This is a genomic window from Microbulbifer sp. ABH2_005, from assembly GCF_056160005.1.
This window is the reverse complement of the sequence record NZ_JBSWWI010000001.1, coordinates 57,672-173,014: the sequence shown is the minus strand read 5'-3', so window position 1 is coordinate 173,014 and position 115,343 is coordinate 57,672. Positions and strand designations below refer to the sequence as shown.

Below are 115,343 nucleotides of genomic sequence, written 5' to 3'. Positions count from 1 at the left end.
CCTTCCAATATTTTCCCTCCACTGGCGAAGAGCGCTTTAGCGCATTTCTCGGCACACCGATTATCCACCACCGCGCGGTGCTCGGTGTCTTGGTCGTCCAGCAGGAGGAGCAGCGCCGCTTTGACGAAGGGGAAGAGGCGTTTTTGGTTACCCTTTCGGCCCAGCTTGCCGGAGTCATTGCCCATGCCGAGGCCACCGGCATGCTGGCCACCATCCGCCGTCAGCGCCAGGAAACCCATTTTTCTGGTATCGCTGCGTCCCCCGGCGTTGCAATCGGACGCGCCCATATCGTGACCCCTCAGGCCAACCTGGCCACTGTGCCCTACTCCCTGTGCCTTGATATCGAGGAGGAATTAATCCTTTTCCGCCAGGCACTCACTTCCGCCAGGGAAGAGATCCGCGAGGTGGGCGAACGCCTCAAGGACGAGCTCAACCGCGAAGAGCGCGCGCTCTTCGATGCCTATATCAGCATGCTCGACGACAACTCTCTCGCCGTCGAAGTTTGCGATCGAATCCAGCAGCAGCTGAGCGCCCCCAGGGCCTGGGCCGAGGTCATGCTCGAACATGTGCGCCGCTTTGAGGCCATGTCCGATTCCTATTTCCGCGACCGCGCCGCCGATGTGCGCGACTTAGGTGCGCGAGTCCTTATGCACTTGCACCAGCAACAAAACAGCGAGCGCGACTACCCGGATAACACCATTTTGGTGGGAGAGGAACTCACCGCCGCGGTGTTGGCCGAGGTGCCGCGAGAGAAACTGATCGGGGCTGTTTCGGTAAAGGGTTCCTCCAACAGCCATATGGCCATCATCGCCCGAGCCATGGGGCTGCCGGCAATCATGGGCGTGCAGGACCTGCCCTATGAGACTATCGACGGCGTCGATATGGTGGTGGACGGCTACCGCGGTGACCTGCATATTCATCCCGGTACTGAACTTAAGCGCCGTTACGATGAGATCGTCGCAGAGGAGGAGCAACTCGCCCACAGTCTGGACCATCTGGCCGAACTGCCTGCTGAGACCGCCGATGGGCACCGTGTGCGGCTGCTGGTCAATACCGGACTGATGGCCGATGTCACTCGCTCTCTCGAGCGCGGTGCCGAAGGCGTCGGCCTATTCCGCACCGAAGTCCCCTTTCTCTTGCGCGACCGTTTTCCCTCCGAAGAGGAACAGCGGGAAATCTACCGGGAACAACTGGAAGCCTTCGCCCCCATGCCAGTCACCATGCGCACCCTCGATGTGGGCGGCGACAAGGCACTGGCGTACTTTCCCATTGAGGAGACCAACCCTTTCCTGGGCTGGCGCGGAATTCGCGTAACCCTGGACCACCCGGAAATCTTCCTGGCACAGGTGCGCGCCATGATGAAGGCCAGCCAGGGGCTCGACAACTTGCGCATCATGCTTCCAATGATCAGCGGACTGAATGAACTCGAAGCCGCACGCAAACTGATTGAGCGGGCCTACCGGGAACTCCTGGAGGAAGATTATGAAATTGAGATGCCACCGCTCGGGGTCATGGTGGAGGTACCCTCGGCCATCTACCAAATTCGCGAACTGGCCGAGCGGGCCGACTTTATCTCGGTGGGCAGCAACGACCTGACCCAGTACCTACTGGCTGTGGATCGCAATAACAGTCGCGTTGCCAATATTTACCACGCCCTGCATCCCGCAGTATTGCGAGCCCTGCAGGAGATTGTCAGTACCGCACACGCCGAGGGCACCAGAGTCGGCATCTGTGGAGAACTGGCCGGAGAGCCAGGCGGCGCCCTGCTGTTGGTGGCCATGGGCTACGACATGCTTTCAATGAACGCCACCAATCTACCGCGGGTAAAGGCAACCTTGCGTGCGGTACGCCAGGCGGACACCAAGTTACTTCTGCAACAGGTGATCCAGATGCAGTGTGCAGAAGAAATCGAACACACCGTGGGCGCGTTTCTGCATAAGATCGGCCTGAAAGGCATTCTTCACCCGGTGAGCGCCGAATAACTTCCCACCAAAAACAAAAAACCGCTGCGAATGGCAGCGGTTTTTTTACTCATCGAGCTTGAGAAATTAGTCCTCAGACTCCGAGCGATAGGTATCGGCATCCAGCATATTGTCCAGCTCGCTCACATCGCTGGGCTTAATGCGGAAGAACCAGCCATCGTCGTAAGGAGAGGAGTTTACGGTTTCTGGAGACTCTTCCAGAGTTTCATTCACCTCTACGACCTCACCGGATACCGGGGAGTAGATATCGCTGGCAGCCTTAACAGACTCAACCACACCGGCTTCGTCGCCGGCAGCCAAAGTGCTGCCTACTTCAGGCGTTTCAACATAGACCACGTCACCCAGTGCGTCCTGGGCATGGTCACTGATGCCGATAGTAACAGTGCCGTCCTCTTCCAATCGCGCCCACTCGTGGCTGGAGAGGTATTTCAATTCGTTGCGGATTTCGCTCATGCTGTGATCCCTTGATTAAGCATCTGAATATATTGTCTTAATGGCGCCTACACCTTTGGTGCGACGCTTAAATAACCGATTTGCCGTTGCGCACAAAGCAGGGCTTAACCACCTTGACCGGCTGCAGTTTCTTGCGGATTTCCACTTCGGCGGTATCGCCGACACTAGCCGGTACCCGCGCCAGGGCGATGGAGTAACCCAGGGTTGGCGAGAAGGTTCCGCTGGTGATGATACCGCGCTCGTCGCTACCGTCTACCATCACATACTGCCCGCCGCGCAGGACGCCGCGCTCCTCCAGAACCAGGCCGACCAGCTTGTGTTCGATGCCCTTGGCCTTCTCTTCTTCCAGTACCGCACGGCCGATAAAGTTGCGGCTCTCCGGCGCCCAAGCGACAGTCCAGGCCATATTGGCGATGAGAGGAGAGGTCTCCTCGTCCATTTCATGGCCGTAAAGATTCATACCCGCCTCAAGGCGCAGAGTATCGCGTGCGCCCAGGCCGCAAGGTGCAACACCGGCCTCGTCCAAAGCGCGCCAGAAACCGCTGGCGTCTTCGCCGGGCAGCATAATTTCCAGGCCGTCCTCGCCGGTGTAACCAGTGCGCGCCACAAACCATTCGCCGCGGGCCACGCTCTGGAACACTTTCAACGCATCGATCGCTGCAGTCCAGTCGATGCCCAGAACTTCTTTGGTCTTGCTGAGGGCATTGGGACCTTGAATGGCAATCATCGCCAACTGGGGGCGCTCGGTTAGAGTCACCTCAAAAGATTCCGCCTGCTTATTCATCCAGGCCAGATCTTTCTCACGGGTTGCGCAGTTCACTACTACTCGGTAACCGGGATCGCGCAGATACACGATCAGGTCGTCGATGACACCGCCCTTTTCATTCAGCATGCCGGTGTAAAGTGCCTTGCCGGGATTGCCGTCGAGCTTGGCCACATCGTTGGCCAGCAGGTAACGCAGGTAGTCGCGGGCACCCGCGCCATCGACATCGACCACGGTCATGTGGGAGACATCAAACATCCCCGCATCGGTGCGCACCTTGTTGTGCTCATCCAGCTGCGAACCATAGTGCAGCGGCATATCCCATCCACCGAAATCCACCATTTTGCCGCCCATAGCGACATGTGTGTCATACAGAGGCGTTCTGTTTCCCATTTTAAATTCTCAGTCCGTCAGGTTCCGAAGCGGCGTATTCTAGCGGCTTGGGTACAGGCCTTGCCAGCGGGCTATGCACTGCGACATATCTGCACAGAAGCCTAGCAGCCACCGGAATCAAAACCTGTGCAGCATGCCGGTGACCGTCAAAGATTCCGCCGGGGCTAGCAGCGGTATAAAAGTGCGATCCAGGAAGCGCTGAATTCATTCCTCGCGCCGCTGTCGACTTTCGCGGCCTTCCTCCCCTTCTCCAGCTTCCTCGGCATCCTGCTCCTGCTGGGCCGACTCATCCACCTTGAGCCCATGCCTCTTTGAGCGCCAGCGCCACAGGCGTTTGGCCAACTCCTGGCGATCGGGGGTTTTATCCGCTTCATCGACAATCTCCTCGCCGAGCAATGTCTCGAGAAGATCTTCCAGGGTGAGTACCCCCTCCAAGCCGCCATATTCATCCAACACCGCGCTGATCTGTACCCGACGCGACAGCATTTTCTGGAACGCCTGATAGATGGTTGCCGTCTCCGGCAACATCAGCATTTCGCGGCGAAACTCGGACAGTTTGCGATCACCCTCCCCTTTGGCGTAGGCGAGTAGAAGTTCCTGCTTGAGCACAAAACCCACCACGCAGTCCTGATCGCGGTTTTCATATACTGGGATACGGGAAAAGCGCCCCCTCTCCGCCTCTTCGTAAACCTCGGCCAGGGTGGCATCTTCAGGCAGGGAGAAAACTACGGTGCGCGGCGTCATCACCTCGCGCACCGAGTGATCGCGCAAGGTAAAAAACAGGTTGCGCAGAATGCTGGACTCACGCTGCTCCAGCTGACCTTCGGCCTCCCCGATCTCCGCCATAATCGCAAACTCATCGCGGCTGAAGCCCGTAAGGGTGGGGCCGTGCGATAAGCCCCGTGTCAGCCACTCGGACATCTTCACGAAGGGGTAGAGGAACCACACCAGTCCACGCAGCGCATAAGCGGTAAATGGAGCCAGTTGGCGCCAGTAAACCGCCCCCAGGGTTTTAGGAATAATTTCGGAGAAAACCAAAATCAACAACGTGAGGATTGCGGAGGCAATGCCCAGATACTGATTGCCGAAAACCGCTGCGGCCTGGGCACCGGCGCCAGCGGCACCAGCGGTGTGGGCAATGGTATTCAGGGTAAGAATCGCGGCCAGGGGCGCATTGATGTCCCCCTTTAGCTTTCGCAGCAGAGGTCCCGCCTTATGTCCTTCCCGCTCAAGCAGCCTCACATAGGGCGTGGTGACACTGAGAATGACCGACTCGGCAATCGAACACAAAAAGGAAAAGCCGAGAGCGATAAAAATATAGGTAATTAAGAGAAACATATGTCCCTGGTTACAGCAGAATTAGAGCTGAATTCTTGCGCACTGTCGGTGAGACAACAAGTCTAAAATCAGGTAATAATCCCAAACACAAATCTATCTAGATGCGTGAAATCTGAGCGGACACCAGTTTTATTAAGTTGCGGGAAGAGTAGGTTTTATAAGAAAAGGGTTATCTCACTTTCCCTTCACCCAATATCCGCTCTGCATAGCGTCTCACCTCCCGTGCTGGCAGGGGCCCTCCATGCCCCAGGTAAAAGGTCTCTTGCCCCTTATCGAGCAAATGTAGTAACTGCCTGGCGACTTCCACAGGGTTCTCCTCAAAAGGAGGCTGGCGCGCCCTGCCGGTCAGCATAATGCCACCGAGGAAGATTCCCGAAGCCACCAGGTCACCTACCAGTGCGCGCTTGTCGCTGAGGGTGATAGATATAGAGCCTTGGGTATGCCCCGGTGTTGAAAAAACAACACCGCTTGTTCCGAATTCAGAAAGGTCAAAAACCTCCTGGTCTTTAAGCAGAATATCCGGAGTAAATTGATCGTAGGGGCGTAGCGGCATTCCCGATTTCAGTAGCAACCGGCCAAACCAGCCGGTAGCACAATAGGTCATCGCCTTTTCCTGCTGAAAATAGGCCAGGTCTCCCCGATGGGCAAGGATTGGAGCAGCACATAATTGCTGCAGTTTTCCGGCACTGCCAGCGTGATCTGCGTGAGCATGGGTAACAACAATCAGATCAATATCTTTAAAAGAGAGCCCCAGCCGCGACAGAGATCGCCCTATTTTTTCCTCGGAGCCGGGCACCCCGGAGTCCACCAATATTTTGCTGTCTGAGCCTAAAATCAGGTGGGCATTAATCATCCCCAGGGGAAATATTGGTATTCGTACAATATCAAACTGTTCCATTGAGGCTCACCATCCTCGCCAGATCCAAGCTATCCCAGGAATGTCTGAATCATTTCGAAATGCCTAGGTTGGGGCAAATCTCCGAACGCCTCCCAGGGCACAGTACACAAGGGCAATTATCAGACCACTGAGTAGCCCGCCAATATGAGCGGCATTGGCAACCCCCACCCCAGTTAACAGCGTCACAATGCCCAGGGCACACAATAGCAGCCACACCAGGGCTACAGCGGGAATTCCCGCCGGTATATCCCGCCACAGAGGCTGAAAACGCTGTAAAACCAAAGCGAAACCCACCAGGGCATAAACGACACCGGACATGCCTCCGAAAAGCACCCCGGGCTGCCAAAAATACTGGGCCAGGTTGGAGGCGACGGCGCCGAGTAATACCAACAGAACAAATAAAACACTCCCGCTGCGAGCCTCGATGGGCCTGCCGAGAATCCAGATGCCCAGGGCATTAAACAGCGCGTGGGGCAGGGAAAAATGCACAATCGCCGGAGTGAACAATCGCCACCACTGCCCCTGCTCTAAATGCCAGGCCAGTGAGGACTGTGAAAATGGGTGCGCACCGCTCTGATCGGGATAAATCAGCAGGCCACTGCTTAAATTATTTACCTGCAGAAACCAGCCAAAAAAACACAGGGCTATCAAGAAAAGACTGATGGGAGTCTTATCCAGGGGAAAGCTCGGCAAGACAGATACTACATCGCTATTTTTTTTATCGCGATTATCTTCAGTAGCACCAGCCTGGGAGTCAGTTGCTGCCGTAGAGACCTGTGTTGCTTCACTACCGGACACTCCGTCTTCAATTCGCTGCATTTGCACTTGATCGAGATCCAGCTCTCCAGAATCCCAGCGTTGCAATAGAGGCTTAAGCATTTCCGCCAAACCTGCATCCGGGCAGAGTAATAGCTGCTGATTTTTTTCCTCGGTGATACGTAGAGGTAATTGGTAGCGCTGAATAAACCGCGCAAGCGCACCGAGATCCTTGGATAGAGGGAAGCTATAAATAGAAATCCACTGACTCAATTCTGGAAACCTTTATTACCAACCATTTCCGGTATGTACGGCGAGCTAATATTGTCAGCCTGCCAGCTGACACCTTGCGCCCTTTATTTTTATGCCCATCGGTCAATTACAAGCTGAGCGTTGGGCAATTTAAGGCAAGCACACTAAACCGCCATAGCCCGCATGATGATACGTTTCTTTAACATGGGGCTGGCGTCCACCATACTCAAGCCGGTATTGCGCAACCAGCGCCAATGCAGCTCGCCGGCACCGAACAAGGATTTGAAGGTGCTCATGGCCTTCAATGTAGCGGCATTGTCGCCACGGCGGCGGCGCTCGTAACGCGCCAAGACCGAGGCGTGTGCCGGCTCCAGGCCGCGGGACAAGGCGCGGCCTATTTCATCGGTGAGGACACGCACATCCTGGAAGCCCAGGTTAACCCCCTGCCCCGCCAGTGGGTGAATGCTGTGAGCAGCATCTCCAACCAGCACCGCGCCGGGCCCGCGATAGCGCTCTGCATGTCGCGCACGTAAGGGGAAGGAGAAACGTTCACTGACGGACTCCACTTTGCCGAGGCGACCCTCAATAGCCTTTTCAAGATTGAGGGCAAATGCCTGGTCGTCCAACATGAGCAGTTCGCTTGCGAGAGCATTATCCGCCGACCAGACCACAGCGCAGTGGTTATCATCGCCGAGGCCCGCCAGGGGCAGGAAGGCCAGGGGGCCGCTTTGCATGAACCGCTGCCAGGCAGTGTGTCGATGGGACTTCTCACTGCGGGCCACACAGACCAGGGCGGTCTGGTGATAATCGGTTTCCTGGCAACGGATACGCAAGAGATCGCGGACCTTGGAGCGGGCGCCATCTGCACCGATCAGTAGACGAGTTTGCACGATTTCTGCTTGCTCCCGCAGACCTTCGACCCCGTCGGACTGCTCACCGCGCGGCTGTAAGTGCCAGAGACCACAATCGCGCCACCAGCTTTCCAGGCGAAAACCATTAACCAACTCTACATTGGGTAGCGCCTCAAGCCGCGCGCGCAGGGCGGCGACGATAATATTGTTCTCGACAATGTGTCCTAAATTGGGTAACTGAACATCGCGGCTATTGAAGCGCACCGAGCCCGTACCATCGGCATCCCAAACCCGCATTTCCACATAGGGGCAGGCCCGTTGCGCGGAGATTTCTTCCCAGGCTCCAGCCTCTTCGAGTAGTTCACGAGACGCCTGAGTAAGTGCCACAACCCGCGGCTCATAATTATCGGACAGCTGCACTGTGCTCTCGGGAGAGGCCTCCAACAGCGCCAGGCGCATCTTCGGATGGCGCACAGCGAGTAGTGCAGCCTGAGCCATACCCACCATTCCCGCACCGACGATGGCAAAATCCAAACGGTGTCTATTCATATCTAGCCATTTCCACTGTTATGCCCAACTTAGTACCAATCCCGATAATGAAGGCCATGAAAACAAAGCACCCAACCATTTCAGGCCCAGGACTAAAGCCCAAACCCTGCGGCCTGTCCGGCAAACTGCTGTCGCAGTGGCGGTACCAGTGTAAGACCAAGCATCCCCATTTGACGCACCACTTGTTGAAAAGGGTTGGCCGAGGAAAACAATGCCGGAATCCGGTCACTGAAACCCACTGTTAACTGCTGATCGAGCCTGCGGTTTTCCCCATAGGCTGCCAGGCACTCCAACTGCCCCACGGTGCCGGACTCTACCTGCGGTCGCGCCAGTGCCTGGGCCAGGGCATAGCAATCACGCAGGGTCAGATTGAAACCCTGACCCGCCACCGGGTGCAGGAAGTGAGCGCAATTACCCAACAGTACTAGATTGCGCCGCCACTGCTCACGGGCCAGAGACAGGCTGAGCGGGTAGCCCTGTAAGGCACCCGCCCTGACAAATCGACCGGCGCGCCATCCAAATTGCTGCTGCAGTCGTTTTAAGCGCTCCTGTTCCGGCAGTGCACAGACCGCATCCGCCTCCTCTTCCGCACAGGCCCAAACCAAAGCAGCGCGGTGTACCCCCTCACGCCGGGGCAGCGGCAACAGCGCCATCGGACCCAATGGGGTGAAACGCTCATAGGCAACGCCATCGTGGTTCCGCTGTAGAGCAACAGTAGTGACCAATGCCCGCTGCTGGTAATTTACTGTGTCAATTTCCATTCCCAGCTGCTTGCACAGAGGTGAATCCACGCCATCGGCGACGACCAAAAGGCCACAGCTCAGTAACTGTTCGGAGCCGTTATCCGCGCCGGTCCAGCACAAGTGAGCGCCTTCACTATCCATGCGCACCGAAGTTACCCGGGCTGGAGAGAGAAGCCTGACCGCGGTGTCATTCAAAGCATTGTGCAGGATGGGCCCCAGAGCCGCATTTTCGATGACAGCCCCTAGCATCCCGGCAAAGCTGGCCTGCTTCTGAGCGCCAGCCGAGAGAGCGGTACCAAAGGCATGGCCCCGGTCACTCACCTGGATACGTCTTATTGGCGCGCTGTATTCCTGCAGGGCAGGCCATAAACCCAGCTGCTGGAAAAGCTGCAAGCTACCGGCAGCAATCGCGGTGGCTCGGGTATCAAAGCTGGGTAATTGCACGCTGGCAGAGGCATCGGGCAGAGATCTCTGTTCCAGCAACCGGACACTGAGGTGAGGGCAATAATGTGCCAGCATCAGTGCCAGGCTGGCCCCAGCCATGCCGCCACCAACAATAGCCACATCCACCCGCTCTAGCCGCTCACTCATAAAAGTCTCCCCCCCTACCCAGTGCCCGCAATAACTTTGCACACAGAAAAATAAAATCTCGAAATACATTAACGGGTCAGTAAATCCCGCCCGTGGCGCATGGTGTATTCAATGTCGGCCACGGTTTTTGGTGCGGCCTCAGAAAGCACTCTCACCCCATCGGCAGTAAGCGCGACATCATCCTCGATGCGAATCCCCATACCGCGAAATTCGGAAGGTATCCGCTCATCGTTTTCCGGAATATAAATACCAGGCTCTATGGTCATCACCATGCCCGCTTCCAGTTGCCGCCAGGCCCCTTGCACCCGGTAATCGCCCACATCGTGGACATCCATTCCCAGCCAGTGCCCGACGCGGTGCATATAAAAGCGTTGGTAAGCGCCTGAATCTATCAGTTCGCGCAGGTCCCCTTGTAACAACCCCAAGTCCAGTAAGCCGCGTGCGATCACTTCAACACTGGCCGCATGTGGCTGATCCCAATGGTTGCCCACACGTACCTGCTCCATCGCCGCGGCCTGCGCCGCCAGGACGATTTCATACACTGCCTTTTGCGCACCGCTAAAGCGGCCATTGACGGGGTAGGTTCGGGTGATATCGGCGACATAGCCCTGGTATTCACAACCCGCATCCACCAACACCAGGTCGCCATCACGCATCCGCGCCTTGTTGCTGCAGTAGTGCATGATAAGCGCATTGTGACCACTGCCGACGATTGTCGGGTAGGCAGTTTCCCGCGCACCAGCGTCCATAAAGCTGTGTAAGAGAGCCGCCTCCAACTGGTATTCATAGAGTCCCGGCTGGCAGCGCGCCATGGCGCAGCGATGTGCCGCAGCACTAATCTCACCGGCGCGGGCCAGCAAATCCAACTCCCGCTCGCTCTTTATCAGGCGCAGCTCGCGCAGCTGATAATCCAGGTCCACCATTTCCGGCGCGCCATTGCTGGAAGGCGCCTCCTCAATCGCCTGTAGGTAAGCCCGCAAACGTCGATCCAGATGGGCATAGCGCCCCATGGGAAAGTAAATACGTTCTCGCCCTTCCAGCAATCCGGGCAGGATATCGTCGAGATCGCCGATGGGAAAAGCATCCGAAAGACCAAATTGAGCCACGGCGCGCTCGGGCCCCAAGCGCGGTCCCTCCCAAAGCTCTTTTTCCGCATCGCGCTCGCGACAAAACAGCAGAGTGTCTCCCTGACTGCGGCCGGGTAAAAGCACCAGTAAGGATTCCGGCTCATCAAAGCCGGTTAGATAGAGAAAGTCGCTATCCTGGCGAAACGGGAAGAAGGTATCGCGGGAGCGCAGCTGCTCCCCGGCCGAGGAGATAATCGCCAGACTATTTGGGGCCAGCTCAGCCATTAAGAGGGCGCGGCGGCGGGCATACTCCGCCATGCTAATCACTGAATCTTTTTCGCGTTCGCTGTGGCTCATCAGTGAACGGTGGGGCCATTGCCGGAGTGGTTTCCACGCACTTCGGTAAAAATATTGAGCACCGCAACCCGCACATATTCCTGCAGTTCAATTAATTGCTGTTCGGTTTCCTCACTCTCTTCAACATGATCGGCATCCAGCTGTGAGATGGCACCGATATCTTTGAGCGCTTCCTCACTGGTGGGCTGCAGCTTCACCTTGGCACTGCCAACGCCAAATCCGTGCAGAAAACCCTCACACCAGTGCCCCAAAGCCAGGGCTCGGCTGACAATATCTTCGTCATCACAGAGGACCAGCTGGAAAGAAAAATCCGAGCCGCCCAGTTGCTTGCGGCTTTCCTCTGCCAATTGCAACAAATCCCGATCCAGATCCGCTGGCATCGCCTCCAAATCGAGTAACTCCGCCAATTCTGTCTGCCAGCGCTTTTTATCCGGTTCGGCCCCGGCAGCCAACACACCACAGGTAAAGCCGTGTAACTCGCTGGGGTCCACCTGGCCACCAGCGGAGAGGATGGCGTTTGCGAGCTGCTCAAATCGGTTGTTTTCTGAAGTCATGTTTACCGCACAGTTTTTCTTAATCGGAATGGATTCGATGCGCTGCGGTGGCAGCAACAGGCCTGAGAACTGGGTCCTCGGCACAATTTTGTGATTGTTCGCGCAAGTGGAGCGATTGACCCACCATTTCGCCGGCAATATAGTAGCGGAATCCCTCGCAGTCTGTCGTGTTGCGAACCCAGACGTAGACCTCAAACGCAGGAAATATGGATAAGCTGCAAGCGTTAGAAAGCACCGTAGATTCACTGATCGCCCGCTGCCAACAGCTGGCCAATGACAATCGTGAACTGCGCCGGCAGGAAGCCGATTGGCTGCGCGAACGCCAGCGCTTAATTAAAAATAATGAGGCCGCCCGCTCGCGGGTCGAAGCCATGATTAATCGTCTCAAAGGGCTAACGCAAGAATCCTAATGGCTGACACTGCATTAACTTCTGAAACCGTCACTGTTTCTATTCTCGGCAAAGAGTACCGTGTTGCCTGTGCCGACAGTGAGCGCGCTGGACTGTTGGCTTCCGCACAATTACTCAATGAGCGCATGTCTCGAATCCGCAGCACTGGCAGCGTCATCGGCGCAGAGCGTATCGCAGTAATGGCCGCACTCAATATTGCCCACGAGCTGATTCAGGCGAAAGCGGAATTGAGCAGCATCCCACTACAGAAAGAAATTTTAGAGCGGTTGCAGAACAAGGTACAAGGTGCCTTGAGTGATACCGACCCAGAGAGTAAGGGACAGTCATAACTCTTTTAGGGTAGCGAGGCAAAACATCAGAATTTGCGGTTAACAGCCCCCCTTTCAACAAGTTATAATTGGTACATACCCTGGGGTGTTGGCCAGCAGACTATGTCCTTGAGCCGATAATCTTACCCTGGTGGTTTCCAGCGGGTGCTGGTGCGCAGGTCCGCCATGCAGCGGAAAGCCTTATGTACTCCGGAGACCGCCACCTTGAACCTTACGGTTCAAGGCTCCGTCTACAGCCGCATACTCGGGGTTCCCATTTCTTTTCCAGTACTCCCCCAATTGATGAGCGAAAATAAAACGCAACTGCGCCGGCGTATGCGTGCAGGGCGAAGGCAGCTCAGCGCCTATCAGCAACGCTTGCACGGACGCGCGGCAATCACACTCTTGAGCCGGATTCCACAGATGAAGCGAGCCCGCCATATTGGTATCTACTGGCCAATGGATGGTGAGCTGGATATCCGCCCGTTGTTACAACGCTTTCCCGAGAAATACTTTTACTTACCAGTATTACCAGTGGAACCGCATCCGCATCTAGGTTTTAAGCAGTGGAATGGCGGCCCACTACCTTTTCGCAACCGGTTCGATATTCCCGAGCCAGTGCGAAGCCCCAGTCGTGCCGCGGGGCTATTGGACCTAGTGCTTGTGCCCTTGGTGGCCTTCGACCCCAATGGCGCCCGCCTGGGTATGGGGGCAGGGTTTTACGATCGCACTTTCGAACATAAACAGCTATTGCCCGGAAGCGGCCCACAGCTAATTGGCGCCGCTCACCAGTTGCAGTGTGTGGAACAACTGCCGACAGATAACTGGGATATTCCCCTCGATATGGTGGTGACAGAACAGCGTATTTATCGCTGCCGCTAATCGATACAAAGGAAATAAACAGGCGCCCCTCGCCCGGACTTCACCCGGATAACTCAATTACGACACAGAGAACAAAAAAGGCCGGACACCAAAGGTGTCCGGCCTTTTTTGTTTGTGCTCGGGCAGAGCGCCCCCCGGCATTAGCCTAACGGGTAACCACTCCCTGTTGCAGAGCCGCTGGCGGTTCCTTTTCCGAGGCAAACACCTCGGTCAAACCACTAGTGCTCAGCAGAACGCCCGCGACAAAGACAACCACAGCGATTGTCAGCGCATCGGCTTTCATTGGGACCATCCTGTACGATCAATTTTTTTGTTATATGCGTTTCACTTCGCTTAAGACCAAAGCTATAGCAAAAGTTCCACGACAAAAGAAGATACTCAACAATCGTCGGAATAGTAACCGTTTGTTGAATATTTTCTGCGTTTTTTGTCGCATTTTTGCACAAGGAAGTTCGACAAAACTAATGCGCTGGTCTACGGGAGGAAAACTTGCTGAGACATCTTACTCAGCAAGCTCCTCGGTCGAGTTCAGTTACCCAGGAAAAAGCGGTAAGCGGGGTTTTCAGTTTCATCCCAAAAAGGAAACTGTAATTGCTCCAGCAGATCCAACAACTGCTCACGTTCGGAGGGCTCAACCTGCAGGCCCGCAAGCACCCTGCCATAAGCGGCACCGTGATTCCGATAATGGAACAGGGTGATATTCCAGCGGCCCGCTAATTGCTCGAGAAACTTGCGCAGCGCACCGGGGCGCTCCGGAAACTCAAAGCGGTAGACAACCTCGTGAAGCAGACCTGGAACCCGCCCACCGACCAAATGACGAATATGTAATTTCGCCATTTCATTATCGGTGAGATCTGTCACGCTATAACCTTTGCTCTCCAGCCGTTTAACCAGTTGGCTGCGATCACTGCCGGCAGACACCTGCAGGCCAACAAAAATATGCGCCTCGCCATCCCCGGCATAACGGTAATTAAACTCGGTTATCGCGCGGTCCCCGAGGTCGCGACAGAAGCGCAGGTAGCTACCCGGTCGCTCTTCGATACGCACAGCCAATACCGCCTCGCGCTTCTCGCCAATTTCTGTGCGTTCACTGATATAGCGCAGCCGATCGAAATTGATATTAGCGCCACTACACACCGTCGCAAGTGCCGCATTGCGGCCGCCACTTTCTTCTGCGTATTTTTTTAAACCGGCCAGGCCAACGGCCCCGGCGGGTTCGGCAATTGAGCGGGTGTCCTCAAAAATATCCTTGATCGCCGCACAGATTTCATCGGTGCTTACCGTGATCACGCCATCCACCGTTTCGCGCAAAACACGGAAGGTCTCCTCACCAATTTGCGCCACGGCAACCCCATCGGCAAATAACCCCACTTGCGGCAAGCGTACGCGCTCACCGCTGTCCAGGGCTGCTTTGAGGCAGGCGGCCTCCTCGGGTTCCACGGCATAGACCCGGGTTTCCGGCCTCACATATTTAATATAAGCAGCCATACCTGCGGCGAGCCCGCCGCCACCGACGGGGATGAAAACCGCCTCGAGATTACCGGAATGCTGGCGCAATAGCTCCATAGCCACAGTGCCCTGGCCCGCGATCACATCTGGATCATCATAGGGATGTACAAACACCAGATCGCGTTCCTGCACCAGCTGCTGGGCGCGGCTGGCAGCCTCATCAAAGGTATCCCCGTGCAACACCACTTCGGCACCGCGCATGCGAACGGCGTTGACCTTAATTTGGGGAGTGGTCTTTGGCATCACAATCGTCGCACGCACCCCCAGTTGCGCGGCTCCCATTGCCAGGCCCTGGGCGTGATTGCCCGCAGAAGCGGCTATCACGCCGCGCGCGCGCTGCTCCTGGGGCAATTGCAGCAGCTTGTTATAGGCGCCGCGAATCTTGAAGGAAAATACCGGCTGCAGGTCTTCCCGTTTGAGCAGAATCCGGTTTCCCAGGCGGTGTGACAACTGACGCATCGGCTCCAGGGGCGTCTCGGTGGCGACATCGTAAATGCGCGCGTCTAAAATGCGCTTGATATAGGACTTGGGCATGGCTGTATCAACTGCCGTTGCGGTTAATTTCTGTGCGCGACTCAGGCAAGCGTAGTAGCAGGAGCGGGCGGTAAGGCAACCGCCGCATGCGCAACACCGGCAGGCCAGTCTAATCCTTGATCAGCATTATTGCCATTTTTTTAGATATATTGCGCTTTTTTTTATCGAAAGAAACAAATAAAGCAGAAATAATTGCACAGGAAACTATCCAGCCTATGACCCAGGATGAACTGAAACAGGCCACCGCCCGCGCCGCCATCGACTATATTTCCCCGCGCCTGGAGCCCGACTCCATCGTCGGCATCGGCACCGGCTCCACGGCCAATTTCTTTATTGACTACCTGGCTGAGATCAAAGGCCAATTTGACGGCGCCGTAGCCAGCTCCGAAGCTTCCGCACAAAGGCTCAAGGCCCACGGCATTCCAGTGTATGAACTGAACAGCGTGGATGGCATGCAGTTTTATGTGGATGGTGCCGATGAGACAAACCCCGCTCTGGAGCTGATCAAAGGCGGTGGTGCAGCGCTCACCCGCGAAAAAATTGTCGCAGCCTGCGCGGATGAATTCATCTGCATTGCCGATGAAAGCAAGTGGGTGGAGACTCTGGGCAACTTTCCCCTGCCAGTGGAAGTGATTCCCATGGCCCGATCGCTGGTGGCCCGCGAGTTGGTCAAGCTGGGAGGAGATCCGGTCTACCGCCAGGGCGTGATTACCGATAATGGCAACGCCATCCTGGATGTGTATAACCTGAAGATCGAACAGCCGAAAGACCTGGAAGATGCCATCAACAATATCACCGGCGTGGTCACTAACGGGATCTTTGCCATGCGCCCAGCCGATGTGCTACTGCTCGGCACCAGTACCGGAGTGAAAACTGTCACCGCTCAGTAATGCTAAGAAACTATGGGAAAAAATAATAAGAAACTACTAGCCACACTGCTTGGCGCCTTAACCCTGATCGCGGGCTGCACCACCAGCCCGCCCAGTAACCCGGATAACGTCTGCTCTATTTTCCGTGAGAAAAAGAGCTGGTACCGGGAGGCCAAGGCCGCAGAGGAGAAATGGGGGTCACCTGTGGCCGTTATGATGGCCATACTGCACCAGGAGTCGCGCTATGTGCACGATGCGCGCCCTCCGCGCACCAAAATTCTCGGCTTTATCCCCGGCCCAAGGCCCTCAGACGCCTATGGCTACGCCCAGGCCCTGGGTAGCACCTGGCGTGGATACCAGCGCTCCAGCTTCAACTATGGGGCGGACAGAGATGATTTTGGCGACGCCATCGATTTTGTTGGCTGGTACAACAACACCAGCGCGCGCCGATGCCAAATCCGCGCAAACGACGCCTACCACCTTTACCTGGCCTACCACGAAGGGCACGGGGGCTTTAACCGGCGCAGTTTTAAAAACAAAGCCTGGCTTAAAAGGGTTTCCCACAAGGTTTCTGCGAAAGCACAGCGTTACCAACAACAACTCAATCGCTGTGAGCAGTCACTGCCGAAGCGCCGAAAATTCCTCGGCCTGTTTTAGCCCCATGCCACCGCCGATAAAATTTGCCGCGGTGGCGGGGATTGGCGCCACAGCCTCTCTGAAACTGACTACCCTGAAACTAATGTCTCAGAGTTGATTGCACCAGTGCCATCAACTGCCAATGGATTCCGTAGCAACACCTGGGCACTTGAGCAGTGTGGCTGGGTGTTTTCTTTAGAGAAGCAAAAGCGCCCCCCAACTTTCAGGAGTGCCCGATGAAATTCCCTTTTAAGTATCTCGCTCTTTTCGCTCTGTTATTCACAGTGCCCTTTGCATCCGCACAGACACCATCCTCCCAAGCCGAAGCTCCAAAAGCATCCTTCAGTGAGCCCCAGCTCAAGCAGTTTGCCGACGCTTACCGCTCGATTGTGATGCTGAGCCGGGAATATGCGCCCAAGCTTAAGGCCGCTGCCGATATCAAAGAGGCTGAAGCGCTCAATAAAGAGGCCCAGGGCAAAATGGTCGCGGCTATTGAAAAGGCAGGGCTGTCAAAGAGTAAGTACCAGGAAATTGCCAGCAGTATTAAATCCAACCCGGCTCTGCTGGAAAAGGTCAATAAAATACTGCAGCAGAGTCACAATCAAAAACCGCAGTAATCGCTGTAAAAATATTTCACTGCAATCGCTAATCTGCTCAATTAACCAATAATTAGATTTCGTCGCCGGCCTCTGGCCGGCGCGACTTCTACAAATATGCGTTTGTCTGCCCTGATTTCGGTGAGATGGGAATCAGTATGCCTTATGTGCCTTAGTAGTAGTGCCCTACCGCACTTTATAAACACTAGGCACTAAACACTGAGCATCAAGCAGGTCCTAGTCGATGTTGACCCCTAGCACCTGGCAAATCGCCGATAAGTTGCTTTTTACCCAGTTGCGATCGAAGGAGCCCCAATCGCGGAGCAGGTAATAGCCATCATTGTGGCGAACACCCTCCTGAATAAATTCCACTTGAGTGCCGTGGCCTGGCAACCCCTTAGCAATAATGTCCTGTACCGTGCGTCGCGGCCACCCGGTGGCCTCTTCAAGGACCGGGTTGTTGGGGCGGGGAATCTGCTCAATTAGATAGGCAATCAACATCCGCCTACATATGGTCGGATTCAGCTGGCTTTCGACAGACGCTGAGGGCATTGGGCCACTCCTTCATTCGCATTTAACTTATTCTTACCTTACATGACCTATCGGTCTATTTGATGGCTACCCGACTTGAGACCCTATCCAAGCGATAACGGTAAGGATTGCCTGCCTATTTATACCCCCTGTGTCAGGAGAAAACATAGCCACGTGAGCTCCTTATTTCCCAAATAATGAAATTAAAGCAGTTCAGGTCACTTGTGCTCTTGTCGATAAAAATGGCGATTAATCGGTACATCTGCAGCTAAATTCGATGAAAACCCCCAAAACTGCACAGCTTCAGCCGGCAACGCTTAACCGTGCAGTTCGCCAGAATTGCCCTTTTCTTACACTCGCCGGGGATAAACCTGACTTTCACGCTCGCTTTGCGCATAATCCCTGTTTGCATCTAAAAATTACACGCAGCAAACAAGATCATGTTGAGGGCTGAGACAGTGGAAAGCGAGACTCCCAAACTCCGCGAAGCGGACCCAGGTATCCTCGCCGCGGTAGTTCGCGCCCAACTGGTGGGCGCCGAGGCAGCGGGGCTGGACTGCCAACAGCTGCTGCGGGATAGCGGGATAGATCCTGGCCACCTCGACGATTCCGACAGCCGTATCGGCCGCGAGCAGATGGCCAGCCTACTGCGCCTGGAGTGGGACTTGCTGAATGATGAGTCCGGTGGCTTTCTGGCCCGCCCCTGGCTGCCCGGCACTTTTGCTATGATGGGACACGCCTGCATCAGCTGCCCCAACCTGCGCCGAGCCCTACTGCGCTCAGCGCGTTTTATCAGCATGGTCAGCGACGACCTTCACATCAAACTGGTAGAAGATGGCGAAGAAGCCAGACTAATCATTCACCACAGCAACGATAAAAAGTTACCCAACCAGATTTTTGTAGAGTCCATCGCGGTCATCTGGCTACGCTTTTTTAGCTGGCTGATTGATCGCACCATTTTACTCGAGAGGGTGTTATTGGCTTTCCCACCGCCGGATTACAATGAGGACTACAGCGATATGTTCCCATGCCGGCACTACTTCAACCAGGCCGAAACCTGCCTGGTATTTAACACCCGTTATTTACAAATGCCACTGGTGCGGGACGAGCAACAACTGGCAGATTTCCTCTCCCGAGCACCGGAATGTCTGCTCACCCAATATAAATCCGACCACAGCTTTACCGGCCGCATACGTCGTATGCTGCAACAACAGAACAGCATTGAGAATCTCTCCCTAGACGATGTGGCTGCTCGCCTGTTTACCTCCCCGCAAACACTGCGCCGGCGCCTTAAAGACGAAGGCAACAGCTGGCAGGACATCAAAGATTCGGTGCGCCGAGATATGGCCGTGTATCAACTAAAACAGCAGGAAACCGCTGTAGCAGAAATTGCCGAGCGACTCGGCTTTTCTGAACCCAGTGCTTTCAACCGCGCATTTAAGAAGTGGACAGGCCTCGCTCCCGGCGCCTATCGGGAGAAATTTCGCAGCTGTTAACGGTTATTAGTTCATACATAAAAGAAAAACTGAATTCAGTCTCATCAAATAGCCCCGCAAAAATGCGGGGCTATTTATTTCGGGGACTAGGTTATTTCGGGAACCACGGTCTTAAAAAATCCTACTCAGTGGTTACCACCCGTACACTAATGCGCTCATTTTTCTTCTGCTGATCTGAGGTTTGTCCAGCCGCACTTTGCGGCAGAGGCTTGGCGGAGCCCATACCAGTCGCAGTTATACGATTGGCCGCAATGCCCTTTTGCAATAGCAATTCCCGCACAACATCCGCCCTTTCCTGAGAAATTTCCTGCTCTTTGATTTCATTGCCCTCACCTTTCACATGCCCTTCAATGGCGACAGTGAGATTTGGGTTTTCCTGCATAATTTGTGCGAGTGCATCAATATCCGGCGCTTTAGGATTTAGGAGTTTTGCGGTGCCCGGTTCAAATTTCACCTGCAGGATAAATTCCTGGTTGGGATCGCGGTCAAAGCTCTTTAAATAGTCGCGAAGATTGCTGGAGAATTTATCCGGCCCCAGCTGTGCCTGGGCATTACTTTCATTGGGAGGGGTGTCTCCCGCCGGCTCCGAAGGAGACTCCATAAAGGCCTGCTCCTGCGGGGTCTCGAAAGGCTGATCGGCAGCCTGCTCCTGCCTGCCCTTATTCATACACATATTTAGCGCATAGAGGGCAACCAGCACCAATAACAATGGAAAAAACCAGCTGCTGAAGCTCACGGGCTTTTTCTTTTCCCCATGCCCATGCAGTGCCTGCTCCCGCGGTTCCTGGGGCTTCGCATGTCCATGGGTGACCAAAGCCGCCCCAAGATTGTCAAACCCTTTTACATCCAGAGCGTCCAGGAGCGCATCGGGGACCTTGTCATGCAGGAACTCCCGCTGGCCTATTAAAAAAGAAGCCAGATCGGAAACATCCATTTTATGTGCTTTCACCTGAGCCCCTAAGAGAGCCGTCACCAATGGCAGTACCATTTTAAGCAGGCGTCCGCCTTCATTGCCGGGCACTTCCGTGGTGGCAACCTTGGTCACTTCATCGACCCGGGTACCAAATACTTTTTGCAAGGTCGCATCACCGGCCGGGAGGGATGCCTCTAATTTTTCCTTGTCTGAGAACTGCGCCAATACATTGGATAGCTCAGGAGCTTCACTACCAGTGACCATATTGAACAGATAAGCCATACCGGTTTTACTGCTGGCTTTATTCAGCATGCCCGCCAGAACGAATGCAATACCGGTATCCAGTGCTGACTGGCCTTTCTCTGCCGGAAGATTGAGTGCGGCTGCCAAGGTACCAATACCTGAAGGGCCCAGTTGGCTCGCCGCCAGTTCCAGTAGATTCTCTGCCATAGTCAATCCTCACTGCCAGATTACCGCAAAGTTTGGGTCGCCCCTTGAATAGCGCTGCTGAATACTCAACCTAGATAAAGGCTTTTCCTGCTAGCACGAACCCACAATAAAATATTTCGGCAGGGCTATTGCGGCCTATATGCGACGTTATCGACCATCATTTATTGGCCGAAAATAAAAAATAAAGCGCCTTATTTGAGTGTACGGCAGACCACTCATCGAGTTAGTTTGATTTGGAATAAACAAGGCTAGAAACTTCTCTGCATTATTTAATTGGGCTGACATCCACGTCACCGCCCCTGGCGTCTTTCATCATTGCGCCAAAACCCCACACGACTATGGTTGAACCCACAAACAAAAATAAAGAGGCTATTACCGTGTCCACAGAAGCCTATATTTACGATGCGATCCGCACGCCGCGAGGTAAAGGGAAACCCAGCGGTGCTCTACATGAAGTCAAACCCATCACCCTGCTCTCAAACCTTTTGCGCGAGTTACAGCAGCGCAGCCAACTGGATACCGCCAAAGTCGATGACGTAGTAATGGGGTGTGTCACCCCTATCGGTGACCAGGGTGCAGACATCGCCAAGGTCGCCACCCTCAGTGCCGAGTGGGACTGGGATATCGGCGGCGTCACCCTCAACCGATTTTGCGCTTCCGGTGCCGAGGCGGTGAATTTAGCCGCCGCCAAGGTGCGATCGGGCTGGGAACAGCTCGTGGTGGCCGGTGGTGTGGAATCTATGTCGCGGGTGCCCATGGGCAGTGACGGCGGCGCCTGGGCCATGGACCCACAAACGGCCATAGAAACGGGCTTTGCCCCCCAGGGCATAGGTGCCGACCTGATCGCCACCCTCGGGGGCTTCTCCAGGGAAGATGTGGATAACTTTGCCTTGCACTCCCAACGTAAAGCCGCTGAAGCCTGGCAGCGTGACGCCTTCGCCAAATCTGTTATCCCAGTACGGGATCAGAACGGCCTGCTACTGCTCGATCACGATCAACTGGTGCGACCGGAGACCTCCCTGGAGGGGCTCGCCAACCTCTCCCCATCATTTGCCGCCATGGGTGACCTCTGCTTCGACAGCATAGCGATCTCCCGCTATCCCCAAGTGGAAGCCATCGACCATGTGCATACCGCGGGCAACTCCTCGGGCATAGTGGATGGTGCTGCCGCCATACTTGTCGGCAGTGAGCAAGCCGGGCGGGATCTGGGTCTAACACCCCGCGCGCGCATCGTCTCCGCCGCCGTAGTTGGCACCGAACCCACCATCATGTTGACCGGACCGGCTCCCTCCGCACGCAAAGCCCTCAAAGCGGCAGGCCTGAATGCCCATGACATCGACCTCTACGAAGTCAACGAAGCCTTCGCCGCAGTGGTGCTGCGCTTCCAGCATGAACTGGATATCGACCCGCAGAAAATCAATGTAAATGGCGGCGCTATCGCTATGGGCCACCCACTCGGTGCCACAGGCGCCATGTTGATCGGCACCGTTCTCGATGAATTAGAACAGCGGCAGTTGCGCTACGGCCTGGTCACCCTTTGTGTGGGTGGCGGTATGGGCGTAGCAACCATTATCGAAAGGGTCTAGGGGGAACTATGAAATCTATACGCTTGGAAAAAGACGGTGACAACATTGTCCACCTGATTATGGATAACCCCAATGCCTCGGCCAATGTTATGGACCGAGATTTTACAGACGCACTGCAGGCTGTGGTGGAGGAATTAAAGCAACAGGAATACGCGGGAATTATCGTTCGTTCGGCAAAGAAAACATTTTTTGCCGGCGGCGACCTTAAATCTCTCTATGCCGCTAAAAAAAGTGAAGCCGAAGAATTCTTTGCTTCCTGTGAGGCCCTCAAGGCAAATTTGCGCTGGCTGGAAACCCAGGGCAAACCCGTGGTTGCGGCAATCAACGGTGCTGCGCTCGGCGGTGGCTGGGAAATTGCCCTAAGCTGTCACCACCGAATCGCTTTAGAAGACAACTCGGTAAAAATTGGATTACCGGAGGTCACCCTCGGCCTGCTGCCCGGAGGTGGGGGCTGTGTGCGTATGCCACGCTTATTGGGTATTCAAAATGCCCTGCCCTTCCTACTGGAAGGCAAACAAGTGAAAACCAAGCAGGCCTTGGAAAGCGGTTTGATCCAGCAGACAGCCAAAGATACTGAAGACTTACTCAACAAAGCCCGCGACTTTATTCGCGCCAACAGTGACCAGCCTAGCCTACAACCCTGGGATCAACCCGGCTACCGTATGCCCGGTGGGGATGCCAAAAATCCGAAGAATGCCCAGCTGCTAATGATCGCCCCCGCCATGCTGGAGAAAAAAACCCACGGCTGCCTACCTGCCCCGGAAGCAATACTGGCGACAGTGATCGAAGGCTCCCAGGTAGACTTCGAGACAGCCACGCGTATTGAATCGCGCTATTTCGTCGACCTCGCTTGCGGTCAAGTGGCAAAAAATATGATCGGCACCTTCTGGTTTGCCTTCAATGCATTGAAGGGCGGTGCCTCCCTTCCCCAAGCCGCGCGAGAATCCAAAACCACGCCTATTAAAAAGGTCGGAATACTCGGGGCTGGCATGATGGGCTCGGGTATCGCCTATGCCTGTGCCAGTAAAGGTGTTGATGTTGTACTCAAGGATATTTCCATGGAGGCAGCGCAAAAAGGTAAGGCCTATGCAGAGAAGGCTCTGCAAAAACGCTTGGAACGCGGCCGCACCGATGAAGCGCGTGTAGAAACCATCCTATCTCACATTCAGCCTACGGATAATGCTGCCGACTTAAGCGGATGTGAACTAGTTATTGAAGCAGTATTCGAAGACCGCGAGCTAAAAGCCGAGGTCACCCGCGAGGCAGAGGCCCAACTGGGCAACAGCGCCATCTTCGCCTCCAATACCTCCACACTCCCCATCACCGGACTGGCTCAAGCCTCCAAACGCCCCAGTAATTTTATCGGCCTACATTTTTTCTCTCCAGCAGACAAAATGCCGCTGGTGGAAATCATCTGTGGTAAGGAGACCGATGAAGAGACCCTGGCTCAGGCATTTGCCTTTGTTTTACAAATCGGTAAAACGCCTATTGTCGTTAACGACAGTCGCGGCTTCTTCACCTCCCGAGTATTTGGCTGCTTTACCAACGAAGGGATCGGCATGCTTGGCGAGGGAGTAAACCCCGCCACTATTGAAAATGCCGCATCTCTGGCCGGATTCCCGGTGGGGCCACTGGCAGTGAGTGATGAGGTCTCACTCACGTTAATGAGCAGGATTCGTCAACAGACTATCAACGACCTGCAGAAAGAGGGTAAGAGTGTTCCCACACACCCAGCAGAGTCTGTAATCGATCATATGCTGGAACTGGGCCGTGCCGGCAAGCTGGCTGGTGGCGGATTTTACTCTTACCCGGAAGGAGGCAAAAAACACCTTTGGCAGGGCCTACAGCAAGAATTCCCTCCGTCAAAGCAACCTCCTGTTGAGGATATCAAGGAGCGCCTGTTGTTTATTATGGCGATCGAGACACTGCGTTGTTACGAAGAAAAAGTCCTGCGCAGTGTTCGCGAGGCCAATATAGGCTCTATTTTTGGTATTGGTTTCCCCCCATGGACCGGCGGGGCCCTGCAATATATTAACCAATATGGCATCGCTGCTTTCGTACAGCGCGCGCACAAACTCGTAGAAACCTACGGCGACAGATTTTCACCTCCAGAAATATTACTGACCCTTGCCGAATCCAAGGGTGAATTGAAAGATACTGAATAGTCACTCAAGGACCGAAAAGTCACTCAGTAGCGTAGAAACTTGTCGTGAATCGCGGGGCTGCTTCACCCGAACAGCCCTGGCCTAGCCCAAGTTTGAAAGGTCTACAATTCCAGATAATAAAAACGAATGTTGGAGTTCAGAATGATACCGAGAACCGTTTACAACGAGGACCACGAGCATTTTCGCGATACCGTGCGGAAATTCCTGGAAAACGAGGCCGTCCCATTCCACAGCCAGTGGGAAAAAGATGGACAGGTTGATCGCGCCCTTTGGAATAAAGCCGGGGAAATGGGTTTTCTCTGCCCCCAGATTTCCGAATCCTACGGTGGCTTGGGGCTGGACTACGGTTACAACTCGATTGTCGATGAGGAAATCGCCCGAGCGGGTCTTTCTGGCGTCGGTTGGGGTCTGCACTCCAATATTGCTGTACCCTACATTATAAATTACGGCAGCGAAGAGCAAAAAAAGAAATATCTCCCCAAATGTATCAGTGGTGAAATTGTTACAGCCATCGCCATGACGGAACCCGGTGCCGGTTCAGATCTACAGGGAGTGAAGACAACGGCCATCAAGAAGGGAGATCACTATCTTCTCAACGGTTCTAAGACATTTATTACCAATGGACAACATGCCGACTTAGTGATTGTCGTTGCAAAAACAGACCCCAGTGAAGGCGCATCGGGGGTGAGCCTTCTCTTAGTCGAGGCCGAGCTGGCAGGATTCAAAAAAGGGAATAACCTGGAAAAGATCGGCATGAAAGCCCAGGACACCTCCGAACTTTTCTTTGATGACGTTAAGGTTCCGGTGGAAAATTTATTGGGAGCCGAAGGTCAGGGCTTTGTCTACCTAATGCAAGAATTGCCACAGGAAAGGCTCAGCGTCGCTATTTTTGCCATGTCAAACGCGGAGGCTGCATTAAGTTGGACAATTGATTACGTCCGTGATCGTAAGGCCTTTGGTAAACCCATTGCCGCATTTCAAAACACTCAATTCAAGCTGGCAGAGTTAGACAGTGAACTCTCTGCTCTTAGGGTTTTTGTGGATCGCTGCCTAGAGCTGCATTATGAGAAAAAGCTTGATGTTACCACAGCGGCTAAAGCTAAATTACTGGCGACAGATTTCCAATGTAAACTGCTAGATGAGTGTGTTCAGCTTCACGGTGGTTTTGGCTATATGTGGGAATACCCAATTGCCCGCGCCTGGGCGGATGCCAGGGTTCAGCGTATTTATGCTGGTACGAATGAAATTATGAAGCTGATTATTTCCCGCGACATCCTCCGTGATGGTTAATCCCCTAACCCGGTGATCGTGTAGATTACCGGGCTTACCCCGTTATTTGATTAACCAAAGAGTTGTCAATAAATAAACTCAGCTCATAGGTTAATAGCACTGATGTTTTCTTGGTGATCACCGACGGAAACAGCCTACAAAACACTCTAATAATAATTTTAATTGATTTTAAAAAAATGGATAATTTTACTGCCCCCCTGCAAGGCCTTAAAATACTCGATTTCACAACCCTATTACCCGGTCCTTACGCCACTATGCTGTTAGCAGACATGGGTGCAGAGGTTCTACGCATAGAGTCTCCCAATCGCCCAGATATGCTAAGAGGCCTTCCTCCCATGGTCGGCAGCGCAGAGCCCGTTTCCGCAGCTCATGCAACGATAAACCGTAATAAAAAATCCCTGGCCCTGGATTTAAAAAGCCAAGAGGCAAAAGAGATTATCGAGAGGTTACTCAGCGAATACGATATTGTCATCGAACAATTTCGCCCAGGAGTAATGGAAAAAGTTGGATTTGGTTATCAAAACCTTAGTGAGATACGCACAGATATTATTTATTGTTCAATCACCGGATACGGACAAGATGGGCCCCTGAAAATGCGCGCCGGGCATGACATCAATTACCTGGCACTCTCCGGGCTGGCCAGCTATTCCGGCCGACAGGATAGTGGACCCAGCCTGAACGGTATGCAAATTGCCGATATTGCTGGAGGCTCCCACCATGCAGCAATGGCTATTCTTGCCGCAGTGTATCACCGCCAACAAACAGGCCACGGCGGGCATATTGACATCAGTATGACTGACTGTGCCTATGCCTTAAATGCCATTTGCGGTGCCAACGCCCTCGCCAATGGCCAAGATCCAGAGATGGAAATGGAGCTGCTCAATGGTGGTAGTTATTATGATTACTACTGTACTGCCGACGACCGCTACTTATCCGTTGGCAGTCTTGAGCCCCAGTTTGCCGAAGCTTTTTTTCTGGGTATCGGCCACCCCGAATGGATGGAACGTGTACTCGAAAGCGACCAACAAGAGAGCTTGAAACAAGACATTGCCGCTATAATAAAGAAAAAGAAACTCAACGAATGGAATAGTATTTTCTCTGATATCGACGCCTGTGTAGAACCGGTTCTTAATTTCAGTGAAGCCACAGAAAGTAAATTAATTCAAGATCGTCAAATGATTGCAAATGCAGCCACAAAAAGTGGCGACACTCTCCTACAAATCAACACGCCGTTTAAATTCAAAGGAAGGAAAAATAAAAACCACCAGGCAGGATCTACACTAGGCGCAGATAGCCGATCGATCCTGGAATCACTTGGATATAGCTCCCAGGATATTGACCGACTACTTGCCAATAAGGTTATTGCTTAGAGTATTTTTTTAAAAATATCGAGAAGTATATTGAGGAAAATCAATCTCCACCGCCACCGCAACCTCCACTACAGCCACTGGAGTCACTGCTAAAGCTATCAAAAAATCCGCCAAAGGAAGAACTTGATTCAGAGTCTCCCGAATCCCCTGAGCATCCTGAAGCACAGGAAATATGAGAAGCACAGTAATCGGAAGCACCCCCGGAAGAACTACTACGCCTACAATTTAGGGAGTATTGAAAGCCATCCTTTATATTTAATTTCTGATCAATGGCAAATAATAGCGGCAGATGTCCAGGGCTCTTTGGGTTAGCCCCCTCCCTGAAGCAGGAGATGCGCCATGCCCTCTTGATACCCTCCTGAGCAGAGTTTGGGGTTGGCATTGCCTCTGCGGGTGTGTGATGTAAGAAACGCCCAAAAGCTTTTTTACAGAATTTCTGATAAGAGCGTGTATACAAAATAAATTCATGCCAAGCGACATCTACAACTTGAGAAGGCATAGATACCATTTTCTTTCCAGAAACTTGACAAACGCAGAAATACTCCCGAAGAGCCTTCAATACTATATCCAACTCTTGACTGGATAGATGTGGATAAACTGTTTTTATTTTGTCTTTAATCTTCGAATGAAAGATATAAGTCTCCAGGTACTTAACCCTAGACCTTTTCCTTATTTTATATACTAAGAACACGAGAAATATTAAAAATACAAACAAGCCAATCCATTTAAACAGCAAAACTCTTTCCATAAAACAACATTTCTACTACTTACTTAACCCAAACAAAGAAAATCATGATTAAGAAAAAATTTTTCAACCCCAAGCTCTACACCAAAAAATCTATCTCAGCAAATCATGGTCAAATATTTAAGAACACCCTTTTTCGAAAGATCACAATGATATAACTTCTAACAATTAAGTAAAATTTTATTTCTAGTAATTGCCTACTCTTACCTTAAGTGGTGCAGACGTATCAATTTGAGCATCGTTCAGGTCAATTACATCCTAAAAACAACTCAGCGCACACCATCGGCCAGGATAAAAATTGGCACTTAAACCCAACTTATCCAACTTTTCAAATGCTAATATTCCCAAAACCAACCTCCTAAGCACATCAACAACATCCTGTATGTTTATGGATAAAGTTTATATAGACATCAATTCAAAAAGGGACCCCCTTTGAAGACACTGAGACTTATACTGGGCGACCAACTTAACCATAAGCATTCTTGGTTTAGAGAAAACCATCAAAATATTTATTACTTTATTGCTGAGATGCAACAGGAGACAGACTACGTTGCCCACCATATTCAAAAAGTGGTTGCCTTTTTTGAATCAATGCAAAACTTTGCCGAATGGCTTGAATCAAAAGGCCATCAAGTAATTTACTACCAAATAGACAACAACAAAAACCAGCAAAACCTTGAAGCGAACATTCAAACATTAGTCAATCAGTTGAATATTCAGAAATTTGAATACCAGCTCCCCGATGAATATCGCCTTGATACTCAACTAAAGACAATCGTTAAAAAGCTATCAATTGAGTCTGAAGTCTATGACACCGAACACTATCTAACCAAAAGGAACTATCTGGAAAGTTTCTTCTTGGAAAAGAAATCTTATTTAATGGAAAGCTTCTATCGTCATATGCGCAAGAAGCACAATATTCTTATTGACAGAAAAGGCGAGCCTATTGGCCATCAATGGAACTTTGATAAAGGTAATCGAAAAAAATGGAATGAAGATAGAGAACCCCCTCAACAATATCTATTCCGAAAAAACGTTGAAAAAACGCTTAAGCGCATCCAGAAAGAAAAAATAAAAACCATTGGTACTATCAATCCAAAGCATTTTATCTGGCCAACGAGTCGTGCAGATAGTCTCAAACTGCTCAATCACTTTTGCAAGCAATTGCTGCCGCACTTTGGTGACTATCAGGATGCCATGGACCCTAATGAGTCGTATCTGTTCCATAGCCGATTAAGCTTTTCTCTCAATTGCAAGTTGCTATCCCCTAGCGAAGTTATTAACCATGCGATTGATCACTGGGAATCCAATAAAAAGAGTATTCACATTAATCAAATAGAGGGCTTCATCCGGCAAATTCTCGGCTGGCGAGAATATATGCGTGGCATTTATTGGCAGGAAATGCCAAGCTATAGCAAGCTAAACAAACTACGCAATTACAATCCTCTTCCCAACTTCTACTGGACAGGCGAAACCGATATGTACTGTCTAAAAAGTGCTATCAACAACAGCCTGGAACACGCCTATGCCCACCATATTCAGCGCTTGATGATTACCGGTAACTTTGCGCTACTAACACAAACGGACCCGGATCAGGTAGACACATGGTATTTGGGTATATATATCGATGCCATACAGTGGGTAGAATTACCTAATACCCGAGGTATGAGCCAGTATGCTGATGGTGGACTGGTTGCAACAAAACCTTATATTAGTAGCGGCTCATATATAAATAAAATGAGCAACTACTGTCAAAACTGCAGATACGACGTAAAGAAAAGAACTGGAAGTGATGCATGTCCCTTTAATAGCCTTTACTGGAATTTTCTCTTGCAGAAGAGGGACCATTTTAAGAAAAATCCACGGATGTCTATGATGCTCAGTTTTGTGGAAAAATTAACCAATAAAGAAAAAAAAGATATCCAAGTTCAAGCTGAAAGCTTCATCAAATCTATACATAGAAACTAGAAGCCAGCTTTTATCGAAAATTAAATAGAAGAATAAAAGTGCACGGAGAGAGTGTTGATAGGATTGATCTTTCTATTGAGCCCGCCAGACAATAAATAGTATCTAGAGAGCTCAATTCATAGATTTAACTATGGCCCGAACTTCACTTAAACATCAGTTCCGGATTAACCATAGTCTTCATCTCCAACACGTTACCGTTGGGATCCTCAATAAAGAAAGTTTCTTGTTCGTATTCACTGCCAACGAAGCGACGGTAAGGCTTATCCAGGTACTCCAGACCAGCAGCTTCGATACGGGCTTTCAGCGCCTGGAATTCGTCATCCGGTAGGTGAATACCGAAATGGGGAACAGCAACTGCTCCCATATCTACCTTGTGACGTACGTTAGGTAGTTTTTCTTCACTCTGGTGCAGAGTCAGTTCGTTACCCCAGAAATCGATATCTACCCAACGCCCCTCTTCGCTGTTTCCGGTTTTACAACCAAATACGCCACAATAAAATTTCTTAGCTACCTCAAGGTCCCCCGCGGGGATTGCAAGGTGTAAACAATTAGATTTCATAAAGCCTCCCACTCCCGATTGCTCTTCACCGCCCCTCTAGTTAGCCTGTATTCGCAAGCCAACCCCCTTGGATTCGGTTCATCAAACAACCAATTTGTATATGCGGGATCAACCGACCCCGATTTATTATTTCTGTCACCTGGTCGCAGAGCATTAAGCTCTCCAGATGGCAAGAGGACAACAAGGCACGTCAGCTAAGCCTCTTTCTAAGCCCCATATAGAAATACTGCTTCTATTTATAGGGCAGTGTATAAACCTTCCCCACCGAGTGCTCAAATAATCAGCAGATGGCAGATTCAGGTCACGACTAACCGGCTAGCCTTGAAATATCCTCCTAATTGAGAGCCGCACTTTAACACATGTGTTTCTAAGAATAACTGACCAGCTTTAATAGTGGAGTAACTCACAAGTCACAGTCTCACTAGGACTCTCCATTCTATAGGTGTCTCTATCGACTTTTACTGTGCACCTTAATAGTGCACTCAAAATACGAATAGCAGTGGACCAAAAGCGGCCGATCCTTATAAAGGCAGATCTATTCACATATCCTATCTCGCCTAATGCCTACTGCATACCGATAGCAACTATCTCTCTTTTAGCCTCTTGCATCCTTCTTGTACCTTTCTTGCAGCCTTATAGTCTTGCCCCCTTATAGTGACTCCCGCCCAATTTGGAAGCCTGATGTGTTGGCGCACAAAACTATCTATATAAACACCTGCTCAACGGGGTCAAAAATAAGGCTACCTCTTCAATAGGCCTTTTTTCCTATTACCGGCTTCACCAACAGCCAATCGGTATTTATTTTTTCATTTTAAATATTTGTTAGTACTTCATTGCTTTAAGGCTGCTCGCCGAGAGGCGATTGCTGAAAAAAAATACTGGAAAACAGTCGGTAAACTCGGGTATATTCCGCGACTATTTTTTAACCAACTGCCGACCTGATTGTCGGCCGCCAGTGCGATTTCCGCCTGTCGTTGTAACAGAGGTAATAGAATGAAACCAACCAAGCCCCTGCTACTACTGGCCTCCGGCCTGTTGTCCGTAGCTGCTCAAGCTGAAATGACTTGGAGCGACAACAGCCTCAGCCTGCTGTATGGCCGCGACTATGAGATGGCTTACAGCAAAACCACCGATGACGAAGAGCGCTCCGTAGTGACCTTTGAGCACGCCAGTGGTCACAGCTGGGGCGACCTGTTTATCTTTGCCGATTATCTAGATTCAGAAGATGGTTCCAAAGAGCTTTACTCAGAAATTTCTCCGCGTCTGAGCCTGGGGAAGCTCAGCGGTAGTGAGCTGGCTTGGGGGCCGGTAACCGATGTGTTGGTAGCAACTACCGTAGAGCTGGGCAATATGGACGACCCCGATCACCTCACTGCAACAGGCCCGCATTTCACCAATGTTCTGGCAGGACTCGGTGTCGACCTTGCAGTACCAGGTTTCTCCTTTGTTCAAGTGAACGCCTACCGCCGCGATAACGATGACAAGGCCAGCAACGAGCAGCTGACCCTGGTTTGGGCTATGCCGTTTACCCTGGGTGACTCCAGCTTCGTATACGACGGTTTTATCGATTGGACCAGCGCCTCCGAAAATGCGCACCCAAGCATGAACTTTACCTCCCAGCTTAAGTGGGACGTGGGCGCAAATTGGGGCGAGCCAAAAGCCCTGTATGCCGGTATCGAATACGTACATTGGAATGACAAATTTGGGTTCAAAGATGGAACCTTTAATACCGACTCCAATGAACGCAATGTTAACCTGCTAGTAAAGTACCACTTCTGATATGAAACCCTCTGATATCCAAACATCAGCGACCCCAGGGTCTGGTATCCCCCAGGCAGGCGGTGACGCCTCTTTACTGGAAAAGCTATTCAAGCTGTCTGAGCGTCAGACGAATGTTCGCCGGGAAGTGATTGCCGGTGTGACCACCTTCCTGACCATGGCTTACATCATTTTTGTAAACCCGAACATCCTGGCTGCTGCAGGCATGGATAAGGGCGCCGTATTTATGGCGACCTGTCTTGCTGCGGCGATCGGCTGTTTGATCATGGGACTCTACGCCAACTACCCCATCGCGCTGGCGCCGGGAATGGGTCTGAACGCCTTCTTCGCCTATGTGGTGGTGGGCGAGATGGGCTACAGCTGGCAGGTGGCTCTGGGAGCGGTGTTTATATCGGGGGTAGTGTTCCTGCTGCTCAGTATCTTTAAGTTGCGGGAGTGGATAATCGACAGTATTCCCACTTCCCTGCGGCAATCCCTGGCAGCCGGTATCGGTCTGTTCCTGGCGATTATTGCTCTGAAGAGCTCGGGAATTGTTGTCGCCAGCCCGGCCACCCTAGTGACGCTGGGTGACCTCAAATCCGTTGAAGCTCTGCTGGCGGCCCTGGGCTTCTTTATTATTGTGGCTCTGTCCTATCGTCGCATGCTCGGCTCTGTAATGATCGGCATTCTCGCGGTCACCGTTATTGCCCTGGCGATCGGTAAAGTAGAGTTCACTGGCTTGATTTCCGCACCGCCGAGCCTGGCTCCCACTTACCTCGAGTTGGATATTGCCGGCGCCTTTGAAGTTGGCATGATCAGCGTGATTTTCGCTTTCCTGTTCGTAGACCTGTTTGATACTGCCGGCACCCTATTGAGTGTCTCCGACCGCGCCAAGCTTTTGGACAAGGACGGTAAGCTGCCGGGTATGGGCAAGGCTCTGATGGCAGACAGCTCGGCCTCTGTTGTGGGTTCCGTACTGGGCTCTTCCACCACCACTTGTTATGTTGAGAGCACCGCGGGGATTACCGCGGGCGGACGCACCGGTCTCACCGCAGTTGTCTGTGCCGGTCTGTTCTTGCTGGCGACCTTCTTCTCTCCGCTGATCGGCATGATCCCCGCTTATGCGACTGCCGGTGCCCTGCTGTATGTCGGCGTTCTGATGACTTCCGGTCTGTCTTCCATCGACTGGGATGACATCACCGAAGCCGCTCCAGCGGTAATTGCGGCAGTGATGATGCCACTGTCATTCTCCATCGCTCACGGTATTGCACTGGGCTTTATTGCCTACGCAGTCATCAAAACACTGAGCGGGCGCAGCAAAGACGTCAGTATCAGTGTCTACGTGTTGTCAGCTCTCTTTATTGCCAAGTTCGCCTTTTTCTGAGGGGTACACAGATGAAAAAGCACTTTATCAGCGCACAGCAACTTCTGATTGATTCCTACGCGCTTGCGGAGCAAATCTATCAGAGCGGCTTCCGCCCCAATTACATCGTTGGTGTATGGCGTGGCGGCGCTCCGGTAGGTATTGCAGTACAGGAATTGCTGCACGTGATGGGTGTGGATGCGGACCATATCGCGATCCGAACTTCCTCCTACCTCGGCATCGGCGAACGCGGCAAGAAAGTTCGTGTGCATGGCCTGAACTACCTGATTAAGCGTCTTGAGTCCCACGATTCTCTACTGATTGTTGATGATGTACACGACTCCGGCCTGAGTATTGAGCAAACTATCGAAGACCTGCGTGCGGCCTGCAAAAAGAACACGCCGGAAATTCGTATCGCAACGCCTTACTACAAGCCAAAAAACAACAAAGCCAAGCGCGAGCCGGATTACTTTATCCACAAGACCGAAGAGTGGCTGGTATTCCCTCACGAAATCGACGGCCTCTCACGGGAAGAGATCCTGGAGAACAAGCCTGAACTGGCCCCTTACGTTGACCGGATTGCTACTGCAGTCTGACCCTCTCCCGTATCGGGGGCCTGTGCCCCCGATACTGCCTCTTCATACCCTTGATCGGGGCATATCGATTAATTCCACATTACCGTACCTCATTGCCGTAAAAGTCCTAGGCGATTCTCAGTACAAGCCCCCCTTCTGCCTGAATCACTCCCACCTTAGCTAACTCATTTAAAGTTACACATATTCAATACCGCTCTCATACTCCAAACCTTTCTCAAAAGCCCCCACTTATGCAACTAAAGTTAGTTTTGAGCGATTTATTAAATGGAAAAGTTGGTCCAGAATTGAGAAGACCCTAAATAATTTCGCCGGCCTCCTTAAGGCTTCAAGAAGTAGCAAGAAATTATTCAGGGATTACTAAAGATAAATGTCCCAATTGTCGGAAAATAACAATGAACGACAAACTCGCAGAGCTCACCCAGAAACAACTCGATGCCCACTGGATGCCTTACACCGGCAACCGTCAGTTTAAACGAGACCCTCGTATCATTACTGCTGCCGAAGGCTGCTACTATACCAGTGCCGATGGTCGCCCAATCTTCGATGGCCTCTCCGGGTTGTGGACTTGTGGCGCAGGGCATAATCGAAAAGAAATCAACAAAGCCATCAGCCAGCAATTGGAAACTCTCGACTACGCCCCCTCCTTTCAGTTTGGCCACCCTAAGTCCTTTGAACTGGCTGAGCGCATCACACAATTTATGCCCGCGGGTCTCAATCGTGTCTTTTTTACCAATTCCGGATCTGAAGCCACTGAAACCTCCCTGAAAATTGCCCGTGCTTATTGGCGTAAAAGAGGCCTATCAGCAAAGACCAAACTTATCGGCCGCATTAAGGGTTATCACGGGGTAAATTTCGGAGGAATCAGCGTCGGCGGTATCGGTGCTAACCGGGCAATGTTTGGTCCGGCACTCGATACCGAGCACTTGTCACATACACTGTTGCCCGAAAACCGCTTTTGTATGGGACAGCCCCAACTGGGTGCCTATCTAGCCGATGAACTACTCGAATTAATTGCACTGCATGATGCCAGCAATATTGCTGCAGTAATTATTGAACCCATGGCCGGCTCAGCGGGTGTACTTCCACCACCGGAAGGCTATCTGCAACGGCTTCGTGAAATCTGCAATGAACACCAGATATTATTGATTTTTGATGAGGTCATTACTGCTTTTGGCAGAATGGGCACGGCTACCGCAGCGGAATTTTTTGGAGTGGTACCGGATATTCTCAATACCGCCAAGCAAATTACCAACGGCACTTTTCCTATGGGCGCCGTCGCAGTGCACCAGAGTATCTACGATACCTTTATGGAGTGCGCTGGACCAGACTACCAACTCGAGCTGGCCCATGGCTATACCTACTCAGCCCACCCAGGGGCCTGCGCTGCTGCGCTGGCTACCTTGAAAATCCTTGAACAGGATAACCTTTTCAAGTGCGCTGCAGAACTGGCCTATGTACTGGAGGAGTACATTCACCAACTCAGAAATCTACCTCTGATCAATGATATTCGCAATTGTGGCCTAGCCGCGGGCCTAACGATTGAATCCGCTCCTGGGGAACCACTGCAACACCCCTTTCGAATCGCCATGAAAATGTGGAGTAAAGGTTTTTATATTCGCTATGGTGGCGATACTATCCAACTGGGAGTGCCATTTATTTCCACTAATGAGGAAATTGACGGCCTGGTCAATGCCCTATCAGAATCTATTCTAGAAGTAGCCAATGGGAAATAGCTGCCATCACAGATAATCTTAGAAAGATCCAGCCTTTTACCGCAAACGAGCGACACCTCAGCGCACAATTCTGACTACTATACCTGTATCAATTAAGCCCCTAGTATAATTATATTTGTACTCCTACCGACATAAATTTTTGGTCGGACAACAGAATTATTGTTAAAAAAAGCAGAATAGTTACACCGAAAAAAAAGTAATAAATAAATGTGAGAATGCAATGATTAAAATCAGTAAACGAACCACTCCAAAGCTTACCTGCGCACTACTATGCACGGTCATGCTAACCGCCTGTCACCAGGAACCCAGCTCTTTTCAGTCTCAAGGCGATACTATTGCAATTCCCCAAAGATCCGAGACATCGGGGCTCTCCGAAGAATATGCCAGGCTGCGAAAACAACAAATCGCACAAGTTGATTATCGCCTGAGTGTCAACCTGGATAGCACCAGTGAGAATTTTACTGGCACCGTACACGCCGACATCCAGTTCGAAAAAATTCTGCAGCAACCTCTTACCATGGATTTTGCCGGCGGCACCGTCAAATCATTAAAAGTGGACGGTAAAGAAACACCTTTCAAATATAATGGCTACTTTATCGCTGTTGCCTCACAACACCTGCCAAACCGGCAGCACGTGATTAGCATTAACTACCAGCATCCCTATTCCAATAATGGCTCTGGACTACATCGCTTCGAAGATCCGAAGGATGGTAAAGTCTATATGTATACCGACTTTCAGCCCTATGATGCCAACCGCCTTTTCCCACATTTTGATCAACCAAACTTAAAAGCTCGCTATACCCTAGATGTTATGGCCCCCAAAGATTGGGTAGTCATCAGTGCAGAACGGGAAAGTAGAGTGGAGAAAGAGGGAGAAAAGAAACACTGGTTCTTTCCGCAATCACAAAGATTTTCCTCCTATATATTTTCCCTACATGCAGGCCCCTTCCATATCTGGGAAGATAATGCAGATGGTGTTCCTCTACGGCTGATGGCCCGCCAGAGTCTGGCCGACTATGTAAAAACCGAAGATTGGTTTACATTTACAAAACAGTCTTTTGAATTTTTCCAGCCATATTTTGAAATAGATTACCCCTTCAAAAAATACGACCAAATTTTGGTACCTGACTACAATGCAGGTGCCATGGAAAATGTGGGGTCAGTCACTTTTAATGACTCCTACGTATCCCGTGGGGAAAAAACCCAGGCTCAGCGAATGCGCTTGGCCAATGTCATTGCCCACGAGCTGGCACACCAATGGTTTGGCAACTTGGTTACCATGGACTGGTGGGATGGTCTTTGGCTGAATGAAAGTTTCGCTACCTATATGGCCAACTTATCTTTGGCTGAAAATAGTGAGTTTACCAACACCTGGGAAAATTTTTACCTTGGCACTAAACAGTGGGCCTACTACTCCGATCAAAGGCCCACCACACACGCTATTCAGCTACCGGTGGAAAATACTGACGAAGCTTTTACCAATTTTGATGGTATCACCTACGGTAAAGGTGGCTCGGTACTGAAACAGTTACCCTACTATCTGGGTAAAGAGGAATTTCGTAAGGGCGTTAGCCGTTACCTGAAAGAACTCTCTTTCCAAAACTCAACACTCGATGATTTTATAAACCACTTGGGTAAAGCAGCCGGTGTTAATCTTGAGACCTGGCAACAACAATGGCTTTATCAAGCTGGCCTTAACACCATTGAGGCAAGCTTCCAATGTGACGACGATCGAATTACCAACCTCACCCTCACACAGGCTGCGTCGGAAGAATACCCCACTCTACGGGAACAACGCACTCAGCTTGGTTTCTACCGTATGGATGGGGAAGGTATGAAGCGCTACGCCACCCTACCGGTACTTTATAGAGGCGCAACAACTAGAGTAGAAGATGCCCAAGGCCTACCCTGCCCACAAATTCTCTATCCTAACGAGAGTGACTGGGCCTTTGTAAAAGTGAATCTGGATTCGGTAACCCTGAAGAATATGGCTCAGCATATTAATGCGATTGAGCAACCTTTTGCCCGCTTAATGTTGTGGCAAAGCCTGTTTGACAGCGCCTACGATGCAAAATTACCACTGGATGAATATATTAGTTTTGTAATTAGTAACGGGGCCGCCGAGCAGGATATCAATGCTATCCGTCTCAATAGCCGCTATTTAAGCTATGTTTATAGTTATCTCAATCAGATACCTATTGATGACCAGCGCCGTGAAAATCTGCTAAAAGCCATAGAAGAATTTGCTTGGCAGCAGTTACAACAAGCTTCACCTACTAGTGATCAGCAAAAGACCTGGTTTGAACTCTTTGCCGAAGTGGCCCACTCAAAGGTAGCTCTGAATAACGCAAAACAATTATTGGTGGGCGAACACGAGATTGATGGCTTGAAACTCGATCCCGATATGCGCTGGGAATTAATCCGCCTGCAGAATCGCTACCTTTTTGCTGATTATGAACAAGCGATTACTCAAGAGTTGAGAAAAGATCACTCAGATAGAGCCAAACTCAATGCCATAGCGGCAGAGGCGATCAGGCCCCTGCCCGAAGTTAAGGAAAAGTGGCTTCAGAACCTTATCCACAATAGGGACGAATTCAAATTAAGTGAACTTCGCAAGGCCACTTCAAACCTATTTACCGATGAACAAATTCCGCTATTTTATAGTAATAGCGAGCGCATTTTTTCCGAATTGGATAAAATTAATAATGAGGATTCTCCCGAACTGATTAGCACCTACACCCGTATATTCCCCCTAATGTGCTCAAAAGAGGGCGCCCAACAAATTAGCGATGCACTTGGAAATAAACAACAACTCAAACCCATGCTGGTGAAAGCATTAAAGAACCATCGCTATACCAGCGAGCGCTGTACAAAAATGGGGCAAGCTATGCTCGATCAGAAAAAAGGGTGAGATCGCCCTCAACGAAACAAACATAGCCTAATCACCTAAGTGCTTATGTAGCTATGAAGAGCATCAACAGCTAAGACTGGCCAAAGGGGCCCAATGGCCCCTTTTCATGTATCAACACACTCCCTAAGAAAAAAATCTATAAATTGCCAGCAATAATTAGTTAATATATCTAGCATTAATGCTTACAATAAAAGACTTTTCTCCATGAGCATAGTGGTTCAAAAAGATGATCTTTCAGATGGCGCTATTATTGAGCTACTGAAGTCCCACTTAGAACAAATGTATCTGCATTCCCCTCCAGAAAGCGTACACGCCTTAAAACCAGAAAACTTAATTGACCCCATAATCACTTTTTGGAGCGCGTGGGTCAATGGCGTTCTAGCAGGCTGTGGGGCTCTCAAGGAAATATCCCCTGTTCTAGGAGAGATAAAATCCATGAAAACCAGCCAGGGCTTCCTGCGCAAGGGAATCGCTAAAGCCGTGCTAAAAGCGATACTGGATGAAGCCCAAAAGAGGAACTACCGAGAAGTAAAATTAGAAACCGGCAGCAGTAAACATTTTGCTCCAGCAATTGCACTTTACCAGCAATATGGCTTTGAACCATGCAGGCCATTTGCCAACTATAGTGAAGACCCACACAGCCTATTCTTTACAAAGAAGCTCTAAATTACTGTCGATACACAATATTATCTAAGCAATGAAAACCTACAATAAAATATGCTACTCAAGAAGAAGTTTCTTAAAGCTTACTGGTTTGTCACCGCTGCTACTGGGTGGAACTGGCAGCAGAGCTGAGACACAAAGAAATAAACAGAATATAATTTTCACAGACCTGCCGAGTCTTGAAACACCAATACAGGAAATATACCCTTCAGTTTTTGCCGGAGAGATTTACATCTCCGGAGGCTTTATTCCATCCTCTACGCCTACTTTTTATGGTCTCGCACCTACAGACAGCACCCATATATTTTCACCAAAAACTCATACCTGGAGAAGCGGCCCAGCCCTTCCGAAAGCTACACACCATCTGGGGATGGCAGCGAACTCTAAATACCTGTATGGTATTGGTGGCTTTCATGGACAAAAAAGTAATGCCTGGCAAGCTAAGTCTACCGTTTATAAGCTCAGTAAAAATGATAACGCCTGGACTTCTGCCCCCTCTCTCCCTATCCCGATTGCCGAGGGTATCTATAGCAATTCATCAAAAGGTATCCATGTTATCGGCGGGAAAACACCCAATAGCCAACAAAGAAATATTGACTCAAATAATCATTTTATTTTAACTGACAATACTGATTGGGAAGTTGCCGCCCCAGCAACGATCAACAGAAATTCTGCAGCCGGAACAACAATGGGCAACAGGATTTATGTTATTGGTGGACGCCAGGCTGGTAATACAACTAAAAGGGCAAGAAACTTAACCTATGGGGAGGTTTATGATCCTAGCCTAGATAAATGGGAAAAAATACGACCATTACCACAAGCACTCGCTGGGCTTTCAGCTGCACCGCTAAATGGAAAGATTATAGTAACCGGTGGTGAAGCCTTTGGTCCCAATGGTTATTGGAAAACAGGAACTGCATTTAACGCAGTCTGGGTATACAACCCCATTAGTGATCAATGGAACAAAGAGAGCGATCTTCCAACGGCCCGCCATGGGCATGGTGCTGTGACTATTGAAGATACAATTTATATTATGGGAGGCGCAGCCAAAGTCGGCCCACAAGAGACCCTCGCATCTTTTATAAAATTGAACTGGAAGCCATAACTCCTAAGCTGCCAAAATGATTTTAGGGCATGGTCAAAAGAGAGCCCTCTCTTTTGACCGACAGTTAAAGCCCTATAGACGCTAATGTAACCAAATTTCATGGCTTATCTCTGCCTGTTCACCGGAATAATTTATAGCCTTATTCATTGAGGTTTCGAAATTGGCAATTAAGACGATAGTAGCTGGGGTCTAAACGATCGAAAACGGTCAATATCATTCCACATTCTGAAGATATCCATTACGCTCAACACCAAGATAACCAATATATCGATCCCGAATCTCCCGCACATACTTAACCGGTTCACGTCCTCGTACGTAGCCAAAACGGCTTTTTCGGTAGTATTCCGGCTTGGATAACAGCAGCATGGCCTGTTCCACATGGCCAAACCACTGATTGGGGTTCAGCCCCAGTTGTTGAGCAAGGGCCCTGGCGTCTTGAACATGGCCGTGTCCTGCATTATAGGCAGCCAGGGTAAAGTATATTTTTTGTTCCAGGGAAATATTCTGGGGGAATCGTTGGTCCAGCCAACCGAGATAGGCTACCCCCGCACGAATGCTGTTTTCAGGTTCATAGAGATTTTCTATCCCCAGTTGGCCGGCTGTGCGTGGCAGCACCTGCATCAGGCCTTGGGCTCCAGAGAAGGAACGAGCGCGGGGGTTGAACCGGCTCTCCTGATACATCTGCGCAACTACCATACGCCAGTCTCGATCGGTTTTATCCGTGTATTTATGCACTATAGGATCATAGGGAGAAAGGGCATCACTGTTGCGCAGTCGGTTTTCCTGATGACGAAGAATATGTTTCTTTTCCTTGAAGTATTTGTTGTAAGTGACATTAAAAAAAAGGTCGCGATCGTGTTTATTCAAGAAATTATTTAATTGTTCCAGTAGGCGGCTTTGGTCAGCACGCACAGCCCAAGCTATCTCTCTAGTATTGGGCAACTCTGCCACTACTCTAAAGTCATCACGATAAGTGCTTTCGATCGCCACTAGGTGGGAATCTGCAACGGTATAGGGAAATATTCCCTGGGCAACGGCATCAATCAAATATTCGGTGGTAGCGCCTGGCTGCTCGGATATCTGAATGGGAGCAACTCCCCGTTCCCGCTGTAGCATAATCATTTCTGCAAGGCTTTCACGGTAGCTGGTCTGTGGGTTAACAGCCACTATTTTGCCCGACAGCATTTGCTCTAAGGGGACATCCCCTTGCAGGGAAATATCTGTACTCGGGGCAATCACCTGTTCAGTCACCTGGAGATAGGGCCGTGTAAAAACCAATCCCTGTTGCCGACGAGTTTCGGTGATTGTAAGCGATGCAGCGATCATATCGCCCATACCTGCCTGCAGGGCATCAGTCAAATCCATATCCGCATCGGGCACCACCATACTGAGGCGAAGCTTATGGTCCCGGGCGAATTTTTTTAGCAGGTCATAGTCGAAGCCCATCAACTCCCCACGCCAGATAAAATAGGAGGCTGGATGGTTGCGGGTGAGCACACGCAGTGTGCCGCCCTCTAAAATGTCTTCCCAACCCCTGACGGGTTTACTGGAGTTTTGCCCGGCTAATACCAATTCAGCCGTCAGGAATTCGTTGAGCTCCCGCCTCAACTCGGTGGCATTAAGACGCACTGCCCAGGCGATATCTCTACGGGATTCCAACTGATCGCTGGCTGTGAGCTGTGGGTAATTGGGTAGGAGTGCATCGGCCAAATTACTATCCATGACGGTAGCCTGATACTCCCCTGCGGCAACAGCAGCTAAAAGCGTACTGTTGGCTACTGCCCCATCCAGCAGAGTCACTTTATAGGGCTGCTCGGTATCCTCTTGGAGGGTTTCGGCATAGGCACTGCCGCGGCGCACCGCCACTTCTTGTAGTGGCTTATCCATATCCCGCAGAGTGATGAGTAATTCGTTCACGGCTTGCAGTGGCCGTGTGAACGCCACTTGACTGCGGCGAATGGGAGTGCGGGAAAAGTTAGTCGCAATGACATCGCCACGACCTTCTCTCAAGGCGGGAATCAGAGCCGCAAAGTTATCCACATACACCCATTGAGGCCTCAGGTTGCGGCTGAAGGCAAACTTCTCGGCGAGCTGCCGCCACTCCCCCTGCGGCAAGCCGCCACGCGGCAGGGCATCCTCTTCAGGGCCTCTCGGTGCGAGTAAGCGCAATATGCCGCGCTCTTGTAATGCGGGGAAGTCTCCGCGCTCTAGGTAGTTTACGAAAGCGCTTTTAGTCTCTTCAGTATTTTCTGAGAGTGCCTCCACGGGTTCCCCCTGCTGCGAGGCGTGCTTTTCACAACTGACCGAAAAAATAAGAGAAACGAATAGAAAAGCTACCGTAATTAATATTTTTTGCACAATTCAACCTTTTTCAGCGAATTTTTATTGTTATCAACCTGCATAATAATTATGGATCAGGTTAATGCGGCATAAAGAATTACCGCCGCCGGTCTTAATCGGTATGCACAAGCCGTGCAGCACTAGTCTATGAGACCTTTAATACTCTTTTCCTCGAATGACGAACATTTACCAGGTTTCAATATTAGCGATAGCGAGTCATCTTTTTCATTGTCATTGATTAACAGGCCCTAGATCGCAGTATAAATAAATCGTACCAGTTTCCATGCCACCAATAAAAAAGCCCGGCAAGGAAATTGCCGGGCAAATATACGTTGGCGACTATGGGTTGTCTCTTACAGCAAGTGACAGCCCCTCTGTTATTTTGCGAGCGTCTTATGGTTATTAGCTGGATTTAGGTTTGCCCTGTAGCTCCGCCAATCTCATTTTTATTTCTCGGTTCTGCTCCTCATCCGGGAGTTCGAACATCAGCGGCTTTGCCACCCGTGCAAAGTATTCCGCATTTTTCTGCTGGTACAACTCTTCTGCCAGCCATTGGGCAATATGCAGCTCTCGAGGTGCGCGGTTATAGGCCTCCTCCAGCTTGGCTAGATATTCTTTTCGGGGGTAACCCAGCATTTCCATGGCCATGGCCAATCCAAACCAGTGAGAGGCATTCTGCGGTTCCCTCTTCACCAGGTAATCGAATTCCTCACGGGCCCTTTTCAGGCTGCGTAAATCGCGGGCGTCGTTAGGTACCGTGGCCTGTTGATTAACCGTTAGCCAGGCGTGGGCATTCAAGTACCAGGGTTTTTGGCGATCTTTTTTCGGCACACTGGCGAGCAAGTGACTGGCCTGGGGGAAATTCCCTACACGCAAATCCGCACTCGCCTTAATGGCAGCCAGTTCAGTGCTGTATATCCCTGTGTGGTAGGAATAGGTAATCAGGTCGTCGAGCGCCTGCAGGTTATAACCGGACTGGGCAATAAAGTTCGCCAATACATTAACGGCCTCACGTTTGTGCAGGCGCTTCACCTGGGGAGTTACTTCCTTAAACTCAGGGGGAATGACGCCACTGACCACCTCATACTCTCCCGAGTCGAATGCGGCGACATACGCTTTTTCCAGTTCCTTCACCGACATGCCCAGAGCTTTTTCCAGTGATTTCACCGGATCGGCACCATCGTTGTAGTCTTTAACAAACTGCTTAAATTCCTCTGCCTTGTCGCCCTCCATCATCAGCCAGTGGGACAGCAGCCAACCGCTGGCATACACATCCGCTTTCTCTTCGGGGTCGGTGTCGTACACCGTTGCACGAAGCAAGCGGTCGAGAGGCATCAGCCCTGCGTACATCAATGTCTTGGCGCGTTCCTGGGGTATTTCACCTAACTCATAGCGACCCTTTTCAGGAAAGGACATGGTCGCCATAAATTCGGCAAAGCCCTCGCTGTACCAGTAAGGAAAATGCGTGGTATTGCCGTTATAGCTGAGGAAGTGGGTGTATTCGTGAAAGAGAAATTCACGAGCCTTGAGCTGCTTTTTAACACTGCGGCCATCCAGATTCACCAGGGCGTAACTACCCTCGGCTGAAGTATCAAACAGGCCGTTAGTCATATCGGCCAGTTCGGCCCCAACCAGGCCCGCATAGGTATCGCGGTCTCCGGCTGCATAAATCGTGAGCTTGGGAACATTGGGATCAACTTCCAACAGCTCTATGGCTACGGCGCGATAGCGCTCCAGGTCGGCCACTAGGGTTTTTACCGCACTGGGATCACCATCGGTAATAACCTGGAAGTTCTTGCTGTCTACCTGATACCAGATCTCCTCGCCGAGATAGCGGGGGGCGGCATTGGCAGAAAGTAAAAAACCGAAAAAAAGTACTAAGAAAACAGCTGAGCGAGAAACCATAGTTCAGGCCACCGAGTCATTGTTGCCGAAGCCCTCCATGGCCAAATCGTAGAGGCCACACACTAACGGTTTTTGCTGATCAAAAAAAGAGCAACATGAATAAGAAATGAACTTTTTAGGTTGTTTTTATCTGACTCATTAGACAAATAAGCGTAAAAAATTGGGCTGGATTAACAGGGATAAATGACGAGACGCGTAACGAGACAAACGTCTCATTTTTTACCGAAACAGCATACAAATAAGCGGCCGGCTTCTATATATTGCGCAGTTGACCAATGTGTTACACAGGGTCAAAAAATATAAAAATAATTTACTTTGATGAGAGAAAAAAATGAAAACTGCACCACTACTGGCACTGCTTGGCAGCGCCATGATGTCAGCCCATGCCTGGTCGGCACCGGAATATATCTCCGATCTGGATATCACCTCCTTCGATGGAACAGTACTTGATGCCAACCTGTTTATCCCGGAAACACCGGCACCGGCAGGGGGTTACCCCACTGTCATCTTCACGAACAGCTGGGGCCTGGAGAAGCGCCAGTATCACTTCCAAGCTAAAGAACTGGCGGAAAATGGCTACTTGGTATTGAGCTATTCCACCCGCGGCTTCGGCCATTCGGATGGCCTGGTAGACGTAGCTGGGGAAAACAGCATTGCCGATGTGGGTGTGCTGATCGACTGGCTCGAAACCAATTACTCTGTGGGTAAGCTGGGTATGGCCGGTATTTCCTACGGCGGTGGAATCTCTTTGCTCAGTGCCGCACAAGACCCCCGTATCGATGCGGTGGCCGCTCTATCTGGTTGGGCGGATGTAGTAGAAGCGCTCTACCCCAACGAGACGGTTAACCTGGTCTGGGGCAGCTTACTTGTCACCACCGCCTTCGACAAAGAAGCCGAATTGGAGCAAGTGTGGAGCGATCTGCGCAGCGGGCAGAACCTGGCACAGGTGATCGAATTTGGAGCCAAACGCTCGGCGATCAGTTATATAGATCAGCTGAATGAAAATGGCACCGCGGTATTGGTCTCGAATAATTTCGCAGATTATTTGTTTAAACCCAATAGCATGACCGACTTTTACTCCCTACTCGAGGGACCGAAAAAGCTCCTGCTAAACCCCGGCACCCATGCCATCACCGAAACTCTCTCTGGAAACGATGGGCATATCTGGTCTACCAGTTTCCGCTGGTTTGACCACCACCTGAAGGGAGAGGACAACGGCATTGACCGCGAACCCAAGGTGGATATGACCGTGCGCATCAGCAACAAACTGGAGCACTACGATGACTACCCCGTGACTGAGGAGAGCACTACCTGGTATCTGCAACCGCGCTTTACCATGTTTAACAGCGGGGGCATGGAGACTGGCAAATACGATGGCTGGAGCTGGAGCAATGAGTTCCACGGAGGCTGGGATACCTTTGCTGGTACCGGCATTCCATTGGTTTCCGATGCCTTAGAGGGTTTCGGCATTCCGGTGTACGCACCGATGATGGCCATCAATGGCTATTATGCCATCGAGTACAAATCGCCAAGGCAGTCTGACACCCTGCAGATTCGCGGTGCGCCCAAGCTTGAAATGTGGATTGAGCCCAGCAAGAGGGAAGTACAGCTGAATGTTCATCTGTACGACGTCAACATGTTTGGACTCGGCCGCCTGATCACCCACGCACCTATTACTGTGCGCACTGATGAGCCCGGCAAGAAGCAGAAAATCGCCCTTGAGCTGTTCACCACAAGCTACGACGTTCCCGCAGGCCACCGTGTGGTTATGGCCATAGACACCCAGGGCCCTATCTACAAAAAGCCACAAGACACCAACTACACCATCGAAGTGCCCTACAGCAGCAGCAAGGTTTCCAGCTTGACCGTGCCGCACCTGTAAATTTTCCCAGCAACTCCACGCCCGGCCCTGGTGCCGGGCGTGGCCTTCCCATCGAGCTCATCTCCCCCTTCCCTTGGCCTCACAGACCCACGTAATTTTCCGTCAAAGCGGTACAATGGCCTTTTTTTGGCCAAGTACCCCATCGCTCTATGAACAAGAAGATACCGCTCGCCCTGCTGAGCGCGGCGCTGTTATCAGTAGCAGTCGCCGGGTGTAACCCGGCGGAAAAGGCCCCGCAGAAGATCGACCAGGAATCCAGCACGCAAATGGCGGCCCTGGATATCAGAGAAGCCCCTGAGGGCAAACTCCCCCAGGGTGTAGAGCCCAGCGCCTATCGCCTGGATCTGACCCTCGATCCTCGCAAAGACACTTTCAATGGCCGTGTCGCTATCGACATTCAGATGACCCAGGCCAGCAACCATATCTGGTTGCACGGCAAGAACCTGTCGGTTAGCAAAGCCACTGTGCAACTGGCAGACGGGCGTGAGGTGCAAGCCAGCTACCGCGAGGTCCTCGACAGCGGCGTCGCCATAGTAGAGTTCGACGAGACGCTGCCGGCCGGCAGCTTCACCCTGCAGCTGGATTACGCCGCCGATTTCGATCGCAACCTAGCCGGTCTGTTCAAAGTGGAAGAGCAGGGCAATGCCTATGCCCTGGCCAAATCTGAGTCCATCCAAGCGCGTAAATACCTGCCGGGCTTCGACGAACCCGGCCTCAAGGCACCTTTCTCCATCAGTCTCACCGTGCCCGAAGGCTACGCCGCCATCAGCAATGGGCCGGAACTAAAGCGCGAGACCGTGCCGGGCGGCATGGAGAAAGTAACTTTTGCCACCACTCCGCCCATGTCCACTTATCTGTTGTCTTTATCGGTGGGCCCCTTCGATGTGGTTGAGCGCGCAGCCATTCCGCCGAGCAAGTATCGCAGTGAGCCGATCCCTTTACGCGGTTTTGCGCGTCAGGGCCGCGGTGGTGATATGAATTACATTCTCGATATCACCCCCAAAATGGTGGAGACCTTCGAGAATCAATTACAGCGCCCCTACCCCTTCAAGAAACTGGATATTATCGCCGCCCCCCAGTGGCCCAGTGGTGCTACCGAGCTGTCTGCAGCCATTACCTATCGCGAGCAACGCATCCTGGTGGGCGATAACCCGGCACCCGGCGCGCGTCTGGCTTTGGTGGAAGTGCACGCCCATGAAATTGCCCATATGTGGTTTGGCAACCAGGTAACCCCGCCCTGGTGGGACGACCTTTGGCTAAAAGAGGGCTTCGCCACCTGGGGCGAGCCGTTGGCGCTGCGTATCATGGAGCCCGAAGGCGGCCACGATTTGAACGCCGCCACTTACGCCATCGGCGCCATGCAACTGGACTCCCTCGCCAGCACCCGCGCCATTCGCGAGCCGGTGAGCGACAACAACAATATCCGCAACGCCTACGACTCCATCACCTATTCCAAGAGTCTGGGCGTCATCAATATGGTGGATAACTACTTCGGTGCCGAGCGCTTCCGCCCGGCCCTGGGGCGCTACCTGGAGGCCTTCAGCGGCAGCGAGGCGGACTCCCCCTCTTTCTACAAAGTGATCGGCGAGGAAACCAATACCCCGGAATTAACGGAAACTTTCCGCAGCTTTGTCGAGCAAAAAGGTGTGCCGCAACTGGAACTGGTCCTGGACTGCAGCGATCCAGCACAAACCAAATTGCATATCACCCAGAGCCGCTATAAGCCCCTTGGCTCCCCTATTGCCGCAACTGGCCAGCAGTGGAGCATCCCCTTTTGCTTTAGCAGCGATAGCGGCGCACAGCAGTGCCAGATCCTGACCGGTAAAGAGGAAACCCTGGAGATTGCTTCAAGCAGTTGCCCCAGCTGGGTAATGCCCAACGCCCAGGGCAGTGGCTACTATCGCTGGAACCTGCCGGAGCCCCAGTGGCAGGCCCTTACCGAGCGCTTTACCCAGTTCACCCCTACCGAGCAACTCTCGATTATCGACAGCGCCTTCGCCGCCTTCGAAGCCGGTAAACTATCCGCTCCTCGGTTACTCGATGTCGTGCGCCAATCTGCCAAGGCAGACAAGCGCCAGGTAATTGCCATGCCCCTGAGTTACCTGCGCAAGTACCGCGATAATTATCTGAACGATGCCCAGCGCTTGGCCTTCCTAAACTTTGCCCAGAACCTGTACCTGCCGCTCTTGAGCAACAGTGCTGGCAGCAATGATGCCGACCAGCAAATGCTGCACAGCGCCCTGCTCGGCTTTATGGCACTGGTGGCGGAAGACCCGGATACACGCAAGCAATTAATGGAGAAGGCGATCGCTTTTACCGGCTATAAAACCGGGCGCGATCCCCAGGCATTGAATTCCGATCTTTACGAAGCTGCACTGACCGTGGCTATCCAGGATGCCGGTCAGGGTTTCCTCACGCACCTGATTAAAGTGCGCACCGAGCTGGATGATCCCCGTTTTGAAAACGCCAGTGCTAACGCCATCGGCAGTAGCAATAACCCCAAACAGCTGGAGACTATTCAAAAATTAGCACTCAGTGAACAGATGGGTCCGCGTGAGTCTTTTGCCCTAATTCGCTATGCCCTGGCGCAGCCGCTGGTGCAGGAGCAACACTGGGCTTGGCTGCGGGATAACTTTGTGCAAGTCGTGGATAAAATTCCGGCACAGATCCGCCGCCATACGCCCGCATTCGCCAACGCCTTCTGCGATGAAAAGCGCCTGGATGAATTGCAGCAGCTGTTCGCCCAGCACGGCAAGCTGACACCCGGCTACCAGCGCAGCCTGGCGCAGACCGAAGAGCGCGTTCATTTGTGTATGGCACTGCAGGAAAAAGGTCAGTCGCTGATGGAAGCTCTGCCAAAGTCGGTGGACCTGGCAAAACAATAAAACCGTTATTTTTCTGCTCTTTATCCCGTACAGGGTGAGGAAATTTCCCCACCCTGTAGGTTCAAAACCACCTGGCCAATAATAGGTGCAGGTACCCAGGTATTACACCGATCCCTATCCGTAGGCTCCCGACTTTAGGTCTCACCGTTATTGTGTTTGCGCAGGCGAAATGCCAGCCAGATCATGGGCAGTCCAAAGATAATGGCATAGGCCCCGATCACCCACACCAGTGCCAGGGCGCCCGCTCCGGGGCTCACCAATATTGCCAGGCCAAAAATTACCGAGAGCACACCAATCGCGATCAACAACCACTCGTTGTCAATTTCCTTGCGCAATCGGATCGCCCCGACAATCTCAAAAATTCCCCGCACAAAAGCCCATGCGCCGATAAAAATCACCAGCACCAGCGCGGTTACCTGGGGAAACATAAAAGTCACGATTCCCGCGGCCAGGCTGATTAGGCCGGACACGATCAGCCACCACAGAGGCGTGCTCGCATGACGCCCCATAACCGCTGCGACCAGAGAAAAAATACCGTCGAGCAGGGCGTAGATACCAAAGAGAAAAACCAGGGTGAGTAGTGACAACCCCGGCCAAATAAATGTCAGCACACCGAAGATCACCGCGATTACGCCGCGTAATAACAACAGCCACCAGTTGGCGGAGAGCACCTTCAATATGGGGCCGGTGGGAAGGGGGGAGATATCAGTGGACATAAGCAGTCCCCGAGTTACAGATCTCCACTAAGTTAAGCGCCAGATTGAGCAGACTTCCAGCTCAGTGAGTATTTTCCCAGGATAAACAACAACTTACGGAAGAGGCGGCCCACGAGCGCGACCAAATAGTCGACTCTGCAAAGACTGTGATCGCGCCGCAGGCCGCTAATTCCAGTGTAGCCGTAACCGACAAACAGACGCAGAAAGCGCAAAAACCTGGAGAGTAAGAAAGTTAAAGGGCGAGGTTGTGTAAGGGCTCAAGGTGTAGGGCTTGGAAAAGTTCGCGGGACTATTAACGACTAACGACAAGTAAAAATAACGGCGAGAGAAACAGAAAAAATCAAAGTGAAAAAATAGAGAGGGTACCGGCAGCTATAAAGCTGCCGGCAGAGGGTACGGATTAAGCCAGCTCGCTGATCACGCCGCGCAGCTTATCCACAATCGCATCGATTTCGTGCTTTTCGATAATCAGCGGTGGAGACATACACAGGGCATCGCCGATTCCACGCGCCATGACACCGGCCTCCCAAGCCATCCCGGAAGCCTTGCCACCGAACTTGCCTTTGAGGTTTTCAGGGGCGCGCAGCTCGATAGCACCAACCAAGCCGTAGTTGCGCACATCGATCACATTGTCCAGGTCCGCCAGGCTGTGCAGGGCGTTCTCCCAGTGTTGGCCGATCTCACCGGAAGCACGGGTGAGCAGGCCCTCGCGCTCGTAAATATCCAGAGTCGCCATACCCGCGGCACAGGCCACCGGGTGTGCGGAATAGGTATAGCCGTGGAAAAATTCCACCATACCTTCGGCGGCTGCATTCATAACAGTGTTATGGATTTCGTCTTTTACAAACACCGCACTCAAGGGCACTGCCGCATTGGTAATACCCTTGGCAGAGGTAATCATATCTGGAGTGACATCGAACTCGATGGAGGCAAAGGCGGAACCGGTACGGCCCCAGCCGGAAATCACTTCATCAAAAATCAGCAGCAGATCGTGCTTATCACAGATCTCACGCAGGCGCTTCAGGTAGCCCTTCGGTGGCAGTACCACACCACCGGCACCAGCAAACGGCTCAACGATTACCGCAGCAATTTGATCGGCACCGTGGAAGGCCACCAGGCGCTCCAGATCTTCCGCCAATTCCACACCGTGCTCCGGCAAGCCGCGACTAAAGGCGTTGCGCTCGATATCCAGAGTGTGACGCATATGGTTGGCTTTCACCGGCTGGCCAAAGCCCTGGTAATTGGGGGCGATACCGCCCACAGAAATACCGCCGAAGTTCACGCCGTGATAGCCCTTCTCACGGCCGATAAACATGGTGCGAGTGCCCTTGCCACGCGCACGCTGGTATTGCAGAGCAATTTTCAGCGCGGTCTCTACGGCCTCGGAACCGGAGTTACCGAAAAATACATGGTCCAGGCCATCGGGAGTGTGCTTCACCAAGCGCTCGGAGTATTCAAAGCCCAGCTCGTGACCAAAATTGAAGATGGAGCTGTAGTCCAGGGTTTTCGCCTGGTGATAAATCGCTTCGGCAATTTCTGTGCGGCCGTGACCGGCATTGCTGCACCAGAGGCCGGCGGTGGCATCGATAATCTGGCGACCACCTTTTTCGGTGAGGTAAATACCCTCGGCGCTCTCCACAATCCGCGGGGCGGATTTAAAGGTGCGGTTGGGGGTAAAGGGCATCCAGAAAGCGTTGGTTGGCATTTCAGACATAAACTGTATCTCCGCAAGTTCCCTGAAACTTCAAAATATTTACGTTGGGGAGCCTGCGACTCCCGCGAATTTTTTCAGGCGCTTGTGCTCTCAGACAAGCGCGCAGCACTGCCGTTCGAAACGAAAAATTAGGCTCCGAAGCAGCAGTATTTGGTCTCGTAGAATTCGGCCATACCTTCGACACCGCCCTCGCGGCCGATACCGGATTCTTTGTTGCCGCCAAAAGGCGCTACGGTGGTGGAGAATACCCCGGTGTTACAGGCAATCATGCCGTAATCCAGCGCTTCCACCACACGGTTCGCGCGGCGAATGTTCTCGCTCATCACATAGGCAGCCAAACCGTAAGGGGTATCGTTGGCACGGCGGATCACATCGGCTTCATCGGTAAACTTCTGTACTGCGGCGATGGGACCAAAGTTCTCCTCCTGAGCCACCCGCATAGCATCTGTGACGCCGGTCAGCAGGGTGGGCGCGAAATAGTTTTCTCCATTGGGCAGCTGCTCACCGCCAATCTCAATTTTCGCCCCGGCTTCTACCGCATCCTGTACCAGGTCCTGTACCCGATCCACCGCGCGGCGATAAATCATCGGCCCCATGCTGACACCTTCTTCGGAGCCATGGCCGATTTTCAGTGAGGCCACTTCGGCACGCAGCTTTTCCACAAACTCATCGTGTACCGACTCGTGCACATAAATGCGATTGGTGGCCACACACACCTGGCCGGCGTTGCGGAATTTGGTCGCCACGCAGGCCTGCACTGCCGCCTCCATATCCGCATCGTCGAATACGATAAAGGGCGCATTGCCGCCTAGTTCCATGGACATCTTCTTCACGGTACTGGCGCACTGCGCCATCAGCAGCTTGCCCACAGCGGTGGAGCCGGTGAAGGTAAATTTGGCCACGCGCGGGTCTTGGGTCAGTACCTTGCCGATGCCCGGTGAATCGCTGCCGGTCACCACATTGATGGTGCCCTTGGGAAGACCCGCTTCCTCTGCCAGCTGGCACAACGCCAATGCGGACAGTGGAGTCTCCAGTGCCGGCTTGATCACCACGGTACAGCCGGCTGCCAGCGCCGGCGCCGCCTTGCGGGTAATCATGGCGTTGGGGAAGTTCCAGGGAGTGATGCAGGTCACCACACCTACCGGCTGGCGAATGGTGCTCAGGCGCATCGCCGGATTGTGGGTAGGGATCGTCTGGCCGTAGGCTCGGCGACACTCTTCAGCAAACCACTCGATAAAAGAGGCGCCATAAATAATTTCCCCCTTGGCCTCTGCCAGAGGCTTACCCTGCTCGAAAGTGAGGAGACGCGCTAAATCATCGCTGTTATCCATAATCAGCTGGTACCAGCGCTTGAGGATGGCAGCACGTTCGCCGGCGGTGCGGCGGCTCCACTCCGGGAAGGCGGCGCTCGCAGCTGCTACCGCCGCCTCTGCATCCTCCGCTGAACCATCGGCCACTAAGCCCAGTACTTCGCCATTGGCCGGATCGCGCACCTCTGCGGTACCCGCAGCATCCCGCCACTCTCCATCGATATAGTTCTGAGACTTCAACAGGTTTGGATTCGCCAGTTCCACCGGAAAACTCCTGATAATTTACTGTTATTAATGGTATTGCGGCGATTCTGGCCGCAGCAGCCCAGGGAGAATAGTAGTATTTTTCGAACTAAAGTTTATATTTATCAAACTTAAGCGTGAAGTGGCTTTGACCACCCAGCCCTCCCTCCGTAGGCAGTGGATACGCTACGGCAAACAAACTCAGAAAACACGGGGTAAGTTGGTAAATGGGCAAAACAAAAAGCGCCTTAGGAGGGCGTCTCAGTGACATAGACTTGCGTTTGCTGCGGGTTTTTCGTGAGGTAGTGCGCGCTGGCGGCCTAGCCCCTGCCGAGGTGGCACTCAATATTGGCCGCTCCACCATTAGCGTACATATCTCCGACCTGGAAACCCGGCTGGGTATGCAGTTGTGCCTGCGCTCCCGTGGCCGTGCCGACTTTAAACTGACACCTGAGGGAGAATCCCTTTACCAGGCCATTCTTGAATTGGATGGCCACCTGGAAGCCTTTAAAAGCCAGGTAAATGCCATTCAGTCTCACCTTACCGGGACCCTGCGTCTGGTGATGCCCGACGATGTGCTGGAGATACCACAGCTCGACCTGCCGGCAACTATTGCCCATCTGCGCCAGCAGGCTCCCCAGCTGCACCTGGAAGTACAACTTGCCGCACCGCAGGAACTGGAACTGGAAATACTCGCCGGCCGCGCTGATGTCGGTATCAACCCCCTGCACTCACGCCGGCCAGGCCTGGAATACCAGCCGCTGTTTCAACACCAGTCCACACTCTATTGTGGCGCCCAACACCCCTGTGCCCAGGCCGACCAAGTCAGCGAGGAATTACTTACTCAGCAAGAGCTGGCCGCACCCAGTCACGCCGTGCTATCCGGCGCAGCGCATCTATACCGCCTCTTCCCAAAACGATCCACCGCCAATCATATGGCCGCGCGGCTCTCGATGATTCTGTCCGGCTGCTTTGTGGGATTTCTACCTGATTACCTCGCACAACAATATGTGGAAACTGGCAAGCTAAAGCCACTAATGGCCGAACGCTTTCACTACCGAATCCAAAATGCGGCAACTTTTAAAAGGAGCGCAGAGGAGCACCCGGCTGTGCAGCTGTTTTTACAGGCTTTAGTGATTAAAAACTAGCTCCAGAAAAAATACAGAAACTTAAAGTGTGTAGAGACTAGCAGCCCAAGGTGAGGACTGCGGCTTTCCTGATTCGTTAGTAAGGTCAAAAATCCAGCTGACCACTCAACAAGCAAGAAATTTTCACTATTAAATAAGCGGATCATCTATACAATGGGTGAGCGTAAGAATAATTCACATGGAAGCGTTATGATCGATTTTAAGAGTTCACCCATATTCAAACTCAAGCCTATTGAGATCTCCGATGCTAGAGATGACTTCAATAAGTTTTTGATTGAAGGAGAGGCTATTTTCGCGGGCTTCAAAACCATTCGGGATCAGGTGGTTTTTACTAACAAGAGGATTATCGCAGCCAATGTCCAGGGAATAACAGGTTCCAAGGTCGATTATACCTCACTGCCCTACAGTAAAATCCAGGCATTTTCTGTCGAGAGCTCAGGAACCTTTGACCTGGATTGTGAAATAGTGGTTTATCTCGGTGAGGTGGGCGAAGTCAAGTTTGAAATCAAAGGTTCTTTTGACCTTATCCAATTTAATCAACATATCAGTAAGTATGTGCTGGCTTAATAAAATTGAAAGGCTTCACATTCTGGAGCTTCAATTTTAGCGTCAAAAGCGTATATTTAACCCACCACAGATTTCATACACAAGAGAGGGAAGTTCATGTCACACATGTGGTTAGAAAGTTTAATTACCGAAAATGCTCAACAGGGTTTTGAGTTGGCCATGAAGCTGTCCAGAATGGGAGTAAAATACACCCAACCTTCGGACGAAGTAAGAGGCAAGTTGAGAGCTTCCTACGAAGAAAATGCAGATAGCTTGATCGCCTCTTCCCAGGTAGTTGCCATCAACTTCCAGACAGTAGCTGCCGCCAATAACTACTGGCGCGGTTAAGGGCATTGCGCGCTTTATAGTAAATTTAAAAGCTAGCCAAAAGCTTTAAGCTCTGTAAAGCGCCCCTTCTCCCCTCCGAATATAAATACCAAATCCTGCTTTACTTGAATCTACCCCCTCTCTGGCTAATTTTCAACGGCGTTCATTAGATACATTAAGACGCTTCGATGTCCTCACTTTTTCAATCTACATTGCATATATTCTTGTGGATACCGATGGCAGAAAAATCCTATTCTCGACCGTTTTATTAATGTCGATATAGGGTAAAGCCCCATTGAGGTGATCTTAATGCCATAGGTACCTATCTCCTTTTGGACTATGGAGCGTTGATAGATATGAGTGAACACGAGGAGCGACTTGTTTCGGTCTGGGAAACCCACACAGCTGCCGAGTTTGAACTAAAGGATGCTGATGCCGCCATTGCCACTATGACCGAAAACCCAGTATTAATTCATGTTCCGGTAAACACAGGAGCAACCGGAAAAGAACCTCTGAGGCGCTTCTATCGGGATATTTTTATTCCGCAGATGCCCGCAGACGCTAACCTGGAGTTGCTGACTCGTACAGTAGGGAAGTGCAGAGTTATCGATGAATTTATCCTGCATTTAACGCACTCCCTGCGTATGGATTGGTTCGCTCCAGGCATCGAAGCCACGGGAAAGAAACTGTCTGTTCCCCATGTTGCAGTAATCGACTTTGAAGGCGATAAAATCAGCTCGGAACATATCTACTGGGATCAAGCCACCGTACTCAAACAAATGGGACTTTTAGATAATTCACTCCCTGTCCTTGGCAAAGATCAGTGTAAACGTTTACTTAATATCAATGCGCCGGTAAACGAACTTATACCGTAAGTTCAAAAAGATAAACCCTAGTGGTATGGGACACTCCTCTCAGTAATATCAACTCAATAAGTCAACCAATGGAGCTGACTCATTAGTATCAGCTATTGTGGTGTATTAAAATTTTTGCCCTAATGCATCTAAAGAAGCCCCGTGCCACGTCAAAGCTGTATGGGTCTATCAAAGGGAGCTGATATCGTCTTTCCAGTAACTGCTGGCTAGGGGTAACTGGGCAAGACCCTCATCTTGGTACCTGAATACCAGCTTTATCAGTTCCCAACAATAACTTAAGAGGAGATTGGTGTGCGCACCTTGGGTAATTTTTTGTGGTTTATTCTCGGCGGGATCTTTATGGGTCTTTGTTGGTGGTTTTTTGCTCTAATTGCCTTTATCAGCATTGTCGGGATTCCATGGGGAAGGGCCTGTTTTGTAATGGGCAAACTCTCATTCTTTCCCTTTGGGCGTGAAGCCATTTCCCGCAAGGAGCTCACCTTAAATGAGGACATAGGTACCAGTGGGTTCGGTTTGATAGGCAATATCATCTGGTTCCTATTCGCTGGAATCTGGCTCGCAATTGGTCATTTGGTTCATGCAATTGCCTGTTTTATCACCATCATTGGTATTCCCTTTGGCATTCAACACCTGAAGCTAGCCGGTATTTCTTTATCTCCGATAGGTAAGACCGTTGTAGATAAGGAAGTGGCACAAGCGGCAAGAATGCGTAATGCCAATGCTACCGTTTCCCAAATGCGCGGTAGTATTTAGCCCCGCCAGAAATAGAGGGGCTTAAAAAGCCCCTAAACTGCGACTCCACTAAGAACCAGGCATAGCAAGGAGAGCTTGAAATGGTATTCGCTTTACTAACGTCTTTAAGGTTTAGCAATTTCTGATTTCGAAAGTTTTCAGCTTATTATTAAATTTTGAATTAGGCCAAATAGTAACTCTCACACTTATCAGCCAGGAACTTCACTAGACATAGCAACTAGCATTAGCAGTGGAGAGACTGAAGCAATAAAATAATAAACTTGCCCATAAAACACTTCAAACCAACGAAAATAAATCAACCTGAATTTAAAAGGATTTTAATAATGAAGGGTATTAAAAAGCTTACTACCTGCACCCTTATCTTAATGCTGAGCGCCACAACCTTGGCCGGAAACAGCCACTCTGATCAAAAAGAAAAAAATGAATCAGAAAAAGCCCAGATAATGCTCTTTGGCACCTTTCACTTTTCTAATCCCGGTCGGGATTACGTCAAGTCAGAAGTTATCGATGTGCTAACTCCTGAAAACCAGAACTACTTAGAAGAACTTACCAGTAGACTAGCCGATCAATCACCTACCCATGTAATGCTGGAATGCGATCCATCTCAGCAAGGAAAACTCAATAAAAAATTTACCTCTTATCTTGCAGGCGAGCACCAACTAAAAAATAATGAAAATGAACAACTGGGCTTTCGTATTGCCGAGAAAGCCGGTCTAAACGCAGTTTTATGCCATGACGAAAGAGAAGTAAATTGGAATGGTGAGGCGCTTATGGCATATATGGAAAAACATGATCCTGAAAGAATGGACACTAATACTGCCTTTTTTAAAAAATTGAGTAAAGAAACCGGCGAGCTCCATAAAACTTTATCTTTAAAAAATATGCTTCAACTGCATAACGATCCTACTGAAGACCAGCAGAACATGAACCTATATCTTATGAACAACGATATTGCTGCTGGAGAAGCCTTTGCCGGAGCCGACGCCTCCGCTAGCTGGTGGCATAGAAACTTCCGCATGTATGCCAATATTCAGGCCAAAGCAAAACCGGGAGCTAAGATAATCGTCATCGCAGGCTCTGGCCATACCGCCATTATGAAAACTCTACTTGCCACTGACCTTCAACGCCAAGCCTGGGATATTAACGACTATCTCTAGGGTTATTCTCTTTATTCTTTCAGGATTTCTAGGAGCTGTCTATATTAGACAGCTTAGGCGGCCCCTAGAAAAACTATTAACCTTTGTCTACCTCAAACATTCTAATTAATATGCTATCCAACATAAGGCTAGCATCATCTAACAATAGCTCTATGACTATTTCCACAGCAGCACTGAAAGGAATCCATTTTGAAAAACACCATGAAAATATTTTCCATCCTACTTACCACTACAATTTGCCACACTATCTGGGCTCAAGAAACAGCAGAGGGAACTATAGTCACGAAAGAACCTGCAAAAGTTATGATTTTTGGTGTATTTCACTTCAAGAATCCTGGCTTAGACCTTATAAAATCTGATCAAATAAACGTACTTACCAATGAAAGTCAGAGTTATCTCAAAAAATTAGCAAATAAACTTGGCAAACAAAAACCAACCCATGTATTAGCCGAGTGTGACCCAAAAGATCAAGATAATATCAACAAGAATTATAAAAACTATATTGATGGACTCCATGAGCTTAACAGTAATGAGACAGAGCAGATTGGATTTCGTGTAGCCAAAGCTGCAGGGCTTATCGATATCATTTGTTATGATGACATTCAAATTCATAATAGGCAGTGGACTACGAGAGCATATATGGAAGATGCCGACCCTCAGAGATATAAAGAATATTCAGAATTTTTAAAAGAATTCAAAAGAAGAACCGATGAAGAACATAAATCTCTCTCATTGAGAGAGCTATTGAAGCTTTCTAATGATCCCCAATATGACAGGGAAAATATGAATCTTGCCATTAGGAATAATGACGTAAAAGTAGGGAATATCTATTTAGGAGCTGAAGGTAATGCAAGTTGGTGGCACAGAAATTTCCGCATGTATGCCAACATACAGAAAGTAGCTCAACCTGGATCCAAAATTATTATTATCGGAGGCCAGGGCCATACTGCCATTATGAAAATTTTATTGGCTTCAGATCTACAACGCAAAGCTTGGAACATTAACGACTATCTTTAGTATTTTCTCACAAAAATATTTATCCTAACTTGACTCCAATAGTCTGCTACAGCTTTTCAGCCTGGAGTTCCAGGCTGAAAAGCTGTGGAATTTTTCTCTAGAGCACTCCGATCCCACTTACCAGTGCTCGTAGCGGCTTCGTAGGTACTCTGCAGAAAAGTCATTAATGTTTCATCTGGAGAAGTTGATCTCCTAACCTCATCATAGGGAAGGATAAACTCAGCCAATTCTTTTGAATAAAAAGCCGCATCCGGTTTAACCTGTTGATCCGCAAATTTCTCAGATGCAGGATAAGTGTAAGAATAAAATGCCGCATCCTCAAAACCACCTCCGCCCGGCCAAAATCCAGCACTGCTGACTTCATGAGAGTATGCCTCTTGTGCAACCCAGTCAGGGAAATTTGGTACTCCTCCGGGATGCAGGGGTGCCTCTCGGCCAGAAAATCGTGTAACCGCTAAGTCAAAACTCCCCCAAAAAAAATGTACAGGACTACACTTTCCTATAAAGCGAGAGCGGAACTCTTTGAAAACCCTATCTATTTGGACTAATGCTTGCCAGAAACGTATGGCAAATTCAGAATTATATTGACAGTGCGCCATATCCTCTTCGAAGGGAGTTCCATTGGCAATTTCACTTGGCGTGGTATAAATATCAACAGAAAGGCCAAAATCTTTCATTACACTCATGATTTTCATATAAAAATCTGCAACGCACATTGGCCTTAAAGGTATCTTCTGTTTTCCACCGTCGCTAATCAGTATTATTAATTGATGGTCAAGAAGATCAAATTCAACTGAAAAAGCCCTTCCTCCATAAGGAATAAGAGAGCTATTCAACCCTCTTGCGGTAACATAAAATGGCACATGCCAGGAATGATTAGTCCAGGGTGACTGAACCAAGCGAATCTTACCAATAATCTGTGTCCACAGATGCAATGTAGCTGCTGTATCTGACCAATCCTGAAAGTGAAGCTCTGGCCAATCTGTGTTTTTTGAACGATTTAAAGGCACTTTCATGCTCTACTCCAATTATTCATGTAATAAAACTCTCAAGGACACACTGTCTTCGATATAAACAGCTATAACACCTAGCTGGTCTTTATAAGCTGAATCAACAACTTCTTAGGGTTTGAGTCATTTATCTAGCAGAATTCCTGGAAAGACCCTTAGAAATAGCGCTCAAACCCCATGATTAAAAGTATAAAAGCGTCACAAATTTATGAGCCCAGCAAAAGTGGACCCCATATGACAAAGAAAATAGCGACTTAAGAATACAGATTAGACATATAAAGGTACTTGACCAATTCAGCAAATTCATTTCTCAAAGCTTACACCCAAAATAAAGTCACAGCCCCCAAGAAAACCACTTCTCCTTGTTGGTGAGTTGCGAACTACACTCTTTATCCAAGCTATTAAGCAACCAACTTGTTCTTACGCCACTCCAACTCAAAATAAACTAACACGCGTCAAACAATGCGCCAGAAAAGCCACACTGTTCTACTAATTCCTGGAATTTTTGATCGTGGTAATGCTCTCTTAAGAATGCAGCGCGCACTCGCTGAAACTGGCTTTGACGCCCATTATATTCACTTGCGCTACAACTCAGGCTGGCATGGCATGGAACATCTTTCGGCCCAGTTAATGGCAAAAATGGAAAAGATACTGAACAAAGAGGAGACTTGTACGCTGGTGGGATTCAGCATGGGAGGAATTGTCGCTCGCTACTATTTACAAGCAATGAGCGGTATTAGCAGAGTACATAAGTTTATATCTATTGCCTCCCCACACCACGGCAGCTATTGGGCAAACTTTCTACCATACAAGGGTGGGCAGCAACTGCGTATCGGTAGTGATTTCCTAAATTCTCTGAACAGCTCGATGCACTTGCTAGAAGAAACCGATCCCGTCTCTATTTGGACCAAATACGATATCACAATAATGCCACACAGTAGTGCTCAACTGGGAGTAGGCATTTCTTATGAAGTTCCAGTCATCTTGCATCGGCTGATGCCAATGAGCAGCAAGGTTATTTCACTAATGAAAAATGAAGTAATAACCGGCATGAAATAGATATATAGGATACTTATGACATTGAAGAATAAGCATTTAAATTCAATTGCAACATGCAGGGCATTGGCCTAGGGAGTCAATTATGACTAATCCGGAGCAAGAGCCCAGCCAGCCGGAAAGTGCTGTACACAATTATTATCGTAAATTTGAAAGTTTTATCGCCCTTCTGCTCACCTTTATTATTATTGTAATTGTTATAGTTGCTATTAGCCGTTTAGCTTATTCCGTGTATTCCATGCTGCTAGTAGGCATGAAGGATCCTCTCGATCACAAAGTTTTCCAGACTATTTTTGGTGAAATTATTACTTTATTGATTGCACTGGAATTCAGCCATACTCTGCAATATGTAGTAACCAGACAGCAGAGTATTATTCAAACTACTGTCGTGGTTTTAATTGCCATACTAGCACTTGCACGTAAATTTATAATCCTGGATCTGGATAAGGTTAGCGCGGGGGAACTACTGGGACTTGCGGCTGCAACACTAGCCTTAGGTCTGACCTACCTAATCCTAAAGATTAAGAGAAATAACTATTAGATTTTATCAAGTAAAAATCGCCATATAATTGAGCGAAACGGAGCTTCACCGTTCGCCCAATTAATATTTATCATCAATTATTCGCTATTATCCCGCAAAGAATGATGTAACTGTACTGGTGCTGTCTTACTCTTTTTCTTACTACGCAGGCGCAAATTAAGCATTTCCACTGCCATTGAGAATGCCATGGCAAAATAGATGTAACCTTTGGGCACATGCACATCGAAACCTTCCACGACCAAGGTCAAGCCCACCATAATCAGAAACGCCAACGCCAGAATTTTAACGGTGGGATGACGATCGACGAAGTCACCTATCGGTTTGGCGGCAACCAACATAACCATCACCGCCAGGACAATTGCGATCGCCATAATGGAAATTTCATCGACCAGCCCTACAGCGGTAATCACTGAATCAAGTGAAAACACGATATCGAGAATGGCAATCTGTAGGAGAACCATGCCAAAGCCGGCTGTCCCTAGAGTTGCGGCATCAGTCTCATCACCTTCCAGACTGTTGTGAATCTCATGGGTGGCTTTACCGATCAGAAATAAACCGCCTCCGACTAAAATTATATCGCGCCCGGATATCTCCATAGAAAAAACACTAAATAACGGCTCTACTAGCCCCATAATCCAGACAATAGAAAACAACAATGCCAGGCGTGTCACCATGGCAAGCGTCAGGCCGATAAAACGTGCAGGCTCTCTCTGCTTGGGAGGCAAGCGTCCGACGAGAATTGAAATAAAAATAATATTATCGATGCCCAGCACTATTTCCAGCGCCGCCAACGTGGCCAAAGCAATCCAGGCCTCCGGGCTGGCTACCCACTCGAACATAAACAATTCCTTTCCTATTAATTATCCTTATCAACCCCACCCAATATAAATAAGGTTAACAAATAAAATTTATAAAAGTTTTATTTATTTTTTTTAAATAATTGACGTTCTTTATTACCTATAAAGTCAATAAATCTGCGAGGGAATTAGGCAATCAAAAACCACTCTACTTCTCCTCAAGCAACCAAGCCATGGCATCTCCCTCTGAATCAAACACTTTGTATTCACCTCCTATGAACCAGCTGCCTACTTTACTGGCGATTTTCATCCAGCGTTTATCGGAGATAACGGCAATTCGGTTGAAATCGCGTCCGTGAGATAGGCCCAATTTTAAGTCATCCCAAGCAGCGCGAGGCTCCCAACCTTCTAACTCGCTGGCATCCATCAAACAATCTATTTTGGGGTTTTCTACTCCAGCAAGGGCAGAATTGAGCATGGGGACCATGGTTTTATAATCTTCATGAGTCAGCTTTCCGCGGGCCCGCAGTGTCAAAAAGAAATGATTTCCATGCTGCTCCAACCCAATAGAAACACCGTGAGGTAGATCGCTCATAGGTCACCCTAAAAATAATGCTGGTTTTACTGTATGAACTGTGAATAAATTTACACAATAAAGAACTAAAAATTGGCAAATTTCTTTCGGTTAGTTTTAAATTGCTTATTCTAATGTGCCTTGGTTTCAAGTAATCATTATTAACTTATTTCTATTTTTTCTGACAATGATTTAGTGAACTAGTCTTCGCTGACAGCTGGCCTTGTCTTACCACATTGCCAACAATAATCGAATGCCGCCCCATTGTCTTCTCCACAATCAAGGCAGGACCATCCAATTTGTTCAGCCTCGGCATCTTGTAACAACTGGCACGCGTGTTCGTAATCTCGATCACGCTCAAGCCAAAGCTCCAGCCAGGCTTGGCTGGGCGCCAGCTCCCCAGATGCTCCCTGCGCAAATTCATTCTTTAATTTGACCGCTATACCGGCAACTTCCAGGCGACTTTTTGCCAGCTCTACCAAGAGGCGGTTTTCATGGGTATAAATCAATTTCATAGCGTAAGAGGTCCTTTTCCAGAACCCCAGATTACCCACAACCAGTGGAACTAGCCAAACAAATATCTTCTACGGTTCTCACTGCTCTGCCGAAGCCGAGCAGTCGACATGCCTGCAGTATTCATCATGGGGAACAGTGATAATTTCCAGGACATTTTCCACTGAATTGAGTGCGTTCCGGCTATTGATAAGAACCCGCCCGGAGCGACTGGCAATATACTCGAGCACAGCCCTACCTCTGTTGCTTTTGTACATTGCTAAAAGCTGTCCCTTTTCCACCACATCGCCGTGGCTGACGAATACTTCCATCCAATTTCCAACCAGGCTGTGAACCGGTGTATTGCGTACGGCTTGTGCGTAGATTCGTTCCGCACTGACCAGCCCAGCAATCTCTCCAAACCTGGGGGCCTCCGCTGCCCGTAAAGTTGTTATTCCGCTTGCCGCCAGGATAACGATAAACAGGCAAGTTTTTCTCAAGCCAAATCTCCTCAAACTGGTTTATTTCGCAACTCAAGCCCAAATAGGGCGCTATGTCGTCGAAGGCTTTTATAGAGGGCGATAACTTAGGTATAGCTGACTAGAAAAATCACGCCAGATAGAGCACCCAAGTGACAGTCAAAAGAGGGAACGGGAAAGAAAAATATAGATAGGGAGGGTCAAAAAAAGGGCCACAACTTGTGGCCCTTTTTCCAATCTATGCTATGGGGTGTCTAGCTTAGATCAATCCAGGTAGATTTCAGCTCGCAATACTTATCCAGGGCGTGCAGGGACTTGTCGCGGCCATTCCCTGACTGCTTAAAGCCGCCGAAGGGCACGGTGATATCCCCGCCAAAGTAATTGTTCACCCACACTGAACCCGCATAGATATCACGGGCCATCCGATGGGCACGGCCCAGGTTGTTGGTCCAGATACCCGCCGCCAGGCCATAGATAGAGTCATTGGCAATAGCGAGCGCATCCTCTTCGGTCTCGAACTCAATAACCGACAATACCGGGCCGAAGATCTCTTCTCTGGCGATCGTCATATCACCGGTCACATTGCGGAAAACGGTGGGCTCGTAATAGTAACCACCGGCTACTTCATCCACCGGCTTGCCACCACACACCAGTTGCGCGCCCTGTTCCAAACCCTTCGCTACATAGAACTCGACGGTGTCGAACTGGCTGCGATCAATCAGTGCGCCCATTGCAGTATTCGGGTCTTGTGGGTGACCAGGCTTAAAGCGCTCAGCGGCCTTGCTTACCTTTTGAATAAACTCATCGACAATGCTCTTTTCCACCAACAGGCGCGAACCGGCGGTGCAAGTTTCTCCCTGGTTGTAGAAAATTGCCAATGCCGCGGCATCGGCAGCTTTATCCAGGTCCGCATCAGCAAAAACGATATTCGGGCTCTTTCCACCCAGCTCTAAGAAAGTGCGCTTTAGGTTCGACTGGCCAGAGTACTCGGTGAGGGTCTTGCCCACTTCGGTGGAACCGGTGAAGGTGAGGCAGTCGATGTCCATATGCAGGCCCAGTGCCTTACCCAAGCTGCTGCCGGGCCCCGGTAGTACATTCAGGACGCCATCGGGCAGGCCCGCTTCCTTGGCCAGGCCGGCCAATTTAATCGCTGTCAGCGGAGTATTGGAGGCAGGCTTAAGAATTACACTGTTGCCGGTGGCCAGAGCCGGGCCCAGCTTCCAGGCGGTGGTGGACAGTGGGAAGTTCCAGGGAACAATCGCCGCCACCACCCCCAGAGGCATACGCGTGACCAGTCCTAACTCACCAGGGCCCGTGGGCGCCACCTCATCGTAGATTTTATCGATGGCCTCGCCGCTCCAGCGAATAGTGGTGGCCGCACCAGGGACATCTACGGCCATGGTGTCGCCAATGGGCTTACCCGCATCCAGGCTTTCCAGCAGGGCAACTTCAACCCGGTGCTCTTCGATCAGGTCGGCGAAGCGCACCAGGATTTTCTTGCGCTGCATCGGTGGCATTTTTGACCAGACACCGGACTCAAAGGTCTCCCGCGCCACACGCACGGCCAAGTCGGCATCCTGTGGGCCACAGCTGCTGATTTGTGCTAGCTCATCGCCATTGGCGGGGTTATAGGTGGCGCGGGTTTCCCCCGATAGGGCATCCACATACTCGCCATTGATAAAGGCGCGGCCTTCGATCTTGAGAGAGGCCGCCAGGGCCTGCCACTCCTGCAGGTTTTGCGGGATGTTATTTTTTTCTGTCATGGCACACCTCGTCTGAGACTGTTAGTTTTTCCAGGTTATATCGAAAATGTGATCACAAATCAAAAAGAATGATGGCACGGTGGGCTTTAAAGGGTACGAACCAAGGCGGCCGGATACGGGTCAGAGCCGCCCACGGAATTACACGACCGTCGTCTCCACCTGCAACCAATCGCCCTGAAGCTGCATCATCAGCTTGTCACCGTGATGCAACTCACCGACTCCTGCTGGCGTACCAGTCAGTACCACATCGCCGGGCTCCAGAGTGAAGAAGCTGCTGATATACGCCACCAGATCTAAAATTGGAGTGAGCATATGCTCAGTTTTGCCGCGCTGACGCAGCTCGCCGTTTAGCCATAGAGAGTAACTGAGCTTGTCCCAATCCGGCAGCCAGTCCAGTTTGACAAAAGGAGAGAGTGGACAGGAGTTATCGAAGCCCTTGGCCTTTTCCCAGGGGTGCCCGGCCTGCTTTAGCGTCGCTTGCAGATCGCGCAGGGTCAGGTCTAGTGAAAGCCCCAATCCAGCGATGGCGGGGGATACTTCCGTGGCATTGGCATTGCACAGTTTTTCACCCATTAGCAGTGCCAGTTCGCCCTCAAAGTGACAGCTGCCCCGCCCTGTGGGCAGATGAATAGGCTCGGCCATCTCTACCGCGGCAGTGGCAGGCTTGATAAACAGCAAAGGCTCTTCCGGCACCGGGTTATTCAGTTCCGCGGCGTGGTCGGCGTAGTTACGCCCCACACAGATAATCTTGCCCAGCTTGTAAGGAACATCACTGCCACAAGTAAATTGGTGTTGGTACATAAATAAATAAGATAGTTAGGATAGAAATTTCGAATAAAGCGATATAAGCAGCATGTGCTATGATCGCGCCTTCGCCAGACTTCGGCACATCTATTAGAAGTGGCAAAGCACTTTTTACACCGCGTTATCCGCACTCAGTGAAGAGATAGTTTATGGCTCCGCACAATTCCGATCAAAAAAAGTCCCTGCAAAAAGACAAGATTCGCATCCTGCTGCTGGAAGGTGTACACCAGTCGGCGATCGACCTGCTGGCCTCGCGTGGCTACACCAATGTGGAGTACTTGAAAACTTCACTGCCCGAAGACCAATTGATCGAAAAGATCGCGGATGCCCACTTTATCGGTATTCGTTCACGCACTCAGTTGAGCCGCAAGGTATTGGAAAATGCCACCAAACTGATTGCCGTCGGTTGTTTCTGTATTGGCACCAACCAGGTAGATCTGCAGGCGGCAACCGAGCTCGGTATCGCTGTATTTAACGCGCCCTATTCCAACACCCGCAGTGTGGCAGAACTGATCATCGCCGAGACCATTTTTATGCTGCGCGGGATTCCCGAAAAGAATGCGGTGTGCCACCGCGGTGGCTGGCTCAAGTCCGCTGCCGGCTCCTTCGAAGCCCGCGGCAAGACCCTGGGTATTATCGGCTACGGCGCCATTGGTTCGCAGGTTTCGGTCATGGCGGAAGCCATCGGCATGCGGGTCAAATTTTACGATGTCATCACCAAGCTGCCGCTGGGTAATGCCAGCCAGGTGAGTTCCCTGGAAGAGTTACTACGCGAGTCCGATGTGGTTTCCCTGCATGTACCCGAGCTGCCCTCTACCAAGATGATGATAGGAAAAGAGCAGATAACGCAGATGAAACCCGGGGCGATTCTGTTGAATGCCTCCCGCGGTACCGTGGTGGATATTGAGGCTTTGGCGGAGGCCCTCAATAGCAAGCACCTGGCCGGCGCCGCTATCGATGTGTTCCCAGTAGAGCCCCGCGGCAATGACGACGAGTTTGTCTCACCACTGCGCGGCATCGACAACGCCCTGCTCACTCCCCATGTGGGTGGCTCCACCATGGAGGCGCAGGAGAATATCGGCACCGAGGTAGCGGAAAAGCTGGCGCACTACTCCGATAACGGCACCACCACCAGCTCTGTGAACTTCCCCGAGGTGGCACTGCCAGGGCATGCAGGTACCCACCGCCTGCTGCATATCCACAAAAACGTTCCAGGCGTTCTAAGCGCGATCAACCAGGTGTTCTCAGAAAATGCCATCAACATCTCCGCCCAGTACCTGCAGACTAACGAGACAGTGGGCTATGTGGTGATTGATGTGGATGCAGCCTACTCAGACCTGGCCCTGGAGAAGCTGAAAAATATTCCCGGCACCCTGCGCTGCCGTGTATTGTTCTAATACGTTTTAAAGCCCCTTTGGACGGGTGTGCAGTCCCTCTGCCGCCCGTCTTTTAGCGCCGTCGGCTGGTCGATAAAAGGATTGATCCACCCTGGCGCTCACTTCTACAATAGCAACGCCTATTCTATTTCTGTTAGCTCAGTGCCACACGCAACCCCTCGCGTGCCCTGGCCCAAGCCGACATCATATTTTTCATAGCAGGTGTCCCCTTGCGTACTAACGATACCGCCACCACCGGTCTGCTCGCTGGCGTTGCCGCCTTCCTGATTTGGGGGCTGGCTCCGCTCTACTTCAACCAGCTGCAGGGCATCCCCGCGGCAGAAATCCTCGCCCACCGCAGTATATGGTCGCTGGTTCTGGCACTGCTGATTATGCTGTTGTTAGGCAAGCTGCCCACTCTCAAGGCCACGCTGCGCGATGGTAAAAAAGTGCGCACCCTCGCCCTCACTACCACACTGATTGGTGGTAACTGGCTGGTCTTTATCTGGGCTATCAACAACGGCCACCTGCTGGAGAGCAGCCTCGGTTACTACATCAACCCACTGCTCAATATTGTCCTGGGCGTTTTGTTCCTTGGGGAAAAACTGCGACGGCTGCAATGGCTAGCGGTCGCACTTGCAGCCATGGGAATTATTCACGAACTTTGGCAATTCGGCCGGGTGCCGGTAATAGCTCTCTTTTTGGCGGGATCTTTCGCGCTCTATGGGCTTGCGCGCAAACGCGCCCCGGTAGAGAGCCTTACCGGCCTCGCCGTGGAAACCCTGTTTATGATGCCGGTGGCATTGATCTACCTGTTCATGAGCGCAAGTCCCACAAGCAATCTGCTACACAACAACTGGGAGTTGAACAGCCTGCTGCTTTTAGCTGGACCCATTACCCTGGTGCCACTGCTGCTATTTACCATCGCCGCACGGAGGCTCAATTTATCTACCCTCGGCTTCCTGCAATATATCGGGCCCTCGCTGATGCTGGTGGTTGCCACACAGGCATTCGGAGAGCCATTCAGCGAAGGCAAACTCACCACCTTTGTGTTTGTATGGTTAGGCTTGGCACTCTACTCCATCGATGCGTTGGCACAGAGGCGCAAGCTGCACTTGCAGGGTAAGGCGGCGCTCTAGCCAAGACTCTTACAAAAGTTTCACCACTTCATTTATGCGTAAACGGCGGCTAGTGTTAAGGAAAATACGCCGCCATGCTCTGGTGTTGAAACTTCACTATCAATATCCCGTCCTTACCGAGTGGGCAACAGTTGCTCACAACCTCTATCGCCGCCCTTTTAAGCTTTCACTTACTTGGGAATTGAGCTAGTGGGCGTCACCCTTCCCTTCTCCCTGACACGACTTGCTCTTTATTTGGCAATGGGGAAGAGAGAGGGTATTTCTTTTTGGCAAGACCACGCCGAACACCTGAGACTTCTTGCCATCATGCATATCAATAGATTGCTCGCTCCTTGGAACGCTATATCCGCGGTATTGCACCTTCGCGATGAAGCCGCACATGAATAAGCCAAGCAATTTGAACGTGTACGAGGAGTGCTGGAACGGCAGCCTCTAGATACCCGTTTGCGACTACCGCAATTCCAAGTAATACCGTACTTTTTATTTAACACCCTTGCCGATGTGCGTGAACTTGTAGAGCCCTCATCCCGAAGGCACCGGCATTACTGGATAGCTTAATTATCTACTTGCGGGCATCAATGCCAAAACTGGATTCTAACCACAACACAATTTGCCAAAAGCTCTCTTTAGTACAAGCTTATCTGGCTCTAATACAAGTGCATTTGCCCGACTAGCTGCTGCATTCCTTTAATATTGGTTATCCAGTAAAACCCTTACACTGCCGGCACATGGCAAAGAAAGAAATAGCGACAAAAATACAGAAAAACCAAATGGAAGTTTTATAGATCCAAGCATACGCTTGGGTTACCTTAGAAACCAATGATTGGCAAAAAAATGCTAAAAGCTTTCGCCAAACTACTCTTAACAGCTCTTTCCTTTTCAATCACTGCCACTCAGGTGGTAGCAAAACAGCCAGAGTCCCTACGTCACTATCCACCTTATGTCGAAGACGATGGCAAAATGCACATCTACTTCTGCGGTACCGGAACCCCGGACCCTGCCTATCAATGGCTGCGCCATCCAGCCTGCGTGGCAATACGCAGTAGCGGAAAATTATTTCTTGTGGATGCGGGCGAGGGCGCGACTGCTCGCATCGGCCAACTCGGCCTTAACCTGGCGCAAGTGGATCCAATATTTATTACCCACTGGCACTCCGATCACTTTGGTGGCTTAGGAATGGTGATTAATGAGTCCTGGTTTGTGGGCGCCAATAAGCCGATTAACGTCTATGGGCCCTATGGCATTCACAATATCATGGAGGGAATCAAGCAGAGCTTTGGACCAGATATTCTATTTAGGGCGGCCAATAGACAGGGAATACTCGATCCCGTTTTGGCTGTCGCCACTCCTCACTTGGTAAATATCGCCGGAGATCAATCCGACGTTATCCAGGAGGTATGGCAGCATGGAAATACGACGGTATCTGTCTTTGCCGTACATCATGAACCGGTTTTCCCAGCCTTTGGCTATGAGATACGTTTTGGTCCCTGCAAAGTTATTATCACCGGAGATACTCATGTATTCGATGAACTGGAGAATATTGAACGCGGTGCCGATTTATTAATTTCAGAAGCTCTCAGTTATTCGCAATATATCAGTAAACTCAAACAAACCGGAAATAACCGCAGGGCAATCCTGCGCTATGAAAAAGCCAATCAAATCATTCACTATCACTCCAATACACTGGATATTGCCAAGATGGCAACCAAAGCAGGAGTAAAATCTGTTGCCTTGACGCACCTTATCCCCCCTCCAGTGACCGAAGCCGATAAAAAAGGATTTGTTGCCGGCATGAGTCAATACTATTTAGGTCCCATTCGAGTGATGGACGACCTTGATGAAATAATACTCTTCGATATTGGGCGTGGACAATGTAATGTGGAATATCCATCAGACAGTAAGAATAGAAAAATCATTCATAAACCTACAAATAAGAAAGAAACACAAAAAAATCAATCACCAGAGGTTAGAAGATCTAAACTCTAGTCAGCAAATTATATGGGAGCTCCCTATGAAGTGTCTTCAAACTATGATCCTTGTATCCGCTTGTCTAACACTTCCCGTAAGCACTATGGGCGAGGTAGATATTGGTGATGTGACGTTCGAAAAATTAGTAGCTTCGACCAAAGACTGGGAGGGGCATAAACTTCCAGAAATGAAACCTGGTCAACAAGAGCTAACTATTGTTCGCGTAACAATCCCCCCCGGTAAACAAATGCCAGTACACAAACATCCTGTTTTAAATGGCGTGTATATTGAAAATGGCACATTGACCATTGTTCTTCCAGGACAAAAAGAAACACTAACTCTCGGAGAGGGAAAAGCATTTATTGAGGTCACCAATAAATGGCACTATGGACGTAACGATGGCAATGAACCGGTAACTATCATTCTTTTCTACTCTGGACCAGAAGGGGAGCCAACAACTATTTTCAAAAATCCAGAGGAGAAAATAAATTAAGGCAATACAAAAAATTTAGTTGATTTATACATAAGCCTGCCTTACTAACATACTAAGAATAGCCAGCACACTTAAGGCTGGCTGTTCTATCAAAACAGCAACTTTATCCTACTCGATGTAAGGCACAAATCTTATTGCCATCGGGGTCACGCAAATAAGCGATATACAATTTGCCAGCAACACCCTCGCGAATTCCAGGCGGGTCTTCACAGGCAACCCCACCACTGGCAAGACCTGCTTGGTGCCAGGCATCGGCCTCTTCTGTACTCGTCGCACTAAAGCCAATAGTCCCCCCATTGGCGTGGGTTGCAGGCTGGCCATCTATGGGCTTGGAGATAGCAAAGACGCCAGATTTAGTAAAGTAAAAACAGCGTCCTTTATCATCAATAACACCGGGCTCATAACCTAAAGCCCCTAAAATGGCATCATAAAACGCCTTGGACCGCTGCATATCATTAGTTCCAACCATAATATGACTAAACATTACACTCTCCAATTATGTCAGTTTCTCGGCGACAATCTGGCCAATCACATAGTCACAGCTTTAATTGCCTTCTGCAACAACATTCTCAAGCAGCCACCTCAACCAAAGAACCTAGTCTTACTAAGGCCAAAGCGCATTTTATCATTGCATGTCGATATTCATGACTACACTCCTGCACTTTATCACTCTCCCAATAGAGTGACTTATCTTGTTCACATAGACTTCACAATCATTAAATCATTAAATCATTAAATCATTAAATCATTAAATCATTAAATCATTAAATCATTAAATCATTAAATCATTAAATCATTAAATCATTAAATCATTAAATCATTAAATCATTAAATCATTAAATCATTAAATCATTAAATCATTAAATTATTAAATTATTAAATTGTTAAATTATTAAATTATTAAATTATTAAATTATTAAGAAAAGGTAATAATGTTCGAAACTTAGCTCTTATCGCCCACTGATTGTTTGTAGGTGGGAGATAGTAATTTGTGCAGCACTATAATTGTCATCAGAAGTTCATCACCACTTTCCATTAGTTCATCATAAGTGTGGGCGAATTTATCTGGCATGTGTGATATTAATGGAAACCACAAAATTAAATCTAAGCCCAAGTCAAAAACTGCCCGCGGTCATTCTTTCTTTGGCAATTTCTTTTATTACCGCGCCAATACTCACACGGACATTTTCTACATTAAACATGTGCGGTGTTACCTTAAAATATAGGTGGAAATTGGCATAGCAATAATACAACATTAGTAAGCCTCTATTTGATGACCGAAATTACTATCACAGGCTCATTTGCAGAAACATTGAATATGTGGCTACCTAGCCTAGCTTTTATTGAAGTGGAAGAGTAGAAAATTAACTGGAATCAGAGCTTTATGTATATCTATCAAGTGCATACTTAGCTCTGATTACCAAGTGGTTTTTTGATCAAAAAACTATGAATCAACAATACTCATTGCTCCCCCATAAGAGAGAACCTTGCCAATGGCAAACATACTCATCTTTACCTCGAATTGATAAATGCCATTAATCTCATATTCTCTGGCATAGATTTTTGGACTCAATATGCTTGGCAAGGGAATGCCAAAAATCTTGGTCTTCACAAAATGATAAGTAAGTGAGCCGTCAATTTCTACCGGGGTGAAATACATCCTCAACGGCCCCATTTGCTCAAACAATAAGCTTCCCTTCGAGAAGAGGTAAGAATTTAATTTGAGCCCATCAAAATTGCGCATCCATAGGATATTATTGGCAGAGTGATGACACTCCACGCGAAGAGTGCAATTACTATTCTCCTTGGGAAAACTTAAACAGGCCACATATTATCTGTGCAAGTAAAGTTCCCCTTTCGACAGTTACCTCCCCCTCAATCACTTTCTTACCACTGTGCACTTCTCTGATAATAGGAGAAAGCCTTTGGTAGGAGACCCCCATCTTCCTTGAAATAATATTGGTCATTATTACTACTAACTCAATAAAACCATCATGGAAACAATAAAAACGTTTTATTTTATTGTATGAGAATATCGGCGGTAATAAGTATCGCGTAGCAAAGGGAAAATAAGAGACTCTAGCAACTTACTTATTTAACCAGTCATCCATAGCGGCCAGTATCTGATGCCTATAGGGCTGGGTTTCATTGATCATCTGGTGACGGGCACCGCGAATCAATACCCGATGACAGTGCGGAAAACGGTCGCGGATTGCGCGCATATCATAGCGCCAATCGACAGTGGCATCACCGGTACCCTGGACAACCAAAATTTTTCGGGGATTACGCGCAGTTTTAGGGAAGGTCTTGATCCAATCTACCATGGCGCCGAGCCAGCACATGGAAATTACTCTGGATTGCAGAGGATCACGCAACGCCTGACGCCGGGAAAACTCGGCATCGTGGGTATTTATTGTGAACTTGCGGCTGGGTTCGTTAATAAACAACCGCCCCAGATAGTACTTCCATTTCACTATGTGCCAGTTGGCCGGTCGCACCAGAGGAGCCAATAAAAAAATCTTATCCAACGGTTGCCTGCGACTGTACTGCAAATGCGCCAGTAATGCTGCCCCACCAGTACTCTGCCCCAAGGCGTGCCAGGGTTTGGGTAGCTTGTCTTCAGCGATGGATAAAAGGCGGTCAAATACTTGGCGATATTGCAGGAAAGTCTGGATAGCAACTCGCTCGCCACTGGAGAGGCCATGGCCGGGAAAATCGAAAATTACCACATTGAGATTGCGCTCGAGACCGAAGCGAATTGCGGGGCCATAAATACCTGTATGATCGAAATAACCATGACAGATAAACAGCGTACCGCGAGGTTTTTCTACCAGCCAGTACTGGGAAACCAACTCAAAACCCGCCGCTGTGAAAGTGCCAACGCCCGTTTTATAAGAGAGAGGAAAATGTAAATCGTAAAAATTCCGATAATCCTGCATTTCAGTCAGCAGCGGTGCCGTGTCATTGGCAAAGTCGAGCTGCGGCAACTTTTGCCGTAAAGCCGAATAGTCCGGGCGTTGAGTTACCGAGCTGCTTTCGTAAGCGCTGATGTCTTGCAAGGTTTCCATTGAACCAATGGTACTGCATTTTTGCCAGGGAGGAAGAGGCTGGGTGAGTGAACAGTGACTTATGTATTAAAAAGACGGGCACAATGCCCGCCTTTACTACCCACAAGAGAAGTAAGCGCTTACTTAATTTGCGGTTCCAGCTCTCCAGCTGCATAACGCTGGCTCATAGCATCGAGGCTAAGTGGGCGAATCTTGCTGGCTTGGCCGGCGGTGCCAAAGGCCTCGTAACGCGCAACACAGATTTCCTTCATCGCCTGCAAAGCAGCTTTGTAGAATTTGCGCGGATCGAACTCAGAAGGGTTCTCTGCCAAGAAACGGCGGGTGGCGCCGGTGGAGGCTAGACGCAGGTCAGTATCGATATTGACCTTGCGCACGCCGTGCTTGATGCCCTCGCAGATTTGCTCAACCGGCACACCGTAAGTTTCGGGGATTTCACCACCGAATTCATTGATTACCGCCAGCCACTCCTGAGGCACAGAAGAAGAGCCATGCATTACCAGGTGGGTGCCTGGGATACGCGCATGGATTTCCTTGATACGGTCAATAGCGAGGATGTCGCCAGTGGGCGGACGGGTAAACTTATAAGCACCGTGGCTGGTTCCACAGGCAATTGCCAGGGCATCTACCTTAGTTTTTTGTACGAAGTCAGCGGCTTCTTCCGGATCGGTCAACAGCTGATCGTGAGACAGCTTGCCCTCTGCACCAACGCCGTCCTCTTCGCCGGCCATGCCGGTCTCCAGGGAGCCCAGGCAGCCCAGCTCACCCTCAACAGAAACACCACAGGCGTGGGCCATATCCACCGAACGCTGGGTAACATCCACATTGTATTCGTAGGAAGCCGGAGTTTTACCGTCCTCACGCAGGGAGCCGTCCATCATCACGGAGCTGAAACCCAGCTGAATAGAGCGCTGGCACACTGCCGGGCTAGTGCCGTGATCCTGATGCATAACCACTGGAATTTCCGGGAATTCCTCGATAGCGGCCAGGATCAGATGGCGCAGGAAGGGCGCACCTGCGTATTTGCGCGCTCCGGCGGAAGCCTGCACGATTACTGGGGAGTCGGTTTCCTTAGCCGCCTCCATAATCGCGCGCATCTGCTCCAGATTGTTTACGTTAAAGGCCGGTACGCCGTAACCATGCTCCGCGGCATGGTCCAGCAATTGGCGCAGGCTGATAAGAGCCATAATAAATTCCTTTCTCGTCTACTCGTCGTATTTGTAATTTTTTGCTTTTATCGCACTCCGCACTAAGCGGAGTGCATTATTGTGTGCTCAGTCTTCGGCGCGGGATTCAAGGATTGCCACTGCAGGCAGTTTCTTGCCTTCCACATATTCCAGGAAGGCGCCGCCGCCAGTGGAAATATAGGACACTTTGTCGGCAATACCGTATTTATCTACAGCCGCGAGGGTGTCACCACCACCGGCGATAGAGAAAGCATCGCTATTGGCAATAGCCTTGGAAAGATGCTCGGTGCCAGCACCAAACTGATCGAATTCGAATACCCCCACAGGGCCATTCCAAATAATGGTCTTGGCGCCTTTGAGAATCTCTGCCAGTTTTGCAGAAGACTCTGGACCAATATCAAAAATCATATCGTCTTCAGACACAGCATCGGCGGCTTTAGTTTCCGCTGCGGCTGTCTCGCTGAATTCCTTACCGGTGACGACGTCGACGGGTACAGGAATATCGCATTGCTGCATCAGACTCTTGGCGGTATCCACCAGGTCGTGCTCACACAGAGACTTGCCCACCGGTTTACCGCTCGCGGCGAGGAAAGTATTGGCGATACCACCACCCACAATCAGCTGATCTACTTTATCCGCCAAGCTCTCCAGCACGGTGAGTTTGGTAGAGACTTTAGAGCCACCCACAATCGCTACCAGTGGGCGGGCAGGTTCTGCCAGGGCTTTCTCCAGGGCATCCAGTTCTGCTGCCAGCAGAGGACCGGCACAGGCAAGAGGGGCAAACTTCGCCACACCGTGCGTGGAAGCCTGGGCTCGGTGTGCGGTGCCAAAAGCATCCATTACGAATATGTCGCACAGTGCCGCATAGGCCTTAGCCAGCTCTTCGCTGTCTTTTTTCTCGCCGGCATTGAAGCGCACGTTCTCCAGTAACGCCACCTCACCATCGGCTAGCTCGACGCCATTGCGCCACTCCTTGATCAGGGCCACTTCGCGACCAAGCAGTTCGCCCAGATGCGCCGCTACCGGAGCCAGGGAGAATTCCTCTGCATACTCACCCTCTGTAGGGCGGCCCAGGTGAGACATCAGCAGTACTTTGGCTCCAGCATCAATGGCGGCCTGGATAGTGGGGAGCGCCGCGCGAATACGGGCATCAGAAGTTACCCGGCCATCTTTTACCGGTACATTCAGGTCCTCGCGAATTAGTAGGCGCTTACCCGCAAGCTCCAGATCTGTCATCAATTTGACCGCCATTCACCAATCCTCTTCTACTTCGATTAACTGAAAATGTGGGCGCGGAGTATATCAACTGCGCCGCACCGCTGCCGACAGGAAAACAAGGAAAAACATGGCAGATTCACTCATAAGACCGGAAAAGGCAGGGATTCCCCTAGAGACTGTTTGTCCAAAGCACTGCCAGACACCAAACGCCAAACCTGAAACCCCATCCATATAAGCCAGCTACACATACGCCTCGACGTTTTTGGTGGAAAACTTGTACCAAGTACTCAATAAACAGATATGGCTTCAGGTACAGGCTCTCTCCCTGCTGCCAGTAAGCGGTCCTCGAATGCTCCCATTCCGCACTGTAACCTATTGATACGAAAGTTCTTTTCGCTCAAATGCCGCGCCGCTAGAATTCCCGCCCCCTTCAAAAGCACAATTAAACAGAACCCGGCGTATGCCTCAGTAGCGGCGGGTGCACATAAGGAGATTAATTACCGATGGAACAATCCGACAGCGATATGGTTTTTCAAAGTTATGGGCGCTGCTGTAACAATGAGGAATTCTTTAAGGATTTTTATGATCGCTTTATGGGCAGCTCTGCAGATATTCGTAACCTGTTTGCCAATACGGATATGAAGGCTCAGCGCCACCTACTGCGCAACGGCATCATGCAGCTGGTGCTATACGCCCGCGGCATGTCCGATACCAAGCTGCGCGCCCTGGGTAAAAGCCACGACCGAACTGGATACAATATTCGTCCCGAATGGTACCGCCTATGGCTGGATGCACTTATAGCCACCCTGCGCCAGCATGACAGTGAGTTTTCTCCAGAAATTGAAGCCGCCTGGAACCGTGCCATCACGCCGGGAATCGATATTATTCGCCAAGCCTACTAAGCCGCCAGGCTATCGAGAGCTATCTGAAGAGGGAGCCATCTGCGCGTAAACCAACGTGTTTGCCAGACGCTCCCTCGCCCGCTATAAAACCCAGCATTTCCGCTAGAGTATTTGAGAATCTTTAACGGCTTACAATAGACCTATCGCCTGAGTCTTTAATTGTGTCGCACAGGTAGCCTTGCCATAAACTAGCCACCCTAAGAAAGCGATCGTTGATTAATTTTTTCAAAATAATTTAATCATCAGCAGCCCTAGCTAGCGATAGAGCCTTTATTACCAGTTACTCGAAAGCTCCTTAAACACGAGTATTAAATAATTCGACAAGGAAATCTTATGAAAATTGTACGAAGGTACAGCATCCCCCTGACACTAGCATTGGCCATATCCGCTTGTGGGAAAGCGCCATTAGGTGAGAATCGCGAGGCGAACTCTCCTGACCCCACCCTAGCCTCCACAATAAGTACCACAGCCCCACTTTCCATCAATTACGAAAAATTTACCCTGCCGAATGGTCTGCGCGTTATCGTGCATGAAGATCGCAAAGCCCCCATTGTTTCTGTGGGCGTCTGGTATCACGTTGGCTCCAAGGATGAAAAGCCTGGACGCACAGGTTTTGCCCATTTATTTGAGCACTTGATGTTCAATGGCTCGGAAAATTACAACGACGAGTACTTCAAACCTTTTGAACAGGCCGGTGCCACGGGAATGAATGGTACCACTTGGCTGGACCGTACCAATTATTTCGAAACTGTGCCGACTAACGCCTTGGATATGGCCCTTTGGATGGAATCGGACCGTATGGGCCACCTGCTGGGGGTTATCACTCAGGAAAAACTCGATGAGCAACGCGGGGTGGTTCAGAACGAAAAACGCCAAGGGCAAAACCAGCCCTATGGAAAGGTCTGGGAGCGCATGCAAAAGGCGATCTACCCAGCAAACCACCCCTACTCCTGGACTACCATTGGTTCGATGGAAGACCTCAATGCGGCAACTCTTGAGGACGTGCATGAATGGTTCAAACAATACTATGGTGCAGCCAATACCGTGTTAGTTTTGGCTGGCGATATCGATGTGGAAACGGCCAAGGCTAAGGCGAACCATTACTTTGGCGATATCCCCGCTGGACCGCCGTTAGTCAAGAAAAAAGCCTGGATTGCCAAGCGAGAGCAATCCAGCCGCGAGCAAATGTTTGATCGTGTAGCCCAACCCCGTCTTTATAAAGTCTGGAATACACCCAATCTCACCCATGAAGACGCCAATGCTATTGCCCTGGCCGCAGCGGTGCTCGGAGATGGCAAGAATTCACGCCTGTATAAACGCCTGGTTTATAAAGATCAAATCGCCACCAACATCAGTGTTGGCCTGCATGAATTCGAACTTTCTTCCATCTTCCCTATTACCGCAGACGCTAAGCCCGGAGTGGCGCTTGCTGAGGTCGAGGCCGCCATTGAGGAGGAGTTAGAAAAGTTCCTCAGCGAGGGACCAACCCAGGAGGAACTGGCCAGGGTTAATATGAGCGATTATGCCTCAATGGTGCGTAACCTCGAGCAAGTCGGTGGCTGGGGCGGTAAAGGAGTGCTCCTTGCGCGCGGAGAGCTCTATCAGAGCAACCCCAATGCCTACCTGGATGCACTGACTGAAAAACAAAAAATCACCACTCAACAGGTTCGCAAAGCCGCACAGAAATGGCTATCCAGCGGCGATTACAATCTTGAGGTTCTGCCCTTTCCCGAGTATGACGTAGCTAAAAGTGGAGCAGATCGAAGCAAGCTCCCCGAAACAGGTAATTTCCCCAGTGTGCCCTTCCCCAAGTTACAAACTGCCGAACTTTCCAACGGTCTTAAAGTAATTCTGGCTGAACGAAATTCAGTGCCTGTTGTGGATATGCGCCTGCAGTTTGATGCCGGCTATGCCGCAGATCAAGGCAACAAATTGGGCACTTCCAGTTATGCCATGTCCATGCTGAAAGAGGGCACCAGCAAGCTGGATGCCCTGCAAATAAGCGCGAGAGAAGAACTACTGGGTGCGCATATCAGTACAGGGGCTGACATCGACAGTTCTACTGTGCGCCTCAACGCATTGAAGAATAATCTAGATGATTCGGTAGCATTATTCGCCGATATTGTTATGCACCCGGCTTTTTCAAAAGAGGAAATTGAGCGCAAACGAGCGCGCTGGATCGCAGCTATTCAACAAGAAAAGACCCGCCCTGTTCAAATGGCACTGCGCAGCTTGCCGCCATTACTCTATGGAGAGGGCCATGCCTACAGCGTACCGTTTACTGGCTCCGGTACAGAGGCATCTATTGAGTCACTCAATCGCGATGACTTGGTGAACTACCACCAAACCTGGCTTCGCCCAGACAATGCCACCCTTATTGCCGTTGGTGATATCAATCTGGAAGCACTTACACAAAAACTGGAGCAACATTTTGGCGACTGGAGCGCACCAGAAAGCCCGCTGCCCCAGAAAAACCTCGCTCAGGTGGCGCATCCCCAAAAAGCCAGTCTGTACCTGATCAATAAGCCCGACGCAGAGCAAAGCATTATCATTGGTGGCTTACTGGCACCGTCTGAGAAGATTGCCGAGCGCGATGCAATGCATATGATGAATGATATTTTCGGAGGGACATTTACCGCACGCTTGAATATGAACCTGCGCGAAGATAAGCACTGGGCCTACGGTGCCTACTCTTTTTTGACCGGGGCAAAAGGCCAACAACCACTAATGGTTTATGCCCCAGTGCAAACGGATAAAACCAAAGAATCCCTGATGGAATTACAGACTGAGCTACGCAGTTACATAAGTAGCAAACCCGCACGGGAAGAAGAGTTGCAAAAGGTCAAAAACAAAAAGGTCAATGAATTGCCTGGTAGCTTCGAAACTATTAAAGCTGTCGCCAGCGCAGTCTCGAATATGATCACTTACGACCGCCCACTGGATTATATGGATAGCTATACAGACAAAATCCGGGAAGTCAATCTATCAACCATACATAAGTTGTCCCAAGACACCATTAAGCCGGATCAATTTACCTGGGTGATTGTTGGTGATAAAAGGAAAATTGAGAGCGGTCTTCGAGAGCTTAATATTGGCAAAATTATAGAACTCGACATCAATGGCAAACCAATCGAAAAGATAACCCTCAATTAACCCGCGCTTAAAGTAGTTAGACGCAGCAATGCGTCTAACTACTAATTTATGTACAAGCGATCTGAAATTTAAATACTTAAGTAGTATTTTTTATTTTTAAACCCGCCGTAAATAAACGTTTCCAAAAGAAAACCTTTCAACAAAAAAAGCGCCAAGTTTAGCCAACTTAAAAAAAGTGTATTTTTTTATATAAAAAGCTCGTTTTTTATTTCTCAAAAACCAAAAGGTTGTTATTTTTCATGTCGGGGAGGGCGGGATTTACTTCTCGCAAGGATTTTTCCTCTCCAAAAATAAAATAATATCTGTTAAGGAGTAACTCATGAAAAAGGCCCTTTCGATATTTGCCAGCGGTGCCCTGGCTTTTAGCTTCGCAATATCAGCCAGCGCCGAAGACAAGCGCTATATCGTCACATTCAAGGAAGGCAAGGGGGAGGCCGTCAGGTCTCTGGTACAACAAAATGGAGGGCAAAGAGCCCTTGAAATTCGCAACCACAACGCCATGGCCGCACACCTTCCGGCAAAGGCGCTGATGGCACTGCGCAGGAACCCAAACGTTGCCTTTATAGAAGAGGACCTAAAGCGTTATCCCCTGTCCCAGGAGATGCCTTATGGTATACCTATGGTACAGGCAGACCAGCTCAGCGACCTGCAGGCCGGCAACCGCACCGTATGTATCATTGACTCCGGTTACGACCTGGGACACGAAGACCTGTCAGGTAACGCGGTTACCGGTAGCAGCGACCCAGATGGTGCCGGCAACTGGTATGAAGACCAAAATAGCCACGGCACCCATGTAGCTGGCACTATCGCCGCTATGAACAACGACACCGGCGTTGTAGGGGTAATGCCAAACAGCAATATCAATTTGCACATCGTCAAAGTCTTTGGTGCAGACGGATGGGCCTACTCTTCATCGTTGATTGCCGCTGCTGAAGAGTGTGCAGCCAATGGTGCAAACGTGATTAATATGAGCCTCGGTGGCGACAGGGCAAACTTCTTTGAGAGACGCGGCTTCGATAACCTCAACAAGCGTGGCATTCTCTCTGTTGCTGCCGCAGGTAATGATGGCAACACCCGTCATAGCTACCCAGCTTCTTACAACTCCGTTGTCTCCGTAGCAGCGATCGATAGCGATAAAAACATCGCTGGTTTTTCCCAGCAAACCAATCAGGTTGAACTCGCAGGCCCTGGAGTTCAGGTACTTTCCTCTATTCCCACTGGCAGCGGCCAAGCAGCCACTTTGGAAGTAGCCGGCACTGTAGTCGAAGCCGCAGCAATGGCAGGTACCCCCACTGGCGTTATCACTGGAGCCCTGGAAGATTGCGGAACGGCTGAATCTGCTTGCGTCAGCGCAGCAGGAAAAATCTGCCTGATTCAACGCGGCAATATCAGCTTTGCTGAAAAAGTCCTGAATTGTGAAGCCGGTGGCGGTGTCGGAGCGATCATTTACAACAATGTGCCCGGAATGCTTTATGGCACCCATGGTGGCGTGGAGACCCATATTCCTTCCGTGGGTATCTCCGATACCGATGGCAGCACCTTGTTAACTCAACTGGGTGCCAGTGCAACTATCGAAACCGAAGCTAACGATTATGCCTACTTTAACGGTACATCCATGGCGACCCCACATGTTGCTGGCGTTGCTGCTTTAGTTTGGAGCCATTACCCGAACTGCAGTAATTCAGAAATCCGCACTGCCCTGCAGGCTACTGCAGAGGATTTGGGTGATTCGGGCCGAGATAATGCTTATGGCTATGGTTTGGTCCAGGCCAAAGCCGCCTTTGATTACTTGGCAGCCAATGGTTGTACTGGTTCCATGTAATTCTTAGCAGGCCTTTCCTGTTTGGGGGAGCGACTTGCTCCCCCTCAGGCATCAGTTATTCTCAGTGAATAAATATCCTAGCCAAGTATTTAAATTCTAATATTCACTACAAGGCAGGAGAGCATTGATCTCTCAGCTCTTATCTAGCGACCTTGGTTTCAGGTAATAACTGCAATTTCCTTATGCTGCAAGCAGATCAACCTGCAGCCCCATGAATAACTCTTTCCGAGTAAGGTTATCTATTTGTTGCCACACGCCACCAGTCACTTTCTGGGCCTTATACGCTTGACGACGCCTTAGATCCTCAAGCTTGTGTGCTTGTCCTGGGCGGTATCTTCAGTAAATAAATTCGCGTAAAAAGACCCACCAATAAAGACTGAAAATTTAATTATGATTAAACCGTGCTCAACAATAAAAAAGAGCACAAAAATATAGGAAATATTAGGTAGCAGATATTATTAAATGACTGAAAAATTAAAGAAGCTGAAAATTGCTTTCAGCCTCTTGTTATTATTCCTTATTTACCTGCCACCCGTTTTACCTGGTCATTTAGCACTGCATGCTGCATACCTATAGTCCCCAGAGCTTCTACGGGGAGGAAAACCTTGTTATTCGACTCAGCCATTTTATCGAGGACTTCCAGAGTCCTATAGGCTAAGTATTTATCAGTTACTGACTTGGCCAGCAGATCATTGACTTCTTTTTGTCCAATCGCCTTTTCACGGGCAATAGCACGATTCATCTTTTCCCGCTCCAGATCGCGCTCCATTTGGATTTTCTGAATTTGAAATTGTGCTTTTTCCTGCTCTATCAGCTCACGCCGCTCAGCTGCGCGCTCCTTAGCCTGCGTGATGACCTTGGGGAACTGGATATCGGCCAGACCCAGGCGCTTAACCTCAATGGGCGTGCCTTTGAGGGCTTTAGAAACCTCACTAAACAACTCGTGACTGAGGGACTCTCTACTGGAAGCAATCTCATTGATAGAATACTTAGCCACCACACGGCGCACTACATCCCGAATTACCGGCTGAGCATAAGTTCCATAGACACGATTTACCGAAATATTATTATTCTCTGGAGGAATACGGTCGAAGACACTATCAATGGCATCATTGCTGATGGCACCAGTCATGCGAATATCAAAGCTCATATTAAGCTGGTCTTTGGGCATAAAGACCTTGAATTTTTCCAGATGACCAAAATCTGCAATTGTCATTGTGACCAGCCTGTCACAATAGAACATACACATATCCAGGCGAAATTTAGAAGGCGGTACCACTTCGGGCTTATAGCCACTCTCAGTTAATACTTTTCCCACATGCGCAGGCGGTACTTCCACTCGCTCACCACAAGCAGACACTAAAAGAAGAGAGGCCATCAGACCCAAGACTGAAACAAAACGCATTATTAACACCATGCAATGAAAAAAATAAGATATTGCAATTATACATGCACAACAAGACGGAGTAATAAGATGAAAGATGCTACAATCTGTATAAAATTTTTTTATCTTCCTGAAAAATTAAACTTAAATTCAACCTACTGAAATAGAGACATGCAACTGGAATTCATCACCGCAACGCTATTTAATCTCGGCATCAACCTGCTTTACACTATATTAGCCCTTTTTGTTGGAATCGTTGCCTTAATAACTATTGATAAAAAATTACTGCGCACAGTGGATATTGAGGGCGAACTGAAAAACGGCAATATTGCAGTCTCCATCTTTGCTTCCACAATTTTGATTTTTGTTGCCATCATCATTTCTTTTGGCTTAAAAGGATAGAGCTGTGAGCCGATGGATAGCCCCGTTGTTCATTTTCTCTACGTTGTTAATGCTGCCGGAAATTTTCCGCAATACCGTACACAATCCAAGCGTGCGTACTCCAGCAGGTCAGCCCCTTACATCCGCAAGTAGAGCCTATAGTTCTACCAATACTTCCATAATGGATCGCCAGAACGGGGTCGTAAGAGTCACGGGTACCAGTTATCCACTATCCGAGAAAACCATCCAGCAAGTGGTAGCCAAACGCTCCCTGGAGGAGAGCGCCCATGTTTCTATTTGGAACTGGCAGGGGTTAGAGGCCGTCACGGCTTCAGCGCGCGGTTTGGATAAACAGCATCATTTTGCCAATAGCTATCTGGTAGGCTTTAAGCCCTTCCAAACCCGGGAACTTTGGGTACCGCTATATACTCTGGCAATGCAGAAGGAGTATCAGTACGACCACCTGCAGTACGCTGGCCTTTCCGATATATGGCAGACATCCCGCCAAGCTTATTTTCAAAAACGCGGTGACTGTGAAGACCATGCAATCTTACTGGCCGACTGGTTGATTGAACTTGGTGTGGATGCACGAGTGGCATTGGGTACACATAAAGGCCAGGGGCACGCCTGGGTGGTGGCGATAGTGGACAACCAAGAATATCTGCTAGAAGCCACCAGCAAGCGACGTCAGGCCAGCTGGCAGGCGATGCCACTGGCGGCCCTGGCTGAGGGTTATGAAGTGGAATTCCAATTCAATCGCAACTTCTTTTGGGCAAAGCGTAATTCCGCATCCACAAGAAAGTATCGCGGTATTCACTGGATAAAAAAATCCCAGTTTATTCGCAGTTGATCCTGCCTGGGAATTCACCCGGAAATTTACCGGGTGAATTAATTAAAACCCCAAGCTCAATGTTTAACAAGATCTAGGCAGGACTCAAATTGGTGATCCCGGCGGCATCGCCTTGATATCCTCGGCTTTGACCTCCAGTTCGCCGCGCATGAATGACTCAATACGCTTAGCCTGGAAATAATAATGTGCGTTGTATCCCTGCGTATCTTCACCAAATAACTTTTTCTGCCCAAGTGCCAGTTGGAATTTGGCCAGCTGCAACTGCGCCTTAGCCCTTACCGATTCTGCAGCAGTGCGGTCACTGGCGAGCAGCATCAGATGCTGGATATATACATGATTGGCGCGCTGGTGAATCGCCGCCTGCAAACCCGAATACGGTGCATCATCCAAAGCTAACGTAGTGAGTCGCCCCAATAAGCTGTCGAAAGCAGGAATCTCACTACTGCGCGCGTTTTGCTGATCCATACGCGCCGCCCGCTGCGGGTCCAATAGAATCGACAGGGTATGACCCGCCGCGGCCTCGGCCAGAGCCACTGCATCAAACGCCACGCCGGTATGGGAGGGAAAACTCTCCCTGGTCCGTTCATAACCATAAGACTTAGGGGGAATCAGCTGTAGAACCTGTTCCGGCAAGGCCAGAAATTCTGGTGATAAGGTTCCCACTAGCGAATCTATGGCTTGCTGCTGACGCTCGGCGGGCACGAGTGTGTAGCTATTCTGCTCAGCTCCATTATATAAGTAATCGTAATCCAACCCTCCGATCAACTTACCCACCGCTTCCGCCTGATAGCGATGCCCGTAATAAACCGGTACCAGCGTCTCCTCCAGATCGGAACGAGGTGCAGATTTAGGATTTGCCGCACGGGAAAAATTCTCCAAGGCGTGGCGGCGCAACTCTGTCAGACGGCTGAATTCCTCCAGGGGGTCCTTGCCGTTATCCCATAAGTGAGAGGAAGCATGAGCATTGTTGATCACGCGGGAATCTGGATCGGAGATAAAACGCAGTTTTTGTTCCCCTGCCTCGGCAATGGTCCTATCCAGATAGGATTGCTCCTCCTCGCCATTACCGTAGCCATAGCGAATTGCCAGCTTATCCCAAGCGCCGATACCAGTGGCATAAGCCTTGGAGAAATCCAACTCCGTGCCCAATAAAGAAACCAGCGGCGCCGGATAATCCATTACCGAAGCGCGCTCCGCTGCACTCGCGGCAAAATTATGGGCAAGGCCCAGTGTGTGGCCCACTTCGTGGGCTGATAGCTGGCGAATACGAGCCAGCGCCATAGCCTTTAAGGCCGCAGTATCAGCAGATTCGTCGGAATATGGTTGTAGCAACCCCTGGGCGATCAGGAAGTCCTGACGCACACGCAGGGAACCAAGAGTCACATTACCCTTTAGGATTTCGCCGGTACGGGGGTCAAACACGGAGTAACCATAAGACCAGCCACGCGTGGAACGGTGCACCCAGTTGATCACGTTGTAGCGCACATCTAGGGGGTCCGCGTTTTCCGGCAGGATTTCCACACGGAAGGCATCCTTATAACCGACTGCGGTAAAAGCCTGGTTCCACCAGCTGGCCCCCTCTACCAACGCACTGCGTACCGGTTCTGGTACACCTGAATCCACGTAGTAGACAATTGGCTCAACCACTTCATCACTACCCGGTTTTTTCTCTAGACGGTGCCGGTAGATAAAACGCTGATCCAGAGGTTGGTCGATTGCCGAGGCGTAATCACGGAAAGTGAAAGGAAAATAACCGCTGCGACTGTGGAACACTCGCGGCTGGTACTCTCGATCGGGAAGTTCGATTAAGGAGATATGCTGGCGTAGGGAAACCAGAGTCGGGGTTGGCACCACCTCGCGCAAATATTTACCGGGTTTGCTACCGGAAAAGGTCAGCTGAGCCTCAAACTCGCTGTTTTTGGGGAAATTCTTAGTGCGCGGTAAAAAGATCGCGGACTTGGATTTATCCACAGAATAACTGCCCTGCTCCGCCTGTTTCAGGCGAGCCCCAATGCCGTGCTGATCGCTAAGCAAGAAGGGGGTGAAGTCCACCAATGTAGCACCATCATTTTGTGCTAAAACTTCAAATCCCCAGAGCACTGAAGAGGCAAAAGCCTCTTCTACCGCACGGCGCTCTGCCAGATTTTCAGACTCAGCGCGGTAGTGAGCGTTTACCTGGTGCAAGAGTACCTTGTTGCCTACACGCTGGAACTTCACCAAACGGCTCTCACCCACCTGATTGCGGTCCAAGCCCACAGGATTGGACCCCAGCCCCTGAGCTAGACCGGTGAGGAGCAGCAGCTCACGCTCAAACGTATCGATCTGCAACAGCACTCGGCCGCTATCCTCATCCCAGTAGAAATTGTGATACCCACTGTATTTACGCATATCCGCCGTATACTCGGCGATACCCTCGGCTCGAGCTACTGTGCTTAATAGCACCAGGCACAGAGCCATCAAATGCCTGCTGAATGACATTTGCCGTCCCCCAATTTTTAATTATTAAAAGCCAATACCCAGCGGTACCCTGACCACATCTGGATTACGGCCAAGGGTAGCATTTAGAACAACCCCAATCTGTACAAAAAACAGGCTAAAAAATTTTCTTACCTTCTGCATCCATTTGCACTTCCCGTCTCGTCTGAAGGGGAAAGGCACAAAAACAGAGATTCAACTATGTGGAAACCACTTGCGATTTCAACACTAATTGGTTTGGGTGGAGTAGGACAGGCAATGGCACACGGGTCCATTCATATCGATACCGACAACTGTGAGTCAACTCTCGACTACACAGTAAAAGTGGGGCCCGACTTCTTCGAAGTGCACGAGGATGGGGATAAGCAACAATTGGTGTACTTCCATTCACCGGCACAGCTACTGGTAAATGGAAGCCAGATAACTCTGGATGCCCAACAACAACAATTGTTGCAGGAGTATCGCCAAAAACTACACATCGCCGGCCGCGACACCCTTTTAGTTACACTGGAAGCCGTTGATATCGCCATGGACGGATTGTCTATCGCTATCAGTGCTCTCGCGGGCCCGGATCACCCAGAGAACCAGGAGCTTAAACAATTCTCTGCGGATTTAATCCAGCGTACCGAGGATCGCCTCAATCGTGAGGGGGAAATTTACTATCTCGGCGATACTGAGATTGGCAACTTTATAGATGAGACAATCTCCAAAGAGTTTGAACCCCGTATCGAACGCCTGGCCAAGGATGCCGCGGGTACTATCGCCTGGCACGCTCTCAAGGCCGCCTTCACCGGCGGACAGAGTATAGAGGAGCGCGCTACCGAACAGGCAGAGCAGTTATTGGAACAGCGTTCAGAACAGATTGAGCAAACTGCCGAGCAACTTTGCGCCTCTCTGCAGTCCATCGACCAACTGGAAACACAAGTACATCAAGCCGTGCCCGAGCTGGGCGACTATGACCTGGTCAAATAGTATTACTGCCAACCGGCCTTAATTTTACCCCCCCAAACCTGGCCGCTCTGCGGCCTTTTTTTATTTATTACAGTTGCAGATTTTTAAGAAATTTCTTTGCATCGCGAACACTGCCCTTCGCGTGTTCCACATGCGTCATATGTCCGACTTTTTCGTAGGCGATCAACTTACTATTCGGTATTTGATGAGAAAAATATTCGCCTACCTCCAGAGGAATAATTCGATCTTCTGCTCCCCAGAGAAATAAAACCGGAGTCTGGATATTTTCAAGCCCTAAAAGCGGCTGAAAATTGACTGTGGCATTAGCGACAAGATTAATAGCCGTGCCACGATTTTTCTTATAGCGAGAGAGCAGATAAATACGCTCCACCATTTTTTCCGGCAGCGCATTTGAATTGTAGAAAAAACGGGCCCTTAACATTTTCCTCAGCAACCCACGGCTACCCAGATGAGCAACAAAGCGTCGTCCCCAGTAACTGAGTACGAAACGCGCCATCATAGTAGGCATTTTCAACCCCTTATCGCATTGATAACCGCCCGGTGCAATCAAGATTGCAGCTTCAGCAGTATCGGGATGTTCAATCAAGTAGCGCAGTACCGCATTGCCTCCAAAGGAGTGACCAACTAGAACAAACCTCTGCAATCCCATTGTCTCAATAAATCGCGCGATAAAATCTGCCAGGTGCTTCGGGGTATAAGTTCCCCCCGGCAAGGGATCTGTGAGACCGTGGCCAGGAAGATCCACCAGTATTAGATGGTAATCCCTAGCCAAAACTTTTGCCCACTCACCCCAGCCCCCCAAGGAGTCACCACCACCGTGAAAACATAAAAGCAGTGGGCGCCCCTCCCTGCCTACTTCCCGGTAGTTCACCGAGAAACCATCGGTAAAAGCCAACTGGTTGTAGGAAAAACGAGATAATTCGTTGCGGCTCAGATTAGGACTGAAAAACGCGATTCCCAGCAACCAGATAAAAATCAGCAGAAGTATAAGGACAATCCAGAATGTCATAATCACGACAGGGCCTCCCTGGCCCGTGCTGATTGTTTAAGAAGACAGCGTAATCAGAAAAATCATTATTTTATCGAAGTCAATGTCAGCCCTTTGAGGCTGGTCGAGGCGACAGCCACATAAAAGTGCATCAATAAAATCATAAAGAGACCACCAGCCAGAATAAGCCAAAACCGGTTGTACCCCAGGTGACGCATGGATAGGAACCAGGCGCCAAGATTTAACACCTGTAATAGAGCAGATAATCCCGCCAGTAGCGCCGCTTCGGTATAGGCCAGCCAGGTGAGATTAAAAGCAAGGGAGGGAGCCTGAATAATCACCGCAGCAGCCCCCAGCAAGGCTGCAGCCAGGCCGACATTACGCACTGAGTCGAAGGTAATTTCCAAGGCCCGAGGATAATCGCTCATTTGCTCCCTGTGTCCATTTACCCCGTTCTGCCCAATTAAAATCTGTGGGCCAACCAGAAGAATAGACCGCATTCAGCAATGGAGTTCTGAATCCATTAGATAAGCAGCTTTACCGAGGCTTAATAAGTATTGCCATCGCGTATTGCGACAGGGCCAGGCCTTGTACACAGGAACTGCCAGGTTATAAGCCGAATTTATTCCTTAGCCTCAAGCACCTGTTCCATCGCCCGGCGGATAGAATCCAATGACAAAGTAATATCCTCCGCCGTGGTAGCCCAAGAAGAGATGCTGAGACGTAACGCCATTCTCCCCTGCCACACGGTCGTACCGAACCAGCACACACCCTCCTCCTGCACAATACCAACAATCTGCTGCAACGCGGATTCGTCATTGATACTGGCGACCACCTGATTCAGCACCACTTCATTGAGAATCTCAAAGCCTAAATTGGCCAGGCCATCAGCAAACTGACGGGCATAATCGCAGCACCGCTCCACCAAATTAGCTACACCTTCACAGCCCATCTCCTGAATCGCCGCCCAGACCTCAACGCCCCGGGCGCGGCGGGAAAACTCAGGCACCATATCTTTCGGTGGTACCTGAATTCCAGCCTGTAAATAAGGCGCCTGTGTAGTCATAACACGGTGTACTGCCTGGGCCTCGCGACAGATAGCAACGCCACAATCGTAGGGTGTATTCAGCCATTTGTGCCCATCAACCGCCCAGGAGTCCGCCAACGCGACACCCGCAGTCAGGTGTCGCAGCCTAGGTGAAACCGCCGCCCACAAGCCAAAAGCGCCATCCACATGTACCCAGGCTCCAGCCGCCTTCGCCCTAGGGATGATTTCTTCAAAAGGATCGAAATGACCGGAATTTACGTTGCCTGCCTGCAAACACACGATGGTGGTTTCATCTAATTCGGGGAAAGAATCCACAAGTACCCGACCCTGCTGGTCACAGGGAGCTTTCACCAATTGGTCTGTACCAATTCCGAGAATCGACAAGGCTTTATGCACTGTGACATGGGATTCTTCAGATACAATAATCCTCAGCGGCAGTACTCCGGCAAGTCCCTTTTTAGCCAGATCAATACCCAGTTTCTCATATTGACGGTTGCGCGCCGCAGCCAGACAAACCATGTTCGCCATAGAGGAACCAGTGGTAAATCCAACACTACTTTCTTCCGGCAACTCTAATAATTGCAACAACCACTGAGCGGCAATGCGCTCCAAGTAAATTGCCGATGGTGCCGATGATTCGAGTACTGCTACCTGGTCCCAGGCCGCATTTAAAATAGAGGCCCCCATTGCCGCCGGAGTAGAACCTCCGACCACCAAACCAAAAAAGCGACCACCGGTACTCGCCACAGTGGCGGGAGATGCGTAATGATGGAGGTCTGCAATCACCTGTTGCGCATCCTGCCCTTTGCGGGGCAGGGAAGAGTTTAATCTTGCCAACTCAGCCAACTCCAAGGATGATGGACTAACTCTTCGTTCGCGTATTTTGGATATATACTCCTCAGCACATCGACTTGCCTCAGACAGAGCCTTCAAAGATTCCAAATTACTGGTGATGTTATTGTTTCCCATCTTTCCGCCTCACACTTCCCTTTATCAAAATTCCTCAACATTCTTAGGCGGTAGCGAAAATTTCGCAACAAAAAATAAAATATCGATCAAATATGAACGATTGATAAGGTCATAAATCACATCCATTCAAAGCAGATAGCCTAAAAATAATTTTTCGAAATAAAATCCCAGGTCTGCTCACAAAGTAATTGATGCCCAACGGGGTTTGCATGGAGCCCATCTTCAGAAAGCAGCGGAATAATCTCCAGTGAGCCCCATAAACTTTCAAAATCCAGAACGGGGGTGCCCTCACTCAAGGCCACCTCTCTCACCACTTGGCTATACAGCTGTGCATCTTTTTGAAAGAAATAGCTATCACTATCGCGATAGGGCGTTGTTCGCCGCTCATCAAAGGGGATGCCGGTCATGACAAAGCTGGGGGCGATTTTACTGGATGCTTGCAGTAGCTCTAACATCGCTTGACGAAAAAAATCCAAGGCTACCGTATTCTTTGACTCTTCCCCACCAATACGGCAAATATCATTATAGCCGGGGTAGAGTCCTATTAAATGAGGTCTTCTCACAGAGAGTTCCGCTGAAACGCGCTGAGTAAGCGATACAACACTTTCACCAAATATTCCCAATGCGTAGACTAAGTTTTTGGGATTCAAAGGTTCGAAACGGAAACGAAACCTTTGAACGAAGCCTCCCAGCTCCGTATCACCTCGGCCATAGATGGAGCTGGAACCAATAAAGGCTAACTTTTTGGGAACTCTTCTAGTCATAGGAATAACCTACACGTTAATTTGGATTGCCTACACGCTACAAGTCACCACCAACAGAAAAATAGTTTAAAAAATAAATGAAACGCGAACTTAAAGAGCAATTATTCAAGCAATATAAAATTCCTATATGAATAGGCGGGTAATACACCCATTTACCGCCCGTCAACAAATTTCAAATGATATTCGATAGTTATGCAGGAATTTCTTAAGGCCGACGTTTGAGAAGTCAATCACGCGAGAATCCAATCTTCTCCGCGCCCAGTTTTTGCTAAGCGCATCCTCTAATATCCATTGACCCAGACTGCCTGCCAGGTGGTTGCGTCTCTCACTCCAGTCTAGACAAGACTTGCACAATGGACGCCGAGCATTTTTCAACCCCTCAATATCAACACCTAGATTTGAAAAAAATCCCCTCCCTGTTTCGGTCAATTCCGCACTCTGAGACTCTTCGATGATGACACCTTCTGCCATTAAAGAGTCATATAGGGCAACACCGAGGCTCCCGGCCAGGTGATCGTAACAAATTCGAGCTTTTCTCAGGTCCGGATTTGCAGGGCCAGTACCAACACTTCTTTGCGTCTGCGTACAACTTATATTGAGCAGCTTCTCCAGTATTTCCGCCACCTCATGATCGCGCAACTGAAAATACTTATGGCGCCCCTGTTTGCGCACCACCAGTAAACCACCCTCGGTGAGCTTGGATAAATGCGTACTCGCTGTCTGAGCACTAATATCAGCCTCACAGGCCAACTCGGTTGCCGTCAGAGCTTTGCCACTCATCAGTGCCATTAGCATTCTCGAGCGAGTCTTATCACCAATCAGACCCGCCACCAGGGAGATATCAGGCTCCATACACACACCAGATAGTTCGTTGTAGATCGAAGCATAAAAAATGCCGAGCCATAGAATGCAACTTATTCCTAACAGAGGCAAAACCTATGACGATTACCTGCTTTATCGAGTATCGTATAAACCCCCATCAACTGGATGAATTCAAAGAGTATGCAGAGAATTGGGGACAAATTGTCCCTGAGTGCGGAGGCGAACTCTTAGGCTATTTTCTACCCCATGAAGGCACAAATAATCGTGCCGTTGGACTGATCAGTTTCGATAGTCTGGTGAGTTACGAGCAATATAGAGCACGACAAAAATTATCGGAAGATGGCCATCACAATTTTTTATTTGCCCAAAGGCATCAATTTATTCTGGAGGATAAGCGCTCATTCCTCACCGCTGTCCCATCTACTTATATACGCTTGAAGGGAGGCTAGAGCCTTGATTGCAGTAATCTTTGAAGTTAAACCTAAAAAGGATAGCAAAGAGGTCTACTTTTCCAAAGCACGGCAACTGAGAGAGTTCCTCGAACAGATTGATGGGTTTATCTCTGTGGAGAGGTTCGAGAGCCTCACCAATCCAGATAACCTTCTTTCGCTATCTTTTTGGCGGGACGAGCAAGCCGTACGATCCTGGAAGTGCCAGTTCCAGCATCGGAATGCTCAACAACTGGGCAGAGACAACCTGTTTGATCACTACCGGATACGAGTTGCCAAAGTAATAAAGGATTATGATATTGATCGAGGTGATGAGAATTAATCCTCTTTAGCTTTCAATTTCAACCACTACTCTCAATGGGAAGTATGCTTCCCTATTGAGAGGAGTTCTGAGTTTCGACAATCGATATCCAATTGAAAGAAAGGGATTATCAAATTCGCACCGTCCAGAAAAGGCGGATAACATTTGCAGAGAAACTATAGGCTGGCTCGCTTCCAGGTGTTATGGCACTGCCATCATCATTCACCGTTACGTCTAGGAAGTCTTCATAGTCAAAAAGAATATGATCCCAGTAGAAACTAATACTGTTCTTTTGGTTGAATAGCGACCAGCGTTGTGGCAACTCATAGGAAATCCCCAAACCAAAGGCCAGGGTGGTAAAATTACTCATTTCCTTATCTCGCGCGCGGAAATTAGTGGCATTCAGATAAGGAAATAAGTCGCTATAAAAATCGGCGCTGGATTGTTGGTAATAGCGGAACTTACCTTCTAGAATCCACTCATCTTGCTCTTCCAAGGGATGGGTATAACGAAATTCAATATTATCCGCATTTATCCCCCAACTATCCGCATAGCGACGATACTCACCTTTTATGGATGCGCGGTAGGGCAACCGATATTTAGCCCGAATAGACACGGCATCACTGTTGCGTGTTCTTGGGTAAAGCTCAGCCTGGTAACTAAAGCCTGTACCAGATGCAGGGTCCAAGTAGCGTACGCTGCGGTAGGGGTTGTTGAGAAATCCCTCATCGGAGACCGTCTCGACACTCAACTCAGCAATCAACTTTTGAGTAAGTATCTGGTTCCAGCTGAACGCGTAGCGGCGATGTTCCGCTTCATCAGCAAAATTATCGTCGCCATTTCGATATACATCGTCGCTACCATAGCTGACACGTAGATCAACGGTGCTAAGATCACCGAAAAATCCCTGGCTGATACCAAAAGCAACTGTCTCTGCCTCATAGTCATTTTCCGAACTATTGGTATAACCCACACTAATGGTTGTTTTATCTAGCAAATAGTCTGCACCGAGAGAGTATTGATCTCGCTGTTCAGAATATTTACTGGCAGTTGCTTCCACATCAATAGAGGCTCCGGAAATCATATCCACATAGTAATTTGCAGAGAAGGAGACATTGCTACCAATATTCTTGCGAATCAATACCGAGGGGCCATCAATGGTCACGCCTCCACCACTATAGGCATGATACATATTGTCGGCCCGCTCCTCAGGTAACACAGCAGCAGAAACGTAGGCCGGAAAAAATACCCCTAAAGCGAGGCAATAGCGCAACAATTTAGTTACAACCACATCCGCCTCCACTACCACCTTCGGCTCCCCTGGCCGCTTCACGAGCTTCATAGACATGGTTCATATAACTGGCGGCAACCGGATCTCTTTCAAAACTCATAATTGGGTCCGCCAGATATTGACGTTCGTAAGGAGCAATCCAGGGCGTTACTGTGCAGCCACTGAATAGCGATACCGACAACAGCGGCAACAAGTAGCGCAACATAACTATTACTCTCGGATTAATTCCTTGATAATCTTTTTATAGGCTGCCTCATCACCGTCGCGATAGCCTTTATGGATATGACGGACATTGCCATCTCTGTCTATAAAAACGGTGCTCGGCATAGCATCAATACCGTACATTTTGCTCACCTCACTGGTGCTATCAAACAAGATGGGGAAATCCACCGGTATTTTCCCCAATAATTTCTCAGCATCAGATCGATGTGCATCCACATTTACCCCCCAAACCTGAAAACCAGCTGCAGAGTAACGCTCGTGTAACTGATCCAGTAAAGGCATTTCTTGCCGACAGGGCCCACACCAGGATGCCCAGAAGTTCAGCATAATCACTTCACCACGCTGTTCCGCCAGGCGCAGGTTTGCTCCTTGATTAGAAGCCAGAGTGAAATCTCTAGAAGGTTCGGAAGCACTAATTCCTATCGACGATACAAGTAATACAAATGAGACAACGAACCGTAACATATTAAAAATCCTTATCGACTATTTTTAAATAATTAGAAAAATACAGTAAATCCTAATTGGCTAGACAGGTTGTGGGTGGTTTGTGCCTCGCCAAATAATTCGTGTTCAAATACGTGATCACGCACATCAAAACGTAATGCCAACCAATCATTGGCCAACAAACGCACTCCGACACCGAAGTTGTAGGTAAAATGCTCTTCATCTGCAAAAGAGGTATTTCCGGCGCCACTTACCAAGTAAAAATCAGTATTGAATGCCCAGTCATCCGAGATAAAATATTCACCTTGAAAAATATTCCAGCCCAGAGAGAAGTTGTAATAGCTCAGCTCCCTTTGCTCATCGGTCAATAGAGGAGCAGCACCACTTAAACGCTCAAAGCTGGACTCACCTAGCTCAGTTTGCGCATAGGTGCCCTCCATAAATAAATCTTCAGTAATATGGTAGGAAACTGATGTACCATAAAGTGCATTGGAGCCAAAGTCTTCTACATTAATAACCCCGGCAAAAATACCCAGCTCAATATTTTCACTATCGATCAGTGCATCACGCACCTCACGACGCTCCAAATCTGAAACGACAATATCTGCGATAATATCCTCACCTTGCTGGGCAACACAGGCTTGGGCACTAAACAGTGTGGATAGGGTTGCAGTGCCTATAGATATACGTCGAAACCAAGTTTCCACTCGACTATCTCCTGATTATTTTCCCGCGAGGTGAGCAGGTAGTGGTTGGCGTATTCCGCCTTAAGGGCAAAACGGCGCGATAAATAGGTTTTTATCCCTACGCCTGCCAGCATGACTGTATCCTGGCGATCTTCTGTAGCGATAATAGTTGCGTTAGGCGATGTGATATTCAGACCAGCACCAAGTAGAAAATAAGGAGACATTCGCCAGTGTGGGAACGGCTGATGTACTACTGCCATTTGATACACTTGGCTATCAGAAAACTCGCCGACTGCCTGAGTAGCCCGAAATTCGGTAGCTAAATTAGAAGTAAATTGGTAGCCGAGCGTTGTCCCCAAAGAGTTGGCTCCGGCAAAATCGCCATAGGAGAAACCCAGATAAAAGAAACCTGCATCCACGTCCCTGAAATCAGGTAGGGGAACTCGCACCAGTTCACCTTCCTCGCCATAAATTTCCTGCAGATCCGAAATCCGTACCCAACCGGTTTTATTACGCGGTGCCAACACCTTTACCCAATCGGTACGGCGCTTAAGCAACCAGATTTTTTCGCCATATTCAGCTACGTGAAAAATCGGATAGCCACGACCGGGGCCTCGATAAATATTGATATATGCATTACCCACTGTAACCCGCTCAGCGTCATCAGGTATGTCGGGTTGAGCATCGATAACAATGGGATTTATTGGGTTCGCTTTTTCTTCTTCTGCTGGGCGTCCCTCTGGTAAATTCTCCAAAGCTGTTTGCACTTCAACGTCTACCCCCTCAACGGCTTGTGTAGCGTTGGCACCATCTGCAAATACCAAAGCAGAGAGCAAGTTGGTTCCCAACAGTAGGGTCGTTAAAACATATTTTTTAATAATGGACATAGATCAATCAGCCGGTGCAGCAAAAGGATCGTTATAGTACTGGGCGCCGATATCCAACCACTCAGCAATCAGGCGTAATTCAGCTGGCTGCAATAATCCCGCGTGCGCACCACCGGGAGAGAACACTGGAAAAAAAGTACTTTCTGCCGCATTTTCAGCCAGAACTGAAGAGCTGGTTACAACAACCATCACCGGAATAGGATTACCATTCGCATCGAGAATTAAATTGCCATCTTCATCGGTTTCAAACACCGGATTGCCCTGGTTATCCGTCTCCTGTCGCATCCGCGGAGTTAAAATCCCGCCGACAAGATCCAATATCGGACTTTCAACCAGTAGCTCGGCATAAGAGGTAAACCAAGCATCGTTTGCACTGGATGCGCTGGCGGTGAGATCCAGTTGCGCAGCGGGGACTCGTGTAGCGCCAGCGGCATCTACTGGGGAGTGGCAGGCTATACAGGTGTTGTCACTGATCACTGTGCCGGTGTTATCCACAACCTGACGTGGTAACTCCCAGATTGGCTGGATATGCTGTTCGTAGTGAATAACACTCCGACAATTGCTATTCCAATTATCTAGACAGACCAGCGGCGCAGGGATTTCAGTCAATAAATCGGCGTAGGTCAGGGATATATCAGTATCTTTGGCGCGAACTGCTGGATCGGTCCAGACATCAGAAAAGTGTATACCCCCTTTTAATCCAACTTCTCCAACAATCCGAGCCAATAACTGCGCCATGGTTTCACCCATTTCTGCCTGCAACGCGGGCTCGGTATTGGCAAAGGGCGCTGCAGAAGTCGGGGCTCCCTTCCAGGCAGATTCCAGCTGCATATCCGCGCGACCATGCGCGACTTCACTCTCGCTAGTGTGACAGCCATTACAGCTACGTACTTCGCCAGGTCGCAACTGCAGCCAGTTATTGTGCTGCTCAAAAATTCTCTTGCCCTCAGCATCCACTACTGAAATTGCGAAGGGAATATCAGCTGGTACTTTGACTCGTACAGAACCATCGGGTTGTATAGGTGTATAACCCAGGATTTCACGCATACCCTGTCGACGGTTGCGCCCAAAAGCCGAACCATCAAAATCCAGAATATCATCGTCTGGAATCGCCACCGCTTTAACGATACGCAGGAAACGCGCGGGGCGGTCATCGGCAGTAGTGATAGCAGGATCAGCGAGAGTTTCTATTCCCGCTATATCCTCACCATCAAAATCGTAGACACTACGGACATCCAAAATACCCACTGACTCCTGCACTAGATCGCCATCTACGTCTATTCCAGGAATTGGATCGGGAATATAAGTTGGCTCCGTGCGGGGCTCCAGGACCACACCCTCAGAAATCATTTCGCCTTCTTCTGCGACGATAATTGGCAATTGGGTGCCGGCCTCGAAATCATAGATCCACAGGCCAAAAAGCGGATCAGCTAAAACCGGCTCCTCTTCTTCCCCTATTGTTTGCGGGCAAGGACGCAGTAGCTCCGTTTCTTCCTCCACAATACGACATTCACTCCAGGAGACGAGCAGTCTGCTAGTGCCATCGTAGAAAGGCCACGCTGCAGAGAATGTGCCATGGTATGAGAGTGTCCCATCAGTGGTGACTTCAGCAAAGGAGATAGAGTGCTGACCAACCAGCTCACCCTCGCCGCCGGCCTCACTGTAGGCTTCGCTGTAATTTATTCCATCGATAGCCACTAGGTCGCCGCCGTAACTTACTCCCGCAGGTGAACGCAGGTTTACCAGTAAACGTCCATCTGGCATTTCACGCGGTTTGGAGAAAGTCGCAATAGAGTTTTCGGTGCCGGTTTCCTGGCTGTGGTAACCATAATGGAATGACAGGTCACTACCATCTGGTTTGATGGTATAGAGGCTTAAACGATCTACACCGGCGGCATTATCCCAACGATTAAACAGGATCCGCCCATTATTCAGTACAGTAGGATTGAGATCGTGGCTTTGATTGAATGAGATCTGACGAATATCACTGCCATCCGTCTCCATCACATGTAATACAAAAGCGGGCGCATCCTGATCATCTGTCAGAGCAGAAAATTGCGGTTTATTATCATCCAGTAACAAAGCACGCGCTCGGCGTTGGCGACTAGAAGAAAAAACTATACGTCCATCTGGCAAAAAAGCCGGGGCAACATCCTGCCCTTCCTCTGCAACAAGGTCGGATTGTATGACTCTTTTCAGTTCTTTGGTTTCAAGATCATATAACCAGATATTCCAGGTAGGCTGCTTATCGTCATCAGCATCTTCCAATTCCGGTGCGCGCATCGCGAATATCAGGCGCTGGCCATCTGCTGAGGTATTCAGGTCTTTAACATCGTAGTCACCGGTAAAAACTTCTGCGGTAATTACCGTCTCTGCAGCACTTGCTGTAGCCCGATCCTTAAGGACCAGCTCGGCTCCAGGGAAAAAATCCTGGGGTTGGTATACGCTGTCTGGCTCCAGGGCACCTTCATCATCCTTAATAAGCTGGCGACGCACGAAGGCAATAGGGTAATCCACTGCCACCGGATCTTCCGCCTGTTCCCCACCACTTGAGGAACCACCGCCACTACAAGCAGCTACCAACAGCAGTAGCGGCACTGCACGCAAAGATTTCATTATTTTTTATCCACCCGGCATAGGCACCAGCAATATGCCGGTAATATTTGCTGAAGGCCCTTCATTATTCTGTGCGCGGTTATTAGCGCTGAGGGTAATTCTCGCAAGTTGCGCACAAAAAGTTTGCCAACTGGGACGCAAATATTAAAAGTCATTCTGACATTATCGAAATTCGCTTTTAGTATGCCTTGACATACCCCACTGACCCCATCGACAAAATAATCCAATGAAAAATAATTCGTCCCGAGCGCATAAGATCCAGCTCACAGTGGTAGGCGCAATAATTGGGGCCGGCCTTTGGAATCTTCCAGCTCTCGCTGCCCCACAGGATCAGGCCCTGCAAATTCATAGTCGTATCACCGGCACCATTCCCTCTGAAAGTGTATTGCTGGATATGGCCGAGGACATTGCCAACGGCGATCCTGCCAGCGCTGCCTATACAGCGATGCAACACGATGATTTCTTTAATGTGACCCTGAAAAATCTGGCCACTCCCTGGACTAACGAAGAGCAGGATGTGTTTGCGCCATTGAACGATTACAGTGCAACCGTTATCGGCATGGTGCGGGACGATATGGATTTTCGCCAATTGCTATCGGCAAATATTCTGTATACCGGGAATGTTTCCGGGTTGCCAGGCTACAGCACCAGTAATAATGATCACTACGAAGCTCTGGAAGCTGGTGGTTATTCCCTGAAAGAAAATCTCACCCAACAGAGTCAGTCATCCCTCAATGGACTCCCTGCCAGCGCCACCGCTGGGGTGATTACCAGTCGCGCCGCAGCAAAAGCCTTTTTTAGTGCTGGCACCAACCGAGCTATGTTCCGTTTTACTCTGCTCAACCACATGTGCCGGGATATGGAACAAGTGCAAGACAGCACTCGGCCACCGGATCGAATTCGCCAAGATGTGAGTCGCAGCCCAGGTGGGGATAGCCGGGTATTCCAGAACAACTGCGTCAGCTGTCATAGCGGCATGGACCCTATGGCCCAAGCATTCGCTTATTACGATTATGTCTACGATGCGGACAATGATCCGGAAGGTAATAACGGAGCCCTCGACTACAACGGCGCAGGAGATACAGACCCGGAAACCGGTAGTCGCGTGAAGGCCAAAAACCATATTAATGCGGCAAATTTTCCCCATGGATATCAGCTACCCGACGACCGCTGGGATAACTACTGGCGTGAAGGGCCCAACCTTCACCTGGGGTGGAGCAGCGCCCTGCCCGGTAGCGGTAACGGGGCAAAGTCTCTCGGTGAAGAATTCGCTAATAGTCGTGCTTTCGCCACCTGCCAAGTCACCAAAGTTTTTCGCCAAGTGTGCTTACGTGAACCCGAAGATGCCAGTGATCGCGCACGCATAGAAACCATCACGGACAACTTCAGCAGCTCCGGTTACAAACTGAAGCAGGTATACGCCGACACTGCAGTTTATTGCGCGGGGGATTAATAATAATGAAAACTTTTAAAAACCTGCAGATATTCACCTTCCTGTGCACAGTCGCATTTCTTGCCGCTTGTAGTGGCGGCAGTGGCCAGGATACGGAAGAGCAGCCAAATACCAACCAATCCAATAATGGTGCCAGCTATTCAGGGCCAGCACCAGAAACCGAGGATGTCAAACAGTACAAGCGCTATATCTGGGATAACCTGGCCGAACAAAATCGCTGTGGTAGCTGCCACGTAGAAGGCGCACAGAGCCCCCATTTTGTGCGTGGTGATGATATTAATGCAGCCTACGATGTTGGTCGCGAATTAGTAAATCTGAGCCTCCCAGAGGAATCTCGCCTGGTCACTAAAGTAGGTGGTGGGCACAACTGTTGGCTCTCCAGCGACGACGCCTGCGCTGAAATTATTACCAATTATATTGAAGAGTGGGCCCGAGCCAGCGGCGGCCTCAGTAATACCGTCACATTAACTCCCCCTATTGAACGCGATGTGGGTGCGAGTAAGAGCTTCCCGGTCTCCAGTAGTAACTTCGGTACTACCGTTTACCCGGTACTACGTAACTACTGTGCCAACTGTCACAGTGAGGATGCCGCGCTCACACAAAAACCTTATTTTGCCAGCTCCGATTTGGATCTCGCCTACGAAGAGGCGAAAAGCAAAATGAACCTGGACACCCCCGCGGACTCACGCTTCTCCGTGCGCCTGGGTAGTGAATTTCACAACTGTTGGGATGATTGCTCAGATAACGAAACTGAGATGACAGCTGCCATCCAGGCCTTTGCCGACAGTATTGCTCCTACTGAGGTCAATCCAGATTGGGTCCTTAGTAAAGCCCTGCTTCTCACCGATGGCATCGTCGCCAGCAGTGGAGGCCGCATAGAAAATAATGCGATCGCCCTGTATGAATTCAAAACCGGCAGCGGCACCACGGCCTATGACACCTCCGGGGTAAACCCAGCCATTGATTTAGCTCTTTCAGGCGATGTGGAGTGGATCGAGTCCTGGGGTTTACAGCTGAAAGGGGGTAAGGCCCAGGGCGCTACGGCTACGAGTCGCAAGTTATACGAAACCCTCACAGCCACCGGCGAATACTCCATTGAGGTTTGGGCCGCGCCGGCCAATGTCACCCAGGAAGGTCCCGCGCGTTTAATTACCTATTCCGGCGGCGACGATATTCGCAACTTTACCCTTGGCCAGGCGCAGTACAGTTACACATTCCAGAACCGCAGTGACAATACTGATGCAGATGGAATGCCCGCTCTGATGACTGATGATGCCGACCAACTGGTACAAGCCAGCTTGCAACATGTGGTCACGACCTACGACCCCATCAACGGCCGTAAAATCTTTGTAAACGGTGCCGATACTGGGGAAATGGACCCAAGCGAAGCGGGACTCTTAAGCACTTGGGACGACACCTTTGCCCTAGCGGTTGGTAGTGAAGTGAGTAACGGAAATAGCTGGCAGGGTTCTATCCGCATGCTGGCAATTCACTCTCGCGCACTCTCTGCCGAGGATGTTGCCACCAACTATGAAGTAGGTGTGGGAGAAAAATACTTCCTGCTATTTAAAGTTGAAGAGCACACCGGCATTGCCGAAAGCTATGTAATGTTTACCGTTCAGCAGTTCGACAACTACGCCTACCTGTTCAGTGAACCTACCTTTATCAGCCTGGACGAAAGTGTCGATCCGAAAGGTATCGCTATTGAAGGCATGCGTATCGGTATTAATGGTCGCGAAGCGGAAGTGGGTCAGTCCTGGGCCAACTTCTCCACCGAAATCGATGATAGTTATGTGCCCCTGCAAGGCCAGCAGCTGTCGAGGCTGGGCACCATCATTACCCTCGATAAGGGCCCGCTGGAAGATGAGTTTTTCCTCTCCTTCGAACGTATCGGCAATGCCACTTTTACCCGAGTGGAACCCACCCCTGCGGCCCCACCGGAATCGGCGGACCTGGAAGCCCAACCACGTATCGGCCTACGGCGTTTCGAGCAGATCAATGCCAGTCTGTCACGTGCCACCGGTATTTCCAGCGCCCACCCGGATGTGATGGAAACCTGGGAAGCCGTGAAGCGCCAGCTACCTGTCTCCAGTGATATCACCGGATTCCTGGCTGCACAGCAAATGGGTATCACCCAGCTTGCCGTGAAATACTGCAGCACCCTGGTAAATTCCAATGAGCGCGGAAATTATTTCCCAGGCTTTGATTTTAATGCTCCTGTGAATACGGCTTTTGATAGTCCTAGTAAACGAGCATTAATTATCGATCCACTGAAACAGAACGTACTCGGCCACGAAATGACCTGGCACGACGGTAGTCACTCACAGCTCGCTAGTGCACCCCCTTTATTTGATCAGGATTTAGATCAGGATGGAAAGTTTGAAATACAAGGGTTGGAAGATGAGTTGAATCGACTCATTAACACTATGACCAATTGTGGGAATAACTGTGCATCAGATCGCACCGAAACCACGGTCAAGGCGGTATGCGCCGCTGCCATGGGCAGCGCTATGATCCTGATTCACTAATTAATAAAACGTGCTGCCACCCAGGTACGGTTTTAAACACCGTACCTGGGAAGATCAATCACAGCCTAGTCAAGATTGTCGAAAAAAATTTCAACAGTCTGTTAAAAATTCAAAAAATAATTTACCGGCATCCCGGATAAAAATCCGCAAAGATTATGAGCAAGAAAAAACATTTTGAGCTGGACCAACCCCTACGGCATCCGGACCACCATCGCCCGGTAACCCGTCGTGATTTTCTCGCCCAGGGTTTTCGTACGGGCATGGCTACCATCCTCGGCGGCTCGATATTCAGCATGTTCGCCAATCCACGTAATGCCCATGCGGAACTATCCGACGATTTAGAAAAACTACGTGGCATCTGCGGGGTAAGCGCTAAAGGTGCCGAGAAAATCCCCTTTATCTGTTTCGACCTCGCCGGTGGAGCCAATATCGCTGGCTCCAATGTATTGGTAGGCAAACAAGGTGGCCAAATGGATTTTCTTGGCACGGCCGGTTACAACAAACAGGGCCTGCCGGGCGATATGATCCCCTCTGCGGGTGCAGGTTTTGTCAACACCGACCTGGGCCTCGCCTTCCATAGCGACAGCGGCATATTGCGCGGTATCTTGGAAAAAGTGAGCTCCGGCACTGCTACCGCTACCAACGGTGCGGTGATCCCGGCGCGCTCGGAAAACGATACCGGCAATAATCCTCACAACCCCATGTACGGAATCAACAAGGCCGGGGCCAATGGTTCCCTATTGGCCCTGATCGGCTCTCGCTCCAGTGATTCCGGTGGTAACTCCATGGCTCCGTCGGCAATGATCAACCCTGAAGTTCGCCCTACCAAAGTGGACAGGCCTTCTGATGTAACCGGCCTCGTAGATGTGGGTGACCTGGTGGGCCTGCTCAGCCAGGACGATACCGTAGCGGTCATGGAGTCCATGTACCGTATTTCTAATGCCAAGCTGAGTAAGGTAAACACCCGCGTGGGAGCCGACGCGATTATCAAGGAAATGATTCGCTGCGGCTATATGAAGAGCGCCGACCTGGCCGACCGCTTCGGTAATCCCGCCGTTCTAAACCCCGAGGCCGACCCGGATATCGTCGGTCCCTCTGGTATTTTTACCAGCGCTGAACTGAGCGGGGATGGGGAATTCCGCAAAACCGCCTCAGCAATGAAACTAGTGGTGGATGGCTATGCCGGTGCCGGCACTATCACTATGGGCGGCTACGACTACCATACCGGCGACCGCGCCACCGGCGAGATGCGCGACCTGCGTGCCGGTCGCTGTATTGGCGCCTGCCTGGAGTATGCTGCACGTCGCAACCAGCCGCTGATGATTTATGTCTTCAGCGATGGTTCGGTTTTCTCCAACGGAATGATCGACGACTCTGTCGAAGGTCGTGGCAAGGGCGTGTGGACCGGAGACGATCAGCAAACCGCTGCTTCTTTCTTCCTGGTATACAACCCTGCGGGGCGCCCGCAATTACTCGGTGGCAGTGCCGACGAACAGGCAAGACACCAGCAGCTGGGTTATATGCGCTCCTCCGGGGATGTAGAAACATCTTCGAGCCCCGCCGCCAACAACGTCAATCTATTGGTGGAAACTGTAGTGTTGAACTACCTGGCCCTACATGGTGAACAAGGTAACTTTGCCAGCCTCTTCCCCAACCATGGACTCGGAAACGGCACTCTCATAGACAGCATGACCGCTTTTGCCCCCATAAGATAATGTGAAATCGAAATGCTGCGTTTTATTCGATCCATCCTAATAGGCAGTGCTGCTCTCTGTGCAGCACCGGCACTGGCCGAGTGGCATTATGCCGAGTGTGCAATTATGGGGACTGAAGTCAGCCTGCAGCTTTGGCATGAAGATGCCAATGAAGCGGAAAACCTGATTGAAATGGTGATGGCAGAATTCCATCGCCTGGATAACCAACTGTCACCCTACAAACCAGAGAGTGAATTGTCCCAAGTCAATCGCGGAGCAGGTAGAACAGCGGTCAATATTTCTGATGAGCTGCTTTCTCTGGTGGATAAGTCTCTCTGGTTTAGCCGCCTAACCGATGGAGCCTTTGATATCAGCTACGCTACTCTCGGCAAGCACTATGATTTCCGCAATAAAAAAAGGGCTGACACGGCCCTTACCGATTCTCTGTTGGAAGCTCTGAATTACCGCCACTTGCATCTAAATAAAAAGTCAAAAACCCTACGATTTGGTCACAAGGAGACAAAAATTGACCTGGGTGGCATTGCCAAGGGTTACGCTGTGGATAAAGCCATTCAGATTCTCGAGCAAGCTGAAGTCTGTTGCGCCAGTGTCAGCGCCGGTGGCGATGCACGCATGCTCGGTGATAAACGCGGTGAGCCCTGGCTGGTAGGCATTCGCCATCCACGAGAGAAAAGCAAAAGTGCCGCTGTGATCCCCCTAAGTGACACTGCCATTTCAACTTCCGGTGATTACGAGCGTTTTTTTATTGATGAACAACAAGAGCGTGTCCATCATATTTTTAATCCAAATACCGGAAAGCCCGCCGATACAACAGTTGGAGATAGCGATAAATTAATCAGTGTCAGCATTATCGGCCCAAGGGGTTTTGATACTGACCCGCTTTCCACCAGCGTATTTGTCCTGGGTAAGGAAAAAGGACTGGCACTCATCGATCGCCTGCCCCAATTTGAAGCGGTGGTTATCGACAGTAACAAACGTCTGTTTTTCAGCCAGGGACTGATAAATCCATAATAAACGTTCCAACGTCATAAAAAAATTGCCAACGGGATCACACCAGATAGCTGCGCCCCTGACATAATTTGCGCCATTACACAATAAAGTCAAAAACAATCGAAAGGCCTTCCATGGGACGCGTTCTCCAGCTGTTTATTTTCTCACTCGTCCTCGTGTTGAGCGTAGCGTCTCAGGCTCAGCAAGAGTCTTTTTCCGCTGAAAAGCTGGAAAATCTAAAGCGCGATGTCATTAAGTTAAACCGGGATTTGTTAATCCTGGAAGAGGACCTACTCTACCCGGCACAAAGCCAAGTGGCTTTTTATGTTTCTGTGGATATTGGCCACTATTTCCAGTTGGACGCAGTCAAATTACATATCGACAATAAACTCACGGCTAGCCACCTGTATACCGAACATCAGCGCAATGCCCTTGTTCGCGGTGGTATTCAACCCCTGCACAAAGGCAACCTAAAGTCTGGTAACTACACCATTTTCGCATTCTTTACTGGCCTTGGGCCCGAAGGACGTGAGTATAAGCGGGGTGCTACTTTAGAGCTGGAAAAGACCGATGAGCCCGTTGTAATCGAGTTACGCATCTCAGATAAAACCGGTAAACAGCAGCCGGACTTTAAACTGATCCAATGGCCTACGCCCTGATTACCCATGTGCTACCGGCCTCTCTCCCACATAATCTTCCTAAGTGTCGCTCTATTAGGTACCAATCTGCCGGCTTACAGCGCAGAGACTGAAGGTACCTCTGAAGAAATAGCGCCTCAGGAAAAGGCGCAATCCGAAGACAAAAAGTATCGCCAAGCTCAGGATATGTCCTACGGGGCAACCTTATATGAGTACTTTCAGGGCAATAACTTCGATGCCCTTAGCACCCTGCTTGTCGCCAAGCAACGTGATTCAATTAAAGTTCACCGCGACAGTGCCGCGTTGATTGAAGGGGGAATCAGCCTCAGTTTTGGTCTGCATCGGCGCGCTGCCGAACTTTTCGAACTACAGCTTCAAACCGGCAACCAAAATACAGATCCCAAACTGCACCAGGCTGCCTGGCTGAAACTGGCAGAGCTGAACTATTTGCAGGGTGACTTTTCCTTGGCGACAAAAAATCTGGAAAAGTCCGGAGCCATAGATTCCTCCACCCTTCCCCTTAACCTGGCCTTGCGCAGTGAAGAAATCTCCTCAGCCCGGGAATTCCTTAAAAGAGCTAATCTGCCGCTGGCAGAGCGCTTACTCGGGCATATCAATCTAGGCGCAGCCTTGGCCCGAAGAGGGGAGTTAGTTGCCGCCGCCGAGGAATATCGCTTCGCAAGCACACTGGCAACTGAGCAGGACGAACCCTCAGAGGATATCCTGATACTCGTGGATAAAGCGCATATCGGCGCTGGCTACGCTCTGGCATTGTCAAAGCAGTATTCCCAGGCCCAAGCTGAATTTTCCCAAGTGCGCCTGCACACCCCCTGGGCAACCAAAGCTCTGCTCGGGCTCGCTTGGTCTTCGATCAACAGCGAGCAATACCAGGAGGGGGTAGATGCCCTGCGTTTTTTATTGGCAGAACACCAACACAGTCCCGCCGCACGGGAGGCCAGGGTCGCCCTGCCCTATGCTTATGAAAAGGAGGCTGAACGCAATAAAGCCCTAAGCGCCTATAGTGATGCAGCCACATATTTCGAGAGCACTTTGCAGCAGCTGCAGCACCTACAGCGGGCACTGTCTTCAGAACCGCTGGCAGACGCCAGTCAATTTAGCCAGTCACAACGCTACGGCTGGCTACAGCTGGCTCAAGCCGCACCCTTACTGCGGGACAACCAGCATTTTCTCTTACCCATTTTACAGAGCGATCAATTCCAACTGCGCCTGTCGGAGCTGCGCGACTTGCAGCAGATGGATAGGGTGCTCTATGACTGGTCGCAAAAAATTCCACAATGGCATTCATTGATCGAAGAGCGTCACCAAAGGCGCACCGGCATTATCGGGCAGTACCAGAGCGCTGAGTTTGACCAGCAACTGCAAATCGCCAAGCAACACTACCGCAATCTCAACGATGCCCTGGCCCAAATAGAAGGGGAGCGTGACGTACTGACTCTACTCGAAGCTACCGGCAACGGGGAGGACGGAAATCACAGTGAGATATTCGAGATGCTGGAGATACTGCAGGGCGCTGAGCAACGCTATCAACTACTGCGCAGTAACGGTAAGGGGGCCGACTACCAGGGCGAGACCCTGGCTAAAGCCCGTGGCATTTTATTGTGGCAGGCCAGCGAGCAGTATCATCACCGCTTGTGGCAACAGCGCAAAACTCTGCAACTACTCGAAGCCAGCTTGCGCAATGGTGAAAAGCAGCTAGGTAAAACCTCTGTAGAAGTGGGGCGTGCACCGCAATTGACCCAGCTTACAGAGCGTCTGGCTAGCACTGCGGCGCAATTATCCGGCCAACGCGTAGCCATAGCCAAAACGGCTTCAGAAGTAGAGGCTGCCCTTCGCCGGGATATTATTGCTGAACTGGGCCGAGAGCAGTCGCGGATTCACGGTTACCAGGCCCACACCCGCCTCGCTATAGCGCGCTTACAGGACGCCTCCATGCTAGAGGCTGCCAGCCAGCCTCCTCCAAAAAAACCTGAAAAAAATACTCAGGTGGAAATGCAAGATGGCGAAAATACTCACGAAAAAGGCAATGCCACAGTAGAGAAAATAACTGAGGAAAAGACCGCAGAAGCTCTGTTGCCCGATAATGAAGGGGGGCAGAGTGAATAGGTTTGATTCCAGAAGCTTTTCCCTGCGTCTGCTCACTGCCGCTATCTGCTGTATCAGTACCGCCTGCAGCAATCAGTCCGCACTGACACTTGCAGATCTGCCCACAGCCACGGCTGCTTCCACTGAAGAACCTGTATCAGCGCCCCCTGAGTTGATATCGGTTGATCTCGCCACTCTCGTGCAGAGCTATCAACAAGCACTGGCCAGCCAGCCAGACCCGCAGATTCGCGCACAGATTCGTTTGCGCCTGGCCGATCTGGAAATGGAGCGACTGGAGCAACATCAGGCGGATAACCCGGAAGTTTCAGTCGGTTTTGCCAGTGCGGTGCAGCACTACCAGACACTCGCCAAAGAGAGCCCCCGAGACGACTATATTCTCTATCGCCTGGCGCGAGCTCGTGCTATGGATGGCGAAATGCCAGGCGCACTGCAAGCACTGGAGCGCATCGCCCAGGGCGCGCCTGAGTCACCGTTTATGGGGGAGGTTTTATTCCGCCGAGGCGAAGCGGCTTTCAATCGCAAGGAGTATTCGGCGGCGGCACGGGACTTCCGCGCATTGCTGGAGAAGGGCGAAAGTCCATTTTCCGATAATGCCCGCTATATGCTCGCCTGGTCAGAGTTTAAATCCAGCGATTACCGTCGTTCCACGGAGATATTTCTCGAGTCTCTGGATATTCTGCAGCAGCGTGCCAGCGAAGCAGAATTACCTCTGGGCCAGAAGCGCCTGCGCGAGGATAGCCTTCGTGGCCTGGCCCTGAATTTTAGTTACCTGGGCGGTGCCGAAGCTATCGAGTCCTTTAATCCCGATGGCAAACCACGAGGTTATCAGCACCTGCTGTACAGCGCTCTGGGCAATTGGTATCGAGAGAAAGAGTTATTCCGCAACAGCGCGGATACCTATCTGGCTTTTGTTAAGCACTACCCCAATAGCACTGAAGCGCCATCATTACATTTGCAAGCTATTGAAACACTGCAAAATGGCGGCTTACACGATGAGGTGCTTCCAACCAAGCGGGAATTTGTACAACGCTATGGTATTCGCAGTGAGTATTGGCAGCAGGCAGAGACAAGTCAGCGCGAAGCCCTGGCACAGTCACTGCGCCCCTGGCTTGAGGAGTTGGCCCAATTTGACCACGCGCGCGCGCAGGAGCTTGCTCAGCTCGCAAGCAAGGCACTGGCTAATAAAAGTAAACAAAAACAGCAGCTCAAAGCTCAGTCTCGCAAAGCTTACCTAGCGGCAGCGGAACTCTACCGGCAGTTTTCACAGACTTTTCCACAGGACCCCCGTACTCCACCAATGGTCTTCCTGATGGCCGAATGCCTCGAGCAGGCTGGCGACTACGCTGGAGCCTGGCGCGCATACAGCCAGGTAGCCTGGGAATATCAAGACAAGGAGCATGGTGCCGAAGCTGGTTATGCAGCCATTCTCAGCTCTGCACAAGTGTATAAAGAAACACCGGGGCAGGATGCCGAGCAAAAAATCCTGTGGCTGGATCGCAACATTGAGGCCAGCCTGAAATTTGCCCAGAGATGGCCGCAGGATAAAAGAGCCTTACTAGTACAACTATCTGCCGCAGATAAGCTGCTACAACAGTCACATTTTGCCGAGGCTATTGCCGCCGCACAAGCTGCAGATAAGTGGCAGCCACCAGCGAATAAGGCTCAGCAATTAAATATCGCGATGATCCTGGCTCACAGTCACTTTTCATTGAAAGATTATATGGCTGCGGAAGAAGCCTATACCCGTGCGTTGAATATACAGCCTAAAGATAGCCATTTGCGCGAGGACACACGCAAGCAACTTCAACTTTCCATCTATAGGCAGGCAGAGTTGGCACTTGCGCAACCAGCACTCACTGAGGATGGCAGAGAGATTCCCAGTGAGGAGGCGTTGCGCCACCTGCTGCGAATCAGGGAGAGTGGACGCAGTGAAATTGCAGCCACCGCCCAGTATGACGCGATCAATTACCTGATGGAATTACAGCAGTGGCAGCGTGCCAGTGCTGAACTTGCAGACTTCCGGAGTTTCTATCCTGCACATCAGCTGGCACCTACCCTCGCCGCCAAGGCAGTCGTTATTTTTGAAGCCTTGAAAATGCCTGCCGCTGCGGCCGGCGAATTACTGCAACTTGCACAAAATGATCCCGACCGAGAAGTACGTCGCCAATCCTTATTCCTCGCGGCGGAAAGCTTGCAAAAAGCAGGTGAGTATCAAGGTGCCATTGAGAGTTACCGTAACTACAACAAGCTCTGGCCAAAGCCTGCTGAACAACGTCTGGAAGCGCAATATCAGTTAGTGCAACTGTACGGGCAAACCAGTCAACGTAATAAACAGAATTATTGGCTACAGCAATTAGCAAAAAATTCAGAAAAATCCCCCCGGGGCCGCTACCTGTCCGCCTATTCCCAAAGCGCATTGGCAGAGCAGAGCTATGAAAAATTCGCGTCATTAAAATTGCACTTGCCGCTGAAAACCAGTCTCGCCAATAAAAAGCGCGCGATGAAAACCACCGTGGCCGATTATCGCAAGGTTCTCGAGCTGGAAATTGCAGAATTCACCACCCAGGCCAATTTCCGTTTAGCTGAAGTTTATCGACAGCTCAGCCATGACCTGATGGAATCTCAACGCCCCAAGAACCTGAATGACCTTGAGTTGGAGCAATACGAAATCCTACTGGAAGAGCAGGCCTTCCCTTTCGAGGAAAAGGCGATAGAGCTGCATCAGGCCAATATTCAGCGCACCAGTGATGGAATTTACGACGACTGGGTCAAACGTAGTTTTGCCTCCCTCGGCGAACTGTTACCCGCACGCTACAAAAAACCGGAAGCAACCCTGGAGTGGAGCCATGCACTGCATTAATTTGCGCAATTGCCCCAGTGGTATCTTTCGCTTCACAACAGCACTACTGATTCTGGCGGCACTCAGCGCCTGTGGCAGCCTTCCGCTGAGTAAAAATGCTCAGCCGAAGGACGCCTCAATTGAGCATGCAATTACGGAAAATCCTTATTTGGCCAATGCCAAGCGGGTTCCCAAAGAGGCCAGCGTCGCTATGGCCCAGGCACACGAGAGCTTTAACAACGGAGATAGCTCAACCGCAGTGCAGCAGCTACAGCAGGTCATTGAACGCTGGCCAGAGCTCTCTGGCCCCTGGCTAAACCTCGGGATAGTACAGCAAAAAAGTGAACAGGCTGAGAATGCGGAAAATAGCTTTCGCAAGGCGATTGAGGTCAATGACAGTAATGTATTTGCCTGGAATCAGTTGGCTGCCCTACTACGCGACGCAGGTCGTTTCGAAGAGGCCGAACAGTGCTACCTGCAGGCGCTAAACCTTTGGCCCGACTTTAGCGATGCGCACCGCAACCTGGGTATTCTCTATGACCTCTATCTAAACAGGCCGGAAGAGGCATTACAGCAATACCGTTTGGCCCAGAGCAGTCGTGAACAAGAAGACAAATTACTCGGCGCTTGGATATTGGAACTGGAGCGTAGACTCTGATGCGAGATAAATTAATTATTCTAATGTCCGTAATATGCACCTGCTGCACCGCCCGTGCAGAAGAAATTACCACACTGGAATCCACGGTAATCGGCAGTCAGGAACAGCCCAAGGTGCTGTATATCATTCCTTGGAAACAAGCCGACAGCCTGCAGCGCCTTGATAGTTCTCTGGCTCAAAATTTTAATACCGTTTTCAAACACCAGGAGCTCTCAGAATTCAAACGGGAAATTCAACTGCTCAGTGCCAAGCCGGCTGTTGAAGAAAAAATTGAGTAGAAAAATAATAATACTCATCAAGCACCACAAACTAATGTAATCGTGCTTTTTTGCTGAAACTCAGCACTCCAGTGGAGCAGGGATAAGCCACCGCAGGTATTTCACTTATCAGGAATTTATTGTAGAGCCCTCATCCGGCTCCACAATATTCATCATCATGCCCAATGTCCATGGAATGGCCGTTTGGCAAAAAAATATCGCTAATTAAACACTTACTTCTGTGGAGAAAATTATCATGGAATTTACTCAGGCGTTATTGCGCTTTTTCCAGAATGGCGGCCCTTTTATGTATCCTATTGCCCTGGTGCTGGTTATCGGCCTCGCCATGGTAGTGGAGCGCTGGATTTTTCTTTCCCGCGCTAAGAGCGCCAATCGCCGCGCTTATCTGCAGGTATTACCGCTACTGCAAAAACGCAGTTATCAAAATGTATTACAACTGGCCCGGGACAACGATGCTGCGATGGGTCGCATTGCCGCCGCCGGTATTAATACCCTGCAATTCGCCAAGCGCGAGGAAAATATTGCATTGGCAATCGAAGAGGGCATCCTCGAAGCAGTACCGCGCCTGGAAAAGCGCACCAACTATCTGGCTACCCTGGCCAATATTGCCACCCTACTCGGTTTGTTAGGCACCATTATGGGCCTTATCGCAGCGTTCACCGCTGTAGCCGCTGCCGACCCTGCGGAAAAAGCCACTATGTTGTCTACCAGTATCTCCGTAGCAATGAATACCACCGCATTCGGGCTCATTTCTGCGATTCCTCTACTGCTATTTAATTCCATGCTACAAAACAAGACCAATGAGATTGTAGATAGCCTGCAGATGGCCGGAGTCAAGTTCCTAAACCTGTTGACTATGGGCCGCCCACAAAAAACGGAACAGCAGCGCGCAGTGAATGCCTGAGGGCTCTCGCCATGTTGAAATTAAATATTCGTCGCCGTGGACACGAGGAAGCAGAGCTGGATATCACCTCTTTTATGAGCCTGATGACTATCCTGGTTCCTGTACTGCTGCTCAATATGGTGCTTTCCCATATCTCAGTTTTAAAACTCAATCTTCCTGGCATCAGTGATGGAAGCAGTAGTGCAACTGAACAGAAAAATCGGCAGTTGGAACTGGTATTACGCACCGCACATGTTGATATCAATTACCCGGCCGGGCAACTAGTCAGGCGAGTGGAGAATACCGATGGTGAGCCAGATATGGAAACGGTTTCCCTGATATTGCAGCAGATAAAGCGTAGCTTAAGGGAAAAATCCATCGAGAAAGACGACTTGGTTATTCTCTCGGAAAAAGGTACACCGTATAAAACCCTGGTGGCAGCAATGGATACCGCACGCAGTTATCGAGCAGTAGTTGCCGCATCAGTCGTCGATGCCAAGTTGTTCCCACAAATTTCCCTGGGCGATGCCCCCCAGCA

At 50.2% G+C, this 115,343-nt stretch carries 100 protein-coding genes and 1 other RNA gene (2 of these 101 cut by a window edge); 56 read left to right on the top strand and 45 right to left on the bottom strand.

Annotation, left to right across the window (positions count from 1 at the left end):
• Window positions 1–1,982: the 3' portion of a phosphoenolpyruvate--protein phosphotransferase gene (ptsP, locus tag ACXAFI_RS00780; protein WP_444920271.1), read on the top strand. The gene continues 283 nt to the left of window position 1, outside the view; the window shows 1,982 of its 2,265 coding nt (coding positions 284–2,265); its start codon lies beyond the left edge, outside the window; its stop codon occupies window positions 1,980–1,982.
• 66 nt (window positions 1,983–2,048) lie between these two features.
• Here the strand turns inward: ptsP and gcvH are convergent, their stop codons facing one another.
• From gcvH to ACXAFI_RS00735, 9 genes are all read right to left on the bottom strand, one after another.
• Window positions 2,049–2,435 carry a glycine cleavage system protein GcvH gene (gcvH, locus tag ACXAFI_RS00775; RefSeq protein WP_152455352.1) on the bottom strand — a complete coding sequence of 129 codons (387 nt, stop codon included), beginning with the start codon at window positions 2,433–2,435 and terminating at the stop codon, window positions 2,049–2,051.
• Window positions 2,436–2,502: 67 nt separating this feature from the next.
• Window positions 2,503–3,591 carry a glycine cleavage system aminomethyltransferase GcvT gene (gene gcvT / locus ACXAFI_RS00770; protein ID WP_152455354.1) on the bottom strand — a complete coding sequence of 363 codons (1,089 nt, stop codon included), beginning with the start codon at window positions 3,589–3,591 and terminating at the stop codon, window positions 2,503–2,505.
• Between the two features lie 204 nt (window positions 3,592–3,795).
• Window positions 3,796–4,929, bottom strand: coding sequence for a CNNM domain-containing protein (locus ACXAFI_RS00765; RefSeq protein WP_475107281.1), 1,134 nt, complete (start codon window positions 4,927–4,929; stop codon window positions 3,796–3,798).
• Between the two features lie 169 nt (window positions 4,930–5,098).
• On the bottom strand, window positions 5,099–5,827 hold the full coding sequence (locus ACXAFI_RS00760; RefSeq protein ID WP_475107280.1) for an MBL fold metallo-hydrolase: 729 nt from the start codon (window positions 5,825–5,827) through the stop codon (window positions 5,099–5,101).
• Between the two features lie 63 nt (window positions 5,828–5,890).
• Window positions 5,891–6,856: a rhomboid family intramembrane serine protease gene (locus ACXAFI_RS00755; RefSeq protein ID WP_475107279.1), complete on the bottom strand. Its 966-nt coding sequence runs from the start codon at window positions 6,854–6,856 to the stop codon at window positions 5,891–5,893.
• 143 nt (window positions 6,857–6,999) lie between these two features.
• Window positions 7,000–8,235, bottom strand: a complete 1,236-nt coding sequence (locus ACXAFI_RS00750) for a UbiH/UbiF/VisC/COQ6 family ubiquinone biosynthesis hydroxylase (protein ID WP_475107278.1) — start codon at window positions 8,233–8,235, stop codon at window positions 7,000–7,002.
• Between the two features lie 92 nt (window positions 8,236–8,327).
• Window positions 8,328–9,569 carry an FAD-dependent monooxygenase gene (locus ACXAFI_RS00745; protein ID WP_475107277.1) on the bottom strand — a complete coding sequence of 414 codons (1,242 nt, stop codon included), beginning with the start codon at window positions 9,567–9,569 and terminating at the stop codon, window positions 8,328–8,330.
• 68 nt (window positions 9,570–9,637) lie between these two features.
• Complete coding sequence (locus tag ACXAFI_RS00740; protein ID WP_475107276.1) at window positions 9,638–10,954, bottom strand: aminopeptidase P N-terminal domain-containing protein; 1,317 nt, start codon at window positions 10,952–10,954, stop codon at window positions 9,638–9,640.
• A gap of 38 nt (window positions 10,955–10,992) precedes the next feature.
• Window positions 10,993–11,631: a UPF0149 family protein gene (locus tag ACXAFI_RS00735; RefSeq protein ID WP_475107275.1), complete on the bottom strand. Its 639-nt coding sequence runs from the start codon at window positions 11,629–11,631 to the stop codon at window positions 10,993–10,995.
• A 122-nt stretch (window positions 11,632–11,753) separates the two neighbouring features.
• Between ACXAFI_RS00735 and ACXAFI_RS00730 the strand changes: the two genes are divergently transcribed.
• From ACXAFI_RS00730 to ACXAFI_RS00715, 4 genes are all read left to right on the top strand, one after another.
• The gene (locus ACXAFI_RS00730) at window positions 11,754–11,957 is read left to right on the top strand and encodes a TIGR02449 family protein (protein WP_152455364.1); all 204 of its coding nucleotides are present in this window, start codon (window positions 11,754–11,756) and stop codon (window positions 11,955–11,957) included.
• The gene (locus ACXAFI_RS00725) at window positions 11,957–12,286 is read left to right on the top strand and encodes a cell division protein ZapA (protein WP_152455365.1); all 330 of its coding nucleotides are present in this window, start codon (window positions 11,957–11,959) and stop codon (window positions 12,284–12,286) included. The genes ACXAFI_RS00730 and ACXAFI_RS00725 overlap by 1 nt, the downstream gene beginning before the upstream one ends.
• A 74-nt stretch (window positions 12,287–12,360) precedes the next feature.
• A non-coding RNA gene (ssrS, locus tag ACXAFI_RS00720) (6S RNA) lies at window positions 12,361–12,541 on the top strand.
• Between the two features lie 27 nt (window positions 12,542–12,568).
• Window positions 12,569–13,147, top strand: coding sequence for a 5-formyltetrahydrofolate cyclo-ligase (locus tag ACXAFI_RS00715; protein WP_444920280.1), 579 nt, complete (start codon window positions 12,569–12,571; stop codon window positions 13,145–13,147).
• Window positions 13,148–13,292: 145 nt separating this feature from the next.
• Here ACXAFI_RS00715 and ACXAFI_RS00710 read toward each other — a convergent pair whose 3' ends face one another.
• Window positions 13,293–13,430 (bottom strand): hypothetical protein, encoded by a 138-nt coding sequence (locus ACXAFI_RS00710; protein ID WP_172975284.1) that lies wholly within the window; start codon window positions 13,428–13,430, stop codon window positions 13,293–13,295.
• Between the two features lie 245 nt (window positions 13,431–13,675).
• Window positions 13,676–15,235 carry a threonine ammonia-lyase, biosynthetic gene (gene ilvA, locus ACXAFI_RS00705; protein ID WP_475109785.1) on the bottom strand — a complete coding sequence of 520 codons (1,560 nt, stop codon included), beginning with the start codon at window positions 15,233–15,235 and terminating at the stop codon, window positions 13,676–13,678.
• A gap of 170 nt (window positions 15,236–15,405) precedes the next feature.
• On the opposite strand from ilvA, the gene rpiA reads away from it, so the two are divergent.
• The 3 genes from rpiA to ACXAFI_RS00690 all read left to right on the top strand — a co-directional run bounded on the left by rpiA (window position 15,406) and on the right by ACXAFI_RS00690 (window position 17,312).
• Window positions 15,406–16,080, top strand: a complete 675-nt coding sequence (rpiA, locus tag ACXAFI_RS00700) for a ribose-5-phosphate isomerase RpiA (protein WP_152455369.1) — start codon at window positions 15,406–15,408, stop codon at window positions 16,078–16,080.
• Window positions 16,081–16,092: 12 nt separating this feature from the next.
• The gene (locus tag ACXAFI_RS00695) at window positions 16,093–16,716 is read left to right on the top strand and encodes a transglycosylase SLT domain-containing protein (protein ID WP_444920283.1); all 624 of its coding nucleotides are present in this window, start codon (window positions 16,093–16,095) and stop codon (window positions 16,714–16,716) included.
• 215 nt (window positions 16,717–16,931) lie between these two features.
• The gene (locus ACXAFI_RS00690; RefSeq protein WP_152455372.1) at window positions 16,932–17,312 is read left to right on the top strand and encodes a DUF4168 domain-containing protein; all 381 of its coding nucleotides are present in this window, start codon (window positions 16,932–16,934) and stop codon (window positions 17,310–17,312) included.
• A gap of 216 nt (window positions 17,313–17,528) precedes the next feature.
• Here ACXAFI_RS00690 and ACXAFI_RS00685 read toward each other — a convergent pair whose 3' ends face one another.
• Complete coding sequence (locus tag ACXAFI_RS00685; RefSeq protein ID WP_152455374.1) at window positions 17,529–17,843, bottom strand: helix-turn-helix domain-containing protein; 315 nt, start codon at window positions 17,841–17,843, stop codon at window positions 17,529–17,531.
• A 437-nt stretch (window positions 17,844–18,280) separates the two neighbouring features.
• Here ACXAFI_RS00685 and ACXAFI_RS00680 point away from each other — a divergent pair, with 437 nt between their 5' ends.
• Complete coding sequence (locus tag ACXAFI_RS00680) at window positions 18,281–19,318, top strand: AraC family transcriptional regulator (RefSeq protein WP_253868735.1); 1,038 nt, start codon at window positions 18,281–18,283, stop codon at window positions 19,316–19,318.
• Between the two features lie 121 nt (window positions 19,319–19,439).
• Here the strand turns inward: ACXAFI_RS00680 and ACXAFI_RS00675 are convergent, their stop codons facing one another.
• On the bottom strand, window positions 19,440–20,681 hold the full coding sequence (locus ACXAFI_RS00675) for an OmpA family protein (RefSeq protein ID WP_475107274.1): 1,242 nt from the start codon (window positions 20,679–20,681) through the stop codon (window positions 19,440–19,442).
• Between the two features lie 377 nt (window positions 20,682–21,058).
• Between ACXAFI_RS00675 and ACXAFI_RS00670 the strand changes: the two genes are divergently transcribed.
• The 4 genes from ACXAFI_RS00670 (at window position 21,059) to ACXAFI_RS00655 (ending at window position 27,092) form a co-directional block, all read left to right on the top strand.
• Window positions 21,059–22,267, top strand: coding sequence for an acetyl-CoA C-acetyltransferase (locus ACXAFI_RS00670; protein WP_475107273.1), 1,209 nt, complete (start codon window positions 21,059–21,061; stop codon window positions 22,265–22,267).
• Between the two features lie 8 nt (window positions 22,268–22,275).
• Complete coding sequence (locus ACXAFI_RS00665) at window positions 22,276–24,432, top strand: 3-hydroxyacyl-CoA dehydrogenase NAD-binding domain-containing protein (RefSeq protein WP_475107272.1); 2,157 nt, start codon at window positions 22,276–22,278, stop codon at window positions 24,430–24,432.
• Between the two features lie 141 nt (window positions 24,433–24,573).
• Complete coding sequence (locus ACXAFI_RS00660; RefSeq protein ID WP_475107271.1) at window positions 24,574–25,722, top strand: acyl-CoA dehydrogenase family protein; 1,149 nt, start codon at window positions 24,574–24,576, stop codon at window positions 25,720–25,722.
• A gap of 176 nt (window positions 25,723–25,898) precedes the next feature.
• The gene (locus ACXAFI_RS00655) at window positions 25,899–27,092 is read left to right on the top strand and encodes a CaiB/BaiF CoA transferase family protein (RefSeq protein WP_475107270.1); all 1,194 of its coding nucleotides are present in this window, start codon (window positions 25,899–25,901) and stop codon (window positions 27,090–27,092) included.
• 40 nt (window positions 27,093–27,132) lie between these two features.
• Here the strand turns inward: ACXAFI_RS00655 and ACXAFI_RS00650 are convergent, their stop codons facing one another.
• Complete coding sequence (locus ACXAFI_RS00650) at window positions 27,133–27,840, bottom strand: glycine-rich domain-containing protein (protein WP_475107269.1); 708 nt, start codon at window positions 27,838–27,840, stop codon at window positions 27,133–27,135.
• A gap of 429 nt (window positions 27,841–28,269) precedes the next feature.
• Here ACXAFI_RS00650 and ACXAFI_RS00645 point away from each other — a divergent pair, with 429 nt between their 5' ends.
• A complete protein-coding gene (locus ACXAFI_RS00645; protein ID WP_475107268.1) occupies window positions 28,270–29,805 on the top strand; it encodes a cryptochrome/photolyase family protein in 1,536 nt (511 codons plus the stop codon).
• Window positions 29,806–29,947: 142 nt separating this feature from the next.
• On the opposite strand, the gene ACXAFI_RS00640 is transcribed toward ACXAFI_RS00645, so the two are convergent.
• Entirely contained in the window at window positions 29,948–30,364 is a 417-nt protein-coding gene (locus tag ACXAFI_RS00640; RefSeq protein WP_226642070.1) for a VOC family protein, read from the bottom strand.
• Between the two features lie 993 nt (window positions 30,365–31,357).
• Between ACXAFI_RS00640 and ACXAFI_RS00635 the strand changes: the two genes are divergently transcribed.
• The 7 genes from ACXAFI_RS00635 to ACXAFI_RS00605 all read left to right on the top strand — a co-directional run bounded on the left by ACXAFI_RS00635 (window position 31,358) and on the right by ACXAFI_RS00605 (window position 40,493).
• Window positions 31,358–32,143 carry an outer membrane protein OmpK gene (locus ACXAFI_RS00635; RefSeq protein ID WP_475107267.1) on the top strand — a complete coding sequence of 262 codons (786 nt, stop codon included), beginning with the start codon at window positions 31,358–31,360 and terminating at the stop codon, window positions 32,141–32,143.
• Window position 32,144: 1 nt separating this feature from the next.
• Window positions 32,145–33,506 (top strand): NCS2 family permease, encoded by a 1,362-nt coding sequence (locus tag ACXAFI_RS00630; protein WP_216646281.1) that lies wholly within the window; start codon window positions 32,145–32,147, stop codon window positions 33,504–33,506.
• A gap of 11 nt (window positions 33,507–33,517) precedes the next feature.
• Complete coding sequence (locus ACXAFI_RS00625) at window positions 33,518–34,081, top strand: phosphoribosyltransferase (RefSeq protein ID WP_444920295.1); 564 nt, start codon at window positions 33,518–33,520, stop codon at window positions 34,079–34,081.
• Window positions 34,082–34,473: 392 nt separating this feature from the next.
• Complete coding sequence (gene aptA / locus ACXAFI_RS00620) at window positions 34,474–35,814, top strand: omega-aminotransferase AptA (protein ID WP_475107266.1); 1,341 nt, start codon at window positions 34,474–34,476, stop codon at window positions 35,812–35,814.
• A 220-nt stretch (window positions 35,815–36,034) separates the two neighbouring features.
• Window positions 36,035–38,725, top strand: coding sequence for an aminopeptidase N (gene pepN, locus ACXAFI_RS00615; protein ID WP_475107265.1), 2,691 nt, complete (start codon window positions 36,035–36,037; stop codon window positions 38,723–38,725).
• 204 nt (window positions 38,726–38,929) lie between these two features.
• Window positions 38,930–39,391, top strand: coding sequence for a GNAT family N-acetyltransferase (locus tag ACXAFI_RS00610; protein ID WP_475107264.1), 462 nt, complete (start codon window positions 38,930–38,932; stop codon window positions 39,389–39,391).
• Window positions 39,392–39,422: 31 nt separating this feature from the next.
• The gene (locus ACXAFI_RS00605; RefSeq protein ID WP_475107263.1) at window positions 39,423–40,493 is read left to right on the top strand and encodes a Kelch repeat-containing protein; all 1,071 of its coding nucleotides are present in this window, start codon (window positions 39,423–39,425) and stop codon (window positions 40,491–40,493) included.
• Between the two features lie 213 nt (window positions 40,494–40,706).
• Here ACXAFI_RS00605 and ACXAFI_RS00600 read toward each other — a convergent pair whose 3' ends face one another.
• Window positions 40,707–42,758, bottom strand: coding sequence for a transporter substrate-binding domain-containing protein (locus tag ACXAFI_RS00600; RefSeq protein WP_475107262.1), 2,052 nt, complete (start codon window positions 42,756–42,758; stop codon window positions 40,707–40,709).
• Window positions 42,759–43,235: 477 nt separating this feature from the next.
• Complete coding sequence (locus ACXAFI_RS00595) at window positions 43,236–44,738, bottom strand: hypothetical protein (RefSeq protein ID WP_475107261.1); 1,503 nt, start codon at window positions 44,736–44,738, stop codon at window positions 43,236–43,238.
• Window positions 44,739–45,069: 331 nt separating this feature from the next.
• Between ACXAFI_RS00595 and ACXAFI_RS00590 the strand changes: the two genes are divergently transcribed.
• Together ACXAFI_RS00590 and ACXAFI_RS00585 are read left to right on the top strand one after the other, a co-directional pair.
• A complete protein-coding gene (locus ACXAFI_RS00590) occupies window positions 45,070–46,620 on the top strand; it encodes a CocE/NonD family hydrolase (protein WP_444920302.1) in 1,551 nt (516 codons plus the stop codon).
• Window positions 46,621–46,769: 149 nt separating this feature from the next.
• Entirely contained in the window at window positions 46,770–49,505 is a 2,736-nt protein-coding gene (locus tag ACXAFI_RS00585) for a M1 family metallopeptidase (RefSeq protein ID WP_475107260.1), read from the top strand.
• A gap of 134 nt (window positions 49,506–49,639) precedes the next feature.
• Here the strand turns inward: ACXAFI_RS00585 and ACXAFI_RS00580 are convergent, their stop codons facing one another.
• The 3 genes from ACXAFI_RS00580 to ACXAFI_RS00570 form a co-directional block, all read right to left on the bottom strand.
• Entirely contained in the window at window positions 49,640–50,221 is a 582-nt protein-coding gene (locus ACXAFI_RS00580) for an HdeD family acid-resistance protein (protein ID WP_475107259.1), read from the bottom strand.
• 400 nt (window positions 50,222–50,621) lie between these two features.
• Complete coding sequence (aptA, locus tag ACXAFI_RS00575) at window positions 50,622–51,935, bottom strand: omega-aminotransferase AptA (RefSeq protein ID WP_444920305.1); 1,314 nt, start codon at window positions 51,933–51,935, stop codon at window positions 50,622–50,624.
• Between the two features lie 128 nt (window positions 51,936–52,063).
• Window positions 52,064–53,509: an NAD-dependent succinate-semialdehyde dehydrogenase gene (locus ACXAFI_RS00570; RefSeq protein ID WP_475107258.1), complete on the bottom strand. Its 1,446-nt coding sequence runs from the start codon at window positions 53,507–53,509 to the stop codon at window positions 52,064–52,066.
• A gap of 206 nt (window positions 53,510–53,715) precedes the next feature.
• Between ACXAFI_RS00570 and ACXAFI_RS00565 the strand changes: the two genes are divergently transcribed.
• The 7 genes from ACXAFI_RS00565 (at window position 53,716) to ACXAFI_RS00535 (ending at window position 59,311) form a co-directional block, all read left to right on the top strand.
• Window positions 53,716–54,636 carry a LysR family transcriptional regulator gene (locus ACXAFI_RS00565; protein WP_475107257.1) on the top strand — a complete coding sequence of 307 codons (921 nt, stop codon included), beginning with the start codon at window positions 53,716–53,718 and terminating at the stop codon, window positions 54,634–54,636.
• A 189-nt stretch (window positions 54,637–54,825) separates the two neighbouring features.
• Window positions 54,826–55,203, top strand: coding sequence for a PH domain-containing protein (locus ACXAFI_RS00560; protein WP_475107256.1), 378 nt, complete (start codon window positions 54,826–54,828; stop codon window positions 55,201–55,203).
• Window positions 55,204–55,299: 96 nt separating this feature from the next.
• A complete protein-coding gene (locus tag ACXAFI_RS00555) occupies window positions 55,300–55,530 on the top strand; it encodes a hexameric tyrosine-coordinated heme protein (protein WP_152455425.1) in 231 nt (76 codons plus the stop codon).
• Between the two features lie 335 nt (window positions 55,531–55,865).
• Window positions 55,866–56,384, top strand: a complete 519-nt coding sequence (locus ACXAFI_RS00550; protein ID WP_152455427.1) for a nuclear transport factor 2 family protein — start codon at window positions 55,866–55,868, stop codon at window positions 56,382–56,384.
• 291 nt (window positions 56,385–56,675) lie between these two features.
• Complete coding sequence (locus tag ACXAFI_RS00545) at window positions 56,676–57,137, top strand: YccF domain-containing protein (protein ID WP_152455429.1); 462 nt, start codon at window positions 56,676–56,678, stop codon at window positions 57,135–57,137.
• Between the two features lie 323 nt (window positions 57,138–57,460).
• Window positions 57,461–58,294, top strand: a complete 834-nt coding sequence (locus ACXAFI_RS00540) for a DUF5694 domain-containing protein (protein ID WP_475107255.1) — start codon at window positions 57,461–57,463, stop codon at window positions 58,292–58,294.
• A 189-nt stretch (window positions 58,295–58,483) separates the two neighbouring features.
• Window positions 58,484–59,311 (top strand): DUF5694 domain-containing protein, encoded by an 828-nt coding sequence (locus ACXAFI_RS00535; protein ID WP_475107254.1) that lies wholly within the window; start codon window positions 58,484–58,486, stop codon window positions 59,309–59,311.
• 56 nt (window positions 59,312–59,367) lie between these two features.
• Here ACXAFI_RS00535 and ACXAFI_RS00530 read toward each other — a convergent pair whose 3' ends face one another.
• Window positions 59,368–60,327, bottom strand: coding sequence for a DUF5996 family protein (locus ACXAFI_RS00530; protein WP_475107253.1), 960 nt, complete (start codon window positions 60,325–60,327; stop codon window positions 59,368–59,370).
• Window positions 60,328–60,783: 456 nt separating this feature from the next.
• On the opposite strand from ACXAFI_RS00530, the gene ACXAFI_RS00525 reads away from it, so the two are divergent.
• Together ACXAFI_RS00525 and ACXAFI_RS00520 are read left to right on the top strand one after the other, a co-directional pair.
• Entirely contained in the window at window positions 60,784–61,380 is a 597-nt protein-coding gene (locus tag ACXAFI_RS00525; RefSeq protein ID WP_475107252.1) for a lipase family alpha/beta hydrolase, read from the top strand.
• Between the two features lie 82 nt (window positions 61,381–61,462).
• Window positions 61,463–61,918, top strand: coding sequence for a phosphate-starvation-inducible PsiE family protein (locus ACXAFI_RS00520; RefSeq protein WP_475107251.1), 456 nt, complete (start codon window positions 61,463–61,465; stop codon window positions 61,916–61,918).
• 77 nt (window positions 61,919–61,995) lie between these two features.
• Here ACXAFI_RS00520 and ACXAFI_RS00515 read toward each other — a convergent pair whose 3' ends face one another.
• From ACXAFI_RS00515 to ACXAFI_RS00490, 6 genes are all read right to left on the bottom strand, one after another.
• Complete coding sequence (locus tag ACXAFI_RS00515) at window positions 61,996–62,757, bottom strand: TerC family protein (RefSeq protein WP_444920310.1); 762 nt, start codon at window positions 62,755–62,757, stop codon at window positions 61,996–61,998.
• A gap of 166 nt (window positions 62,758–62,923) precedes the next feature.
• On the bottom strand, window positions 62,924–63,310 hold the full coding sequence (locus ACXAFI_RS00510) for a SpoIIAA family protein (protein WP_475107250.1): 387 nt from the start codon (window positions 63,308–63,310) through the stop codon (window positions 62,924–62,926).
• Between the two features lie 179 nt (window positions 63,311–63,489).
• Complete coding sequence (locus ACXAFI_RS00505) at window positions 63,490–63,804, bottom strand: putative signal transducing protein (RefSeq protein ID WP_444920312.1); 315 nt, start codon at window positions 63,802–63,804, stop codon at window positions 63,490–63,492.
• 78 nt (window positions 63,805–63,882) lie between these two features.
• On the bottom strand, window positions 63,883–64,281 hold the full coding sequence (locus tag ACXAFI_RS00500) for a hypothetical protein (protein WP_475107249.1): 399 nt from the start codon (window positions 64,279–64,281) through the stop codon (window positions 63,883–63,885).
• Between the two features lie 233 nt (window positions 64,282–64,514).
• Window positions 64,515–66,023 carry an aldehyde dehydrogenase gene (locus ACXAFI_RS00495; protein ID WP_475107248.1) on the bottom strand — a complete coding sequence of 503 codons (1,509 nt, stop codon included), beginning with the start codon at window positions 66,021–66,023 and terminating at the stop codon, window positions 64,515–64,517.
• 138 nt (window positions 66,024–66,161) lie between these two features.
• The gene (locus ACXAFI_RS00490; RefSeq protein ID WP_475107247.1) at window positions 66,162–66,824 is read right to left on the bottom strand and encodes a fumarylacetoacetate hydrolase family protein; all 663 of its coding nucleotides are present in this window, start codon (window positions 66,822–66,824) and stop codon (window positions 66,162–66,164) included.
• 152 nt (window positions 66,825–66,976) lie between these two features.
• Between ACXAFI_RS00490 and serA the strand changes: the two genes are divergently transcribed.
• The 5 genes from serA to ACXAFI_RS00465 all read left to right on the top strand — a co-directional run bounded on the left by serA (window position 66,977) and on the right by ACXAFI_RS00465 (window position 71,803).
• Window positions 66,977–68,224: a phosphoglycerate dehydrogenase gene (serA, locus tag ACXAFI_RS00485; protein ID WP_475107246.1), complete on the top strand. Its 1,248-nt coding sequence runs from the start codon at window positions 66,977–66,979 to the stop codon at window positions 68,222–68,224.
• A 209-nt stretch (window positions 68,225–68,433) separates the two neighbouring features.
• Complete coding sequence (rarD, locus tag ACXAFI_RS00480) at window positions 68,434–69,342, top strand: EamA family transporter RarD (protein WP_475107245.1); 909 nt, start codon at window positions 68,434–68,436, stop codon at window positions 69,340–69,342.
• 189 nt (window positions 69,343–69,531) lie between these two features.
• Window positions 69,532–69,729, top strand: a complete 198-nt coding sequence (locus tag ACXAFI_RS00475) for a hypothetical protein (protein ID WP_475107244.1) — start codon at window positions 69,532–69,534, stop codon at window positions 69,727–69,729.
• A 432-nt stretch (window positions 69,730–70,161) separates the two neighbouring features.
• Complete coding sequence (locus ACXAFI_RS00470) at window positions 70,162–71,328, top strand: MBL fold metallo-hydrolase (RefSeq protein ID WP_475107243.1); 1,167 nt, start codon at window positions 70,162–70,164, stop codon at window positions 71,326–71,328.
• An 85-nt stretch (window positions 71,329–71,413) separates the two neighbouring features.
• Window positions 71,414–71,803, top strand: a complete 390-nt coding sequence (locus ACXAFI_RS00465; protein WP_475107242.1) for a cupin domain-containing protein — start codon at window positions 71,414–71,416, stop codon at window positions 71,801–71,803.
• A 103-nt stretch (window positions 71,804–71,906) separates the two neighbouring features.
• On the opposite strand, the gene ACXAFI_RS00460 is transcribed toward ACXAFI_RS00465, so the two are convergent.
• The 5 genes from ACXAFI_RS00460 to ACXAFI_RS00440 all read right to left on the bottom strand — a co-directional run bounded on the left by ACXAFI_RS00460 (window position 71,907) and on the right by ACXAFI_RS00440 (window position 77,306).
• Window positions 71,907–72,287 carry a VOC family protein gene (locus ACXAFI_RS00460; protein ID WP_475107241.1) on the bottom strand — a complete coding sequence of 127 codons (381 nt, stop codon included), beginning with the start codon at window positions 72,285–72,287 and terminating at the stop codon, window positions 71,907–71,909.
• A 960-nt stretch (window positions 72,288–73,247) separates the two neighbouring features.
• A complete protein-coding gene (locus ACXAFI_RS00455; RefSeq protein ID WP_475107240.1) occupies window positions 73,248–73,631 on the bottom strand; it encodes a DUF4166 domain-containing protein in 384 nt (127 codons plus the stop codon).
• Window positions 73,632–73,890: 259 nt separating this feature from the next.
• Window positions 73,891–74,871, bottom strand: coding sequence for an alpha/beta hydrolase (locus tag ACXAFI_RS00450; RefSeq protein ID WP_475107239.1), 981 nt, complete (start codon window positions 74,869–74,871; stop codon window positions 73,891–73,893).
• 119 nt (window positions 74,872–74,990) lie between these two features.
• On the bottom strand, window positions 74,991–76,055 hold the full coding sequence (fba, locus tag ACXAFI_RS00445) for a class II fructose-bisphosphate aldolase (RefSeq protein ID WP_444920326.1): 1,065 nt from the start codon (window positions 76,053–76,055) through the stop codon (window positions 74,991–74,993).
• Window positions 76,056–76,142: 87 nt separating this feature from the next.
• Window positions 76,143–77,306 (bottom strand): phosphoglycerate kinase, encoded by a 1,164-nt coding sequence (locus ACXAFI_RS00440; RefSeq protein WP_475107238.1) that lies wholly within the window; start codon window positions 77,304–77,306, stop codon window positions 76,143–76,145.
• A 470-nt stretch (window positions 77,307–77,776) separates the two neighbouring features.
• On the opposite strand from ACXAFI_RS00440, the gene ACXAFI_RS00435 reads away from it, so the two are divergent.
• From ACXAFI_RS00435 to ACXAFI_RS00425, 3 genes are all read left to right on the top strand, one after another.
• Window positions 77,777–78,175 (top strand): globin, encoded by a 399-nt coding sequence (locus tag ACXAFI_RS00435; protein ID WP_152455484.1) that lies wholly within the window; start codon window positions 77,777–77,779, stop codon window positions 78,173–78,175.
• A gap of 333 nt (window positions 78,176–78,508) precedes the next feature.
• Window positions 78,509–81,328, top strand: coding sequence for a M16 family metallopeptidase (locus tag ACXAFI_RS00430; RefSeq protein ID WP_475107237.1), 2,820 nt, complete (start codon window positions 78,509–78,511; stop codon window positions 81,326–81,328).
• A gap of 319 nt (window positions 81,329–81,647) precedes the next feature.
• Window positions 81,648–83,150, top strand: a complete 1,503-nt coding sequence (locus tag ACXAFI_RS00425) for a S8 family serine peptidase (RefSeq protein ID WP_475107236.1) — start codon at window positions 81,648–81,650, stop codon at window positions 83,148–83,150.
• A gap of 517 nt (window positions 83,151–83,667) precedes the next feature.
• Here ACXAFI_RS00425 and ACXAFI_RS00420 read toward each other — a convergent pair.
• Complete coding sequence (locus ACXAFI_RS00420) at window positions 83,668–84,555, bottom strand: SPFH domain-containing protein (protein WP_444920330.1); 888 nt, start codon at window positions 84,553–84,555, stop codon at window positions 83,668–83,670.
• Window positions 84,556–84,705: 150 nt separating this feature from the next.
• On the opposite strand from ACXAFI_RS00420, the gene ACXAFI_RS00415 reads away from it, so the two are divergent.
• Both ACXAFI_RS00415 and ACXAFI_RS00410 read left to right on the top strand, forming a co-directional pair.
• Entirely contained in the window at window positions 84,706–84,936 is a 231-nt protein-coding gene (locus ACXAFI_RS00415) for a DUF350 domain-containing protein (RefSeq protein ID WP_152455492.1), read from the top strand.
• A 4-nt stretch (window positions 84,937–84,940) separates the two neighbouring features.
• Window positions 84,941–85,765, top strand: coding sequence for a transglutaminase domain-containing protein (locus ACXAFI_RS00410; protein WP_475107235.1), 825 nt, complete (start codon window positions 84,941–84,943; stop codon window positions 85,763–85,765).
• Between the two features lie 84 nt (window positions 85,766–85,849).
• On the opposite strand, the gene ACXAFI_RS00405 is transcribed toward ACXAFI_RS00410, so the two are convergent.
• Entirely contained in the window at window positions 85,850–88,243 is a 2,394-nt protein-coding gene (locus tag ACXAFI_RS00405) for a zinc-dependent metalloprotease (RefSeq protein WP_475107234.1), read from the bottom strand.
• A gap of 255 nt (window positions 88,244–88,498) precedes the next feature.
• Between ACXAFI_RS00405 and ACXAFI_RS00400 the strand changes: the two genes are divergently transcribed.
• Complete coding sequence (locus ACXAFI_RS00400) at window positions 88,499–89,212, top strand: DUF2884 family protein (RefSeq protein ID WP_475107233.1); 714 nt, start codon at window positions 88,499–88,501, stop codon at window positions 89,210–89,212.
• Window positions 89,213–89,279: 67 nt separating this feature from the next.
• Here the strand turns inward: ACXAFI_RS00400 and ACXAFI_RS00395 are convergent, their stop codons facing one another.
• From ACXAFI_RS00395 to ACXAFI_RS00375, 5 genes are all read right to left on the bottom strand, one after another.
• Entirely contained in the window at window positions 89,280–90,221 is a 942-nt protein-coding gene (locus ACXAFI_RS00395) for an alpha/beta fold hydrolase (RefSeq protein WP_475109784.1), read from the bottom strand.
• Window positions 90,222–90,286: 65 nt separating this feature from the next.
• A complete protein-coding gene (locus ACXAFI_RS00390) occupies window positions 90,287–90,628 on the bottom strand; it encodes a hypothetical protein (protein ID WP_475107232.1) in 342 nt (113 codons plus the stop codon).
• 194 nt (window positions 90,629–90,822) lie between these two features.
• Entirely contained in the window at window positions 90,823–92,085 is a 1,263-nt protein-coding gene (locus ACXAFI_RS00385) for a pyridoxal phosphate-dependent decarboxylase family protein (protein ID WP_475107231.1), read from the bottom strand.
• Between the two features lie 272 nt (window positions 92,086–92,357).
• A complete protein-coding gene (locus ACXAFI_RS00380) occupies window positions 92,358–92,981 on the bottom strand; it encodes a GDSL-type esterase/lipase family protein (protein WP_475107230.1) in 624 nt (207 codons plus the stop codon).
• 162 nt (window positions 92,982–93,143) lie between these two features.
• Complete coding sequence (locus ACXAFI_RS00375; protein WP_475107229.1) at window positions 93,144–93,833, bottom strand: ArsR/SmtB family transcription factor; 690 nt, start codon at window positions 93,831–93,833, stop codon at window positions 93,144–93,146.
• 86 nt (window positions 93,834–93,919) lie between these two features.
• On the opposite strand from ACXAFI_RS00375, the gene ACXAFI_RS00370 reads away from it, so the two are divergent.
• Both ACXAFI_RS00370 and ACXAFI_RS00365 read left to right on the top strand, forming a co-directional pair.
• Window positions 93,920–94,252: an NIPSNAP family protein gene (locus tag ACXAFI_RS00370; RefSeq protein WP_475107228.1), complete on the top strand. Its 333-nt coding sequence runs from the start codon at window positions 93,920–93,922 to the stop codon at window positions 94,250–94,252.
• 4 nt (window positions 94,253–94,256) lie between these two features.
• Complete coding sequence (locus ACXAFI_RS00365) at window positions 94,257–94,574, top strand: antibiotic biosynthesis monooxygenase family protein (protein WP_475107227.1); 318 nt, start codon at window positions 94,257–94,259, stop codon at window positions 94,572–94,574.
• A gap of 109 nt (window positions 94,575–94,683) precedes the next feature.
• Here ACXAFI_RS00365 and ACXAFI_RS00360 read toward each other — a convergent pair whose 3' ends face one another.
• The 6 genes from ACXAFI_RS00360 to ACXAFI_RS00335 are packed head-to-tail and all read right to left on the bottom strand — an operon-like array spanning window position 94,684 to window position 100,699.
• The gene (locus ACXAFI_RS00360; protein WP_475107226.1) at window positions 94,684–95,844 is read right to left on the bottom strand and encodes a DUF3570 domain-containing protein; all 1,161 of its coding nucleotides are present in this window, start codon (window positions 95,842–95,844) and stop codon (window positions 94,684–94,686) included.
• A complete protein-coding gene (locus ACXAFI_RS00355) occupies window positions 95,831–96,049 on the bottom strand; it encodes a DUF4266 domain-containing protein (RefSeq protein ID WP_152455513.1) in 219 nt (72 codons plus the stop codon). Before ACXAFI_RS00355 ends, ACXAFI_RS00360 begins: the two co-directional genes overlap by 14 nt.
• 5 nt (window positions 96,050–96,054) lie before the next feature.
• Window positions 96,055–96,531, bottom strand: a complete 477-nt coding sequence (locus ACXAFI_RS00350; RefSeq protein WP_444920341.1) for a TlpA family protein disulfide reductase — start codon at window positions 96,529–96,531, stop codon at window positions 96,055–96,057.
• Between the two features lie 32 nt (window positions 96,532–96,563).
• Complete coding sequence (locus ACXAFI_RS00345; RefSeq protein WP_475107225.1) at window positions 96,564–97,217, bottom strand: outer membrane beta-barrel domain-containing protein; 654 nt, start codon at window positions 97,215–97,217, stop codon at window positions 96,564–96,566.
• On the bottom strand, window positions 97,187–98,083 hold the full coding sequence (locus ACXAFI_RS00340; RefSeq protein WP_475107224.1) for an SH3 domain-containing protein: 897 nt from the start codon (window positions 98,081–98,083) through the stop codon (window positions 97,187–97,189). The genes ACXAFI_RS00345 and ACXAFI_RS00340 overlap by 31 nt, the downstream gene beginning before the upstream one ends.
• 3 nt (window positions 98,084–98,086) lie before the next feature.
• Window positions 98,087–100,699 (bottom strand): HzsA-related protein, encoded by a 2,613-nt coding sequence (locus ACXAFI_RS00335; RefSeq protein WP_475107223.1) that lies wholly within the window; start codon window positions 100,697–100,699, stop codon window positions 98,087–98,089.
• 226 nt (window positions 100,700–100,925) lie between these two features.
• Here ACXAFI_RS00335 and ACXAFI_RS00330 point away from each other — a divergent pair, with 226 nt between their 5' ends.
• The 11 genes from ACXAFI_RS00330 to ACXAFI_RS00280 all read left to right on the top strand — a co-directional run.
• Window positions 100,926–102,152, top strand: a complete 1,227-nt coding sequence (locus ACXAFI_RS00330; RefSeq protein WP_172975460.1) for a hypothetical protein — start codon at window positions 100,926–100,928, stop codon at window positions 102,150–102,152.
• A gap of 5 nt (window positions 102,153–102,157) precedes the next feature.
• Window positions 102,158–104,680, top strand: coding sequence for a LamG domain-containing protein (locus ACXAFI_RS00325; RefSeq protein WP_475107222.1), 2,523 nt, complete (start codon window positions 102,158–102,160; stop codon window positions 104,678–104,680).
• A gap of 155 nt (window positions 104,681–104,835) precedes the next feature.
• A complete protein-coding gene (locus tag ACXAFI_RS00320; RefSeq protein WP_475107221.1) occupies window positions 104,836–106,395 on the top strand; it encodes a hypothetical protein in 1,560 nt (519 codons plus the stop codon).
• 12 nt (window positions 106,396–106,407) lie between these two features.
• Window positions 106,408–107,406, top strand: coding sequence for an FAD:protein FMN transferase (locus tag ACXAFI_RS00315; RefSeq protein WP_475107220.1), 999 nt, complete (start codon window positions 106,408–106,410; stop codon window positions 107,404–107,406).
• A 113-nt stretch (window positions 107,407–107,519) separates the two neighbouring features.
• Window positions 107,520–108,044 carry an AraC family transcriptional regulator gene (locus ACXAFI_RS00310; protein WP_475107219.1) on the top strand — a complete coding sequence of 175 codons (525 nt, stop codon included), beginning with the start codon at window positions 107,520–107,522 and terminating at the stop codon, window positions 108,042–108,044.
• A gap of 6 nt (window positions 108,045–108,050) precedes the next feature.
• Complete coding sequence (locus ACXAFI_RS00305) at window positions 108,051–110,147, top strand: hypothetical protein (RefSeq protein ID WP_475107218.1); 2,097 nt, start codon at window positions 108,051–108,053, stop codon at window positions 110,145–110,147.
• Window positions 110,140–113,007, top strand: coding sequence for a tetratricopeptide repeat protein (locus ACXAFI_RS00300; protein WP_475107217.1), 2,868 nt, complete (start codon window positions 110,140–110,142; stop codon window positions 113,005–113,007). The genes ACXAFI_RS00305 and ACXAFI_RS00300 overlap by 8 nt, the downstream gene beginning before the upstream one ends.
• A complete protein-coding gene (locus ACXAFI_RS00295; protein ID WP_475107216.1) occupies window positions 112,994–113,644 on the top strand; it encodes a tetratricopeptide repeat protein in 651 nt (216 codons plus the stop codon). The genes ACXAFI_RS00300 and ACXAFI_RS00295 overlap by 14 nt, the downstream gene beginning before the upstream one ends.
• The gene (locus ACXAFI_RS00290; protein ID WP_475107215.1) at window positions 113,644–113,922 is read left to right on the top strand and encodes a hypothetical protein; all 279 of its coding nucleotides are present in this window, start codon (window positions 113,644–113,646) and stop codon (window positions 113,920–113,922) included. Before ACXAFI_RS00295 ends, ACXAFI_RS00290 begins: the two co-directional genes overlap by 1 nt.
• Before the next feature lie 235 nt (window positions 113,923–114,157).
• A complete protein-coding gene (locus tag ACXAFI_RS00285) occupies window positions 114,158–114,826 on the top strand; it encodes a MotA/TolQ/ExbB proton channel family protein (protein ID WP_152455539.1) in 669 nt (222 codons plus the stop codon).
• 11 nt (window positions 114,827–114,837) lie between these two features.
• A protein-coding gene (locus ACXAFI_RS00280) for a biopolymer transporter ExbD (RefSeq protein ID WP_475107214.1) crosses the window boundary here: on the top strand, window positions 114,838–115,343 show its 5' portion. It continues 22 nt past the right edge of the window; 506 of the gene's 528 nt are visible here — the first part of the coding sequence; the start codon lies at window positions 114,838–114,840; its stop codon lies off the right edge, out of view.

Coding starts and splice junctions, on each gene's coding strand:
- ACXAFI_RS00420 (WP_444920330.1), bottom strand. CDS start 84,555: ATGCGTTTTGTTTCAGTCTTGGGTCTGATGGCCTCTCTTCTTTTAGTG.
- fba (WP_444920326.1), bottom strand. CDS start 76,055: ATGGCTCTTATCAGCCTGCGCCAATTGCTGGACCATGCCGCGGAGCAT.
- serA (WP_475107246.1), top strand. CDS start 66,977: ATGGCTCCGCACAATTCCGATCAAAAAAAGTCCCTGCAAAAAGACAAG.
- ACXAFI_RS00710 (WP_172975284.1), bottom strand. CDS start 13,430: ATGAAAGCCGATGCGCTGACAATCGCTGTGGTTGTCTTTGTCGCGGGC.
- ACXAFI_RS00515 (WP_444920310.1), bottom strand. CDS start 62,757: ATGTTCGAGTGGGTAGCCAGCCCGGAGGCCTGGATTGCTTTGGCCACG.
- ACXAFI_RS00610 (WP_475107264.1), top strand. CDS start 38,930: ATGAGCATAGTGGTTCAAAAAGATGATCTTTCAGATGGCGCTATTATT.
- ACXAFI_RS00530 (WP_475107253.1), bottom strand. CDS start 60,327: ATGAAAGTGCCTTTAAATCGTTCAAAAAACACAGATTGGCCAGAGCTT.
- ACXAFI_RS00430 (WP_475107237.1), top strand. CDS start 78,509: ATGAAAATTGTACGAAGGTACAGCATCCCCCTGACACTAGCATTGGCC.
- ACXAFI_RS00330 (WP_172975460.1), top strand. CDS start 100,926: ATGAAAAATAATTCGTCCCGAGCGCATAAGATCCAGCTCACAGTGGTA.
- ACXAFI_RS00310 (WP_475107219.1), top strand. CDS start 107,520: ATGGGACGCGTTCTCCAGCTGTTTATTTTCTCACTCGTCCTCGTGTTG.
- aptA (WP_475107266.1), top strand. CDS start 34,474: ATGAACGACAAACTCGCAGAGCTCACCCAGAAACAACTCGATGCCCAC.
- ACXAFI_RS00525 (WP_475107252.1), top strand. CDS start 60,784: ATGCGCCAGAAAAGCCACACTGTTCTACTAATTCCTGGAATTTTTGAT.
- ACXAFI_RS00390 (WP_475107232.1), bottom strand. CDS start 90,628: ATGAGCGATTATCCTCGGGCCTTGGAAATTACCTTCGACTCAGTGCGT.
- gcvH (WP_152455352.1), bottom strand. CDS start 2,435: ATGAGCGAAATCCGCAACGAATTGAAATACCTCTCCAGCCACGAGTGG.
- ACXAFI_RS00580 (WP_475107259.1), bottom strand. CDS start 50,221: ATGTCCACTGATATCTCCCCCCTTCCCACCGGCCCCATATTGAAGGTG.
- ACXAFI_RS00685 (WP_152455374.1), bottom strand. CDS start 17,843: ATGCCCTCAGCGTCTGTCGAAAGCCAGCTGAATCCGACCATATGTAGG.
- ACXAFI_RS00750 (WP_475107278.1), bottom strand. CDS start 8,235: ATGAATAGACACCGTTTGGATTTTGCCATCGTCGGTGCGGGAATGGTG.
- ACXAFI_RS00595 (WP_475107261.1), bottom strand. CDS start 44,738: ATGGTTTCTCGCTCAGCTGTTTTCTTAGTACTTTTTTTCGGTTTTTTA.
- ACXAFI_RS00450 (WP_475107239.1), bottom strand. CDS start 74,871: ATGGAAACCTTGCAAGACATCAGCGCTTACGAAAGCAGCTCGGTAACT.
- ACXAFI_RS00495 (WP_475107248.1), bottom strand. CDS start 66,023: ATGACAGAAAAAAATAACATCCCGCAAAACCTGCAGGAGTGGCAGGCC.
- ACXAFI_RS00290 (WP_475107215.1), top strand. CDS start 113,644: ATGCGAGATAAATTAATTATTCTAATGTCCGTAATATGCACCTGCTGC.
- ACXAFI_RS00405 (WP_475107234.1), bottom strand. CDS start 88,243: ATGTCATTCAGCAGGCATTTGATGGCTCTGTGCCTGGTGCTATTAAGC.
- ACXAFI_RS00440 (WP_475107238.1), bottom strand. CDS start 77,306: ATGGCGGTCAAATTGATGACAGATCTGGAGCTTGCGGGTAAGCGCCTA.
- ACXAFI_RS00760 (WP_475107280.1), bottom strand. CDS start 5,827: ATGGAACAGTTTGATATTGTACGAATACCAATATTTCCCCTGGGGATG.
- ACXAFI_RS00565 (WP_475107257.1), top strand. CDS start 53,716: ATGGGCAAAACAAAAAGCGCCTTAGGAGGGCGTCTCAGTGACATAGAC.
- ACXAFI_RS00590 (WP_444920302.1), top strand. CDS start 45,070: ATGAAAACTGCACCACTACTGGCACTGCTTGGCAGCGCCATGATGTCA.
- ACXAFI_RS00350 (WP_444920341.1), bottom strand. CDS start 96,531: ATGTTACGGTTCGTTGTCTCATTTGTATTACTTGTATCGTCGATAGGA.
- ACXAFI_RS00375 (WP_475107229.1), bottom strand. CDS start 93,833: ATGGAGCCTGATATCTCCCTGGTGGCGGGTCTGATTGGTGATAAGACT.
- ACXAFI_RS00630 (WP_216646281.1), top strand. CDS start 32,145: ATGAAACCCTCTGATATCCAAACATCAGCGACCCCAGGGTCTGGTATC.
- ACXAFI_RS00335 (WP_475107223.1), bottom strand. CDS start 100,699: ATGAAATCTTTGCGTGCAGTGCCGCTACTGCTGTTGGTAGCTGCTTGT.
- ACXAFI_RS00675 (WP_475107274.1), bottom strand. CDS start 20,681: ATGGCAGAGAATCTACTGGAACTGGCGGCGAGCCAACTGGGCCCTTCA.
- ACXAFI_RS00490 (WP_475107247.1), bottom strand. CDS start 66,824: ATGTACCAACACCAATTTACTTGTGGCAGTGATGTTCCTTACAAGCTG.
- ACXAFI_RS00435 (WP_152455484.1), top strand. CDS start 77,777: ATGGAACAATCCGACAGCGATATGGTTTTTCAAAGTTATGGGCGCTGC.
- ACXAFI_RS00540 (WP_475107255.1), top strand. CDS start 57,461: ATGAAGGGTATTAAAAAGCTTACTACCTGCACCCTTATCTTAATGCTG.
- pepN (WP_475107265.1), top strand. CDS start 36,035: ATGATTAAAATCAGTAAACGAACCACTCCAAAGCTTACCTGCGCACTA.
- ACXAFI_RS00340 (WP_475107224.1), bottom strand. CDS start 98,083: ATGTCCATTATTAAAAAATATGTTTTAACGACCCTACTGTTGGGAACC.
- ACXAFI_RS00425 (WP_475107236.1), top strand. CDS start 81,648: ATGAAAAAGGCCCTTTCGATATTTGCCAGCGGTGCCCTGGCTTTTAGC.
- ACXAFI_RS00295 (WP_475107216.1), top strand. CDS start 112,994: ATGCACTGCATTAATTTGCGCAATTGCCCCAGTGGTATCTTTCGCTTC.
- ACXAFI_RS00370 (WP_475107228.1), top strand. CDS start 93,920: ATGACGATTACCTGCTTTATCGAGTATCGTATAAACCCCCATCAACTG.
- ACXAFI_RS00355 (WP_152455513.1), bottom strand. CDS start 96,049: ATGTTGCGCTACTTGTTGCCGCTGTTGTCGGTATCGCTATTCAGTGGC.
- ACXAFI_RS00690 (WP_152455372.1), top strand. CDS start 16,932: ATGAAATTCCCTTTTAAGTATCTCGCTCTTTTCGCTCTGTTATTCACA.
- ACXAFI_RS00315 (WP_475107220.1), top strand. CDS start 106,408: ATGCTGCGTTTTATTCGATCCATCCTAATAGGCAGTGCTGCTCTCTGT.
- rpiA (WP_152455369.1), top strand. CDS start 15,406: ATGACCCAGGATGAACTGAAACAGGCCACCGCCCGCGCCGCCATCGAC.
- ACXAFI_RS00745 (WP_475107277.1), bottom strand. CDS start 9,569: ATGAGTGAGCGGCTAGAGCGGGTGGATGTGGCTATTGTTGGTGGCGGC.
- ACXAFI_RS00550 (WP_152455427.1), top strand. CDS start 55,866: ATGAGTGAACACGAGGAGCGACTTGTTTCGGTCTGGGAAACCCACACA.
- ACXAFI_RS00395 (WP_475109784.1), bottom strand. CDS start 90,221: ATGACATTCTGGATTGTCCTTATACTTCTGCTGATTTTTATCTGGTTG.
- ACXAFI_RS00505 (WP_444920312.1), bottom strand. CDS start 63,804: ATGAAATTGATTTATACCCATGAAAACCGCCTCTTGGTAGAGCTGGCA.
- ACXAFI_RS00380 (WP_475107230.1), bottom strand. CDS start 92,981: ATGACTAGAAGAGTTCCCAAAAAGTTAGCCTTTATTGGTTCCAGCTCC.
- ACXAFI_RS00695 (WP_444920283.1), top strand. CDS start 16,093: ATGGGAAAAAATAATAAGAAACTACTAGCCACACTGCTTGGCGCCTTA.
- ACXAFI_RS00510 (WP_475107250.1), bottom strand. CDS start 63,310: ATGAGCGATCTACCTCACGGTGTTTCTATTGGGTTGGAGCAGCATGGA.
- ACXAFI_RS00555 (WP_152455425.1), top strand. CDS start 55,300: ATGTCACACATGTGGTTAGAAAGTTTAATTACCGAAAATGCTCAACAG.
- ACXAFI_RS00465 (WP_475107242.1), top strand. CDS start 71,414: ATGGGCGAGGTAGATATTGGTGATGTGACGTTCGAAAAATTAGTAGCT.
- ACXAFI_RS00285 (WP_152455539.1), top strand. CDS start 114,158: ATGGAATTTACTCAGGCGTTATTGCGCTTTTTCCAGAATGGCGGCCCT.
- aptA (WP_444920305.1), bottom strand. CDS start 51,935: ATGTCTGAAATGCCAACCAACGCTTTCTGGATGCCCTTTACCCCCAAC.
- ACXAFI_RS00655 (WP_475107270.1), top strand. CDS start 25,899: ATGGATAATTTTACTGCCCCCCTGCAAGGCCTTAAAATACTCGATTTC.
- ACXAFI_RS00625 (WP_444920295.1), top strand. CDS start 33,518: ATGAAAAAGCACTTTATCAGCGCACAGCAACTTCTGATTGATTCCTAC.
- ACXAFI_RS00715 (WP_444920280.1), top strand. CDS start 12,569: ATGAGCGAAAATAAAACGCAACTGCGCCGGCGTATGCGTGCAGGGCGA.
- ACXAFI_RS00460 (WP_475107241.1), bottom strand. CDS start 72,287: ATGTTTAGTCATATTATGGTTGGAACTAATGATATGCAGCGGTCCAAG.
- ACXAFI_RS00320 (WP_475107221.1), top strand. CDS start 104,836: ATGAGCAAGAAAAAACATTTTGAGCTGGACCAACCCCTACGGCATCCG.
- ACXAFI_RS00765 (WP_475107281.1), bottom strand. CDS start 4,929: ATGTTTCTCTTAATTACCTATATTTTTATCGCTCTCGGCTTTTCCTTT.
- ACXAFI_RS00660 (WP_475107271.1), top strand. CDS start 24,574: ATGATACCGAGAACCGTTTACAACGAGGACCACGAGCATTTTCGCGAT.
- ACXAFI_RS00560 (WP_475107256.1), top strand. CDS start 54,826: ATGATCGATTTTAAGAGTTCACCCATATTCAAACTCAAGCCTATTGAG.
- ACXAFI_RS00585 (WP_475107260.1), top strand. CDS start 46,770: ATGAACAAGAAGATACCGCTCGCCCTGCTGAGCGCGGCGCTGTTATCA.
- ACXAFI_RS00305 (WP_475107218.1), top strand. CDS start 108,051: ATGTGCTACCGGCCTCTCTCCCACATAATCTTCCTAAGTGTCGCTCTA.
- ACXAFI_RS00635 (WP_475107267.1), top strand. CDS start 31,358: ATGAAACCAACCAAGCCCCTGCTACTACTGGCCTCCGGCCTGTTGTCC.
- ACXAFI_RS00325 (WP_475107222.1), top strand. CDS start 102,158: ATGAAAACTTTTAAAAACCTGCAGATATTCACCTTCCTGTGCACAGTC.
- ACXAFI_RS00740 (WP_475107276.1), bottom strand. CDS start 10,954: ATGGCGGAGTATGCCCGCCGCCGCGCCCTCTTAATGGCTGAGCTGGCC.
- gcvT (WP_152455354.1), bottom strand. CDS start 3,591: ATGGGAAACAGAACGCCTCTGTATGACACACATGTCGCTATGGGCGGC.
- ACXAFI_RS00730 (WP_152455364.1), top strand. CDS start 11,754: ATGGATAAGCTGCAAGCGTTAGAAAGCACCGTAGATTCACTGATCGCC.
- ACXAFI_RS00725 (WP_152455365.1), top strand. CDS start 11,957: ATGGCTGACACTGCATTAACTTCTGAAACCGTCACTGTTTCTATTCTC.
- ACXAFI_RS00605 (WP_475107263.1), top strand. CDS start 39,423: ATGAAAACCTACAATAAAATATGCTACTCAAGAAGAAGTTTCTTAAAG.
- ACXAFI_RS00665 (WP_475107272.1), top strand. CDS start 22,276: ATGAAATCTATACGCTTGGAAAAAGACGGTGACAACATTGTCCACCTG.
- ACXAFI_RS00640 (WP_226642070.1), bottom strand. CDS start 30,364: ATGAAATCTAATTGTTTACACCTTGCAATCCCCGCGGGGGACCTTGAG.
- ACXAFI_RS00520 (WP_475107251.1), top strand. CDS start 61,463: ATGACTAATCCGGAGCAAGAGCCCAGCCAGCCGGAAAGTGCTGTACAC.
- ACXAFI_RS00470 (WP_475107243.1), top strand. CDS start 70,162: ATGATTGGCAAAAAAATGCTAAAAGCTTTCGCCAAACTACTCTTAACA.
- ACXAFI_RS00650 (WP_475107269.1), bottom strand. CDS start 27,840: ATGGAAAGAGTTTTGCTGTTTAAATGGATTGGCTTGTTTGTATTTTTA.
- ACXAFI_RS00400 (WP_475107233.1), top strand. CDS start 88,499: ATGGCACACGGGTCCATTCATATCGATACCGACAACTGTGAGTCAACT.
- ACXAFI_RS00415 (WP_152455492.1), top strand. CDS start 84,706: ATGCAACTGGAATTCATCACCGCAACGCTATTTAATCTCGGCATCAAC.